The sequence below is a fragment of the Olivibacter sp. EAT-5 genome, assembly GCF_044784325.1.
Classification (GTDB): Bacteria; Bacteroidota; Bacteroidia; order Sphingobacteriales; family Sphingobacteriaceae; genus Olivibacter; species Olivibacter oleidegradans.
In genome coordinates this window covers 1,441,787-1,557,129 of sequence record NZ_CP173028.1, presented here as the reverse complement: position 1 = coordinate 1,557,129, position 115,343 = coordinate 1,441,787, and the positions used below count along the sequence as shown (strand labels likewise).

89 protein-coding genes (1 of these 89 cut by a window edge) are annotated in these 115,343 nt (G+C 41.0%); 38 read left to right on the top strand and 51 right to left on the bottom strand.

Annotation, left to right across the window (positions count from 1 at the left end; all coding sequences use genetic code 11):
- The first annotated feature begins 98 nt into the window (after window positions 1-98).
- Both ACH11B_RS06260 and ACH11B_RS06255 read left to right on the top strand, forming a co-directional pair.
- A complete protein-coding gene (locus ACH11B_RS06260) occupies window positions 99-689 on the top strand; it encodes an ankyrin repeat domain-containing protein (protein ID WP_377610098.1) in 591 nt (196 codons plus the stop codon).
- A gap of 23 nt (window positions 690-712) precedes the next feature.
- Window positions 713-1,759 (top strand): acyltransferase family protein, encoded by a 1,047-nt coding sequence (locus ACH11B_RS06255; RefSeq protein WP_377610096.1) that lies wholly within the window; start codon window positions 713-715, stop codon window positions 1,757-1,759.
- 106 nt (window positions 1,760-1,865) lie between these two features.
- On the opposite strand, the gene ACH11B_RS06250 is transcribed toward ACH11B_RS06255, so the two are convergent.
- Window positions 1,866-4,280, bottom strand: coding sequence for an ABC transporter permease (locus ACH11B_RS06250; protein ID WP_377610094.1), 2,415 nt, complete (start codon window positions 4,278-4,280; stop codon window positions 1,866-1,868).
- 425 nt (window positions 4,281-4,705) lie between these two features.
- Between ACH11B_RS06250 and ACH11B_RS06245 the strand changes: the two genes are divergently transcribed.
- From ACH11B_RS06245 to ACH11B_RS06225, 5 genes are read left to right on the top strand one after another with little or no spacing between them, the layout of a single operon-like run.
- Window positions 4,706-7,969, top strand: a complete 3,264-nt coding sequence (locus ACH11B_RS06245; RefSeq protein WP_377610092.1) for a SusC/RagA family TonB-linked outer membrane protein — start codon at window positions 4,706-4,708, stop codon at window positions 7,967-7,969.
- A 10-nt stretch (window positions 7,970-7,979) separates the two neighbouring features.
- Window positions 7,980-9,737, top strand: coding sequence for a RagB/SusD family nutrient uptake outer membrane protein (locus tag ACH11B_RS06240; protein WP_377610090.1), 1,758 nt, complete (start codon window positions 7,980-7,982; stop codon window positions 9,735-9,737).
- A 42-nt stretch (window positions 9,738-9,779) separates the two neighbouring features.
- Window positions 9,780-10,532: a rhamnogalacturonan acetylesterase gene (locus ACH11B_RS06235; RefSeq protein WP_377610088.1), complete on the top strand. Its 753-nt coding sequence runs from the start codon at window positions 9,780-9,782 to the stop codon at window positions 10,530-10,532.
- Between the two features lie 21 nt (window positions 10,533-10,553).
- Window positions 10,554-11,768, top strand: coding sequence for a Gfo/Idh/MocA family protein (locus tag ACH11B_RS06230; RefSeq protein ID WP_377610086.1), 1,215 nt, complete (start codon window positions 10,554-10,556; stop codon window positions 11,766-11,768).
- Window positions 11,769-11,801: 33 nt separating this feature from the next.
- Window positions 11,802-13,295, top strand: a complete 1,494-nt coding sequence (locus ACH11B_RS06225; protein WP_377610084.1) for a pectate lyase — start codon at window positions 11,802-11,804, stop codon at window positions 13,293-13,295.
- Window positions 13,296-13,388: 93 nt separating this feature from the next.
- On the opposite strand, the gene ACH11B_RS06220 is transcribed toward ACH11B_RS06225, so the two are convergent.
- The 5 genes from ACH11B_RS06220 to ACH11B_RS06200 all read right to left on the bottom strand — a co-directional run bounded on the left by ACH11B_RS06220 (window position 13,389) and on the right by ACH11B_RS06200 (window position 20,961).
- Entirely contained in the window at window positions 13,389-15,791 is a 2,403-nt protein-coding gene (locus ACH11B_RS06220) for an ABC transporter permease (RefSeq protein ID WP_377610083.1), read from the bottom strand.
- Window positions 15,792-15,868: 77 nt separating this feature from the next.
- A complete protein-coding gene (locus tag ACH11B_RS06215; RefSeq protein WP_130854712.1) occupies window positions 15,869-18,313 on the bottom strand; it encodes an ABC transporter permease in 2,445 nt (814 codons plus the stop codon).
- A gap of 321 nt (window positions 18,314-18,634) precedes the next feature.
- A complete protein-coding gene (locus ACH11B_RS06210; RefSeq protein ID WP_130854713.1) occupies window positions 18,635-19,288 on the bottom strand; it encodes a hypothetical protein in 654 nt (217 codons plus the stop codon).
- Window positions 19,289-19,351: 63 nt separating this feature from the next.
- Window positions 19,352-19,564: a helix-turn-helix transcriptional regulator gene (locus ACH11B_RS06205; protein ID WP_013664493.1), complete on the bottom strand. Its 213-nt coding sequence runs from the start codon at window positions 19,562-19,564 to the stop codon at window positions 19,352-19,354.
- A 128-nt stretch (window positions 19,565-19,692) separates the two neighbouring features.
- The gene (locus ACH11B_RS06200) at window positions 19,693-20,961 is read right to left on the bottom strand and encodes a BamA/TamA family outer membrane protein (protein ID WP_246860243.1); all 1,269 of its coding nucleotides are present in this window, start codon (window positions 20,959-20,961) and stop codon (window positions 19,693-19,695) included.
- Window positions 20,962-21,412: 451 nt separating this feature from the next.
- On the opposite strand from ACH11B_RS06200, the gene ACH11B_RS06195 reads away from it, so the two are divergent.
- The gene (locus tag ACH11B_RS06195) at window positions 21,413-22,702 is read left to right on the top strand and encodes a WG repeat-containing protein (RefSeq protein ID WP_377610080.1); all 1,290 of its coding nucleotides are present in this window, start codon (window positions 21,413-21,415) and stop codon (window positions 22,700-22,702) included.
- A 103-nt stretch (window positions 22,703-22,805) separates the two neighbouring features.
- On the opposite strand, the gene ACH11B_RS06190 is transcribed toward ACH11B_RS06195, so the two are convergent.
- Both ACH11B_RS06190 and ACH11B_RS06185 read right to left on the bottom strand, forming a co-directional pair.
- Window positions 22,806-23,891 carry an aminotransferase class V-fold PLP-dependent enzyme gene (locus ACH11B_RS06190; RefSeq protein WP_130854716.1) on the bottom strand — a complete coding sequence of 362 codons (1,086 nt, stop codon included), beginning with the start codon at window positions 23,889-23,891 and terminating at the stop codon, window positions 22,806-22,808.
- Window positions 23,892-23,915: 24 nt separating this feature from the next.
- Window positions 23,916-24,047 carry a hypothetical protein gene (locus ACH11B_RS06185; RefSeq protein ID WP_256377652.1) on the bottom strand — a complete coding sequence of 44 codons (132 nt, stop codon included), beginning with the start codon at window positions 24,045-24,047 and terminating at the stop codon, window positions 23,916-23,918.
- Window positions 24,048-24,177: 130 nt separating this feature from the next.
- On the opposite strand from ACH11B_RS06185, the gene ACH11B_RS06180 reads away from it, so the two are divergent.
- The 3 genes from ACH11B_RS06180 (at window position 24,178) to ACH11B_RS06170 (ending at window position 26,578) form a co-directional block, all read left to right on the top strand.
- The gene (locus ACH11B_RS06180; RefSeq protein WP_130854717.1) at window positions 24,178-25,386 is read left to right on the top strand and encodes an MFS transporter; all 1,209 of its coding nucleotides are present in this window, start codon (window positions 24,178-24,180) and stop codon (window positions 25,384-25,386) included.
- Window positions 25,387-25,465: 79 nt separating this feature from the next.
- Complete coding sequence (locus tag ACH11B_RS06175; protein ID WP_130854718.1) at window positions 25,466-26,332, top strand: NAD(P)-dependent oxidoreductase; 867 nt, start codon at window positions 25,466-25,468, stop codon at window positions 26,330-26,332.
- A gap of 3 nt (window positions 26,333-26,335) precedes the next feature.
- Entirely contained in the window at window positions 26,336-26,578 is a 243-nt protein-coding gene (locus ACH11B_RS06170) for a VF530 family DNA-binding protein (protein WP_013664487.1), read from the top strand.
- Window positions 26,579-26,595: 17 nt separating this feature from the next.
- Here ACH11B_RS06170 and ACH11B_RS06165 read toward each other — a convergent pair whose 3' ends face one another.
- Together ACH11B_RS06165 and ACH11B_RS06160 are read right to left on the bottom strand one after the other, a co-directional pair.
- Window positions 26,596-28,767, bottom strand: a complete 2,172-nt coding sequence (locus ACH11B_RS06165) for a molybdopterin cofactor-binding domain-containing protein (protein ID WP_377610077.1) — start codon at window positions 28,765-28,767, stop codon at window positions 26,596-26,598.
- Window positions 28,764-29,237, bottom strand: coding sequence for a (2Fe-2S)-binding protein (locus tag ACH11B_RS06160; protein WP_377610075.1), 474 nt, complete (start codon window positions 29,235-29,237; stop codon window positions 28,764-28,766). Before ACH11B_RS06160 ends, ACH11B_RS06165 begins: the two co-directional genes overlap by 4 nt.
- 138 nt (window positions 29,238-29,375) lie before the next feature.
- Between ACH11B_RS06160 and ACH11B_RS06155 the strand changes: the two genes are divergently transcribed.
- From ACH11B_RS06155 to ACH11B_RS06140, 4 genes are all read left to right on the top strand, one after another.
- Window positions 29,376-30,419 carry a Gfo/Idh/MocA family oxidoreductase gene (locus ACH11B_RS06155; protein ID WP_377610073.1) on the top strand — a complete coding sequence of 348 codons (1,044 nt, stop codon included), beginning with the start codon at window positions 29,376-29,378 and terminating at the stop codon, window positions 30,417-30,419.
- 174 nt (window positions 30,420-30,593) lie between these two features.
- Window positions 30,594-31,691, top strand: a complete 1,098-nt coding sequence (locus ACH11B_RS06150; RefSeq protein WP_013664483.1) for a VWA domain-containing protein — start codon at window positions 30,594-30,596, stop codon at window positions 31,689-31,691.
- 244 nt (window positions 31,692-31,935) lie between these two features.
- On the top strand, window positions 31,936-33,432 hold the full coding sequence (locus ACH11B_RS06145; protein WP_013664482.1) for a sigma 54-interacting transcriptional regulator: 1,497 nt from the start codon (window positions 31,936-31,938) through the stop codon (window positions 33,430-33,432).
- A 180-nt stretch (window positions 33,433-33,612) separates the two neighbouring features.
- Window positions 33,613-36,003 (top strand): TonB-dependent siderophore receptor, encoded by a 2,391-nt coding sequence (locus tag ACH11B_RS06140; RefSeq protein WP_377610071.1) that lies wholly within the window; start codon window positions 33,613-33,615, stop codon window positions 36,001-36,003.
- Between the two features lie 39 nt (window positions 36,004-36,042).
- Here the strand turns inward: ACH11B_RS06140 and ACH11B_RS06135 are convergent, their stop codons facing one another.
- The 9 genes from ACH11B_RS06135 to ACH11B_RS06095 form a co-directional block, all read right to left on the bottom strand.
- A complete protein-coding gene (locus ACH11B_RS06135; RefSeq protein WP_013664480.1) occupies window positions 36,043-37,056 on the bottom strand; it encodes a cytochrome d ubiquinol oxidase subunit II in 1,014 nt (337 codons plus the stop codon).
- Window positions 37,057-37,125: 69 nt separating this feature from the next.
- On the bottom strand, window positions 37,126-38,433 hold the full coding sequence (locus ACH11B_RS06130) for a cytochrome ubiquinol oxidase subunit I (RefSeq protein ID WP_377610069.1): 1,308 nt from the start codon (window positions 38,431-38,433) through the stop codon (window positions 37,126-37,128).
- A 149-nt stretch (window positions 38,434-38,582) separates the two neighbouring features.
- Window positions 38,583-39,584, bottom strand: coding sequence for a histidine phosphatase family protein (locus tag ACH11B_RS06125; protein WP_377610067.1), 1,002 nt, complete (start codon window positions 39,582-39,584; stop codon window positions 38,583-38,585).
- Between the two features lie 255 nt (window positions 39,585-39,839).
- Window positions 39,840-40,823 carry a DUF4097 family beta strand repeat-containing protein gene (locus ACH11B_RS06120; protein ID WP_377610065.1) on the bottom strand — a complete coding sequence of 328 codons (984 nt, stop codon included), beginning with the start codon at window positions 40,821-40,823 and terminating at the stop codon, window positions 39,840-39,842.
- A gap of 130 nt (window positions 40,824-40,953) precedes the next feature.
- Entirely contained in the window at window positions 40,954-43,398 is a 2,445-nt protein-coding gene (locus ACH11B_RS06115; protein ID WP_377610063.1) for an ABC transporter permease, read from the bottom strand.
- Between the two features lie 149 nt (window positions 43,399-43,547).
- Window positions 43,548-45,932: an ABC transporter permease gene (locus tag ACH11B_RS06110; protein WP_377610061.1), complete on the bottom strand. Its 2,385-nt coding sequence runs from the start codon at window positions 45,930-45,932 to the stop codon at window positions 43,548-43,550.
- A gap of 145 nt (window positions 45,933-46,077) precedes the next feature.
- Window positions 46,078-48,450 carry an ABC transporter permease gene (locus tag ACH11B_RS06105; protein ID WP_377610059.1) on the bottom strand — a complete coding sequence of 791 codons (2,373 nt, stop codon included), beginning with the start codon at window positions 48,448-48,450 and terminating at the stop codon, window positions 46,078-46,080.
- 171 nt (window positions 48,451-48,621) lie between these two features.
- Window positions 48,622-50,973, bottom strand: coding sequence for an ABC transporter permease (locus ACH11B_RS06100; RefSeq protein WP_377610057.1), 2,352 nt, complete (start codon window positions 50,971-50,973; stop codon window positions 48,622-48,624).
- Window positions 50,974-51,053: 80 nt separating this feature from the next.
- Window positions 51,054-51,728 (bottom strand): ABC transporter ATP-binding protein, encoded by a 675-nt coding sequence (locus ACH11B_RS06095; RefSeq protein WP_013664472.1) that lies wholly within the window; start codon window positions 51,726-51,728, stop codon window positions 51,054-51,056.
- Between the two features lie 111 nt (window positions 51,729-51,839).
- Between ACH11B_RS06095 and ACH11B_RS06090 the strand changes: the two genes are divergently transcribed.
- Window positions 51,840-52,199, top strand: coding sequence for a four helix bundle protein (locus ACH11B_RS06090; RefSeq protein ID WP_377610055.1), 360 nt, complete (start codon window positions 51,840-51,842; stop codon window positions 52,197-52,199).
- A gap of 18 nt (window positions 52,200-52,217) precedes the next feature.
- Here ACH11B_RS06090 and ACH11B_RS06085 read toward each other — a convergent pair whose 3' ends face one another.
- Complete coding sequence (locus ACH11B_RS06085; RefSeq protein ID WP_013664470.1) at window positions 52,218-53,468, bottom strand: efflux RND transporter periplasmic adaptor subunit; 1,251 nt, start codon at window positions 53,466-53,468, stop codon at window positions 52,218-52,220.
- A gap of 350 nt (window positions 53,469-53,818) precedes the next feature.
- Between ACH11B_RS06085 and ACH11B_RS06080 the strand changes: the two genes are divergently transcribed.
- The 3 genes from ACH11B_RS06080 to ACH11B_RS06070 all read left to right on the top strand — a co-directional run bounded on the left by ACH11B_RS06080 (window position 53,819) and on the right by ACH11B_RS06070 (window position 56,995).
- Window positions 53,819-55,162 carry a sigma-54 dependent transcriptional regulator gene (locus ACH11B_RS06080; RefSeq protein ID WP_013664469.1) on the top strand — a complete coding sequence of 448 codons (1,344 nt, stop codon included), beginning with the start codon at window positions 53,819-53,821 and terminating at the stop codon, window positions 55,160-55,162.
- Window positions 55,162-56,481 carry a PAS domain-containing sensor histidine kinase gene (locus ACH11B_RS06075; RefSeq protein ID WP_013664468.1) on the top strand — a complete coding sequence of 440 codons (1,320 nt, stop codon included), beginning with the start codon at window positions 55,162-55,164 and terminating at the stop codon, window positions 56,479-56,481. Before ACH11B_RS06080 ends, ACH11B_RS06075 begins: the two co-directional genes overlap by 1 nt.
- 76 nt (window positions 56,482-56,557) lie before the next feature.
- A complete protein-coding gene (locus ACH11B_RS06070) occupies window positions 56,558-56,995 on the top strand; it encodes a low molecular weight protein-tyrosine-phosphatase (protein WP_377610052.1) in 438 nt (145 codons plus the stop codon).
- Here the strand turns inward: ACH11B_RS06070 and ACH11B_RS06065 are convergent.
- Both ACH11B_RS06065 and gcvT read right to left on the bottom strand, forming a co-directional pair.
- Entirely contained in the window at window positions 56,992-57,714 is a 723-nt protein-coding gene (locus ACH11B_RS06065; RefSeq protein ID WP_013664466.1) for a 2-phosphosulfolactate phosphatase, read from the bottom strand. The two genes, ACH11B_RS06070 and ACH11B_RS06065, sit on opposite strands and share 4 nt — an antisense overlap.
- A gap of 37 nt (window positions 57,715-57,751) precedes the next feature.
- On the bottom strand, window positions 57,752-58,831 hold the full coding sequence (gene gcvT / locus ACH11B_RS06060) for a glycine cleavage system aminomethyltransferase GcvT (RefSeq protein WP_013664465.1): 1,080 nt from the start codon (window positions 58,829-58,831) through the stop codon (window positions 57,752-57,754).
- Between the two features lie 282 nt (window positions 58,832-59,113).
- On the opposite strand from gcvT, the gene ACH11B_RS06055 reads away from it, so the two are divergent.
- Window positions 59,114-59,314, top strand: a complete 201-nt coding sequence (locus ACH11B_RS06055; protein WP_377610049.1) for a hypothetical protein — start codon at window positions 59,114-59,116, stop codon at window positions 59,312-59,314.
- A 113-nt stretch (window positions 59,315-59,427) separates the two neighbouring features.
- Here ACH11B_RS06055 and ACH11B_RS06050 read toward each other — a convergent pair whose 3' ends face one another.
- A complete protein-coding gene (locus ACH11B_RS06050) occupies window positions 59,428-60,030 on the bottom strand; it encodes a ribonuclease HII (protein WP_377610048.1) in 603 nt (200 codons plus the stop codon).
- A gap of 217 nt (window positions 60,031-60,247) precedes the next feature.
- Here ACH11B_RS06050 and ACH11B_RS06045 point away from each other — a divergent pair, with 217 nt between their 5' ends.
- The 4 genes from ACH11B_RS06045 to def are packed head-to-tail and all read left to right on the top strand — an operon-like array spanning window position 60,248 to window position 65,831.
- Window positions 60,248-61,015, top strand: coding sequence for a hypothetical protein (locus ACH11B_RS06045; RefSeq protein ID WP_377610046.1), 768 nt, complete (start codon window positions 60,248-60,250; stop codon window positions 61,013-61,015).
- Between the two features lie 39 nt (window positions 61,016-61,054).
- A complete protein-coding gene (locus tag ACH11B_RS06040) occupies window positions 61,055-63,934 on the top strand; it encodes an outer membrane beta-barrel protein (protein ID WP_377610044.1) in 2,880 nt (959 codons plus the stop codon).
- Window positions 63,935-63,969: 35 nt separating this feature from the next.
- Window positions 63,970-65,202 (top strand): pitrilysin family protein, encoded by a 1,233-nt coding sequence (locus ACH11B_RS06035; protein WP_130854737.1) that lies wholly within the window; start codon window positions 63,970-63,972, stop codon window positions 65,200-65,202.
- A 56-nt stretch (window positions 65,203-65,258) separates the two neighbouring features.
- On the top strand, window positions 65,259-65,831 hold the full coding sequence (gene def / locus ACH11B_RS06030; protein WP_013664460.1) for a peptide deformylase: 573 nt from the start codon (window positions 65,259-65,261) through the stop codon (window positions 65,829-65,831).
- Window positions 65,832-65,833: 2 nt separating this feature from the next.
- Here the strand turns inward: def and ACH11B_RS06025 are convergent, their stop codons facing one another.
- From ACH11B_RS06025 to ACH11B_RS05980, 10 genes are all read right to left on the bottom strand, one after another.
- Entirely contained in the window at window positions 65,834-66,436 is a 603-nt protein-coding gene (locus ACH11B_RS06025) for a trimeric intracellular cation channel family protein (RefSeq protein WP_013664459.1), read from the bottom strand.
- Between the two features lie 40 nt (window positions 66,437-66,476).
- Window positions 66,477-67,118, bottom strand: coding sequence for a leucyl/phenylalanyl-tRNA--protein transferase (aat, locus tag ACH11B_RS06020; protein ID WP_377610041.1), 642 nt, complete (start codon window positions 67,116-67,118; stop codon window positions 66,477-66,479).
- Window positions 67,119-67,136: 18 nt separating this feature from the next.
- On the bottom strand, window positions 67,137-67,511 hold the full coding sequence (gene rbfA / locus ACH11B_RS06015; protein WP_289554161.1) for a 30S ribosome-binding factor RbfA: 375 nt from the start codon (window positions 67,509-67,511) through the stop codon (window positions 67,137-67,139).
- Window positions 67,512-67,535: 24 nt separating this feature from the next.
- Complete coding sequence (gene hflX / locus ACH11B_RS06010; RefSeq protein ID WP_377610039.1) at window positions 67,536-68,738, bottom strand: GTPase HflX; 1,203 nt, start codon at window positions 68,736-68,738, stop codon at window positions 67,536-67,538.
- 305 nt (window positions 68,739-69,043) lie between these two features.
- Window positions 69,044-71,155: an ATP-dependent DNA helicase RecG gene (recG, locus tag ACH11B_RS06005; RefSeq protein ID WP_377610037.1), complete on the bottom strand. Its 2,112-nt coding sequence runs from the start codon at window positions 71,153-71,155 to the stop codon at window positions 69,044-69,046.
- A 17-nt stretch (window positions 71,156-71,172) separates the two neighbouring features.
- Window positions 71,173-71,553 carry a RidA family protein gene (locus tag ACH11B_RS06000; RefSeq protein WP_377610035.1) on the bottom strand — a complete coding sequence of 127 codons (381 nt, stop codon included), beginning with the start codon at window positions 71,551-71,553 and terminating at the stop codon, window positions 71,173-71,175.
- An 11-nt stretch (window positions 71,554-71,564) separates the two neighbouring features.
- Window positions 71,565-71,711: a DUF6728 family protein gene (locus tag ACH11B_RS05995; protein WP_309010511.1), complete on the bottom strand. Its 147-nt coding sequence runs from the start codon at window positions 71,709-71,711 to the stop codon at window positions 71,565-71,567.
- 95 nt (window positions 71,712-71,806) lie between these two features.
- Window positions 71,807-73,195 carry an OmpA family protein gene (locus ACH11B_RS05990; protein WP_377610033.1) on the bottom strand — a complete coding sequence of 463 codons (1,389 nt, stop codon included), beginning with the start codon at window positions 73,193-73,195 and terminating at the stop codon, window positions 71,807-71,809.
- A gap of 306 nt (window positions 73,196-73,501) precedes the next feature.
- Complete coding sequence (locus ACH11B_RS05985) at window positions 73,502-73,696, bottom strand: DUF6358 family protein (protein WP_013664452.1); 195 nt, start codon at window positions 73,694-73,696, stop codon at window positions 73,502-73,504.
- A 6-nt stretch (window positions 73,697-73,702) separates the two neighbouring features.
- Window positions 73,703-74,017: a rhodanese-like domain-containing protein gene (locus ACH11B_RS05980; RefSeq protein ID WP_013664451.1), complete on the bottom strand. Its 315-nt coding sequence runs from the start codon at window positions 74,015-74,017 to the stop codon at window positions 73,703-73,705.
- Window positions 74,018-74,214: 197 nt separating this feature from the next.
- On the opposite strand from ACH11B_RS05980, the gene ACH11B_RS05975 reads away from it, so the two are divergent.
- The gene (locus ACH11B_RS05975) at window positions 74,215-75,540 is read left to right on the top strand and encodes a M20/M25/M40 family metallo-hydrolase (protein ID WP_377610031.1); all 1,326 of its coding nucleotides are present in this window, start codon (window positions 74,215-74,217) and stop codon (window positions 75,538-75,540) included.
- On the opposite strand, the gene ACH11B_RS05970 is transcribed toward ACH11B_RS05975, so the two are convergent.
- The 4 genes from ACH11B_RS05970 to pdhA all read right to left on the bottom strand — a co-directional run bounded on the left by ACH11B_RS05970 (window position 75,537) and on the right by pdhA (window position 80,745).
- Window positions 75,537-76,106 (bottom strand): hypothetical protein, encoded by a 570-nt coding sequence (locus ACH11B_RS05970; RefSeq protein ID WP_377610029.1) that lies wholly within the window; start codon window positions 76,104-76,106, stop codon window positions 75,537-75,539. The genes ACH11B_RS05975 and ACH11B_RS05970 overlap by 4 nt on opposite strands.
- 94 nt (window positions 76,107-76,200) lie before the next feature.
- Window positions 76,201-77,859: an alkaline phosphatase PafA gene (gene pafA, locus ACH11B_RS05965; protein ID WP_377610027.1), complete on the bottom strand. Its 1,659-nt coding sequence runs from the start codon at window positions 77,857-77,859 to the stop codon at window positions 76,201-76,203.
- A 192-nt stretch (window positions 77,860-78,051) separates the two neighbouring features.
- Entirely contained in the window at window positions 78,052-79,698 is a 1,647-nt protein-coding gene (locus ACH11B_RS05960) for a pyruvate dehydrogenase complex dihydrolipoamide acetyltransferase (protein WP_013664447.1), read from the bottom strand.
- A gap of 51 nt (window positions 79,699-79,749) precedes the next feature.
- Complete coding sequence (gene pdhA, locus ACH11B_RS05955; protein WP_013664446.1) at window positions 79,750-80,745, bottom strand: pyruvate dehydrogenase (acetyl-transferring) E1 component subunit alpha; 996 nt, start codon at window positions 80,743-80,745, stop codon at window positions 79,750-79,752.
- Between the two features lie 387 nt (window positions 80,746-81,132).
- On the opposite strand from pdhA, the gene ACH11B_RS05950 reads away from it, so the two are divergent.
- Both ACH11B_RS05950 and ACH11B_RS05945 read left to right on the top strand, forming a co-directional pair.
- Window positions 81,133-81,711, top strand: a complete 579-nt coding sequence (locus ACH11B_RS05950; RefSeq protein WP_041387987.1) for a C40 family peptidase — start codon at window positions 81,133-81,135, stop codon at window positions 81,709-81,711.
- Window positions 81,712-81,899: 188 nt separating this feature from the next.
- Window positions 81,900-82,415 (top strand): phosphoribosyltransferase family protein, encoded by a 516-nt coding sequence (locus ACH11B_RS05945; protein ID WP_013664444.1) that lies wholly within the window; start codon window positions 81,900-81,902, stop codon window positions 82,413-82,415.
- A gap of 79 nt (window positions 82,416-82,494) precedes the next feature.
- Here ACH11B_RS05945 and ACH11B_RS05940 read toward each other — a convergent pair whose 3' ends face one another.
- The 8 genes from ACH11B_RS05940 to ACH11B_RS05905 all read right to left on the bottom strand — a co-directional run bounded on the left by ACH11B_RS05940 (window position 82,495) and on the right by ACH11B_RS05905 (window position 91,584).
- A complete protein-coding gene (locus ACH11B_RS05940) occupies window positions 82,495-83,907 on the bottom strand; it encodes a LysM peptidoglycan-binding domain-containing protein (protein ID WP_013664443.1) in 1,413 nt (470 codons plus the stop codon).
- 222 nt (window positions 83,908-84,129) lie between these two features.
- Window positions 84,130-84,318, bottom strand: coding sequence for a twin-arginine translocase TatA/TatE family subunit (locus tag ACH11B_RS05935; protein WP_013664442.1), 189 nt, complete (start codon window positions 84,316-84,318; stop codon window positions 84,130-84,132).
- Between the two features lie 152 nt (window positions 84,319-84,470).
- Window positions 84,471-85,748 (bottom strand): murein hydrolase activator EnvC family protein, encoded by a 1,278-nt coding sequence (locus tag ACH11B_RS05930; protein WP_377610025.1) that lies wholly within the window; start codon window positions 85,746-85,748, stop codon window positions 84,471-84,473.
- Window positions 85,749-85,854: 106 nt separating this feature from the next.
- Window positions 85,855-86,640: a DUF4292 domain-containing protein gene (locus ACH11B_RS05925; protein ID WP_198140319.1), complete on the bottom strand. Its 786-nt coding sequence runs from the start codon at window positions 86,638-86,640 to the stop codon at window positions 85,855-85,857.
- A 20-nt stretch (window positions 86,641-86,660) separates the two neighbouring features.
- A complete protein-coding gene (locus ACH11B_RS05920; protein WP_377610022.1) occupies window positions 86,661-88,373 on the bottom strand; it encodes a tetratricopeptide repeat protein in 1,713 nt (570 codons plus the stop codon).
- A gap of 114 nt (window positions 88,374-88,487) precedes the next feature.
- On the bottom strand, window positions 88,488-89,954 hold the full coding sequence (locus ACH11B_RS05915; protein WP_377610160.1) for a lipopolysaccharide biosynthesis protein: 1,467 nt from the start codon (window positions 89,952-89,954) through the stop codon (window positions 88,488-88,490).
- A 54-nt stretch (window positions 89,955-90,008) separates the two neighbouring features.
- Window positions 90,009-90,281: an acylphosphatase gene (locus ACH11B_RS05910; RefSeq protein ID WP_289554156.1), complete on the bottom strand. Its 273-nt coding sequence runs from the start codon at window positions 90,279-90,281 to the stop codon at window positions 90,009-90,011.
- 127 nt (window positions 90,282-90,408) lie between these two features.
- Window positions 90,409-91,584 carry an amidohydrolase family protein gene (locus tag ACH11B_RS05905; protein ID WP_377610020.1) on the bottom strand — a complete coding sequence of 392 codons (1,176 nt, stop codon included), beginning with the start codon at window positions 91,582-91,584 and terminating at the stop codon, window positions 90,409-90,411.
- Window positions 91,585-91,760: 176 nt separating this feature from the next.
- On the opposite strand from ACH11B_RS05905, the gene rlmN reads away from it, so the two are divergent.
- Window positions 91,761-92,816 carry a 23S rRNA (adenine(2503)-C(2))-methyltransferase RlmN gene (gene rlmN, locus ACH11B_RS05900; protein WP_041387983.1) on the top strand — a complete coding sequence of 352 codons (1,056 nt, stop codon included), beginning with the start codon at window positions 91,761-91,763 and terminating at the stop codon, window positions 92,814-92,816.
- Between the two features lie 145 nt (window positions 92,817-92,961).
- The gene (locus ACH11B_RS05895) at window positions 92,962-93,651 is read left to right on the top strand and encodes a ComF family protein (protein ID WP_041387126.1); all 690 of its coding nucleotides are present in this window, start codon (window positions 92,962-92,964) and stop codon (window positions 93,649-93,651) included.
- Window positions 93,652-93,940: 289 nt separating this feature from the next.
- Here ACH11B_RS05895 and glyA read toward each other — a convergent pair whose 3' ends face one another.
- From glyA to ACH11B_RS05880, 3 genes are all read right to left on the bottom strand, one after another.
- On the bottom strand, window positions 93,941-95,212 hold the full coding sequence (gene glyA, locus ACH11B_RS05890) for a serine hydroxymethyltransferase (protein WP_013664432.1): 1,272 nt from the start codon (window positions 95,210-95,212) through the stop codon (window positions 93,941-93,943).
- Between the two features lie 154 nt (window positions 95,213-95,366).
- Complete coding sequence (locus tag ACH11B_RS05885) at window positions 95,367-96,119, bottom strand: segregation and condensation protein A (RefSeq protein WP_377610018.1); 753 nt, start codon at window positions 96,117-96,119, stop codon at window positions 95,367-95,369.
- Window positions 96,120-96,344: 225 nt separating this feature from the next.
- Complete coding sequence (locus ACH11B_RS05880) at window positions 96,345-96,530, bottom strand: hypothetical protein (RefSeq protein WP_377610016.1); 186 nt, start codon at window positions 96,528-96,530, stop codon at window positions 96,345-96,347.
- A gap of 448 nt (window positions 96,531-96,978) precedes the next feature.
- Here ACH11B_RS05880 and dxs point away from each other — a divergent pair, with 448 nt between their 5' ends.
- A complete protein-coding gene (gene dxs, locus ACH11B_RS05875) occupies window positions 96,979-98,907 on the top strand; it encodes a 1-deoxy-D-xylulose-5-phosphate synthase (protein WP_377610014.1) in 1,929 nt (642 codons plus the stop codon).
- 154 nt (window positions 98,908-99,061) lie between these two features.
- On the top strand, window positions 99,062-100,813 hold the full coding sequence (aspS, locus tag ACH11B_RS05870) for an aspartate--tRNA ligase (RefSeq protein ID WP_130854752.1): 1,752 nt from the start codon (window positions 99,062-99,064) through the stop codon (window positions 100,811-100,813).
- Between the two features lie 48 nt (window positions 100,814-100,861).
- Here aspS and ACH11B_RS05865 read toward each other — a convergent pair whose 3' ends face one another.
- On the bottom strand, window positions 100,862-101,305 hold the full coding sequence (locus ACH11B_RS05865) for a single-stranded DNA-binding protein (protein ID WP_013664428.1): 444 nt from the start codon (window positions 101,303-101,305) through the stop codon (window positions 100,862-100,864).
- Between the two features lie 12 nt (window positions 101,306-101,317).
- The gene (gene mutY / locus ACH11B_RS05860) at window positions 101,318-102,376 is read right to left on the bottom strand and encodes an A/G-specific adenine glycosylase (RefSeq protein ID WP_130854753.1); all 1,059 of its coding nucleotides are present in this window, start codon (window positions 102,374-102,376) and stop codon (window positions 101,318-101,320) included.
- 688 nt (window positions 102,377-103,064) lie between these two features.
- Between mutY and ACH11B_RS05855 the strand changes: the two genes are divergently transcribed.
- The 7 genes from ACH11B_RS05855 (at window position 103,065) to ACH11B_RS05825 (ending at window position 114,052) form a co-directional block, all read left to right on the top strand.
- Window positions 103,065-103,349, top strand: a complete 285-nt coding sequence (locus ACH11B_RS05855; RefSeq protein ID WP_013664426.1) for an HU family DNA-binding protein — start codon at window positions 103,065-103,067, stop codon at window positions 103,347-103,349.
- A gap of 28 nt (window positions 103,350-103,377) precedes the next feature.
- The gene (locus tag ACH11B_RS05850) at window positions 103,378-104,220 is read left to right on the top strand and encodes a tetratricopeptide repeat protein (RefSeq protein WP_130854754.1); all 843 of its coding nucleotides are present in this window, start codon (window positions 103,378-103,380) and stop codon (window positions 104,218-104,220) included.
- A gap of 349 nt (window positions 104,221-104,569) precedes the next feature.
- Window positions 104,570-106,123 carry an Rne/Rng family ribonuclease gene (locus tag ACH11B_RS05845; RefSeq protein WP_013664424.1) on the top strand — a complete coding sequence of 518 codons (1,554 nt, stop codon included), beginning with the start codon at window positions 104,570-104,572 and terminating at the stop codon, window positions 106,121-106,123.
- Between the two features lie 205 nt (window positions 106,124-106,328).
- Entirely contained in the window at window positions 106,329-107,714 is a 1,386-nt protein-coding gene (gene radA / locus ACH11B_RS05840) for a DNA repair protein RadA (protein WP_377610012.1), read from the top strand.
- A gap of 54 nt (window positions 107,715-107,768) precedes the next feature.
- On the top strand, window positions 107,769-108,185 hold the full coding sequence (locus tag ACH11B_RS05835) for a hypothetical protein (protein WP_013664422.1): 417 nt from the start codon (window positions 107,769-107,771) through the stop codon (window positions 108,183-108,185).
- 121 nt (window positions 108,186-108,306) lie between these two features.
- Window positions 108,307-109,449: an efflux RND transporter periplasmic adaptor subunit gene (locus ACH11B_RS05830; RefSeq protein ID WP_013664421.1), complete on the top strand. Its 1,143-nt coding sequence runs from the start codon at window positions 108,307-108,309 to the stop codon at window positions 109,447-109,449.
- Between the two features lie 28 nt (window positions 109,450-109,477).
- Window positions 109,478-114,052 carry an efflux RND transporter permease subunit gene (locus ACH11B_RS05825; protein WP_377610009.1) on the top strand — a complete coding sequence of 1,525 codons (4,575 nt, stop codon included), beginning with the start codon at window positions 109,478-109,480 and terminating at the stop codon, window positions 114,050-114,052.
- Window positions 114,053-114,156: 104 nt separating this feature from the next.
- Here the strand turns inward: ACH11B_RS05825 and carB are convergent, their stop codons facing one another.
- A protein-coding gene (gene carB, locus ACH11B_RS05820) for a carbamoyl-phosphate synthase large subunit (protein ID WP_377610006.1) crosses the window boundary here: on the bottom strand, window positions 114,157-115,343 show its end. The gene runs 1,630 nt beyond the window's last position; only the last 1,187 of its 2,817 coding nucleotides appear in the window; its start codon lies beyond the right edge, outside the window; the stop codon is at window positions 114,157-114,159.

The following is a 115,343-nucleotide window of genomic DNA, read 5'->3' as shown; positions in this document are numbered from 1 at the left end:
AAACTTGATGGTTTTATCCGCATAGCTATTTGGTGCGTCCTGTGAACTAGAACGATCTTTACAACAGAAAAAATCGAAAACAACTAATGCTTATTATCATGAAAACAAAAGAAACAAATTCATCAAAAGCAGCTTTTACATTATCCTTTTTAATAGCCTTGTTTATTATGACTGGATGTCAAGGCGGTTCTAACCAAAAGGAAAATGCTATTGAAGATAAGGACAAGGTTGCCGCTCCAAAAGTTGATATCCACACAGCAGTTATAACGGGAAATTTGGAAGCTGTTCAGCAGCATATCGACGCGGGAACAGATCTAAATAAGAAAGATCCTTATGGAGGGTCAAGTCCGCTAATATCCGCCGCGTTATTTGATAAGCCGGAAATGGTTAAGCTATTAATCGACGCAGGAGCAGATCTGAATTTTCAGAATAAGGAGGGATCCACTGCACTTATTACGGCCGCATTTTTTGGTCGGCCTCATATTGTCAAAATGTTACTGGATAGTGGGGCTGATAAAACAATAAAGAATAAATATGGAGCTACAGCCTACGAATCTGTAGCAGCGCCCTTCAGCGAAGTCAAGAGTACCTATGATATGATGGGTAAAATGCTTAAGCCTTTTGGATTGGAGTTGGATTACGCATATCTCGAAAAAATTCGACCGGAGATAGCTGCCCAATTGAAATAATATACAAAGAAAAAGGAAAGAATATGCCAATACTAGATAGAAGATACGATATTGATTGGATGCGGGTCATCGCGATTGCATTGCTCTTGATATATCATATAGCAATCGGTTTCCAGCCTTGGGGGATGATGATCGGCTTTATTACGAATGAAAAATCATGGGATGCGTTGTGGATTCCCATGAGCATGATGAACGTATGGCGGATACCACTTTTATTTTATGTGTCGGGCATGGGGGTTTATTTTGCCATGAGAAATAGAAGCTGGAAACAACTTTTGCTGGAGAGAGCCAAAAGGATATTACTTCCATTTCTTTTTGGGATGCTATTGATCGTTCCGCTCCACCTTTATATATGGCAAAGGTATTACCATTTTGATACAGCCTATTTACCCGGTCCCGGCCATCTATGGTTTCTTGGTAACCTTTTTGTTTATGTTATCATGTTCGCGCCGATTTTTTTCTATTTAAAGCGGCAAGAACATAGTCGGCTAGTGAATAGTATGAAAAAGACATTTAGTAGTCCGCAAGGCATACTATTAGTAATGAGTGTATTTATCGCCGAAGTTTTGTTGATCGACCCAATGCCTTTTGAATTGTATGCGATGACATGGCATGGTTTCGTTCTGGGAATGCTGGCATTCTTCTTCGGCTTTTGTTTTGTCTTGTGTGGTGCTACCTTTTGGCCTATGATTCTAAGGTGGAGATGGCTGTTTCTTGCGCTTGCAGTAACCTTTTTTATAATAAGGATTACTTATTTTCAGTCTTCAGCGCCGACTTATATGCTGTCTATTGAGTCGAACAGCTGGATTATTTCATTTTTTGCATTTGCGTACAAATATTTCAATTATCCCAGCAACCTACTTCGCTATTTAAGCCGTGCGGCGTACCCGTTTTACATACTTCATATGATTTTTCTTTACCTTGGATCTTATTTTATCTTTCCATTGGATATAGATGTACGTATTCAATTTGTTTTGGTTTTGCTCGCTACGATAACCGCTTGTTTCCTTACTTATGAATTCCTTATCAGAAGAATACCTTTCATCAGATTACTATTTGGATTAAAATGAAATCATCGCTATTATTATTCTATTTGTTATCAGCTCTTAATAGAACATAGCAAAATAACCGACAACTAATAACCAACAACTAATAACCAACAACTAATAACCAGCCTCACTCATTGCGCAAACTATTCACCGGATTGGCCAATGCGGCTTTAATTGCTTGAAAGCTGATCGTTACAAAAGCGATGATCAGGGCCATGACTAAAGCAAAACCAAAAATCCACCATTCCATCTCAATGCGATAAGCAAAGTCGTTTAACCAATTGCTCATAACATACCAGGCTAAGGGAAATGCAATAACCGCTGCAATGAGTACTAGACGTAAAAAATCGGTAGAAAGCAGTCGAACAATCGTTGCGGTACTGGCACCTAATATTTTACGGATACCGATCTCTTTGACGCGCTGAGTGATGGTAAAAGCAGAAAGACCGAACAAGCCCAAACAGGCGATGGCAATGGCAATACACGAAAATAAGGTAAATATTACCTGTTGTTGCTGTTCCGCTTTATAAAGATCGGCAAAACGGTCATCCAAAAAAGTATAAGTAAAAGGTGTTTCCGGTAAGTATTTTTCCCAGACTGCTTGTAAGTGCGCTAAAGCTTGCCGGACATTCCCGTTAACCTTAATCGAAATTCGCCCATAACCATTCTCATCAGTAGAACTAAACAAAACTAAGGGTAAAATGCGTTGATGTAAAGATTCGAAATTGAAATCGTTCATAACACCGACAATTTGTCCCGCCCTCGTGTCGTATTTAAAAGGTTTACCAATCGCGTCTTCCGGCGTTAATCCCAGAACACGAACAGCAGCTTCGTTCAGAATAAAGGAAGAAGTATCTCGCTCATTACCGGCGCGAAAATTCCTGCCGGTAATGATATCTATTCCATAAGTAGGAATAAAACCGGCATCGCTACGTACATATTTGATATCCGCCTTTGAGGGGGCTAAGCCATTTCCTAAGTTGATTTGCGAACCGGCGGCATCTAACAACCTTCCCGAGGGAATTCGGCTTGATCGTCCTACTTCTTTAATGTTTGGGTTGGCCAGTAGGTTGGTTTTAAATGACTGAAAGGCACCATCTAGTCCTTGGTTGTTGTTAAGAACTACAATCTGTTCTTTATTAAAACCTAAACTTTTGTTTTGAATGTATTGAAGTTGCCTGAACACAATCAAGGTACCTACAATAAGTATAATGGAAATAGAAAACTGAAAAACTACAAGTGCCTTGCGGAGCGAAAATGTATGCTCGCCGGTTTTGAAAATGCCTTTCAGTACTTTGATAGGTTGGAAACCGGAAAGAAATAGGGCGGGATAAATGCCTGATAACACACCGATAATGAAGGGAAGAATCGTAATGGCAATTAAAATAGGGGCCTGTAGCAGGTGACTTAGCGTAAAGGTCTTTCCGGCCAGTAGATTTAATCCGGACAATGCCATTCCTGTCAATACAACCGATATCAACGAGGCCAGTAAGCAGAGCAGGACACTTTCGCTTAAGAACTGATAAATTAATTCTGTTTTCTCGGCTCCAACGACTTTCCGGATTCCAATTTCTTTTGCACGCAGGGCGGAGCGTGCGGTGGACAGGTTCATATAATTGATACAGGCGATCAGTAAAATAAAAAGACCTATTATAGAGAAGATATAAACCCGTTTGATATCGCCGTTTTCTTCCAATTCGGAATCCTTATGAGAATGAAGGTGAATATCTGTTAGTTTTCTTAACGAAAGGAAGGTCCACTCCTGGGCTTTATTGTCGGCACCGGGAATATGTCTGTTTAAGAAAGACGGAAATTGTGCTTCCAGTTTGCCGGCATTGTAATCTTTAGGCAACAAAACATAGGTATAAAACGCGTTGTTTCCCCAATTGGTACGAAGTTGTTCTTCTCCATATATTGCAGTATCCCTTAATGTAGAAAAAGAGACCATGATATTGGGATGCCAATGCGCATTGGAAGGAAGCGATTTATAAACACCCGTTACCGTACCGGTAAGCTTTTGGTCAACTTTTAATAACTTATTTAAAGGGTTTTCCGTTCCAAAATACTTCTTGGCCATTTCTTCGGAAAGCATGATGGAATAAGGTTCTTGCAGTGCCGTTTTCGGATCACCTTTGGTTACTGTAAAATCAAAGACCTTAAAAAGGTCTTCATCCGCACAGTAGACATTATCCTCATTGAATACCTTATCCTGGTATTGAAAGGTCATACCCCCAATAGGAAGTATGCTGGTCAGTGCCTGAATTTCCTTAAAGTCGTTTTGTAATAAAGGACCAACAGGCGGCGCAACCGCACCGAGTTCTAGGGAGACGCTTTTACTCTCTGTATTTAAGAAAGTTCGTTCTACTCGGTAGATTTGGTCTGCCTTGCTATTATAGCGGTCATAACTCAGTTCATCAAATACATACAAGGCGATGAGTAGGCAACAGGTGATTCCAATACTCAAACCAAACAAGTTGATGAAGGAAACGAATTTGTAGCGTAACAAATTTCGCCAAGCGATTTTTATGTAATTTTTTAACATGGTATCAAGTATTAAGTATCAAGCCTGCCGGTAGGCAGGTATCAAGAGATGTTAAAAGCTCCTTTACGACGTTGCGTCTTACCCGCTAGTCAGGCAATCTTGCGTCTTATATCTTTACTCAACTTTATTGCCACAACAAAAAGAGTCCTTTTTAGCCGTTTGGGCTATTGTTATTTCAATTGTTGTTCGAATATGGACAACCGGTGTTCGTATTCGAACACTATTGAAACCTGCCAGTTTTCGGCAACGTTCTCGTTAATAGCTTGATCATTTTCATGAAAGCAATGCGGTTAACTGATATTTTTGGAATACGAGGAGTATATATTGCTTTATATTCCTGTACAACAGCCAATTTTTACCAATATAAACTCAGGGTCGTGTTATCCGCGTCCTATTAGGAGCGGAAAAAACCTACTGTTTAAATTATGAAACGAAAAAAAACCTATCCAACAGCTTTATTAGGGCTACTCGTAGTGCTCCTTTTGTACGGAAAAGGATATGCACAACAAAACAAGACAAGTGAAACTATTCGCGGCACCGTTCGGGATGCGGATTCGAAGGAACCGATTAAAGGGGCTACCGTGCTAGTTCTCAGATCATCCGTCGTTACGCAGACGGATGAAAATGGCCATTTTCAGCTATCACTTCCAGCGGGTAATAATGCCGTCTTGGTTGTCAGATCAATGGGGTATTTACAGAAAGAGATACCGATTACGAACCAGCAAACACTGCAGATCGCGCTCAAAAAAGACCAAGTAATGCTGGATGAGGTGGTGGCTATCGGATATGCTACCGTGAACCGGAAAGACCTAACAGGCTCAGTTTCTTCCCTAAATGATAAACAATTAAAAGACATCCCCATTAATTCAGCCGCGGAAGCACTTACCGGCAGGCTGGCAGGTGTGCAGGTAACTACATCAGAAGGCTCACCAGGGGCTAATGTCCAGTTGAAAATTCGAGGAGGAGGTTCTATTACCCAAGATAATTCACCCTTATATATTATTGATGGTATACAAGTAGAAGATGGCCTCAATAGCTTGTCCCCTCAAGATATCGCATCCATTGACGTGTTGAAAGACGCCTCTTCTACAGCAATTTACGGGGCACGAGGAGCGAATGGTGTCGTGATTATCACCACAAAAGGCGGAAGGGAAATGAAAACGGAGATAGGCTACAGTAATATTTTTGGCTTAAAGCAATTGGCGAATAAGTTGGATGTGATGCGTCCTTATGATTTCGTGATCAGGCAGTATGAACGCACGAGGGGAAACAGCAGTATGGAAGAGGGCTTTGCCACAATGTACGGTCAATGGAATGAACTGGAAAAATATAAAAACGAACCTTTTATAGACTGGCAACAGAAAACATTTGGCAACGATGCATTCATGCAGACGCATAACCTGAGTATTACGGGCGGTACAGAAGCCATTCAGTATAACTTAAGCTTAACCAGCAATGATGAGGAAGGTATTATGCTTAACTCAGACTTTAATCGGAAAATGCTCAATTTTCGATTCGACAATAAGGTAAACAGTAAACTGAAAGTTGGTTTTAATGTTCGCTACAATAATCAAAAAATAAACGGAGCGGGAACTTCAGATGAATCGGGGTCGACTTATAATATGCTTCGGCATACCATAAAATATAGGCCTCTTACTGTTGGCGGTTTATCGGAAGAAGAGCTGGATGAAGCCTATTATGAAGAGACCAATACAGGAAATGCGCTTGGTATTATAAATCCGGTAGAGCTAAGCAATGCACAATACAGAAATAGACATACACGCGTCACCAACCTGAATGGCTATGCCAATTATGTGTTCAACGACTGGCTTTCATTCCGCACGGCAGCGGGTTTTAACTATCAACTCGAAGATATTAATCGTTTTGATGATGGGATCACTTCAAGGGCCAGAACATTAGGTGCGCGCTTGCCTATGGTATCACTCTTGGGTACCGAACGCAACAGTTTTAACAACAGTAATGTCTTAACCTTTAAGATACAGCGCGAGCAACATCATATCGATGCGATTATAGGGAATGAATTTTATACCATATCGTCCAAGAGGACAGAAAACCAATTGCGCTATTTTCCGGAGGGGATTAATGCTGAAAAAGCACTGGCCCAATTAAGCCTTGGTACGGTTATCCCAACCTATCCGCAAACCTATAATTCCGAAACGCGTACGGTTTCTTTTTTCAATCGGACAAACTACGCTTTCGCGGATAAATATTTGGCCTCCTTTAGCATACGTGCCGATGCGTCTTCTAGATTCGCTTCCGATAAACGTTGGGGCTTCTTTCCTTCTGGTTCCGTCGCCTGGCGGCTTTCAGCAGAACCTTTCCTGAAAAATATGTCTTTCATTTCGGATATGAAATTGAGGGCAAGCTATGGCTCCGCTGGAAATGATCGAATAGACGACTACTTATTTTTGAATATCTTCGGTATTGGTTCTAAATATGCCCTCAATGAGCAAATACTACCGGGGCTGGCTGTTAATGATTTGGCAAATCGTGATCTGATATGGGAAACTACGGTATCTAAAAACATTGGGTTGGACCTTGCCCTATTTAACTCCCGTATACAGCTTACGATAGATGCCTATCACAATAAAGTGAACGATTTATTGTTAAACGTACCTATACCGACTACCTCAGGGTATAAAACACAGTTACAGAATATCGGTAATACGTCCAATAAGGGCATCGAATTTCAACTCAATGCCACGGCCGTCAGCAATAAGAACTTTACGTGGAATACGGCATTCAATTTATCTTTTAACCGTAATCGGATTGACAAATTATCCAACAGCCAGTCTTATTATTATGAATACTCTGGTTTTGGCATCTCTGGTCAACCGGCAGATTATGTCGTGCAGGTAGGTCAATCTGTTGGTACTATGTATGGCTTTGTATCAGACGGCTTCTATTCAGTGAACGATTTTCATTATGATCCGGCGACTTCCATTTATACACTAAAAGATGGTGTGGTGGATGTTTCTAATGCCATTGGCACTGCCCAACCGGGATGGATGAAATTGAAAGACCTCGACGGTAACAACCGGATTGATGAAAATGATAAGACCATCATTGGCGATGCAACACCTAAATTTTCGGGCGGTTTGTATCAGCAATTCACTTACAAGAATTTTGATATGAGCATTTTTTTGAATTTCGTGTATGGAAATAAAATCTATAATGCCAACAAAATAGAATTTACCAATGGTTACAGCAGCAATTCAAACTCATTAGCAATTATGAATGATCGTTGGAAGACCATCGATGGTAATGGCCAGGTAGTACAACAAGTGGTAACCGAGGGGGGAAGGCAGGTGGTAAAAGGGATAGCACCTGATGCCTTGGCCGCCTTGAATCAGAATGCCAGCATCTGGATGCCCATCAGCGGTGTAGGTGCTTGGTATCCTACATCTTGGGCAATGGAAGACGGATCTTTTTTGAGGATAAATAACATCACTTTAGGCTATACTTTTCCGAGTGCTATGCTTCATAAAATCAAACTTAAAAAGTTAAGAGTTTATGGTACCGTGAATAATTTAGCGGTATTTACCAATTATTCAGGTTATGATCCCGAGGTGAATACACGGAGAGCCGTGCCCACGACACCGGGAGTTGATTATTCAGCTTACCCAAGAAGTAAAACATTTATTATCGGTCTTAATCTTACGCTTTAACACCATGATCATGATATCCAAGATTCATTTAAAAAGAATAATCCTTGTTTTTGCACTTTCCGTATCGCTATTTTCATGCAAGAACTATTTGGACCTGGAACCGCCCTCTGCGTTCAGTGAAAATTATGTATTCAGTAACCTGCCCAATGCAAGAAGTGCGGTACTAGGCGTATATGATCGTTTATCGGGTTTACAAACCTATGGCAGTCGGTTGAGCTTGATGTATCCTTACGACAGTGATGAAATGGTTGGTGTTTTGAATGGTGCCGCTCCAGATAACAGTTCCAGAGATTTATCCCGCTATAATTTACAGGCAACCAATGCACAACTCGCGGGGCCTTTTGAACAATTATATGCAGGTGTCGAACGAGCTAATATTTGTATTAAAAACATTCCCGCAATGGATCAATACAGCAATGGTACGGCCTCGGAACAGTTGGAACTAAAGAGATTGCATGGAGAGGCTCTCACCCTTAGGGCACAGTTTTATTTTGAGCTTATTCGAAATTGGGGAGATTTACCGGCACCTTTCGAACCAGCAGCCGATCAGGCGGAGCTTACCCTGCCAAAGGTTGATCGTGATACGATCTACAATCGTTTGATTGCAGATCTGAAAACTGCGCAAGAGCTGTTACCCTGGCGCACAGAAGCAAGTAACGATGAGCGTATTACGAAAGGAGCCGCAAAGGCCTTACGGGCAAGATTGGCTTTATACCGTGCCGGGTTTTCCCTTCGCAGAAGTAACCGTATGAAACGAACAGGTGATTACCTGTCTTTTTATCAGATTGCCCGAGATGAATGTTATGAACTCATGCAACATCGGGAACAACATACCCTCAATCCAAGCTTTCAGGCGGTATTCAAAGATGGAATTGATGCTTACACCCTTGATCCACACGGGGAGATTCTGTTGGAAGTAGCAATGGGACGCGAAACAGATAGTAATTTAGGGTATTATGATGGACCGCGATTTTATGTGCCGGGAAATACCTCTTTATTAGGAAATGGCCAGATTAGAATTATTCCTGCTTATTTTTATGCCTTTGATTCGTTGGATACCCGACGGGATGTTACCTGTGCACCTTATTATAATGATCCGGATTATAGTAAAAAAGTGCAACCCTTGCTGAATATGACCAGCGGAAAATTCCGTTCGGATTGGATCAATCCGCGCCTTTCCTCCGCCATTCAGGCAACGGGTTTAAATTGGCCCCTAATCCGATTTTCTGATGTCCTATTGATGTTTGCGGAGGCTGAAAATGAACTCCATAATGGACCCACAAGCGAGGCCATATTAGCCTTACAGGAAGTGAGAACCCGTGCTTACGGCGGAAACGAAACCGGAAATATTCCAAACGACAAAGAGGGGTTTTTTAACAGCTTGGTACAGGAACGTTACCTTGAATTTGGCGGCGAGGGGATCCGAAAATATGACCTTATTCGCTGGAATCTGATTGGTCAGAAGATACAAGAGGTGCGGGATGTGTTGACTAAAATGAAAAATAAGGTAGCTCCCTATGATCAACTCCCGCAGTACATGTATTATAAACCGGCAGAACAGGAAGTTGTATGGGGAAATTCGTTGTATAAAGCGAGTCCTGCAATCGCGCCTGAGGGTTTTGTAAGAGTAAATTGGATGGCAGCCTTAACAGATGTTTGGATTACCAATGTTGCCCAGCTTTTTAGGGCCAATCACAGCGAGCTATTTCCGATTCCACAGACCGCGATCGATGCCAACCCGAACCTAACACAAGACTATGGTTATTAATTGTAAACATTTAATCGCAGCGAGATGATACCCTACCGTTATATGAAAAAGTTTGGCCTGATATTAGGCCTTATATGTCTATTTAGCTTTAAACAAACCGAAGAGATACATATTTATTCCATTGGTGATTCTACCATGGCCGATTATAGGGCAAGTTATCTCGATAAATTTGGTAAAGGATACCCCATCCGCGGTTGGATGCAGCTTGCACCCTCTTTATTTACAGAACATGTACATATACATAATGAGGCAATGAGCGGACGCAGTTCAAAAAGTTTCCGTGATGAGGGCTTTTGGTCGAAGGTTATACGACAGGTTAAGGCTGGTGATTACGTGTTTATTCAGTTTGGCCATAATGATGCCAAACCAGATACGGCCCGGCATACAGAGCCATATACGACCTTCAAGCAAAATATAGAACGCTATGTTCGAGAGGTACAGGCAAAAAAAGCATATCCCATTCTATTTACATCCATACCACATCGGAAGTTCGATCAAGAAGGGCATATCGTAGATACCCACGGCGCTTATTTAACGGTTGTAGGTGAAGTAGCGAAGTTAACACATACACCGCTTATCGATTTACATGCACTGGTAGCTGCTTTTTTAGAAAAAACAGGGCCGGAGCAATCCAAGAAATTATTTTTACATATTCCACCCGGAAAATTTGCTTCCTTACCCGAGGGGAAAAAGGACGATACGCATCTATCGGAATTTGGAGCGAAGTGCGTTGCGGGGCTCGCGGTCTCAGCGTTGAAAGAAACCAACTTACCACTCCGCGCATATATTAAATAACCGTTAATTCTTAAGCAAATCATGAAAAAATTTAATCATTATTCTAGAAAAGAGTTTTTAACGCGCAGCGGACTGATGCTCTCCTCACTGGCGTTGGATAAACTGCCTTCGTTTTCGAGCAGACTATCAACTGATCAAGTACAGGTAGGTATTATTGGAACCGGGTCGCGGGGTACCGGTTTAGCTAAAATATTAATGGGAATAAAAGGGGTGAAGATCACTGCATTATGCGACGTTTATCAACCTCACCTTACTAGCGCCCGTCAGATAGTAGGAGATAAGGTGTCGACCTACACGGATTATCGAAAATTGTTGGAAGACAAAAACATCGAGGCTGTCGTTATTGCTACACCGCTCTTTTTACACCATCCGATGGCGAAAGATGCTATACAAGCTGAAAAACACGTCTATCTTGAGAAAGCCATGGCCTATGATATTCCACAGGCAATCGACTTACGGAAGGTTGTTGAGGCGTCTTCGAAGGTATTCCAAGTAGGGTTTCAATATCGCTATTTCGCGCTTTATCATAAGGTGAAGGAAGTAATTAGTCAGAATTGGCTAGGTAAGATTACGCATTTTGAGTGTCAATATAATCGAAACTCCAATTGGCGTTTTCCGGTAAATAACCCGAAAGATGAAAAGTTGATCAATTGGCGGATGTATCGCGCCTATTGCGGAGGCCCCTTATCCGAATTGTGTGCGCATCAGATTGATGCTGTGCATTACTTACTGGATAAGAGACCTATAAAAGTTGTTGGGTTTGGAGGCGTCAATTATTGGAAAGATGGTCGGGAGACTTATGATCATATTCGAACGGTTTATGAATATCCCGAAGGCATACAGTCGAGCGTAACCTCTGTGCTGTCAAACGCTTATAACGGCTATAATATACGGATTTTAGGAGATCGGGCCACCTTAGAGATCCAAAGGGATAAAGCGTTTATTTATGCAGAGTCGACAAAGAACCAACAAGGTACTGTTGATGGCGTTACCGGCGCCACGCTTCTGGCGAGAACACAAGGAGAAGCCGAAGAGCTGATTTTTAAGGAAAAGAATGAGCAGCTACCTGATCCTTCCGTGCTTTCTTTACAACACTTTATTCATTGCATCGTGACCAATGATAAGCCTTTATCTAATGCGCATACGGCATATGATAGTACAATTGCCATACATATGGGCAATTTAGCAGCCGAGACGGAAACCGTTCAACACTGGAAACCCGAGTATACGCCCTGACTTTATATCCTAAACAATTAATAAATCGCTATTATGGAAAGAATTAAATGGATGTTCATTGGCCTTGTAACATTAATTTCTTGTAGCAAGGCAACAATTGACACACCGTCAAAACAATTGACAAGTACTCGAAACGTACTGCCTAATGATGTTCTTGTGGCATTTCCGGGAGCTGAGGGGTACGGAAAATTCGCTACAGGTGGACGAGGAGGAACGGTGTATTACGTAACCAACTTGAATAACTCGGGCCCCGGAAGTTTAAGAGATGCGGTAAGCCAACCCAATCGAACGGTACTGTTCAAGGTTTCGGGGACGATTTTTCTGGAAAGCAACTTATTTATTGCTCAAAATAATATCACCATTGCCGGACAGTCGGCCCCGGGGGATGGAATTTGTATTGCTGGGTATGGAACCGCAATACGGGCAAATAATATCATCATCAGGTATCTTCGGTTTAGACTGGGTGATATTAACGGTATCACAACGGATGCACTCTATACGTCGCTTCCGGCAGCGGGTGGCACCCCTTATGCAAATATTATTATTGATCATTGTTCCTTAAGCTGGTCGGTAGACGAAATCGGTTCGTTTTATGGTATCACGGATTTTTCGCTCCAATGGTGTATACTGAGCGAAAGCTTATATAAATCGGCCCATGAAAAAGGGACGCATGGCTATGGAGGAATCTGGGGAGGGAATAGATCTTCGTTTCATCATAATCTGCTAGCTCATAATTCAAGTAGAAATCCTCGTTTTTCAGGAACATTGGCTGCTACCGGTCCTGACGAAGAGTTGGTAGACTTCCGCAATAACGTGATCTATAATTGGGGGAATATAAATTCCACTTATGGCGGAGAGAATGGCGACTACAATATGGTTAACAACTATTATAAATATGGCCCTGCTACACCAGGGAGTACCCTAAGTAGTATAAGCAATAAGAGAAACCGGATCTTGCAATATACCAGTTATAGTATTTTCGCCGGTGATACCGTATGGGGTGGCAGGTTCTTTATCCAAGGGAATTTTGTTGACGGATTTCCAGACGTAAGTGCTGACAATTGGGAGAAAGGGGTGCAACGCGACAGCTATTCCGGTGCAGCAGCACTTATTGCGGCTGCCAAACAAAGTTCGCCCTTCCCGACGTTACCGATGCTTACCAGTACAGCAGAAGACGCCTATGAGGAAGTGTTGAACAATGTAGGTGCAGTATTGCCCAAGCGAGATACCGTCGATAAACGAATTATTCAGGAAGTAAGAAACAAAACAGCGACCTATGAGGGGGCTACTTATGCCTTAGTAAACACGACAGGTATCCAACACCCATCAGGTATCATCGATAGTCAACAAGATGTGGGGGGATGGCCCGCGCTGCAAAGTGTTACGGCGCCTGATGATTCCGATGGAGATGGTATACCAGATGCTTGGGAAACGGATCACCAGCTCAATCCAAATGATCCCACTGATGCAAACCAGTTGGCCGATGATGGATACACAATGCTCGAAAAATATTTGAATAGTTTGTAAGGCATGCCAACACTTCCTGCCCCTTTTTAGTTATTCGTTATCCGTTCTTAGTCTGGTATGACAAATAACCAATAACGAGTAACTAATAACCCATTACTCACTTTTTAACGATTTTACCGGGTTAACTGTTGCTGCCCTTACAGATCGGAAACCGATAGTGACAATAGCAATAACAAAGGTAATGGCGACAGCAAGCAGGAAAACATTAAGTCCTATTTCAATTTTGTAAGAAAAATCCTGTAAATAGGTTTTCATGCCCCACCAGGCGACCGGCGCAGCAATCATAAATGCAATGACCAGTAAACGAACGAATTCCCTCCCAAAAATCCAGAGAATATCCGGAATGGTAGCGCCCAAAACCTTCCGAACACCAATTTCCTTAGTTTTATGAAAGGCCATAAACGATATGAGGCCGTATAAACCAAGGCAGCCGATTAAAATAGCTACCAATGCAAAAGCTTGAATCAGTTTTAAGAGGGTATTATCGGTTTCATAGAATTGTGCAACTGCTTCATCCATAAATTGGTGCGAGTATACATAATCAGGATAGGTTTCACTCCATATTTTTTCAAAAGAGTCTAATGTGGAAGTGAGGTGTTGACTGCTCAATTTAATGGAACAATTAACATATTCTTTGTTGTTAGATGCAATGCAAATAGCGTCCTTTTCGTTACGAAAGGAATAATTATAGAAATCTTTCACCACACCAACAATAGGACCACTATAAGCTGTGCCATTTATGGTGATATTTTTTCCAATTACTTCTTCTGCTGATATTAGATTAAGCTTTTTGACAAAAGTTTCGTTCACCAAAAATTCGTTAATGGTATCAGACCGACGGATGTTCCTGCCAGCTGCCAAACGCATATTGAATGTAGACAAGTATTGGTCGTCTGCATATTTCAAATTGATGCTCCATCTTTCTTCTTCTGTCCGTGTATCATAGCGTACGCCGGTTGTTCTGTTCGATCGGGAAGCAGGAGGTTGAAAATTTAAGGAAACTGCTTGAACACCGTTGACGTTTTCAAGGCGGTTCTTGAGCGTCAACTTTTTATCGGCGTGATCACGATCCGCTTCCGGAATAGGGAGGTTGACAATAGCGCTTTTATCAAAACCAAGATCGGTATTATTGACATAATTTATCTGCCTCGCGATGATTAAAGTGCCAATGATAAGCATCTGTGAAATAGCAAATTGCCCTACTACCAATGATCTCCGTAAAGCAAAACCACCGACCTCGCGTTGAGTTATTTTGCTCCTTAGGGCTTGAATGGGTTTAAAACCGGCCAATACCAAGCCTGGATAAAACCCGGAGAGAAAAATAACAAAAGAAACAACACTTATTAAAAATACGGGCATTTGCCAAGCACTGAATAGATTTAAACGTATTTCGGATTGGAAGAGATCATTGATACTTGGCAAAAGCACCGATGCAAGCCCACATGCGATTAACGTAGAGATCAAAGTAATAAGTGCTGTTTCTGAAATAAACTGCCAAAAAAGTTGTTTCCGTTGGCTGCCCAGTACTTTTCGGATACCGATTTCTTTCGCACGATTGATCGCTTGTGCCGTAGCTAGGTTTGTGAAGTTAATACAGGCAGTAGAAAGCAATAATAGGCCGATAAATAACAACGCGTATAAATAATTTTTATTGACGGCGCCATTATAAACAGGGTTAAAATGAATGTCTCTTAGTGGTTGTAATTTGAAATTCCAAACCTTTGCATCCCGGCCTGGGTAATGTTTTTCTGAAGTTTGCCGCAGCGCTTTTTCAACCACATCCGCGCTTATACCTTCTTTCAACAAGGTGTAACATTGCGTGCCGCTGTATACACCATTCCAGGCATCGTCGCGAGCTAACTCGGGATCTCGATCCTTTAAGTTCGCGAAGGAGAGGAATATTTCACTTTGAAGATCTGTGTTGTTTGGTAAATCTTGTAGGACAGCTTTAACTGTGAAATCAGTGTTATTATTGACTTTGATCACTTGTCCTAAAGGGTTGCTATCTCCAAAATATTTTTTTGCGATTTTTTCAGTGATGATTGCTGTGTTCGGATCTGTAAGGACTTCTGCCGACTCACCTTTTAAAATAGGAAAAGTAAAGATGGAGAAGTAGGCGGATTCTGTATAGGCGATTGAGCTTTCCTCATTAAATTTCTTCTTGTCCGGTGTTCCCGGTAGCGTGACTAAGACATCCCGAAAATTAATCGACCTTGCCGTATATTCGTCGAGATTAAAGTCCTCGCGAAAGTCCTTACCTAAGGGGCTAGGAACGCCAGCGGAATGATCAACAATATCATCTTGCCATTCTGTAACCAAACGATAGATTCGTTCTTTATCTTCGTGGAAATTGTCAAAACTAAAATGGTAATTGACCAACGCGAAAATCAGCAAGGCGCAGGTGATTCCTAAGGTGAGTCCGAATACATTAATGATGGTAAAGGATGTATTCCTTCTAATATTTCGCCAAGCGATTTTTATGTAGTTTTTTAACATAATCGTTATTTGTTATCCGTTATTAGTTCCTAGTAAGAAATGGCAAATAACCAAGCACGAATGACCAGTAACTAAATTTATTCACTTCTCAACGATTTCGTTGGATTGGCCAAAGCTGCTTTAATGGCTTGGAAACTAACGGTCAGTATAGCGATGACAATAGCAGCGGACCCTGCAATAGCAAAAACCCACCATTTAATTTCAATCCGATAGGCAAAATCCTGTAACCATTTGTTCATCGCCCACCAGGCTAAAGGTGAGGCGATGACAATGGCGACAAACACAAGCCTTAAAAAGTCTTTAGTCAGTAATTGTACGATGCCATTTACGCTGGCGCCAAGAACTTTTCGAATTCCTATTTCTTTCGTGCGCTGTTCTGTGGTAAAAGCCGCTAAGCCGAATAACCCTAAACAGGCAATGAAGATGGCTAAGGCAGCAAAACTGGTGAATATATTGCCTGTACGCTTTACATCCATATACATATTGGCATAACCTTCATCTAAAAAGGTATAACGCATGGCTTGATCAGGTGAAAATTTCTTCCATACAGCACCAATTGCTTGCACTGCTGTGCTCATATCTTTACCGTTTACCTTGACAGCAAGCATGGTGGGGCTATTACTTAATGCCATACATAAACCCTCGACTTCATCTTTAAGTGATTCAAAATTAAAGTCTTCTACTACGCCGATAACTGTAAATACACGGCCATTAGTTATACGGGCACCTACAGGATTTTTAAGCCCTAGCTCTTTCGCCAACTTTTGATTAATAATAACGGACTGGGAGTCGGTAGCCATGTCTTTGGAAAAGTTTCTGCCCGAGAGTAACTTCATGCCTAAAGTGGAAAGATAGTTTTCATCAATTTCCCAAAATTGGCCCCCAGTTCCAGCCTCTTCTGTGATTTTTCCTTCTTTCCAAAAAGTGTTGCCATTTCTTTTTACCCCTTCCAATCGTACTGGTAGAAAATCGCTCACCGAAGCACTTTTCACTTGAGGCAGTTTTTGAAGTTCTTCTTTTAATACGTTGATTTGATCGCCAAGGGTACTGGTGCCCTGTAAAACCATCACCTGGTCTTTATCGAAACCTATTTTCTTGTCCAGTATGAAATTCATTTGATTGTTGATAATCAACGTGCCGATGATTAACGTGATGGAGGTGGCAAACTGGAAAACAACCAAACCGTTTCTAAGAACGGGGTTTCTGGTCCCCTGACTTAAGTCCCCTTTTAATACTGCGATAGGACGAAAACCTGATAAATAGAAGGAAGGATAAATGCCCGCAAGGAGACCAACGAAAAGGGCTGAACAGAGAACAACGGGAATTAATTGCCAGCTGGACCACGGGAAGCCAAGTTCCTTTCCAGAGAGGGTATTGAATAAGGGTAACAATAGCCAGGCAAGTAATAGGCCGATGAGGAAAGATAATATACTGTAAAGAGTAGATTCCGCTAAAAATTGGGCAATTAAACCGCTTCTATAAGAACCGACCACTTTGCGAAGACCTACTTCTTTTGCACGATTGGCCGATTTTGCCGTAGATAGATTGACAAAATTAATACAGGCAATTAACAGGATAAATGCAGCAATACCACCAAATAACCATACAAATTTAATGTCACCCCTTTGCATTTGGGGGTAATCGTGTATATCGGCAGAATATAGGTGGATATTTCTAACAGGCTGTAAGCTTAAGCGAAGGTTTTTTTCCATTTCATTTGCGCGGACGTTCCCTGCCTGCTGCATAGTTGGAATGACATATTTGGTAAGGATTTCTTTTGTTAATATCTTTTCAAATTGTGCAACATCAGTCCCTTTCCGTAGTTTAATATAAGTCGGGTAATTCGTTGCTCCCCAATTGTCCTGCTCGCCAGGATAAAACACTACGCCGTTTAATGTAAGTAAAAAGCTGAAGGGTTTTAAATGTGAAGTAGAGGGGAGGTCTTCAATAACTCCCTTAATGGTATAAGGTTTGGATTTATCGTTGTTCAAGTAAACAATCTTTCCAACCGGATTCTTACCCGGGAAATATTTATCCGCTTTACTTTTCGTCATGACCAAGGTATACGGATGTTTCAAGGCTTTTGATCGATCTCCAAAAGCCATGGGTAGCTGAAGCATATCTAGTAACTCCTGATCCATGTAAGTAAATCCTTCTTCATAAACGCTGGTCGGATTATCCTCAATGCTTACCTGATTACTCCCTGCTCCGTAAAATAAAGAATTGGGAAGGATCCGTCCTACCGTTTCGACTTGCGGAAAATCAGCCTTTATCGCTTTACTTAAGGGTGCCTGAAAAGATACTCCTTTCTTTATTTCGCCATTATCATTGAATCGCGCAATAATGCGATAAATCCGCTCTCCATCGGGATAACTTTTATCATAACTTATTTCATGAATAATATATAATGTAATAAGTATACAGGCTGCAATGCTACAAGCAAAGCCACCAATTTTGATGGCAGAATATAGGCGGTGTTTCAGTAAGTTCCGCCAGGCGATTTTTAGGTAGTTTTGAAACATATTATTTATTTTTCAGAGGTGTTTCAGCTATTCGCTGAATCGCTCATGGTTTTATCATTGTATCAAGTATTAAGCCTGCCTGCCGGTAGGCAGGTGTCAAGATATTCTAAAAGCGCCTTTACGATGTTGAGTCTTACTAGTCGGGCGATCTTGTGTCTTGATACTTGCGTCTTATGTCCTTTAGCTAGTAGACCAAGAATATCGCCAAATGGAAAAGTGGGCTTTAAATGTGGCTGGAAAGGAATGTAAAGAGGAATAGTGTTCGATTCCGAACAGTTTACTGTCCAAAATCGAACAAATAGTTGAGCTTAATCTAAGCGCTTATTTCTTATCAGGACGATGACTGAAAAAACTTTCCTTAAGCTTTTCTGCATCGATCTTTAGGTCTTCGTCTAAGCGGAAAAGCCAGGCGCGATCACTCAGTAATGGAACATGCTTTTTGGCTTCCGACAAATCAAGTGGTTTAATACGTTTAGTAATCTCTAAAGCGGGCTTGGGCACCTGTAGCACAACCGTATGAAATAAAAACTTAAAATCGAACAAGGGCCAACTGCTTACTTCGTTAATTTTAGCATTATAAATCTTTTGCGTGCTTTTCGGTGCAATTATACCCGCATATTCGCCTACAATTTGTTTTGCTTTTTCCGTGCTGAAGCTTAATAGTAAATCATACGAGGTTTCATTTACTAAATTGAAGATAGCGATGTTCTGTTTTTGGTCGCCGGTAATGGCTAAATAGATTCCTTCTCCTACAAAAGCGCCGGATATTACCGTCGGCTGCTTTTTATCTTCGTCAAAATCCAGCTCTTTCCGGCTTTGCTGCCCATAAACATGGGTTATCTTGGTCGTTTGTACAGGGATTTCAAAACCATCTTCTCCCGTTACTCCCACCAATTCATCATTGATTATTTTTGTAATGTGTCCTTCAAAGTCCTCTTCCACGAAGCGAACAAAGTCTCCTAATTTATATGCCATTTTCTAATTTAATCTTTTGTACAGAGATGTTACATTTCTTTACTCTTATACAGATTATGCTATTTAATGCTGTTTCGTAGAAACAAGTAAGCTACGAACGTCAACCTGTAATGCGTCTGCAATTTCAAAAAGCGACTCTACCGTAGGCTGCATTTTATTGGTGCTCCATTTAGAAACCGTGTTAATGTTTCTGTCTAGGGTTTCAGCAAGCCATTTGTTGGTTTTCCCTTGCTCAGCTAAGACTGCCTTAATACGATTGTATACTTTTTTGTCCATAAATATATTTTCAACACCTATTTATGTGCAATATAGCAAATGAAAGCGATATCAGCTATCTGAAATCTGCTGTCGGCTTTAAATTGTTTATCAATAGCTGATTGCCGATCTCTAAAAACTGATAGCTGTTAAAACACTTCATCCAGTCCGATTTGAAATCCTGAAAAACCTTTACTACGACCATAGTCAATGGCAATGTTTGTGCCCGAACCTTTATTGAATTTAATCCGTAAACCTCCGCCATAGGCTTGGTTCCAATCTTTAAAAATGTTGCTATTAGGGCCTGAAACGGTATTTGCGTTGGTAAATAATACAAAGCCTAACAGCCCGTTATTGGTAATGTCGCGCCGATACTCGGCCTCTAGATAAAATAAATGTCTGCCCCGGAAACGATTTTGATCAAAACCTCTACCGGAACGGTTATACACATCCCAGCCAATACTCGGCAGGTCTAGATAAGGAACTTGACGATTGAGCACTGACCAATAATAACTCCACAAACCAAGCATATTTTGGCGATTGGGGTCCTCCGTAAAACGGATATACTTTCGAAGGTCGAGATAAACAGAACTCCAGAAATGATCATTGCCGAGAAATTTAGGATTGATACGGTATTGAAAATAAGCATAATACCCATCTAATGGGTTGATAGAGTTGGCCCGTGTGTCATAAAGGAAATTAAAACTTAACCCCGAAGATAAACTTCTTCCAAAATCATCGGTACCGTAAGGATAGTCGACATAATCCCTTAGTAATACTCCATTTTTCTCAGCATCGATATTGGTACGGTAATCTAAATTATATCCTAGACCGGCAAAGAAATTCCGCTTAAATTTCCGTAAGGCATGTTGATAGAATCTGAAATAGGTATAGTCTACCAACATTTTATCATCTTCACTATGTTGCCGTCCTAAGCCCCAGGTATATTGCGGATATTTCATTAGGCGTGTATCTCCGATAATTACCCATTCATTGTTTTTTAACCAAACATAAGAGCGAATCGGGAGGCCAAAGCGCCCTTTAAAGTTGGTATAGGGTGTAAAAGTCACGCGAGACATGTTCGTTGTTTTACGATTGCCGGTAAAGAAACCCGCAGTCGTAGAGGTGATCAGAGCTTGGCCTCCCCCGGGTACAGTGGTGGAAAAAGGGAGAAAGGAAAAGTAAATCGACTTTCCGCTGCTATCAGGGCCCTTTGGAGGCTCTATATTGAGAAAATCTTTTGCTATATCAATAAGATCTCGTTGTTTTGTGGTGTCTGCTTTCGATCTTGAAGGCTCCAATTCATATCCCGGCCGTTGTGCGAAACTAAAATTGTAAAGTATAGTAAAAAGAAGTGAAAAAGAAATAAGTTTACTATAAGGCACATCATGTCGGATATGCAGATGACGTTTTTTCATGTAAGCCTTTCCCATCTATAAATCATTAAAAGATGCGTGGTTCTTCATCCTTGCCTCCCAAACATACTTCATTTTTAGTATATACGAAAGTCATTTAACAGTTTTAGCCACTTGAACAGGCTTACTGAGTTACCGTTATTGTTGTAAGCCGGAACGTAGGGAAAACAGTAAAACCTGACGAAAAGTTTAAAGCCTAGGGACGAATTGCTTTTTTGTGTTGATAAAAACCTGATAATTAGGTTAATAAATTAGTGTCAGCTGACTGAGTGATACTGACGAAATGATCATTATTTAATATAGGACCTTTGCGTTAATTATTAATTTTGAATAGGCACCCTGATGTTTAAAAACCCCTGTTTCCCGTGATGAGAGATGCAGCTACCATTACTTATTTTTGCGCCAAGAAGGAACCTATAGTAAATTTAAGGAACCGCTATCATTCAATTTTTATATGAAAAAAACATTACAAAGAGGTTTGTTTTTGCTGCTTGGCCTATTCTTCTGTCCAATCGGTTTCAATAGCGTGCAAGCACAGGAAATAAAAAAAGTAAAAGCCTGGGTTGTCGGATATGACATCGCTTTTGACATGCCAAGGAAGGACTCGGAAACTATGACCGAGGAGGAACAACAAATGGTGGCAATGATGGAATTAGGGAAGGCTATGAGCGGAGCAAAGGAAGGCGAGCCTTTGCTAAAGGCTTATGTAACAGCAAACAAAATGCGAATTGAACAAAAAGGGATCGTTTCTTCCGTTCAAATAAGTAATTTAGAAGACAGCATTTCTTACAACTTATATGCTGAAACCGAAACAGCATACCGTACAGCTTTGGCGACTCCGAAAGTAAGTACAGAAATGAAAGGTGACAGCATGATTGTGGTAAGTTCTGCGGATGGAAAATTGCGATTTTCCGATGAAACTATGGAGATTCATGGTTTTAGCTGTAAGAAGGCCATATTGGAAATGAATGTTGGCGATGTTAAGCAAGATATGACTATTTGGTATGCCGAAAAACTACCGAAACTTTTTTGGGGTGAATATGATTATTTGGAAAAGATTCCGGGAATGGCCTTGAAAATTTCGACGAATACCAACGGTATGGATGTAGGTATTAAAGCAGCTTCTGTTAAAGAAGAGTTAGTCGACGACACCCTATTCACCATACCCGCTCATTACACCATAGAAGATTCGTTCGACTTGTCAGGCGATACCGCGGCTGTGGATAGTACGGTGGAAGCAGAAGAAGATTATGAATTGGCCGAGGGATATCATTGGACCGACGATGGTGAATTATGGGGTATAGAAGATGATGCCGGAAATGTAATAGTAGAACCGCGCTATCACGACCGTTATGGTTATCGAGCCGGTCTCGCGCCGGTCTCTCGAGATGACAAGTTTGGCGTGGTTGATAAGACAGGTAAAGAAATAATACCATTGGAATATGAAGGGATTTTTGTTGCGGATGCGGATCGTTTATGGGCGATGAGGGATGGCCTGTATGCCCTCATAGATACCACGAACAAGGTGATTGTTCAACCAAGTTATCAAACAGGATCGCTGTTTGTCGACGGCGTTGCTTATGTACAAAAAGGTGAAAAGATTGGCTTTATAGATAAAAATGGCAAGGTCGTCGTTCCTTTTATTTACGATGAAGCGGAAATATTCATCGATGGGAAAGCTTGGGTAAAAAAGGGAGAAGAAGAATTTTATATCGATAGTAAGGGGCAAAGAGTTCAATTTTAGGTTTGGTTTTATGAAAATGGCCTCACAAGAGGCCATTTTTTTATACGCTTCCTAAAGAAACCCAACCCTAAATGATCACTTTATTTGCTAACTTTCGAAACACTCAGATAGACTGATCAAGGATATCCAATATTTTATTTAAATCATCGACGGTATTAAAAAAGTGGAATCCGACGCGTACGCCCGAACCGCGACGTATGCAAACAACGTTTGCTTCTTGAAGCCGTTTATGAACCGTATCATCAATCGATAAACTGAAAATGGAAGAATGTATTGGCCGTTTTATGACGCTATTGGCCAAAAGGCCACGATCGGAAAACGCAGCGAAGGCTTGAACAGATAATGTTCGGATCCTGTTCTCGATCGTCTGCATCCCTATCTGGTTAAAATAAGCGACTGACTGCGCCAGCGTGCCGAAGGTTAGGGTATCCTGATGTCCAGGTTCAAAGTATAAAGATAAATGCGTTCTGCCTCTTAAGAAGGGTTCTGTTGGAAGTTCCTGCCCTGATGCAAGTCGATACAATCGATCAGCAATACGACCTCTCAAGAACACAAAACCATTACCATATCCGGAAAGCATCCACTTGTAGCCGCTTGCTCCCAGAAAGTCTAAACCGGAATTTTTAAAGTCAAAGCGTTCTGTACCGCAATATTGGGTGCCATCAGCAATTAGCAATAGTTCGGGATACTCGGCCTTTAATTTTTTAATGAATTCAAAATTTAACTTGATGCCACTTATATACTGCACGAGGCTGAAAGCGAAAACCGTAGGCTTAAACTCGCTGATTTTTATCAATATGCGATCTTCCAGATTTTCATCCACTTCGACAGTCTCTACCTTGAAACCTCTACTCTTTACGGCATAATTTACCGAAGGATAATCTCCTTCTAGCAATAAGAAGCGTTCGGAAGAGGCTAGGCCATCCAAAAAGGTGTTCATACCAAAGGAGAAATTAGGAACTAAAAAGGTATAGTCGGCATCCGCTTGAAATAGAGATGCCAAATTTTCTCTGACTCCTTTAAGAAAGTCCTCTTGGTTTATCCGAAAAGAGCTTCCGTTCCGGAAGTACGCTTCGTCATGTTTTCGTCTCCAATCTAAAACGTCCTTTGATAAAATGCCGGTACCTGGCGTATTAACGTACGTGCAGCGATTCAATAGTGGAAACTGTTCGTGTGTGTCTAAAGTCATGTGTCCAAAATAGCTAAATTTTCTTTATTGTGAAAGGCGGGAATCGGTCTCCTCGTTCCCATTTTGCTGCTGTTCGGGCTTGCTAAAGAGTTTCTGTTGCGCATAAACAGTGTTAACACCTAATGCTAAAGCTAGCAAGAGTATGTTTCTTTTCATTTGTGAAATGCTTAAATTGTTTTCTCTGTGTAAATATGAAAAAAACATAGCTATTTATTTAAAATGCATGGCAGAAGTTGGATGAGAATGTACTAACTTTGCAGAGTGTATTTTAGACACTAAGTAGCTTATGAACAAAAACTTACTTCCATTAACTTTAGGAGGATTAGGTATAGGGATAACCGAATTTGTGATGATGGGACTTTTGCCCGATATCGCTCGCGATTTAGCGGTTTCTATTCCGAAAGCCGGCTATCTCATATCCGCATATGCATTGGGGGTTGTAATTGGGGCTCCGTTATTGGTAGCCATTGCCGGCAAATATCCGCCAAAGAATATATTGATCGCCTTAATGGTGATGTTTACGGCTTTTAACGCTTTTTCTGCTTTTGCGCCGGATTTTAATACCTTGTTTATTGCCCGTTTACTTTCGGGCTTGCCACACGGGGCTTTCTTTGGTGTAGGGTCTGTCGTAGCAAGCCGTATAGCCAAAAAAGGAAAAGAGGCGCAAGCCGTTTCCCTTATGTTTTTAGGTTTAACCATTGCGAATATTGCCGGAGTTCCTTTAGGTACATACATTGGCCATAATTTCTCATGGCGCTTTTCTTTTGCTATCGTCGTAGCTGTGGGGTTGATTACCTTGTTTAGCTTGAAGGCCCTATTACCGGCGTTATCAGCTAATGCTGACAGAAATTTAAAAAACGAGCTCAGTTTCTTTAAAAAAACCGAAGCTTGGTTGATTATATTTATGATCTCTATTGGAACAGGAGGCTTGTTTTGCTGGTATAGCTATATCGCTCCAATGATGACGAGTGTAGCCGGTTTTTCAGCGGATGCAGTGACCTACATTTTAGTATTGGCAGGGGTTGGAATGATGGTTGGAAATCTTTTAGGAGGTTTTCTGGCAGATCGTTTTTCCCCCGGAAAAGCCTCTGCTGCTTTGCTGGTTGTAATGGCTATAACGCTGATCATTGTACATTTTGTTTCCTTCAATCCGGTTACAGCGTTGATTATGACCTTTGTTACCGGAGCAGTAGCCTTTGCATTGGCGGCACCTATTCAGATGCTAATGATCAATACGGCCAAAGGGGCTGAGATGATTGCCGCTTCTGTTAGTCAAGCTAGCTTTAACATAGGAAATGCCTTAGGTGCTTTCTTGGGAGGTTTGCCGCTCGTCTATCACTTTGATTATACATGGCCAGCAGTAGTTGGTGCTGCTATGGCATTCGTCGGCGCCCTCTTCGCTTTTGCTTTTATTAAACGAAAAAAGCTGATCAACCCCTCTAAGCCTTTGGAAGAAGTGCTGGTATGCGAGGGGGCCGCATGTGATTGTATTTAAGTATTAAACAATTATCTTTGTTATCTGTTATCTCAACATTCGTTGAAAGCAACTCTTTATGTCAGAAATATTGATTTAAATGACCGACACGATAGGATGGATAGGCTTAGGGAACATGGGATATCCCATGGCAAAAAACTTGCTCAAAGCTGGTTATGCTCTAAATGTTTACAATCGGACTGCATCCAAGGCCGAAGGTTTGGTAAATGACGGAGCCACTTTAGCTAGTAGTATCAAGGATTTATGTGTAGAGAGTGAGGTTATTATTACGATGCTGTCCGATGATCAGGCCGTGAAGGGTATATTCCTAGGTGAAGGCGGCTTACTTAATTGCCAAGCGGAAGGGAAGCTGGTTATAAACATGAGCACAGTGTCGCCCAGAACGTCTTATGAGTTAGAAGAAATGAGTAAGGCAGTAGGCGCAAGGTTTTTAGAGGCACCTGTTTCGGGAAGTGTTAAACCGGCTGAAGACGGTACACTATTGATTCTCGTAGGAGGTGATGAAGATAATTATCGTGCTGCTCAACCGATCTTCGAAAAACTTGGAAAACTGTCTTTTTGGCTTGGAAGTGTGGGCGCCGGATCGTCTGCAAAATTGGCGATCAACTATTTTTTGGCTCTTACGCTGGAGGGTTTAGCTGAAACCGTTTTATTTGCGAAGAAAAACGGAATAAAAGCCGAAGATATGTTGCGTATCGTGAATGAAGGTGCCTGCGGAAGTCCGTTAACAAAGCTAAAAACAAACGCGATTGTCACTAATAGCTATCCGGCCGCCTTTGCGCTAAAACATATGGTGAAAGACCTTCGATTGGCCGTGGAGCAGGGAATCGACTTTCCATTAGCTCAGCCGCTCGCCGAAACCTATAAAAAAGCCTTTGATAAAGGGCTTGGAGAAGAGGATGTGATGGCCATTATAACCTATTTAGAAACTTTGTCAGCAGACTAATCGATGCCACGAGATTTTCATAAAGAGCAACCCAATAATCCCTTGCATGGAGTTACCTTGGAAATGGTTGTTAGGCGTTTGGAACAACACTATGGATGGAAAGAACTTGCACGTTTAGTACGCTTAAATTGTTTTGCTAACAATCCAAGCGTCAAATCAAGCCTCCAATTTCTTAGAAGAACGCCATGGGCCAGGGAAAAAGTGGAAGCGTTGTACATGGAAACAAAATTTGAGGAAAGCGATTAGCTTCCTACAGGGGGTGGTTACCACTGCAATTTATTGGCCCTTAAAGGCAGATTTCTTAGGCGCTGGCCAGTTGCTGCAAACAAAGCATTGGCTATGGCCGCTGCGGTAGGGCCTTGTGCGGCTTCGCCGGCACCCATTGGTTTTTCTTCCGGTCTATCAATAACAATTACCTCAGTTTCAGGAACGTCAGAGAAGCGCATAATGGGATAGCTTTCCCATGTATCACTTTGTATACCATCCGCTGAATACTTCACCTCCTCGAATAGTGTCCAGCTTGCCGACTGTATCATACCGCCCTCAGTTTGATTTTTTAGCCCGTCAGTATTGATCGTTTGACCGGCGTCAATGGCACCGGTTAATTTAGTGAGCTTAAAAGTTTTACGACTGCGATCTACTGCAACCTCAGCAATCACTGCAAAATAGGCCGCGTGATTTTTATACTGGGCAAATGCTAGCCCAAGACCGTAGTCTTTTCGCTCCTTTCGCTGCGACCAATTGACTTTATTGCATACCGCTTTTATCACGGCAATGGCTCGTGCGTCGTTCAAGTGTTTTAAACGGAAGCTTGCAGGATCTTGTTTACCGCGCGATGCCAGCTCGTCTATAAAAGACTCCAACGCAAAGATATTGGCATAGGCACCGAGACTTCGCAGTGCGGACGTTCTTAACGGACCTTGGAAGGCATAAGCTGTCACTTTTAGACTATCCGTGTTGTAAAGCGGGATCGCATTTCGATAAGCCCCACCGGATACGCCGTTTTTTTCAGCTTGTCTCTTCGGATGGATGTACTGTGCTGCAAGTAGCAATGAAGCTTGTCCTCCAGGGCGGACGCTGTGGGTATCTGACCATAATTGGGTTTCAAGATAGCTTATTTTTCCCTCATGGAGACTTCCATTTAGCTGGATTCGCATAGCTGATCCGTACGGTTCCCAGCAATGTTCATCCTCGCGCATCCATTGTAGACGGATAGTGCTCTCCGGTAATGCTTGCGAAATTAAGACAGCGTCAGCCGCTACATCATCAGCGCCGTTATGACCATAGCAACCGGATCCGGGGACACCAATGACATGAATGGATTCTTCAGGTAAGTCCACCAGGTCCGATAGACTCTTCCTAAGTGGGTAAACGCCTTGGCTGTGTGTCCATACTGTTAATCCCTTTGAACTCCACCTAGCTAGCGCACACGATGGGCCGATGGATCCATGCATATGATATGGACGGGTATAAGTGGCTTCGATGGTTGTTAAATTAGGTTTATTTGTGTCTCCCTTTGCTTCCACCACTTTCACTTCTTTGCTCCGATGTACCATATCTTCAAACAGGATCTGTTGAGAAGGTAAAACGCCTGTTTTCCATTTACTGAAGGATCGAAGGTATTCCCATGCCCGAATGGCGTGATACTCTTCTTGAGCCACTACTGCCAGAAAATCGCCGTTCCTGATAATTTTTCTTATTCCATCCATTTTTGCAACCTCCTTTTCCGGGAAAGATAGAAGCTTGGCATCATAAGAAGGGGGGCGAACTACCCGAGCATGCAGCATATCGGGAAAACGGAGGTCCTGTATATAGTAAGAAGTTCCCGTTACCATGGTACGTATATCTTCTCGTGGCACGCTTTTTCCGATAAGTCGATAATCTTTTGGATTTTTAAGGGGTGCATTACCCGAAATCGTTCCTTGGATTGCCTTCCCTTTCAGCAATTCCCAATAGCTAATCGATTTGTCGGGTTGCGATGGATCAAGAACGAGCCCATCGTTAACAATCAATGAAGTAAATGGGCTACGAAGCTTTTCCGCGGCCATTCTAATCAATCGATAACGTGCTTCTGCCGCCGCTTGGCGTATGCTCATTCCACTATTTTCTATAGAAGCGCTTCCGGCAGTATATCGTTCATCTGGTGTGTGTTCCGTGTCAGCTATAATGATGTGAATGCGGCTAAGGTCGACATCCAATTCTTCTGCAGCTATTTGTTTCAGCGCAATGCGGATTCCCTGGCCAAGCTCCATTTTTCCGGTCAACAAGGTTACTTTTCCTTCGTCGGATAATTTTAACCAAGCATCAATGTTGTTGCTATCTATCGCTCGGGCAATTTTAGCCCCTCCTTTGCTAGGTGTACAGCAAAGAAAGGGTAAAAGATGAAAACCAATAATCAGCTGGCCGGTGGTCGATATAAACTCTTTTCTGTTCATAGCGATGCTTTTACTGTAAGCGAGGCACGACGAATCGCCCGCATAATCCGATTATGACTACCACATCGGCATAATACTCGTTGTAAGGCTATTCGGATTTCCTCATCCGTGGGATTGGGATTCTTCTGTAACAAAGCTTTGGAGGCTATAATCATCCCGTTAAGGCAATAGCCGCATTGGGCCGCCTGCTCCTTAATAAACGCTTCCTGAATCGTATCGAGCTGTTCGCCTTGGCTAATACCTTCCAAGGTAGTTATAGAACTATCCACTAGGGAGTGGCAGGGTCGTTTGCAGGAGGGCATGGCTATGCCATCTATCAGTACCATGCAGGAGCCGCATCGCTCAACGCCACAACCGTATTTCGGTCCGTTTAATTGTAAATTGTTTCGAAGCACGTAAAGTAAGGGAGTTTCAGGGCCGACCCGTAATAAATAGTTTTTTCCATTTACTTTTAGGTTAATCGTATCCATGGTTCGTTTATTGAAAAAAGGAGAACAATTTCATCTATTCTTCACTTTAAGATAACTGATTCCTAATAAATTTGTTTCAAAGAACCGAAAGTTCGGAAAAATAGACTAGGTTTGAAATAAAACCAATAGAATTTATCGATGCATACCATTAAAACTGCTTTATTATCTTACGGAATGTCAGGGAGCGTCTTCCATGCGCCCTTCATAGATTTACATCCGGGCTTTGAGTTAACAGGCTCGTGGGAACGAAGTAAAAAGCTTATTCAAAAAGACTATCCAACGGTTGCTAGTTATCCGTCGTTTGAATCCATTCTAAACGATGCATCAATCGAACTGGTAATTGTCAATACCCCTACCGGTACACACTACGATTTTACAAAGAAGGTGCTCGAAGCAGGTAAACACGCCGTTGTTGAAAAGGCTTTTACGATTACAGCCGCCGAAGCAATAGAATTAGAAGCGTTAGCTAAGGAGCGTAACCTTAAATTAGCGGTTTTCCAAAACCGGCGATGGGACAGTGATTTTAAAACAGTGAAGAAGATCGTAAAATCAGGTGTTTTAGGCGAAATTGTAGAGGTTACATTTTCTTATGAAGCTTATTTGCCTAAATTAAATACGAAGGCACATTTAGAGGAACCTTCGCCGGCGGCAGGTTTGATAAGAGATCGTGGTCCTCATATGATCGATCAAGCCTTATCCCTTTTTGGCTATCCAAGGGCGCTCTTCGCTGACCTAGCTATAATGCGAACCAATTCGCAGGTAAATGATTACTTCGAATTAATCTTATATTATGAAGATAAAAGAGTACGGTTAAAGGGCGGCTTTCTTGCACGGGAAATGGCTCCCTCGTATATTGTACATGGCAAGGAGGGCTCTTTTCTGAAAAGCAGGGCAGATAAACAAGAGGATAGGTTGCTAGCGGGCGAGAAACCCAATACAGATAACTGGTGTGAAGAGCCGGAAAGTGAGTGGGGAATATTGCATGCTGAACGTGATGGTAAGGCATTCAGGGAAAGGGTCCCTTCTGAACGAGGAAACTATCTGGATTTCTTTGAAGGAGTTTACCAGGCTATTGTTAATAATCAAATAGAACCGGTTACCGCGGCAGAGGGTGTTCAAACGATGAAGTTGATTGAAGCGGCTATCGAAAGCGCGGATACCGGCTGTGTAGTGAAGCTATAAGAGCGCTTTCATATTTTGGAGATCAGCTATCAGTCTTAACTTAAGTAGGAGCTGATAGCTGAACACTGATTTCTGAAGGCCTATAGCTAAAAATGACCTTTAGCTTAGAAATAATCTCCAAGGAAACTTTTATCTTCGGATAAGTGTTCAATATAAGAAAAGGAAGGAGCAGCTATGAGAGGATTTCGCTTTTCGGAATTCGTTCCGACAGATATGCCAAAAGGGGGCTTCGATAGTCTGTTAAAATTGTTTAGTCAATTACTTAATTATACGGCGGGGGATGCGGCGGAAGCGTTAGCATGGATGAATGAGCTGGATAAGCAGTATAATCTGACGACCGATGAATATGGAATGGGAGACTTTATTGAGGACCTTAAAAATAAGGGCTATCTTCAAGAGAATCCGCAAGATGGCTCATTCCAAATTACGGCTAAAACGGAACAAACTATTCGGCAGTCGGCCTTAGAGGAAATCTTCGGGAAATTAAAAAAATCAGGCAAGGGAAACCACGGAAGTAATCGCAGCGGAGTAGGTGAGGAGAAAAATGCTGATCGGAGGGAATACCAATACGGAGATAGCCTTGACCAAATTGACATAACAGCTTCCATCCACAATGCGCAGATTAATCACGGATTGCAAAATTTCACCTTAACGGAGCGTGATTTAGAAGTCGAGGAAAGAGATTATAAGACACTTACCTCCACAGTGCTGATGATTGACATATCGCACAGCATGATTTTGTACGGAGAGGATCGAATTACACCGGCGAAAAAAGTTGCGATGGCTTTAGCAGAGCTGATCCGAACTAAGTACCCAAAGGACACACTCGATATCGTAGTTTTTGGAAACGATGCTTGGCCTATCGCATTGAAAGATTTGCCCTACTTGCAAGTAGGGCCTTACCATACGAATACCTATGCGGGCTTGGAATTGGCGACTGATTTGCTGCGAAGACGCAAAACACATAACAAGCAAATCTTCATGATCACAGATGGCAAACCAACTTGCTTGAAGGAGAACGGAAGGTACTATAAAAATAGTATGGGTTTAGACCGCAAGGTTATTAATAAGACACTCACCATGGCGGCACAATGCAAACGGTTAAAGATACCTATCACCACATTTATGATAGCTCGGGATCCCTATTTACAGCAGTTTGTCCGACAATTTACCCAAGTGAATGGCGGGAAAGCCTTCTACAGCTCTTTAACGGGATTAGGTGAATATATTTTCGAGGACTACATTAGGAATAGAAGACGGACGGTGAGATGATTGGCTATTAGCCTTTAGGCGTTAGCTATTTAGGTAAAATTCTTTGGTTTGTAAGTAATCAGTTTCAATAAGATGGGAATTGCTACGGACGATAGCTGTCGATATTAAATAGCAAATTGCGAGTAGTTACTGTCAAATAACGAACAAAATAGGAAGTGCTGCAGTTGGCACCGATCTATAAAGAATATAGATAATAACTAAGCTAAAAGGCTGATGCCTAATAGCTAAATTGCTAAGTATAACTATGATCAAAACATTAGGTGAGTTAAAAGCATCTGGATATAAAAGTAAATCCGTTAAAGAAGAATTAAGAGAAAATCTGATCAAACAGTTAAAAAGTAAAGAAGAGGGTTTTGAAGGCGTTTTGGGATATGATGAAACGGTTATACCTGAACTGCAAACCGCTATCCTTTCGCGTCATAATATCCTTTTACTAGGTCTTCGGGGCCAAGCAAAGACAAGAATAGCACGTCTAATGGTTAACCTATTGGATGAATATATACCCTATGTAGAAGGAAGTGAAATATTTGATGATCCCTTGAATCCGATTTCCTGGTTCGCCAAGAGCGAGATAGCGGCGAAAGGCGAAGATACACCAATCGCATGGCTGCATCGGAGCGAGCGTTATACGGAAAAGCTGGCAACGCCGGATGTGACCGTTGCTGATCTGGTAGGTGATATCGATCCCATTAAAGCGGCTACCCTAAAACTTACCTATAATGACGAACGTGTTATTCACTTTGGATTGATACCGAGAGCACATCGAGGTATTTTTGTAATCAATGAATTACCGGATTTGCAGGCAAGGATACAAGTAGCCCTTTTTAATATGCTACAAGAGAAGGATATTCAGATTCGAGGCTTCAAGTTACGGTTACCGTTGGATATCCAGTTTGTGTTTACCGCTAACCCGGAAGATTATACAAATCGTGGGTCCATTGTAACCCCCCTAAAGGATCGGATCGAAAGTCAGATATTAACACATTATCCAAAAACAATTGATGTATCGAGAGCGATTACCTTTCAGGAAGCAAGGCTTTCTCCCCAGCAGAAAAGCTTAATTGAGGTCGACGGCCTACTGAAAAACTTGATTGAGCAAGTGGCTTTTGAGGCGAGAAAAAGCGAGTTTATAGACCAGAAGTCCGGTGTATCTGCACGTCTGACAATCTCGGCCTATGAAAATTTAGTAAGTACCGCCGAGCGCCGAATGCTTATATCCGAAGAAGAAAAAACTTTTGCCAGGATATCTGATCTTATAGGGATCATTCCAGCTATTACAGGGAAGATAGAACTGGTTTATGAAGGCGAATTGGAGGGGCCGATTCATGTTGCGAATAAACTAATCAGTAACGCAATAAAGACATTGTTTGCTCAATACTTCCCCGATCCTGAGAAAATTAAGAAAACAAAGGTTACGAATCCATATCAAGATATTATCGATTGGTTTACGGCGGGCAATAAATTGGATATCAATGATGCTTTATCTACGGAAGAATATGCCATGATTCTAAATCATGTGCCTGGATTGAAAACTGTTGTTCAGGAGTTTCACAAAAAGCTAAGTGACAACCAAAAGTTGCTTCTGATGGAGTTCGTTCTGCACGGATTGGCGGAATATTCTCAATTGAACAAAAACATCATGAACGGAGGGTTTGCCTTTTCAGATATGTTCGGTAGTCTTTTCAATTCGTCATTTGAACAGGATGAAGATGACGAATTGGATGATGAGGATTTTAGGTAATCTCCTAACTCTTCTGATTTAGCTTCGGCAATAGTAAAAACTAAGACTAGACTGATTGCTGATAGCTAAAACTGTCCTACTAATTGCTTATTTAAAATAAGTCTAAAAATGTATTGACAAATTTTGAAACAAATTGTAGGTTTGTGCTCAATTTGTTTAACTAGATTTATTCTAAATAAAGTGAAAAGACTACTATCATTCAACCTAATTGTAGTACTTAGTTTTTGTTTTATGCATTTGGCCCATGCGCAAATTAAAGGAACTGTACGCAATCAATCAAACGAACCTGCGGCGGGTATATCCCTCTGGATTAAAGGTACCCGAATCGGGGGAAAAACAAATAGCGCAGGTGGATATGAAATTCAGGGTGTCAAGGCGGGCGAGCATACGCTCATTTTATCAGCTGTCGGTATTCAAAAACAAGAACGGCTCATTCATTTCGATGGAAACGAACTGATTGAAGATTTTGTAGTGCAGGCAACCAATGAACAACTCCAAGAGGTCGTTATTTCCAGTCAGAAGAAGCAGTATAAGGTGGATACTACTTCAACAAGCTTGCGCTTAAATGAACCATTATTGGAAATCCCTCAAAATATTCAAGTTGTGACCAATAAGGTGTTGGCCGATCAACAAATCGTTAGTATGAGTGACGGGCTGATTCGCAACGTTAGCGGAGCTGTTCGCTTAGAGCATTGGGGTGATTTGTATGCGAACATCAACATGCGTGGTTCGCAGATTCAAGCGTTTAGAAATGGGTTTAATGTTGTCGGTTCTTACTGGGGGCCCCTAACCGAAGACATGAGCTTTGTTGACCATATCGAATTTGTCAAAGGACCCGCCGGTTTTATGCTGGCTAATGGTGATCCAAGCGGATTGTATAATGTTGTCACCAAAAAGCCTACCGGTATTACAAAGGGCGAAGCGAGCTTTACGGTAGGAAGCTTTGACTTATTAAGAGGAACACTCGATTTGGATGGAAAATTAAGTAAGGACGGAAAGCTCTTGTATAGATTGAATGTTATGGGCCAGAATAAGGCCTCGCATCGTCCCTATGAGTATAATGATCGGTATAGTATTGCTCCCGTCATCTCTTATCAAGTAGATGAGCAAACTAAGCTTACCGCTGAATATACCTTGCAGCATGTACGGATGACCGAGGTTGGGTCTTACTATGTGTTCGGGCCGGAGGCGGGCGGCTATGCCACGCTACCGGTAGATTTTACCATGACGAATCCGGGTATTCCACCCACCAATATCGATGACCACAGTTTATTTCTAACCTTGGAACATAAGTTTAATGATCATTGGAGATTAACTGCACAGGGATCGTATTTCTTCTATGATCAGGTTGGCTACAGCTCCTGGCCCTCAAAAGTTAATGCTGATAGAACATTGATTAGAAATGTAGGTATCTGGGACGCCCAAGGTCGTATGGGGCTCGGGCAGGTTTTTGTAAATGGTGATGTACAAACGGGTTCCGTTCGGCATCGTATACTTGCCGGTATCGATATGGGAAAAAAGACTTATATTGCTGATTGGGGACAATCACATGATTTAGACCGCGATAGTGCCACTTTGTACTTTGATCCACTTAATCCCTCTTACGGAATTCCGACGAATGGACTACCAAATTTTGATAGAAGCACTGGTTTAGAAGCGAGAGCTTTAGCAGCAGGTGGATTGCAAGGTCAGCGCTATACGGGATTATATTTTCAGGACGAACTGGGTTTTTTTGAGAATAAACTAAGATTGACACTGGCAGGACGTTATACTTATGTACGCCAATATTATGGTGAAAGTGCAGACGAAGCAAAACGCTTTACTCCACGACTAGGACTAAGCTACTCGATTCATCCGAGTGCTTCCGTTTACGCCGTCTATGATCAGGCTTTTGTTCCGCAGAGCGCTTCCGGAACAATTGAAAATGGAGGGAAGTTAAAACCCATAACGGGTAATAATACCGAATTCGGAATCAAGAATGAGTGGTTTGACGGTAATCTAAGCACAACATTATCAGTTTACAGAATTTTGAAAAACAATGAACTCACCACAGGCCCTAATAGCACACCCACCAACCCTACCAGCATTGTTTTAGGACAGAAGAAAGCCCAAGGTTTTGAGTTTGATGCTAGAGGAAGCATTGGTGCAAATCTAAGCGTCGTTGCTAATTATGCGTATACTGATTCGAAGGTCAATAAAGTTACTCCAGGCGTAACAAGTGTGACGGTAGGTCAGGTGATGCCGGGCTTCGCTAAACATGTAATTAACGGGTGGTTAAATTATAAACTGCCGGTGAAAGCGCTAAATGGAGTGGGCGTATCCATGGGCTATACGGGATTGTTAAATCGTGCGACAGATAACTGGGGTGAAGGACAGCTAAGATTACCTGACTACCATAAAGTAGATGGTGGCATTTTTTGGGAAGGGAGGAAAATGCGTATAACGGCTAATGCCTTTAATATCTTCGATAAATACTTATTTAGTGGCTCCTATTATAATTGGTTGAGCAGTTATTACTGGCAAACCGAAGCTCCAAGAAATTACAGGTTAACGGTTACTTATAGCTTCTAAAAAGAGAAGGCCGGCAGATGGTGTTGGCCTTCTCTTTTTTTAATGGGCAATGCCCTTCTTCTTTTCAAAGCTATAAATTAGGTAAAATAGGGCCGGCAAAATAAAAATACTTCCCAGTAGGAGTGCCCAGGCCAACGCTTCTATTGTTTTATTTAAACCGGCATCTTCAACTAGGGATAGCGACGCGCCTCCTTTCAAAAGGATTATCTTTGGAAAGTGAATGTAGGTGGCGGCCAGCAAAATCATGCTTACCTGGAAGCCTGCCAATAAACGGATGAGAATCGCTCTATTTTTACTTAAAGATATCCACAAGAATATTAAGGAAATACTGGCCGCTCCAATCGCCAATGAACCTATCCAATGTCCGAAAATCCAATCCAACAAAGGGATTTGCTCATAATGTGCAGCAATAAAAACAAGCCCTCCTGCCACGAAAGCCGCTACAATCATTTTTTTAGCCACACGAATAAAGTGCTGTCTGTCATCTGAAGAATGCACTTCGCCAATAATGTAAATGGCGGCTAAAAAGCCGCAAATACATACCGTGAAAAGCCCTACCGCTATCCCGAAACTATTTAGCCAGCTATCAACATAAGCCGACAAAAAATTTGTCGCGCCCACATCTATCTTACGGCTGACGGTGCTTGCGGCAATGATGCCAAGGAAAAAAGGGGTAATAGCACTGGAGTAAACGAAAATGCGATTGTATATGCTTTGCATGCGATCTTCAACAGCGTCGTAATTTCGAAAAACAAAGGCTGTCCCCCTCGCGATAATTCCCAGCAACATGGCCGTCAACGGAATATGGACAAAAATGGACATGGTTGTATAAATTTTCGGAAAGCCAACAAACAAAATAACAATGGCTATGATAAGCCACATGTGGTTTGCCTCCCAAATGGGACCGATAACACGATACATGGTATGCCGTGTCTTGCTTTTATGCTCGCGCTTGCTTATTAATTCAATAATACCGGCACCAAAATCTGCCCCGCCTAATAGCAGGTATAACCAAATGGAGGTCCAAAGAAATGCGATGACTATGTATAACATATTTTTAGCTTTTAGCTGTTAGTTATTAGGTACTAGCAAGCCTAAACGCTAATACCTAATAGCTACAACCTAGATATCATAAATCCGCCCAACCATCTTAATTTGCCGGTAAAGTAGAAACGCTACGATGATCGACAAGGAAACATATACGGCTGTAAATAAATAAAAAGAATAAACGATTCCGGGCATGGGCGTAACTGCATCAACAGTTCGCATAATACCATAAATAATCCAAGGCTGCCTCCCAATTTCAGTGACCATCCATCCCGCCTCAATAGCAATAAAACCTAAGGGAATGGCGAGGATGAATAAGTTTAAGAGCCAGGGGCTACGCAGCCATGAGCGCTTCTTAGCCAGGGTGATGAAATAAATGATAGAAAGTGACAGCATCAGCATGCCGAGTCCTACCATTACCTGAAAGGCATAGTGTGTAATAGCTATTGGAGGATGATAATTTTTCGGGATTTGATCTAAACCGGTAACAGTTGCTTTGCTATTTCCATGAGCCATCCAACTTAATAAGCCAGGTATCTTCACGGCATATTTTACCTCGTTTGCCTTCTCATCTACGAGACCTCCAATAATTAAGGGTGCTTCTTTTTCTGTTTTGAAATGCGCTTCCATTGCTGCGAGCTTGGCAGGTTGTCTCTTTGCAACATCTTTTGCCGATATATCGCCGCTCAATGGTTGCAATACCGCAGCAACAGTGGCAAAAATAGCCGCAATCCGAAAAGCCTTTTCGTGAAAATTGATGTTCTTTCCTTTTTTGATCATAAACGCGTGAACCCCCGCGACTGCAAAACCGGTTGCTGCGAAGGCCGCTAGGGTCATGTGAAGCGCCTGTGAAAACCAGGCATCATTGAACATAGCATCTATTGGATTAATGTTGGTGTATTTGCCATCTACATATTCAAAGCCCGCCGGACTGTTCATCCACGCATTAGCCGCCACCACGAGTATACCCGAAGCCAAACCGCTTATCCCTACAATAACGCCTGTAAACCAGTGAAACCACGGATTGAATTTATCCCATCCATACAAGAAGAATCCTAAAGCGATAGCCTCAATGAAAAAAGCCGTTCCTTCCAGTGAAAAAGGCATTCCAAAAATAGGCCCGGCATGTTCCATAAAGGTTGGCCACAGCAAACCTAGCTCAAAAGAAAGTACCGTACCGGAGACAGCCCCCGTAGCAAAAAAAATCGCGACTCCCTTACTCCACGCCTTCGTGACGTTTTTATATACCTGTTCGCCTGTCCGAAGCCATTTATAATGGGCAATGGCCATAAAGAAGGGCATTACCATACCAATACAGGCAAAGATAATATGAAAGCCAAGGGAGAGGGCCATTTGAGAACGGGCGGCGAGGAAATCGTCCATAACGAGCGTTTATTAAAATGATAAAACGTAAACTCAGGGCTACTGAACTTCCTCAAAGATAGGGCTTATGCCGTTAATAAATGCAGCTTCTTTATGGATAGAAGAGGAATTTTTTATTTAGAATGGATATACATTAACTTTCCACTGGTTTATGGTTTGGATAACTGTCTCCAATAATTCACCATACCCCAAGAGACAGCGCCTTCATAGGTAAGGGTTTTGTCGGGGGCGATCTTTACGAAATACATGCCGGTCCAGTTGAAAGGAGAGACATCGGGAAATGTTGGATAACCGCCACTAATGATAATTTCATTAATGGGATGATGGGTGGATAGCAAAGTGATTTTATTATCTATTGGCGTTCCTTGCAATATTCTAATTAAGCCCTTAAACAGATCTCCTTTATTATGTGAAGGATGATTCAGCAAACTATCTTGTTTGATCGGCAAATTAAGTTCCATCAGTTCCACCGTCTCTATTGCACGATTGAATTCGCTGGCGTAGACCCGACTAATAGGGTAGCCAAGCGCTTTAAGATTGGCCCCTAACTCGCGCGCGCGGATTCGCCCTTCTTCATTCAATTGGCGTGCCAGTGCTTTGTCCTTTGATTTCCACCAGTTAGCCGGACCGGCATCATCATGATTCAAAGAATAATCCACGCCCTGATCGGCATCCGCATGACGTAAAACAAGCGCATATGTCTCGTTACTAACAGGCAATTTTTGTAAGGTTGCCCAACCTTTTAAGTAGGAATTATAAGTGTCAGTAGCTCCTTTTCCATTATAGGTGATTTGGGGCTTATCATGGTTTGTGTCGGTAGCCCCCAATAGATAAAAGCGCGTTTTGTTTTCGGGTTGTTCTTTGGGAGCAATGTCAATAGCAACCACCTCTCCCGAGGTTAGGCGTTTTACTAAACCGTTAGCATCCATCTTGACACGACTATCATCGGAGCTAAAGATAGCATCCCTGTTCGTCGTTATTTGGAAGTTGTTTTTGTTTACGAAAAGGAGTTTTCCGTCATATTCAGCGGAAGTAATTTGGATGCCGGGTAATTCATGATCATCGCTTTTTTTACAAGCGCTTAATAAGAGAATGGATAGCCAAAGAATGTTTACGAAATGCCTTTTGCGAAGAGAAAGTAGTATCATCATTTTTATTATCAACGATATATAAGGCTTCACTCCCCAACGAAGGGATGAAACTATCCAGGAGCGATTTAATAATTTGTCTGCTGCTGTTATCTATAAAAATACGACGAAACGCACGATTTATTTGGCACTATACCCGTTAATTGAAGAAAAGATGAACTGATATCACAGAAATGCGCAGGTTTTTGGCTGGATAATGAGGTTATATGCCACAAAATGTATTAAAAATTGTGGCATATATAGTGAAAGGTTAATCTACTAATTTGCTTCAAGGTTTAAATTCCCGACACTTACGTGGACATCCACGTCAGCTCCACCTCCGTTCAATTTCCCTACCACACGATCTTTTTCCTTCGTTCCTGCAAAGTTATTTAAAGAGGGAAGATTAATCTTTCCTGCTGATAAATTCAAGTCTAAGCCTTTATCCATAGGAAGCTGGAGGTTAACACTTCCGGCAGAAACATCGATTTTTAAGTATTTATCTACATTTACCATATTAACCGAAGTACTGCCGGCGCTTGTTGCCAGATCAGCACTACCTGCCATGCGATCAACCCGAATACTGCCGCCAGAGGTTTTTGCCAGTAGTTCGCCACTAATATCATTGGCTCCTATACTTCCACCGCTGGTCCGCGCATCAATTTTTCCTTTTAAATTACTCAATTTGATGGAACCGCCTGATGTATGTAGTAGCAGATTCCCCGTAACATCATCTGCATTAATACTTCCGCCACTGGTTTTTAAGTTTACATTGTTTTTTACATGAGCTACTTTGATACTGCCGCCGGAAGTTGCTCCTTCGATATAGCCATTAATGCCATTAAGGGAAAGGCTACCACCGCTGGTTTTCAACTTTGCTGATGCTGCTTTGGGCACATAAGCTTTGAACGAAATGGATACCGATTTCTTCCAGTTTTTAAACCCGCTTTTTGGTCTGGCAATTGCGATGAGTTGCCCGTTATTGGAACTAATTTGTAAATCGTAACTGTCTTTTAGCCGTTGCTCGATTTCTTCTTTGCTTAGGCGATTATTTCCGTTATTACCTTGCACAAATACTTCAAGACGAGCTTCGGAGTCATTTACACCTTCAACCGTTAAACTACCGCCGGAAGTTTGTAGATCTACCGAGCGGATATTTTCACTTCGCAATGATTTCGTTAAATAGGGCGAAGGAGTATCTTGTGCCGATGCCAAAAAATAGCTGCTATAAATGGCAATGAAAAAAAGAGTAAGCTTATTCATGATTTTTTTTCTAAAAGACGCAAATCGAAATTAAATGTTGCATGGCGGTTAGCTGTGAGATTTTTGCTGTCAGCAATCTGTTTTTAATTAAACAGAAAACCGATATCAGATGGCTGCTAGCTTCTAAAAGCTATTCATCCCGCAAACTATTTACCGGATTAGCTGCGGCTGCTTTGAACGTTTGCACACTCAATAATAAAACTGCTAACAAAAGCATTCCCAATCCACTCACTAGAAAAACCCACCAGCCGACAGGCGTTTTATAGGCAAAATTGTCAAGCCATCGATGCGCGGCCCACCAAGCTAAAGGAGAAGCGACAATAAAAGCGATAAGGATGAGTTTGATAAAATCCTTCGCCAATAGGCTAATAAGTTGAACAATAGATGCTCCCAACACTTTGCGAATGCCTACTTCCTTTGTTCGACTGTTTGTGGTATAAAGCACCAAACCTAACAGGCCCAAACAACTAATTAAAATAGTTAAACCTGTTGCCCAGTTTAACAGGGATGCGGTAGCTTGCTCTTTCTCATAAAACTTCTTAATACTGTCTTCCATAAATTCATAATTAAATTCCCCGTCGGGATAGTTCTCCTTAAAAAGTTCTTCCATATCGGAAATTGTTTTCTGCCAGTTCATTTCACCGGAATGGGCGGATCGAAGTTTTACGTGAAAAATATCTCCCCAGCGGTTTTGAAAAATGAGCGGTGCTAATTGTGCGTGCAAATTCTGCGTATGAAAATTCTTCACAATGCCAACAATAGGAACTTCTTTGTCATTGTATTTAAGGAATTGACCTAAAGCTTCTCCCGGTTGCCGAAAACCGATCTCTTTTGCGAATTGTTCATTAACCACAATTTCTGTTAACGAGTCGCTCGCAATCGCATTTCGCCCGGCAATGATTGGAATATTATATAGATCAAGAAAGTCATCGTCACCCCATCTAACATGAACAGTCGGTTTTAACTCTTCTTTCCCGTTGAAATAGCTAACATTTGCAAAGGCTCCGCCCGCTGTAGCTGGTGCAAGGAATCCATTGCTAACAGATGCAATACCCGGAATTGCCTGTAAGCGTTGCTTGAATTGCATGCGGTGGGTAGCGATGGTATCTCTGGGGGTGCGAAAAGTAAGAATGGCTTCTTTGGCAAAACCCATATCTGCATGGAGTACGAAATAAATCTGTTTACTGATAATCAAGGTAGATATAACAAAAAATTGCGCAATAACAAATTGAGAGACGGTTAACCCTTTTCGTAACAACGCTTGTCTTGACTGCCCCAAGCTGACTAGTTGCTGGTTCTTCAAAACCTGTATCGGATTATAACCGGATAGAACAAAGGCTGGATATAACCCGGCAAGGACGCTAACTAATAAAACAATGAGTAGAACGGAAAACAACATGCTTGGATAACCTAAGAATGAGAAGGTGAGGCCTTCCGGTATAAAGGCAGAAAAGGCCTGTAGTAACAGCGGTATAATGATAATGGAAAGGACGGTAGCAAATGTTGTCAGAAAAAAAGTTTCTCCTAAGAATTGAACGACCAGTTGTTTTTTGTTTCCGCCGATCGATTTCCTAATACCAACTTCCTTGGCGCGTGTTGATGCTTGTGCCGTGCTTAAGTTAACATAATTGATACACCCCAAAAGCAATAAAAAGCACGCAATGGCGATTAAGCCATACAAAGTGGGTTTATGAGCGATTCGGATATCCATTCCCTGATAGCGCTCATCAAAATGTATGGTAGATAAGGGCTGTAACGCTAAATGAAGTTCGGAAAAAAAATGCCCTTTTTTGGAATGCTTTGCGAGTATCGTGTTTAGTCCTTGCTCTATTTGGGATGGCTGAGCCTGTGGCGATATTTTAACAAGTAAATTTGAGTAACCCATCCAATCGTCCCAAACGTTTAACATGAGGTCGTCTTTCAATGAAGTTTTCTCTAACGTGGGCAGTGATATAAACTCCTTACTTCGAAAATCGGTGATTTTTTCTAAATCATCCACAACTCCACTGACACTCACTTCTATATCCCTATACCTTAGGGTACTTCCTGGCACATCCTGCAAATCCTTTTTGGGAAAATAAATCTCGGCCCTACTCTTGGTAAGTACTACTTGAAAAGGTTGTGTCAAGGCAATGGCAGGATTACCGACTAACCACTTATAACCCATTAAGGCTAGATAGTCAGAATTAGTAAAAATAATACGTTCTTGTTTTTTAAAAGTCTTTTTGTTGACGCTTCCTGCCGGCACTTCAACATCTGCTTTTGCATCACCGGGAAAACTATAAATGGGAATTACTTGCTCAATACCCGTTATTTCTCCCTGAGCTGCCTGAGCCAAAGGGCCAGGTACAGAGGTGGAGTGTCCCTCAAAGCCATCTCGTTTTGTGTCTAATACAATTCGATAGATCCGATCTTTATCCAGCTGAAATTGATCGAAACTAAACTCATAATGAACAATCATGGCGATGACTAAGGATGAGCTGATACCTATCGCTAATCCAACGATGTTAACGAGGGAGAAAAATTTGTGTCTCCATAAATTCCGCCAGGTAGAAACAAAATAGTTTTGTAACATAATGTTAGCTTTTAAGGTGTTTCAGCGATTCATCAAATAACCAATAACGAATAACTGATTACCAATAACGAGTAACCAATAACGAATAACGAATAACCAATAACCAATAACCAATAACGAGTAACTGATTACCAATAACCAACACCAAGTTACTCATTGCGTAATGACTCAACAGGGTTGGTCAATGCTGCGCGTATAGTTTGCGACCCAATAACGATCAAGGCAATACCAACGGCAATGCTTCCCGCCAATATAAAAATCCAGATATTGATGGTGGTTTGATATTCAAAATCATCCAACCATTTATCCATTAAAAACCACATCAATGGAGACGCAACAAGCAAAGCGATTATTACTAATTTCAAGAAATCAAAAGATAACAACTTTACGATGGTTGATATATTGGCCCCTAAAACTTTCCGTATGCCGATTTCCCGATATCGCTGTGTGGTATGATAGGACACCAAACCTAACAAGCCCAAGCAGGAAATAAAAATAGCGAGCATTGCGAAATTGAAAAATAAATTACCGAATCGATTTTCTGAACGATATTGCCTATCAAAAAATTCGTCAGCAAAAAAGTATTCAAAAGGACGATTCGGAATAATCTCCTGCCATTTTTTTTCAATTGACTTCAAGGCCGTGTTTATATGTTGGCCATCTATTTTGAGTGATACCATACCGCCTCCGTTTCCTTGCCCATAACGCATGCTGAGGGGCTCTATTTTCGACTGTAGGGATTTAAAATGGAAATCTTTGATCACTCCGATGATTTTACCTTCGCTTCCCCATTGAGAATATTTTTTACCAATGGCGTCCGCTGGTTTTGCATAACCGAAGAGTTTAATGGCACTTTCATTTAAAATCATAGCTTGCGCAGTATCTGTTCCAAAGTCGGGCGAAAACATGCGGCCGGCCACCAGTTCAATTTTATATAGGGGAAGGTAATTATAGTCTACAAAATAGACCGGGAGGTTTGCGATCTGCATATCGCCTTGCTTGTTCTCAATTTCAGAATAAGCCACCGGATTCCCACCACCCGGGACCGATCCGGATACAGCGCTAGCTAATACGCCAGGTACGCTGGTTATTGCGTCCTTTAAGATTCTGCTCTTGGCATCTCCGTTTGTTTGCAAAACCAATACTTGTTCTTTATTGAAGCCCAGATTTTGATTTCGCATATATGCAAGTTGACGGTTTACAATCAAGGTGCCTGCAATCAGCGCAATGGAAACCACAAACTGCACCACAACTAAGGTTTTTCTCAATAGTAAACCTTTTGTGTTAGACGAAAATTTACCTTTTAACACGGTTACGGGTTTAAAAGAGGATAATACAAGTGCAGGATAAATACCGGCAAGTAACCCGATTAAACAGGCTAACAAAAACAAAACGAGGATGTACACGGGATGGAGAAATATACCTCCACTAATTTCCTTACCCGCAAGAAAATTAAAATAGGGAATCAAGACCAGACAGAGTAAAATGGAAATTATAAAAGCTAATAAACAGATTAATACGGATTCACTGATAAATTGCCGGGTAATTTGTATGCGATAGGCGCCAACCACTTTTCTGATTCCTACCTCTTTGGCTCTTTCAACCGCTCTGGCCGTGGAAAGGTTAATAAAATTAATGCAGGCAATAAGTAGGATGAATAGCGCTACAATAGCAAAAACATAAACATTGTTGATATTGCCGTTTTCAAAACCACCTCGTTTTGAATAAAGATAAACGTCTTTAAGAGGCTCTAAAAAGAGGGTGTAATGCATCTTGGACTGATCCATTTCCTTACCGACACGGTTAGTTAAAAAAGCGGGAAATTTAGCGGTTAATAAGGAAGGATCAGTATTCGGTTTAAGAAGTAAATAAGAAGTGAAACCAAAATTACCCCATTGCTCATCAAATTTAAAATTGGCCATTTTAATCAGGGTGACCATAGAAACAAACACGTCTCCTTTAAACTGCGAATTTTCAGGAATATCTTTCATCACACCTGTAACTTTGCTGTTGAAACCTTCATCGGTCAGTAGCAAACTTTTACCGATTGGATTTTCCTTTCCAAAATATTTTTTGGCTGCCGATTCGGATAGAACCACGCTAAAAGGCTCTTTTAATGCCGTTTCCGGGCTTCCTGCTAGTAGCGGAAAATCAAATAGTTGGAAAAGGGAGGAGTCAGCAAAGAATACGGCGCTTTCCTGATATTTGATATTATCTTTGCGTATTAACAAACTATTGGGCAGTAAACGCACGTAGTTTTCGATCTCCGGAAGATCTTTAGCGGCATACATTGCCATGGGGCCTGACGTGATATTCGCATTGATGGTTTCTGTGGGTGTCTTGACATCGCACACCAAGCGATAAATGCGATCAGCTTTTTCATGATACCGGTCGTAACTTCGTTCGAAATTGACGTAAAGCGCAATAAGAAAGCAGGCCGTCATCCCAACTGCCAAGCCACAAATGTTGATAATGGAAAAAGCTTTGGTTTTCCAGATATTCCGCCAGGCGATTTTTAAATAGTTTTTTATCATGATTTTTAGCGTTTAGCTGCCAGCTATCAGGCATAAGCCGTTAGCGCCATAAGCAGTGATCGAATCTATTTTGTCGTTACTTAGAGCAACGGTTATATTTATAATTACTCATTCGCTTTCTGCCTTTTACTGTAAACCTATACCTTTATTCCGTACGTATGGCATTGACCGGGTTATTTCTGGCGGCTTTTAACGCTTTGTTATAGATCGTAAGGAGGGCTATAATAGCAACCAGTAAACCTGTACCGACAAACACCCATAGAGAAATATCGGTGTGGTAAGCATAATTGTTTAACCATCTCTTCATTAGCCAGTAAGCCAAAGGAAAAGCAATGACTATCGAAAGGCTGACTAGTGCGATTAAATTTTTGGAAACAAGCAGCATAATATCGAGTATCGTTGCTCCCAAAGTCTTTCTAATTCCTATCTCTTTTATTTTTGATTCGGCAGTTATAGTGACCAAGCCAAACAGGCCTAAACAGGAGAGCAAAATAGCGATACATGCAAAAATATTCAGCAGCTTGCCTGCACGAATATCGCTTTTGTACAACTCATCAAATCTTGCGTCAAGAAATTCATATTGAAATTCATATTCGGGGTTATATTGTTTCCATAATCTTTCTACAGAAGCAAGGGCTTCAGCCGTTTTACCGGCGCTCGCTTTAACATACATGCCTCCCAAGGCCCAATTCGTATCGTAAAATAAAATACAAGGCTGGATTCTTTCCCGTAGGTTTTGAAAATGGAAATCTTTAACAACGCCAATGATCGTTCTCGGACTGTTACGAAAGCTAATCGTTTTGCCAACCGGATCCTTTAATCCCATTTCGCGTACCGCCGTTTGGTTTAATATAATGTAGCTGGAGTCGACCAACCGACCTGAAAAGCTTCTTCCGGCTAGTAATTGCATCCCCATAACATGCAGAAATTTATGATCCACTACCATGTTATTAACCATAAATTGGGCCTCCTTGGTTGACTTACCAGGCCAATCAATGTCTCCTGTGCTACTTCCGATATCGTTGATAATGGAACTGGCCGATGTGATACCTTTTATGCTCGGATTACGCTCCAACTCTGTGCGAATGGACTCGAAGTGATGAAGAAAGTTAATTTGGGGAAAAACAAATACATTTTCCTGTTGATAACCCATATCCTTTTGTTGAATATAGATCATCTGTCTGCTTATTATGAAAGTAGTGATAATTAAGATGACTGTACTTGTAAACTGTATAATAACCAGTGTTCTTCGCAACCAAGTTTCTTTACCTATGTTACCGATAACGCCCTTAAGGCCTTGCACGGGTTTGAAAGCAGATAAAGCGAGGGCCGGGTAGATACCCGCCAATAGTACCGTTATCAATAAGGCGCCACTAAAGATGAGCCAAATACGTGGATCGCTTAAATTAAAAGATAGCTCTTTTCCAGATAGTTCGTTATAATACGGCGTGGAGAGGTAGATAAATAAAGTCGCTAAGAGAATTGAAATAACAAATACGACACACGACTCAACAATAAATTGTAAGAAAAGATGCAAACGATTTGCACCAATAACTTTTCGTACGCTTACTTCTTTACTTCTTTTGGTCGAACGTGCTGTAACGAGGTTTAAGTAGTTTATGCACGCGATGAATAAGATAACAAAAGCGATTAAGGAGAAAATTCGAACCTGTTGTGCACCGTTGTCGGTTCCATCTCCGTTATAAAGATGAATTTTCTCGATAGGCTGTAGAAAATATACTAGTTTCTTGAAGAGCTCATCTGATCGTTGTTGTTGCTGCAATTTAACTAACTGTTCTTCGACTAATTGAGGATTGGTATTTTTCTGTAATAAAAAATAAGTACGGAAAGAGAAATGGCCCCAATCGGTATCATTATCTTTAAATCGCTTCTTAAGTAAGTTAAATGGTATAAAAAAATCAGCTTGGATAGACGAATTGCTTGGAAGGTCTTCCATAATACCGGTCACTAAAAAAGGCTGCTTACTTTCTTTTAATAATGGATCAATGCCGACAAGAATATGTTGTCCCATAGCATCTACCTTGCCAAAGTACTTTTTCGCTAGACTTTTTGAAATGATGATGGAATTGTCATTCTGAAACGGGTTTCTACGATCGCCCTGCAATAAAGGAAAATCAAAAAGTTGAAAGAAAGTGGAATCGGTATATTGCCCCTGTTCGCTGAACTTTTCTTGTTGGTTAGGTAGTAGGATAACTGCATCGCTATTTGAAAAACGGCAGGCGTCTTCAATGCCCGGAATACTTGATTTAGCATACATAGCCAAAGGCGGTGGAGTTTGGGGAAAAACATTATTCGACTGGATGTCAAAGGTTGTGGAAACTCGATAAAGACGTTCTCTTTTACTATGTATGCGATCGAAACTCCATTCATCCCATACCCATAAGCTTATTAAAATAACAGCGCTTAAACTAACGGATAGCCACACTATGTTAATAACAGCATAGCTTTTGTTGTTAAACAAATTTCTAAATACAGTTTTAAGATAATTCTTAAACATAGCTCATTAGTTTTTAGGTGTTAGTATTCAGCCCCTTGATCTCGATCTTATCTGTCAAAGGGCCAAAACTTTGTTGTCAGCGCTGTTAATTGACTTATAACGTATAACTGCTGCCTATCGCAAGCAGATAAAACGTATAACTTCAGGAAAACAGCTAAAAGCCGCAACTCATTACTCCGTTCGAATTGCCTTTATCGGATTGTTTTTTGCCGCTTTTAACGATTGTCCGCAAACGGTAAGTCCAGCGATGGCAAAAGCTATAAGTCCTGCGGCAATGAAAACCCAACCGTGAAGCTCCGTACGATACACATAATTCTCTAACCACTTACTCATCATCCACCAGGCGATTGGAAACGACAGGATGAACGATATGCCGACCAGCTTCATGAAATCTTTTGATATCAATAAAATTATGTTGCTTACGCTGGCTCCTAAAGTTTTACGTATACCGATTTCCTTAAACTTGGTTTCAGCTGTATAGGTTACCAAGCCAAATAAACCTAGACAAGAAAGTAGAATCGCAATGCCCGCAAAGATGTTGAATAGCCTGCCTGCGCGCATATCGCTTTTATACATATTGTCAAAAGCCTCATCCATGAATTGGTAGTTGAAATCATAATCGGCATTGTATTTCTTCCATAAAGTTTCTATCGCTGCAATCGCCTGTTGTGCTTGTTGTGGCTTTATCTTAACATACATCGCTTGCCAACCCCAGTTCTCGTTCATAAAAATGAGACAGGGCTCAATGGCAGTTCGCATATTTTTGAAATGAAAATCTTTGACAACCCCTGCAATAATGCCAGGCTTGTCATGGAAACTAATGGTTTTTCCCACAGGATTTTCTATGTTCATCTGGGCGATCGCCTGTTCGTTTAAGATGTAATAACCGCTATCTGCAGGTGTTCCCGAGAAGCCTTTTCCTTCAACCAACCTCATGTTCAATACCTGTAGGAAATTTCGATCGGCGGAGATCTGATTGATCATAAAATTGCCCATATTATCGGGTTTCCCTTCCCATACAATGTCCCCGGTAGCGCTTGCGAGATCAATAACGCCTTGGCTTGATACCGTTACGCCTAAAATGCTTGGATTGTTTTCCAACTCGCTCCGAACAGCAGCGTAATGCTTTCCGAAATTATAGGCACCGAAGGTTAAAATATTCTCTTTGTCATACCCTAAGTTTTTATTCTGTATAAAGGAAAGCTGTTTTGCAATAACAATCGTAGAAACAATGAGGACAACGGAGCAGGTGAATTGCAATACAACTAATACTTTGCGGAAAGAGCCACTGCTACCCAATCGAGGCAAAAGGCCCTTAAGTCCTAAAGCAGGATTAAATCGTGATAGTGTTATTGCGGGATAGATTCCGGCCATTAGTAATACTAATATCAAGGCAGCACCAAATAATGCCCAAACGCGGCTATCAAATAAGCTAAAGCTCATTTCCTTTCCCGACAACTGGTTGTAGATAGGCATGGCTAAAAAGCTGAGCAACCAGGAAAGGAGCATGGAGATTAGAAAAACAACCAGTGATTCGGTTAAGAATTGTAAAAACAGATGCGTACGATTGGCGCCTACAACTTTCCTTACACTTACTTCTTTGCTTCGCCTAGCAGACCTTGCTGTAACAAGGTTTACATAATTGATACAGGCAATTAATAAAATTACGAGGGCAATTAAGGTAAATATTTTAACCTGGCGCATGCCTTGTTCGTCTCCTTTGGGATCATAAAGATGAATTTTATGTAAGGGCTGCATTAAATAGACAAGGTCTTTAAAGAAATCGCTCGACTGATTTTTTTTATGAAGAGCGGCTAGTTGTAGCCCAACTTCTTTTGCGTTTACTTCGGATTTTAGAAGAAAATAGGTGTCGTAGCCAAAATTTCCCCAATCGGCGTTGATTGGATTGCTCTCGCGACCTTCATTTAATTGATCAAATGGAATGAAAAAATCATTACGTATGCTCGAATTTTTTGGTATATCCTCAATAACACCCGAAACCCGAAAGCTGATACCCTCAAGCGCTTTTACCACTTTGCCAACAGCTTCTTCTTTGCCGAAAATTTTTTCGGCTAGCGACTTGCTTAGGACAATAGAATGTTTATCAGGAAAAGGTTGTTTTTCGTTTCCTGCAATCAATGGAAAGTCAAATATGGAAAAGAAGCTGGGATCGACATAGTAGACGCTTTCTTTGAATTTCTTACCTTTGTAATCCACTAAGGTTTCCTGCCAAGTATTGATTCTACAGGCGTCTTCTACGGCGGGCAATTCATTTTTTCCGAAAACAGCCAAAGGAGCAGAGGTACTCCATATTTTCGTCATTTCCTTGTCAATGGCGCCCGATGCCCTGAAAATTCGGTCACCTTTGCTGTGCATCTGATCGAAACTTAGCTCATCCCAAACCCATAATAAAAGTAATACAGAAGCCGCTAGACTTACCGATAGGCCAATAATATTAATGGCCGCATAAAGCTTGCTTTTCGCCAAGCTTCTGAAAGCGCTTTTAAAGTAATTCTTTAGCATAGCTATTCCTTTTAATCAGATTTCAGCCCGTCAACTTTAATTTAGCCCTAATTGCTAGGGTCTAAAGCCGAAACCCTACTTTACGCCACCGTAGTCATCACAACTTGCCCGTCCAGCATTCGGATAATGCGATCGCTATAACGCGCATCATGTTCGCTGTGGGTAACCATTACAATGGTAGTCCCTTGTTCGTTTAATTCAGTAAGCAGCTGCATTACCTCATTACCGTTATTTGAATCCAGGTTACCTGTCGGCTCATCCGCGAGAATAAGCTTAGGATTATTAACCACCGCTCGGGCAACGGCAACCCGTTGTTGCTGACCGCCGGAAAGTTGCTGTGGAAAGTGGTTTCTACGGTGCATAATCTGTACCTTCTCAAGCACCTCTTCCACTCGTTTTTTGCGTTCGGCGGCCGGCACTTTCGTATAAATCAGCGGGAGCTCTACGTTTTCAAATACAGTTAGCTCGTCAATCAAGTTGAAACTTTGGAAAACGAAACCAATATTGTGTTTACGCAAGTCTGATCGTTTCCGCTCGTTAAAGTGGGCCACCTCTATATCATTGAATTTATAACTGCCTTCGTCTAGATCATCTAAAAGGCCTATAATATTCAACAATGTGGATTTACCACACCCTGAAGGACCCATCACTGCTACAAACTCACCCTTTTGTACTTCTATACTTAGGTTGTTGAGCGCTACCGTTTCCACTTCCTCAGTACGGTAGAATTTTTGAAGTTCAGTTATTTTGATCATGTTCTTATTAGTTGTTAGCAATTAGGATTTAGGTGTTAGCCCAAGGATCTCTTGCTATTTTTATTTATTTTCTTAACTTGTAAAATCTTTTTATCGATCTATTCTGGAACCATGTGCGACTTTAAAAAACTTATCGTTTGGCAGAAAAGCCATTGCTTAGCTATTAACATCTATAAGTACACCTCATCTTTTCCAAAGGAAGAAGCTTTCGGGTTAATTTCGCAGATGCGTCGTGCTGCACTGTCTATTTCTTCCAATATTGCTGAAGGTAGTGCGCAGGAAAGCCACCTACAATTTAATCGATTTCTCATCATTGCATCCGGATCTGCAGCAGAACTCGACTGCCAACTTCTCTTATCTAAGGATCTTGGTTTCATAGATGAATCTATTTATGTAGCATTACAGGAACAAATTACTGAGGTCCGAAAAATTATTCATAGTTTTAAAAAAAAGCTAAAGCCTAATGACTAAAACCTAATCCCTAATCCGCTATTTTACCACCAACTCCTGCACCTTATCATACGTTTCGTAACTGGAAGTTACCACCTTTTCGCCGGGTTTCAAACCTTGAATCACTTCATAATAATCTGGGTTCTGTCTTCCTAATTGCACATCAGCGCGGTAAGCTGTTTTGCCGTCCGAGCTCAACTTAAATACCCAGTTTCCGCCTGTTTGTTGATAAAATCCGCCTTTTGGTAACAACACTGCTTTTGTTTCATCACTTAAAGCTAAACGTATTTGCAACGTTTGTCCACGTCTGATGCCTTTTGGCGTTTCACCGTCAAATTCCATATCCACTTGAAATCTGCCGTTAGCGACCTGTGTATAGACCTTTTTAACGCGTAACTTATAGGTTTTACCCGACAAGGTGAATTCACCATCTAAATCCGGATAAATACGTGAAATATAATGCTCATCAATATCAGCCTTTACCTTAAAGCCACTCAGCACATCTAATTGGCCAAATCGATCGCCCGGATTCTTCTTTTGTCCAATTTCTGCATCAAAAGCTGTTAATTGGCCATCTATCGGCGCCCTAACAATCAAATCGCCTACTTTACGACGCATTAAGTCAAGCGCACTGCGTGTCCGTTCATAGGTTTCACGGCTTTCTCTTAATGATTGCTGCGTCCGGATAGAGTCGGTGTGCAGGTTTTCTCTACTCAATTTCATGCGTTCAACCTGATAAGTATATTCGTTACGCGCTTTTTCAAACTCTTGCCGACCAATTGCTTTTTGGTCGTATAAATGTTTCTTTAGATTAAATTCTCGGGTTGCTTCCTTAAAGCCGTTTTCTACCTCTGCCATTTGGTTGCGCGTAGCGATAGACGCTTGTTGCGCGTTTGTTTGAGATATCTGAGATTGCGTTAGCAAGTTTAATACCTGTGTTTCCTGATTGACCAAGCTCAATTCCAAATCCGTGTTCGATAAACGCATAATGGGATCGCCTTTTTTCATGATGGCGCCGTCTTCGACAAATTTTTCCTCTACGCGTCCCCCTTCGGAAGCATCCAGATAAATGGTACTGATTGGCATGACCATACCGTTTACGGGGATAAACTCGCGGAATGGACCTTCGGATACTTCTGATATAGTTATTCTTTCTGCGTCAACATTTAATTTTGATTTTCCCGAGGTAAAATAATAGCTAGAGAAAATCAAGGCACCAATGCCCACAATCCCTGCAACGGTAGCTATCCGCTTATTATTCCATTTCTTTTTTGGTAGTGCTCTGTCCATTTTTATTCTTTATACGGCAAGAAAATATCCTTTTTGCTCGTTTAACAACTATACAAGCTTGTGCCATAAAAATAGGCTGCTAATAATCAGCTTTTTACGTGTTTTTTCGGTTTTGGTACTGTCCGATATCGTACACTTTATGTGCGCTTGCGTACAGCGTACATAAAGTGTTTTGTAACATTTTTTCTGATAATCAGTCTTTTAATAATAATGGTATAGTTATATCTTTACAAGATGGAGCGATTAGGTGTTAGCATATAGCCTTTAGCTATTAGAGTTAACCAAAACTAATGCCTAATAGCAAATACTCTGTACCCCTAATAACTAATCGCTAAAAACTAAATGCTAGCATGAAACACGCCAGAATACTAATTATTGACGATGATCCTGATGTATTAACGGCAGTCAAATTGCTGTTAAAAAGAGAAGTCAGTGAAGTGATTGCAGATAAAAACCCCGAGAATATTCCTGCCATCCTGTCGAGACAGCCTATTGATTTGGTACTACTTGATATGAACTTCAAGAGTGCTATCAATACCGGTAATGAAGGGTTGTATTGGTTAAATCGGGTTAAGTCGCTCCGTCCGGAGCTGCCTGTTATAATGATCACCGCCTATGGTGCTATTGATTTAGCGGTTACATCATTAAAGCAGGGAGCTACCGATTTCATCGTAAAGCCATGGCAGAATGAACATTTGCTACAAGTAATCGGAGATATCTTAAATAAAAAGCCGGGCAAAAAGAAGTCGGAAACACCACAAGTTGCGCAAAGTGACATTATCGGTGAATCGGAAGTAATGAAAAACCTGATGCATAAAATCACGAAAATTGCACCAACAGATGCCAATATTCTTATCCTGGGTGAAAATGGAACAGGGAAAGATGTAATTGCTGACATGATACATCGTGAGTCTAGGCGGGTTTTAATGCCTTATGTAAAAGTTGATGTTGGCGCTTTGACGGATACACTCTTTGAAAGTGAACTTTTTGGCCATAAAAAGGGCGCTTTTACAGATGCAAGGGAAGATCGCGTAGGACGCTTCGAAGCAGCTGATAAAGGGACTTTATTTTTAGATGAAATCGGAAACATTTCTTTACAGCAGCAGGCAAAATTATTAAGTGTGCTTCAAAATAGACAAGTTATTCCACTGGGAAGTAATACACCAATTCCTGTTGATATACGTTTATTGTGTGCTACTAATGTGCCGCTAGTGGCATTGGCTAACGAAAGTCGCTTCCGAAAAGACTTAATCTACCGCATCAATACCGTGGAAGTGCAAGTACCACCTTTGCGAGAAAGGGGAAACGACATCTTACTTTTGGCTCGCCATTTTATGAAAAAGTATGCCTCTAAATATGCAAAGCAGTTTCCCGACTTGGATAAACGTGCAGAAGACAAGCTTTTAAATTATCATTATCCGGGGAATGTTCGCGAGTTACAGTATAGCATTGAGCGGGCAATTATTATGTCAGACGGTGAGACCTTAAACGCAGAAGACATTATATTCTCTCCGATTGAGCAGGCCGGCGGCCAGGCAAAAGTAGAGCATGATGCCTATAATTTAAGTGAAATGGAGAAAAATGCGATCATGAAGGTAATCGAAAAACACAATGGTAACATTAGCAAAGCCTCGCAGGAGTTAGGACTAACACGTACGGCTCTTTATAGAAGATTAAGCAAGTATAATATCTAATGAACCGTTTGCGTCTTTTAATTACGTTTAGAGCGTTTTTACTTTTTCTTATCATTGGTCTGTTATGCTGGTTGCTTCTTACCGGTTATTACCTTTATGCATTGCTGGTTCTTCCGGTGTCCTTGTGGATGCTTAGTTTAAACTTTCGTTCGCAATTGCGCGCCTATAGAGAACTGGAAGAATTCGCAGAAGCGGCCCGCTATCGCGACTTTACCCGCTTCTTTCCCCTTCAGAATGCCGGACCTGAAATCAGGCCACTTCGTGGTGCTTTTAATGAGATTAATGGTGTATTCAAAAAAATAAGTAGTGAACGCGAAACTCAATACCAATACCTGCAAACTATTTTAGAAGTAGTGAACACTGCCATCCTTTCTTATGATGAGCGAACAGGAAAAGTCGTTTGGATGAATGAGGCTTTTAAAGAATTATTTAATATCCCTTATATCTCCGTTATTGAAGGATTGAACAAGCGTAATCCTGACCTATATCGGAAAGTAATGGAAGTGTCGTCAGATAAAGCGGACGTTTTTACAGTACCAACGCCAAAAGGCGTACTCAAACTTCAGTTTTCTACAAGTAGTTTTCAAACACCGGAAGGACATTATCGGTTATTAGCTTTCCAAAATATTAATGAGGCGTTAGATGAAACCGAATCGAGGGCTTGGCAAAAATTGTTAAGTGTTTTAACGCATGAGATTATGAATTCGATTGCGCCAATATCTTCCCTTGCTGATACCTTGAAAAACCGATTAGAAACGTTACCAAACAGCGAAGAGCTGGATGATATACGCTTAGGTACCGAAACGATTAAAAGAAGAAGCGAGGGTTTGCTGAAATTTGCAAGTACTTATAGAAGCCTCAACAAAATTGCTCAGCCGGAATTAACAACCGTTTATGCCTCGGATTTGTTCGAAAACCTTTATCAATTAATGGAACCTTCGCTTATTCAGAAAAATATTGAACTGGACATCATCCTGAAGGATCCCATCCTCCAATTATCCTTAGACGTCAATTTAATAGAACAGGTACTTATCAATTTGTTGTTAAATGCTATGGAGGCAGTAAAAGATATAGAGAAACCTTATATTAGCCTCTCCGCGCTAGCAAATAACGGTAGTCCACAGATTAAGGTGATGGATAATGGAAAGGGGATACCTAAAGATTTGCTGGAAAGCATTTTTGTTCCTTTCTTTACTACCCGTAAAAGCGGAAGCGGCGTTGGCTTAACACTCAGCAAACAGATTATGCTCATGCATAAGGGAAACATTAGCGTCCACTCGGAGGAAGGGAAAGGAAGTGTGTTTACATTGCAGTTTTAAATAAGCTATTAGGGGCTAGGTATTAGCCATTAGGTTTTAGCTAATCCCTAAGAGCTGAAGGCTAACAGCTTAAGAAATGAAAATACTCGTAGTTTGTTTGGGGAATATTTGTAGATCTCCACTAGCTCATGGAATATTAGCCCATTTAGCGAAAGAAAAAGGATTAGATTGGGAGATTGATTCGGCAGGAACGGGAGACTGGCATGTTGGAGAATGTCCGGATAAGAGATCAATAGCCATTGCAAAAAAATATGGCGTCGACATCAGCGGGCAGCGGGCCCGCCAATTTAATCGGATTGATTTTGAATATTACGATAAGATTTTGGTGATGGATCGGAATAATCTGCGTGATGTATTGGCGATGGCTCATTCGCCGGCCGATCGCGCAAAAGTAAGCCTCTTCTTAGAAAATGATATTGTGCAGGATCCGTACTATGATAACAACCTGTTTGATCCGGTCTATAAGATAATTGTAGCGCGTTGCGAAACCTTGCTAAAGGAGTTAGCCAGCTAGCTTTCTAACACCACGAGTCGATCTCCTTTTAAAACCGGGATCGTATTCAGCAGATCAACCTGTAAGCAAAAGTCAATATCTTTTTGGATCCCTAAGTGCTGTAATCGTTTACTATGGGCACTTTGAGCAAGAAAGTCGGCCAGGTCGTTTGCCGCGGCTAGATACAGATTTTCAGCAGCAATGGCTGCGTCATCTCCTTTTTGATGGCTATCCTTCAGTTTGTTTATAACCGCACCGGCAAAGACCGTGTCTTCTAAGTTAAAATTATCTTTCCACCCGGCACATACTAATAGGACAGGATCATCTTGTCGCCGTAACCAGTTACAAAGCGCGGTAAGATTCAAAAAAGATCCGATGACAACATTTTTGGCTTCTCGTGATAAGTGAATAGCCTTCGTACCGTTGGTAGTAGTCAATACAATGGTTCTGCCGTTGACTTTCTCGCTAACATAAGAAAACGGAGAATTGCCGAAATCAAAACCATCTACTACTTCACCATTTCGCTCGGCAGCAAGTAAATATCCATGGTCTTTATAAATAGCGCAAGTAGATACTTCCGCCACAGGAATAATCCCTTCAGCTCCGTTGGCCAATCCGTAGCACATAGAGGTAGTAGCTCTAAAAATATCGATCACCACCACAATGCTATTTCTGATGTCGTGTAAATGAATGAGCGCAGGGCTCAAGCAAACGTTTATTTCCTTAGTTTGGTCAAGCAAAATATAAATGTTTTTTTCGGATGATGTAAATGACAGCTTATTTAATAAAAGGGGGCTTACTTACCACAGCCTTTACTTTTTTATCTCTTATTTTGACGTAAATTTCAGTTCCTTCTTTGCTATATTCCTTACTTAGATAACCTAATCCGATTGACTTTTGAAGCGTTGGAGATTGGGTGCCGGAAGTAACATGCCCAATTGGTTGGTCGTTTTCATTAACAAGTTCGTAGCCATGTCTTGGAATGCCACGCTCAATCATTTCAAATCCAACTAATTTACGCTGTATTCCTTCTTCTTTTTGTTTTTTTAAGTTTTCAGCATTTACAAAGTCCTTTGTAAATTTGGTTACCCATCCCAAACCCGCTTCGAGTGGTGAAGTGGTATCATCGATATCATTTCCATATAAACAGAAACCCATTTCAAGACGTAGCGTATCGCGTGCCCCTAAACCAATTGGCTTGATTCCAAAAGGCTTACCGGCGTTCATAATAGCCTCCCACACTTCTTTCGCATGTTCATTGTCAACATAAATTTCGAATCCTCCGGCACCGGTATATCCTGTAGCGGAAACTAACACATTATCTATGCCGGCAAATACACCTTTTTTAAAGGTATAATATTCCATTTCTCCCAAATCTAGGCTTGTTAGGCTCTGCAATGCTTCTGTCGCTTTAGGGCCTTGTACTGCGAACAGGGAAGTTTTATCAGAAATGTCTTTCATTTCAACACCAAAGGTGTTGTATTTTGAAATCCAGTCCCAATCCTTTTGTATATTAGAGGCATTTACGACGAGTAAATACGTTTTTGCGTCTATACGATAAACCAGAAAATCATCGACAATACCTCCTGTTTCGTTGGGTATACAGGCATATTGAATTTTCCCATCAAAAAGCTTTGACGCATCATTGGAACTTATTTTCTGTACTAATTCCAATGCTCTTTCTCCTTTTAATATGAACTCGCCCATATGGCTTACATCGAACACGCCTACACCGGTACGAACCGTTTGATGTTCATCATTGATACCCGTATATTGTACGGGCATGTTGTAGCCTGCAAAGGGTACCATCTTAGCACCGAGCGCTATGTGTAAATCCGTGAGGGCGGTAGTTTTCATGTTAGAACAAATTAAAAAATCAAAAAATGCTGCGCAAACTTATACAAAATAAGGGTACTTGCAAAAACTTGTTTTGTTATGCAGGGATTTAGCTTTAAAAAAAGAACTTTTTTTTGTCACTTTCTTCCGCAGAAAGTAACCAAAGACTCATCGCTTGGAACTTTGCTACAAGAGGTAGTGCATCAACGTGCAAACCGCAAATTTCCTAGGCGATACTTTAGCAGAACGTAGGGATTTTACTCTTAACCGAACGTATTTATTTTCAGCCCTAAATACAGCCCTGTGCGTGAGAAGAATGGCCTTGGAGGATACCGACGCAACGAGCAGCAAAGCATTTGTACATATGTTCATATTGTAGTACCCAAGCGGATTGAAGAAGTGAAACGGCTCCAATCCGCGCCAGTGATGCTTTGCCATCAGGTGCAAGGTAGCATCCATAGCCTTGATTTTTGGTCAGCTTTTTATCAAGAAAAAGCTGATTAAGAAAAAAGTTCTTTTAATATAAACACCTTCATCTATATGTTAAAGACGAAATCAACCAACTGGAGTTCATCGAAGGTAACGCCTGTTTTGTTATGAAGGCGCTCCATAAGCAATTAAACAAAAGAAAGACTTAACTGAGGATCTGTAATCCTGAAGGTTTTACGATGGTGTGGGGTTAAGCCATACTTCAGAACGGCATCCCGATGCCTTTTTGTGGGGTAGCCCTTGTTTTTTAACCAGTCGTATTCAGGATGCTCGTTGGCTAAATTGTCCATATAATCATCGCGATAGGTTTTTGCCAAAATGGAAGCGGCGGCTATTGAAAGATACTTTCCATCACCTTTTATAACACACTGATGGGGAATATTTTGGTATCTTTTGAAACGATTTCCATCAACTAGAATATATTCGGCCTGCATTTTCAATGCATCTAAAGCTCGATGCATCGCAAGAAAAGAAGCATTTAATATATTGATCTGATCAATTTCTTCCGCGCTCGCACTCGCAACAGCAAAAGCAAGGGCTTCATTTTCTATCATTTCCCTCAAATCATAGCGCTGAGCTGCGGATAATATTTTCGAATCATTCAGAATACCGTGCTTAAATGAGGAAGAAAAAATAACGGCTGCAGCGAAAACCGGGCCCGCCAGGCAACCTCTTCCAGCTTCATCGCATCCAGCTTCAATTAATTCATTTTGAAAGGTAGATAACAGCATGTCTATGATACAATATTGATGGGGCACAAATGAAGCAAAGATAAGAATTTTTCTAGCTATTAGATGTTAGCTGTTAGTGCATAAATTTGTGAAGGCGCTTGATTGGCTAGTGCCTAATGCCTAAAGGCTAATAGCTAGATTCTATATATTTTTTATGTTACAATTAAACCAAAAAAATGTGAACCAGTCAAAAAGCTGCTTTACTATACAAAAAAACATGAGATTTCAGAAGACAAACTTGTTGATCTGTACTTGTCTGTTGTTAAGTTTCTGTTCCGTATACGCGCAGAAGAAGAAATCCATAGTTCCTACGGCAATTGACTTTAGATCCGATATTCAGATAGATGGGGATTTATCGGAATGGGGAGACAGCTTGCGGAATTATTATGAGAAGCAAGACCTCCAATATGAGATAGCAAATGACGAGAAGCAGATATATGTGGCAATGCGTGTGAAAGATGGCAGTTGGCAGACGCAAGCCTTGCACCAAGGGTTTAGCTTCCTCGTAAATAAGGAGGGAAAGAAGAAGGAAGGGGCTTCGATTATTTTTCCAATTCCCGATCGTGAGTCTTTGAGAAGCTTGGCATCAAAAGATAAGGACGAGAAACCGGCCGATATACGGGAGGGGGTTTTGAAAGCAGTACGAGCCATTTTCATTGTCGGAATGGCGGATGTCGTGGATGGCCCCATCTCACTGGAAAATAACTATGGTATTAAAGCGGCTGTGAAAATTGACAGTTCGGACGCGGTATGTTATGAGGCAGTTATTCCCTTCGAACGAATAGGATTGGAACAGGAAAGAGATAAGGAGGTAGCATTTAACATAAAAATAAATGGCATTATCATGCGTACAGTAGGAGGTGGGCAACCAATGGGACGATATGGTTATGGAGGATATGGATATTACGGTACTCAACCAAGTAGAAAGGAGACACAGCAAGAACCTGGGACGTGGATTATCTTACCACTCGCTAAACCGAAATAAAATAGTCGTACAGATACTAAATATATAATCATTAATTAAATGTGCTTAAAAAAAATCAACCAAATTGTTAGAAGTATTTTTCTTCTCTCCCTCTTCGGAATAAGCCTTTGTTCTTTTCAAGCGCAAGCACAGACAGGTAAAGTAGTTAACGGTGTGCTCAGGGATAGTACAGGGCTGAGTGTGATTGCTGCCTCCGTTAAACTGATGTCGCCGCAGGATACGCTTCAGGTGAGCAGTGACGTTGATGGAAAATTTAGCTTTAAAAATGTCAAGGCAAGCAGTTTCAATTTGCTGATTACCAGTTTGGGTTTTAGACCATTTAGCAGAAGTTTTTCCTTCAATGGACAGCATTCGCTTGATTTACCCCCATTAGTTATGTCGTTCGAATCGAAACTTTTAGAGGTAGTAAATGTAACAGGAGGTACTTTAGTAACGATGAAAGACGACACGGTGGAATACAATGCAAAAGATTACCGGGTGCGGCCAAACGCAATGACGGAAGAACTTATAAAGAAACTGGATGGAGTAGAAGTGGATAAAGATGGTAACGTGCAAGCGCAGGGTGAAAGTGTCACGCGGGTTAGAATTAATGGAAAAGACTTCTTTGGCGGGGATGTGAAAACAGCAACAAAAAATTTACCGGCTGATATCATTGAGAAAATACAAATCGTGGATGATTATGGCGATCAGGCAAATCTAACCGGTAATAGAACAGGAGAGCCCGAGAAAATATTGAATATAACGATAGCGGAAGAAAACAATAACGGTAATTTCGGGCAGTTTGGTGCAGGGATGGGCACGAAGCCGGCGGGAGATAATGGATATCGATATCAGCTGGGAGGTATGTACAATTCATTTACCGGGTCACGCCAATTTTCTGTCTTGGTCAATGCAAATAATAATAACAACCAAGCTTTTGATTTCAATGCAAGAGGCAGTGGAGCCAGAAGGATGCCCGGAGGGGGAGGAAGAAGAATGGGAGGCGGTTTTGGCGGTCCGGGAGGCTTTGGTGGAGGAAGCAACGGCTTAACCGATTCGTATTCAGCGGGCTTCAACTATAGAAAAGATTTTAATGATAAATGGACCACCTATGGCAACTATAGCTACAATCACAGTGACAATAACGTAATCAGTGTCAATTCCATTCAAGACTTTTTTCTTGATACAACGATTTTAAGAAACACCAATGCTACCAGTAATGCGATCAGTAATAATCATCGATTCGACTGGAATGTAGAATATAAACCGAATGATAAATTATTTATCAAACTTTCGCCTACATTTAGCATTGGCAACAATAATACAGGAAGTTATGAATTTACCTATCAAAGTATAAATGATACACTTTCTAATAAAATCGAAAATATAAACCATGATAAATCCTTTACACCAAATTATGGTGGTAGTGGCTTATTGAACTACAAGATAAACGATAGGGGTAGGAATATCTTTTTTAATTTTTCGCTAAATTCAGCCAGAACAGAGCAAGACCTGGATAGAATTATCAATAATATTACTTTCAGCAGGGACTTAGACAGCGCTGCTATTTACCAAAGGCAGTTGGTAGATTTGAATAATAAGGGGTTCAATGGGGGTACGTCCGTCTCGTATATTGAACCGCTTACTGACAAGAGCAATTTAGAGTTTAGTTACGATTTTAATTTCGCAACTTACGATAACGATCGGCAAGCGAACTCAATGGACGTGGAAGGAAATAGCATACCCAACCCATCCTTAAGCAATTTTTACGAGTATACCTTTTCAACTCATCGTGCCGGAGTTACCTATCGCTATAGAACAGATAAGTTCGTTTATCAATTAGGGGCTACCGTTTTACCTACCAGGCTAACAGGACATACAACCTTGGCTGGTCAAGATTTATCGTTCGGACGAAACGGCTTTTACTTTGTTCCGGTAGCTCGTTTCGAATACAAAGCTTCACGAACCCGCTCATTAAATGTGGAATATCGGGGGAATGCAAGCGAGCCGACCTTCTCGCAATTACAACCAATAACGGATGTTTCAAATCCAAATTTTCCTACGACGGGTAATCCTAATCTAGCTGCGGAGTTCAACCACACGCTAAATCTACGTTACCGTAACTTTGATTTCAAATCGGGTAATATTTTCTTCGCCGTATTGAATGCGAATGTTATCGAAGATAAAATTACGACTAATCGTATTACAACGATGGACGATAGTTTAGGAGTCGTTCAGGAAACGAGATACCTAAATACTGGCGGGAATTATAATGCCCGCGGTTTTTATCACTATGCGAAACCCTTTAATAATCGTAAGTATGTAGTTTCCTTAAGAGGATCCGCCAATTTCAATAATAACATATCCTATGCAAATTCTGTGGAGAATGAGGCTAAGAATTGGGTATTAAATCAAGGGCTCAATGTGCAGATCAACCCTAAAGACTGGCTGGAAATTCGACCGGGAATAGACTTTACCTATAACACCACAAAAAACAGTTTACAGAATCGGAGCAATCAGAATATAACGACTTGGGCCGCCTCTATGTATGGTAATATTTATATCACACCCACCTTATTATGGAACTTTGATGTAGCTAAAACGAGTAACAATGGCTATGAAGGTAATGTTCAGGCCAATCCTTTAATTATCAATACGTTTATTGAGAAACAATTCTTTAAAAACAAAAACGGAATGTTGCGGTTGCAAGCCTTCGATTTGTTAAACGAACAGGTGAGTATATCGAGGTCTGTTACCGAAAATAGAATTTCGGATAGCAGAACAAATCGACTCGCTCGTTATTTTATGCTATCTTTTACGTATCGCTTTCAAAAATTTGCAGGTAGAACGGGAGCTATGCCGGATGATAATGGCCCTGGACGTTGGGAAAGAGGTGGTCGGTCTATGAGTGGACCCGGGGGAAGGCCAGGTGGATTTTAATATACCCACAATTTTATCTAAGTTTGTCCACCACAATGGATCATCACATCATTCATTTATCGAACGGTATCCGCGTTCTTTTGAAGCCTGCAGATACGGTTGTATCCCATGCCTGTATTTTAGTCAACGCAGGAACACGCGATGAACGTCCTGAACAATACGGAATGGCTCACTTTATCGAGCACTTGTTGTTTAAACGCACGGAAAGACGAAATACAAATCAGATTCTGAATCGCCTTGAGCTCGTAGGGGCAGACCTTAATGCATACACAACCAAGGAATATACGTGCGTGCACGCATCCTTTTTAAAGGAACATTTGTCGCGCGTACTAGATCTTTTTGAAGATATTATTTTCCACTCCGTGTTTCCTGAATCAGAGATGGAAAAAGAGAAAAGCGTAATCCTGGACGAAATAGCATCTTACCAAGACAGCCCTGAGGACGCTATCGCAGACGATTTTGAAGATATGTTGTTCGATCAGCATGCTTTGGGCCATAATATCTTAGGAACCAGCGAATCACTGAAGGCGATAACCAGACAAGATATTTTCCAATTCTTGAAAGAAAATTATTGTACTGATCAAATTGTTTTAGCAATAACCGGGCAATATGATTGGAAGAAAATAAAAAAATTAACAGAAGGCATATTAAGCAATATTCCCGCAAATCTTTCTGCACGGGAGAGGAATATGACAATTAATTATAAGCCAATACAACGAAAAATTGTGAAACCAATTGTACAGGCGCACGTGAGTTTAGGAAATGTAGCCTATTCTTTACACGATGATCGTAAGGTTGGCTTAATGGTATTAAACAATTTGCTCGGCGGAATGGGAATGAGTTCTAGGTTGAATCTCCAAATCCGTGAAAAATATGGAATAGCTTACACCATTGAATCCAATTATACACCATACACGGATACCGGAATATTTTCCATTTACTATGGTACAGATGGAGACAAGGCCCATCAGGCTCAAAGGCTAGTCAATAAAGAGCTTAAAAAGCTACGCGATACCAAACTGGGAAGCTTACAACTCCATCAGGCTAAGCAAAAGTTTATCGGCCAGATTGCTTTAGGGGAGGAGAATCGGATGGGAGTGCTTATTTCGATGGCAAAAAATTTGCTAGACTATGGCAAGGTAAACACGCTGGAAGAAGTAGTAGAGCAAATAAATAGGGTGAGTGCGGAAGAGCTTCTGGCAATTGCAAATGAAGTATTCGAAGACGCAAAACTTAGTGAGCTCGACTTTATCCCGGAGCAGGAATAGCTATATAGTGGCCTTTTACGTTTTGACTTTTGACTTTTTAATTTTTACTTTGCAACATGAAGTTACCCATAGTAGCATACGGAGATCCGGTATTAAAACGAAAAGCTATCGATATAGATAAAGATTATCCTGAACTGGAGAATCTAATAGCAAATATGTTCGAAACGATGTATGCTGCCCATGGTGTTGGTATAGCTGCACCGCAAGTCGGGCTTTCTATCCGACTCTTTGTCGTGGATGCGTCTCCTTTTGCAGAAGATGATGCCCCTGAATTGAAAGATTTTAAAAAAGTGTTCATAAATGCGCATATCGAAGAAGAAGAGGGAGAGAAGTGGGAGTTCAATGAAGGTTGCTTAAGTATCCCTGATATTAGAGAAGATGTAAGTAGGCACTCCATTATACATATAAGGTATTTTGATGAAAATTGGGTAGAACACCGTGAAAAATATGATGGCCTTGCCGCCAGGGTTATTCAGCACGAGTACGACCATATTGAAGGTAAACTGTTCACTGATAGATTAAGCGTATTGCGTAAGGCGATGTTGAAGTCTAAACTGGACGCCATTTCAAAGGGCCATGTAAAAGTGGATTACAAAATGAAGTTTCCTGCTCTTAAAAAGAAACGCTAAACTTATCCGCCAATGATGGGCAAAGAAAGTTTGTAGCGTACAGAAATGATTCGGATAATAAAAATAAGCGAAGCACTTAGGAAAGCATTGAGGTTGTCGTCCATACCAAAACTTGATAAGACAATAAATGAAATAGCGCCCGATAGACAGGCGGTGGCATAAATTTCCCGCCTAAAGATAAGTGGTGTTTCATTCATTAAAGTGTCGCGCGTTACCCCACCCATTACCGCGGAAAACATACCCAATACAATAGCTGCGATCTCGCTGCTGTCTGCAGCAAGTGATTTCTGCAGACCGACAATGGTAAAAAAGCTGATACCCAAGGCATCAAACATAAACAAGGTCCTTCTCAGTTTACCAAGGTATCGGTGCGTTGTGATGGCGATAATAACACCAATCAAAATAGCTAGAAGGTAGTTTCCGTCATCTACCCAAACGGGGCGTGTGTTCAAGAAAATATCCCGTAAACTACCGCCGCCAATAGCAGTGACAAAACCGGTAAAGGCAGCACCAAAGATATCTATCTTGTGATCAGCTGCCGTCATCGCTCCGGAAATAGCAAAGACTAATGCGCCGATTAAGTCTATCTGATAAAGTAAGTCCACAAAGGCTATGTTTCTTTATTACTAAACTAGCTTTTAAATACTAAGTTTGCAATAGCTGATAATAGCTTTTCGCCGGAATTACTTTTGCTCCCATGGATCGGAGATGCTCGCTTTCGATCTGGCAGTCTATGAGTTCAAACCGATTGGAGGTGCAAAGTTCAATTAAGGCTAACTTACTGGCATTCGGTGCTAATGAAAACATGCTTTCGCCGCAAAAAACATGGTTTCTTTTTCCGCAGATAACCCCATATAAGCCGCCTACTAATTGTTCCTTTTTCCACACTTCCACTGACATGGCAAAGCCCTCTTGGTGCAAGTTAATATAGGCCGTTTGCATATCTTCCGTAATCCAGGTTCCCTGTTGGCCCTTTCTGGGGCTCAATGCACAGTGATGGATGACCTGTGCGAAAGCTGAATTATAAGTAATCCGATAGCTATTGCTGCGCAGTTCCTTACGCATGCTTTTGCTGATTCTTAAATCTTGTGGCAATAGTATAAAACGATTGGGGGGTGCATACCATAATATAGGTGTGCTTTCATCATACCAAGGGAAGATCCCTTGTGCATAAGCACATCGAAGGCGTTCTGTTTTAAGGTCGCCTCCGATTGCAAGTAAGCCATCCTCCTCGGCTAATAAAGGATCCGGAAACCAAAAATCCTCCTCGTTAAGTTGAAAAAGCATGTTTAGCTAATAGCTGGCCTAATCCTCTTGTCTTGGTTCTTTACTTATTTTTTCAAAGAGCTTATCCATCCGTTCCACATATTCGTTTGTATCATCTACAAAAAATTCAAGTTGAGGAACAATGCGAGCTTGGTTCTTAATACGACTTCCTAATTTATATCGGATTTCACCGGCATGACTTTTTATGTTCGCAATCGCCTCTTGCACGTTTTTCGCATTGAGGAAACTCAGGTAGATGCGAGCAATGGCCAAGTCGGGTGTCACCCTTACTCGTGTCACTGTCACCAATGTATCAGGAGCCCATACCATCCCTTCCCTTTGAAATATATCAGCCAAATCTTGCTGGATTACACTAGCAAAACGTTGTTGTCTTTTACTCTCTGTTGATGCCATGTTTTCAATTTCTTTTATGAATGATTAATATAACAAATTATTGTACGGGTAGCGGGCTGTATGAATTTTGATTACCTTGTCGTATAAGAGCTGTCGGAATTCTTCAACGTTCTTTTTTTCTGTGGCAGAAATGAAAACGGCAGGGCTGCTGTGTTTAGCCATCCAACTGTTCTTAAAATCGTCAATAGTGATGTTTTTCTTCGCCTGCTCATCGCCGTTATCATCATGCGCTACTTCGGCAGGTTTGTAAGCGTCAATTTTGTTAAAAACGGTAATCACCGGTTTGTCTATTGCACCTAAATCTTTTAATGTCTCATTTACGGTATTAATGTGATCTTCAAAGTTCGGATGTGAGATATCAACCACGTGGACCAAAATATCAGCTTCACGAACTTCATCCAAGGTTGATTTGAAGCACTCCACTAAGTGATGTGGAAGTTTTCTGATAAATCCAACGGTATCGGATAGCAGAAATGGCAAGTTGTCGATGACAACCTTCCGGACAGTGGTATCCAGTGTGGCAAATAATTTATTCTCTGCAAAGACTTCCGATTTTGAGATCATATTCATGATCGTCGATTTGCCGACGTTCGTGTAACCAACTAATGCAACGCGAATTAGTTCACCTCTATTTTTCCGTTGGGTTTCATTTTGCTTATCAATCTGCTTTAGCTTTTCTTTTAATAAAGAGATCTTGTTTAAAATCATCCGACGGTCACTCTCAATCTGGGTTTCACCGGGTCCTCTCATTCCGATACCACCTTTCTGACGTTCCAGGTGGGTCCACATTCGCGTCAGACGAGGAAGTAAATACTGCAATTGAGCGAGTTCGACTTGTGTCTTTGCCTGCGCCGTTTTTGCGCGGTTAGCAAATATGTCTAGTATGAGATTGCTCCGATCCAGTATTTTAATCTTCAGTTCATTCTCGATGTTTCTTAGCTGAGAAGGGCTTAGTTCGTCATCAAATACAACTATATCTGCTTCCTCCGCGTTTACATATGCTTTAATTTCGTCTAATTTTCCACTGCCTACAAATGTAGCTCTGTCCGGCTTTTGCATCCGTTGTGTAAAAGTATTGATGGTCTCGCCTCCTGCGGTTTCGACAAGAAAAGCGAGTTCCTCGAGATATTCTTTTTCCTGATCTTCCGTTTCATTGGGTGTTATGATCCCCACTAAAACAGCCCGCTCAGGCTTTATTGCTGTGTCGTATATTTTTCTTATCGCCATAGTGTTCTTATGGAATTAAAATTACTAATAATAGTTCTATAACTTATGTTTATACGCAATTTTAACAATACATATAAACGTTCTTTCTTCATTGCTTATGAAAGAATCGTGCCTGAAACATGGATGAATACGTTGAAATGATTTTTATCAGTAGGTGAAACCCATACCTATCAAAATACCGCATTTGCGCCCAGGTTCTTTTGGCAGCGATAATATGATATGGAAGGGATTACATAACTGATACTTATTATAGGGTGAAATGATTTAATGGTACAAAGATACGACTTTTGCTTTAAAAATACATGTTATGAAATTTTATCCCAACTTATTCCTTTACTTTGCACCAGAAGGTGATCGCGAAGTAACCGATTTTTCGGGTCTTCAAGCTTCGGATCTTGTTTAAAGATATTGATCACTAGATTTCTCGCGTCTTGCAGCAAGACCTGATCAGTGCTTAAATCGGCTAGTTTAAGATCTAATATACCACTTTGTTGTGTGCCGGCAATATCTCCCGGGCCTCTCAGCTTAAGATCGGTTTCTGCTATCTCGAAACCATCGTTCGTTTTTACCATAGTACTTAGCCTGAGTTTACCCTCAGTACTTAGTTTGTTGGAAGACATCAGGATACAAAAGGACTGCTCTCCGCCTCGACCAACCCGACCACGTAGCTGATGCAATTGTGATAAGCCAAATCGCTCTGCATTTTCAATAATCATGACGGTAGCATTCGGCACGTTTACGCCAACTTCTATTACAGTAGTGGCAACCATAATCTGTGTTTCTCCTTTTACGAAACGCTGCATCTCAAAATCTTTATCTTTAGCCGGCATCTTTCCGTGGACAATGCTGATTTTGTATCTTGGAAGTGGAAATTCACGAGCTAGGTTTTCAATTCCTGCCTCCAAGTGCATTAGATCCAGTTTTTCGCTTTCTTTAATTAATGGATACACGACATATACTTGTCTTCCTTTAGCAATTTCATCCCGCATGAAACCAAACATCCTTAATCGGCTACTTTCGAATAAATGAAGCGTTTTGATGGGCTTCCTACCAGCGGGGAGCTCATCAATCACAGATACATCCAAATCCCCATAGAGCGTCATGGCTAAGGTACGAGGTATAGGTGTCGCCGTCATAACAAGCATGTGCGGAGGTATTTGATTTTTACGCCATAATTTGGCCCTTTGTTCAACACCAAATCGATGTTGTTCGTCAATTACGACAAGCCCTAAATTCTTAAATTGTACGGTATCTTCAATAAGCGCATGGGTACCAACCAATATGTCTAAAGATCCGTCTAGTAGGTTTTCGTGAAGAATTTTCCGCTCCTTTTTAGACGTCGATCCACTTAACAGTTTAATGGAAACAGGTAAGTCGTCAATTAAAGAAATTAAACCGTTAAAATGTTGTTGAGCAAGAATCTCGGTAGGGGCCATCATACAAGCCTGACAGCCATTGTCGACAGCCAACAACATGGTCATGAGTGCTACCACCGTTTTTCCACTGCCTACATCTCCTTGTAAGAGGCGATTCATCTGCGCTCCCGTATGCGTGTCATGCCGAATTTCTTTAATTACCCTTTTCTGTGCGTTTGTTAGCGGAAATGGTAGGTGCTCTTGATAGAAGGCGTTGAAATTACTTCCAACTTTATCGAATACATGGCCTTTGAACTTATGGGTCTGAAGCAGCTTGTTTTTTAACAATTTCAATTGTATAAAGAATAGTTCTTCAAACTTTAAACGTCTTTCAGCTGCCTTTAATTCCTCTACACTGGACGGGAAATGAATATGGGTGATCGCTTCTGCTTTTGAGATCAAATGCTGTTCTTTTAGCAGGTAAGATGGCAGGTTTTCCTCCATTTTTTTTGAAGCCCAAGCAACTAGCCCTTCTTGCAGTCGTTGAATCCCCTTTGTATCTAAAAAGGATTGCTTGAGTTTTTCGGTTGACCGATAAACGGGTTGTAAACTTGGATTACCTACGTTTTTATTAGCCTCATTATATAGCTCCATCTCCGGGTGCGTCATAGCGAATTGGCCATTAAAAAGGGTAGGTTTCCCAAATATGATATATACCGATCCGATTTTCAGACTCTTTTCCAGCCAACGGATGCTCTGAAACCAGACAAGCTCCATTAGTCCGGTTTCATCTTTAAATTGAGCAACTAGTCGTTTTCCTCTTTTTTGTCCTATCTGTTCTACGGTGGTTAATCTACCGAGAATTTGGACTGATGGCATGTCCGGATGTAGATCCTTTATCTTATAATATTTCGTTCGGTCGATATAACGGAAAGGGTAATAGTGTACAAGATCGCCAAAAGTATATATTGTCAGTTCCTTTTTGAGCAAATCTGCCTTTTGTGGACCGACACCTTTTAAGTATTCTATTGGTGTATGTAAACCATATTCAATCACAGGCATTCGTACCGACTTTGCAACTAGGCTTTCCAGGCAATACAAGAAATTTCAACATCCACTCCTTTAGGGAGCCCTTTTACGGCAATCGTTTCCCGTGCCGGGGCATTCTCCGTAAAGTATTCACCATAAACTTCATTGACTATATTGAAGTTAGCCATATCTGTTAGGAAAATACTCGTTTTAACCACATCTGCAAAAGAGTAACCCGCTTCCTGCAGAATAGCATGTAGATTTTCCAGCACTTGTTTGGTTTGTCCCGCGATACTGTCTAGAACTAAATTGCCCGATTCGGGAGATAAGGCTATTTGGCCGGATATATAGAGTGCATTGCCTGCTTTAACCGCTTGATTGTACGGACCAATTGGGGCAGGGGCGTTGTTTGTATTAATGATTTCTTTCATTTGATCTAGCATTAATTGAGGAAAAACCAGTCGATCAATTTATATAGAACTCCAAGTAGAAAGAGAACAATAGCTATTTTATTGATAGCATGCATTACCTTCAAATTGAAACTCTTTTTGGAGTTATTCTCTTGGTTCTTCTTCGGGAAAAAGTACATGTTACGAAATTAACCCAGATCGATGAGAATTCAAAGAAAAAACCCTCGGAACATTGTCCCGAGGGTTTCTATAATAACCTGCTTAATAGACAGGATTATTTTTTGAATTGTACGTTACGGTTCAACTGACGACCTTCTTCAGTAGCATTAGATGCAACTGGTTTAGTTTCGCCGTTACTTACCACATTGATTTGTGATGCAGCAACACCAGAGTTAACTAAGTAATTTTTAACAGAGTTAGCACGGTCTAAACCTAACTGGTAGTTGTACTCAGTTGTTCCTTCTTCAGAAGCATTACCTTCTAAAGTAAGTGTAGCACCGCTAGCACGTAAGTCAGAAGATACTTGATCTAAAGTTGGGTAAGAGCTGGTTTTCAATACAGAGCTATCGAATTCAAACTGGATGTTAGAATAAGAACCAGTTGAAAGAGCTGTTGTATCAGGCTCAGGGAATTTAATTGGACATCCTGATCCATCAACTTGTGTACCGGCAGGAGTGTTAGGACATTTGTCGAATTTATCGGCAACACCATCACCATCTGAGTCAGTGCTTAACGCTTGAACAGTTGATTCAAGAGCGCTTACACGTTGTTTCAATGCATCAACTTCGTTTCTCAATTCCGGATCTTTCAACTCATCGTAAAGAGTAGCTACAGGATTAGCCCAAGTCAAATCTTGTTTGTCTTTGCTTCCTAATGAGAACTCTAAACCAGCATGGGTGTAAGAGAATTTGTCGTTACTAGTTCTGCCTTGAACAGGACCGAATAAGTTTTTGGTATCAACAAAGTTCATAGTGTAGCCTAAATCTAGCGCTACGCGATCAGATAACTTGAATTTCAAACCTAAACCAACTGGAACAAACGCTTCACGAGTGTAATCTCTGTCGTGTTTGCCTTCACGGTCGCCAAGGCTCTCACCCCAGTTACCTTTGTTATCCCATGCAGTACCGGTTCCGTCGTTATTTGTATAACCAACTGGATTGAATGCCATCAAACCATAACCTACACTTGCGTAGAAATTAACAGCGTTTTCTCTTCTTAAGAAGTCGATGGTAGCAAATTGGAATACACCATTTAAGCTTACTGCGTATTGAACATCAGTTTCTGCTGATTGTGCGTTGATACCATTAACATTCTCCCAAGTAGGTAATACCTCAGGAGCTTGTCCTTCTGCATTATGCGTAAAAATACGGCCTCTGTTTGCATCTAATTGCAAACCGAACCAGCTTGAGAATTGTTTACGGACATTGATACCATAATATTCTCTTACAGGTGCTTCGAAAAGACCTACTTTTCTTCCATAAGCATTAGATCCTCCAATCAATACATTTGGAGTGGTTATACCGCCATTGATACCAATGGACCAAGTTCTGTATTGGCTTCTTCCGCCAAATACTTTAGCATCTTGTGCTTGAGCTGCCCCAGTGAAACCTAAGGCGGCAATCAAAGAGCAAGTAACTGCTTTTTTGATTGTAGAATAGTTCATACTTCGTTCTTTTAAAGGTTAAACAGTTTTAATTGTATAATTTGTATACAAAAATAGTTATTAGTTTTATTCATGCAACAATAGCAAATACTATTCCAAAAAAAAAGGCGGGCTCAATTTGTTGTTGTTAGCCCTTTTTGAATATATATTGCACCATTTGTTGTTGTATAAACGCTTGTTTTAAAGAGTCTTGCGGCTGCCGCGGCTTGTTTAGATAATTATAGACAAACTAAAAAATGGCCGAAAAAAAATAGCAAAAAAATGTCTACTATTGCTACAATATTGACTCAAATATAGTACAAAAACTCATTTTTTGCCGTTTCTGATCAATTCTTTCACCCTTTTAGCCAGCTTAATCTTCAAGTATATAAGAGCCGCGATTCCCAAAACGCTCACCGCCATGATGCTATACTGTTTACCATTATAAGACGCAATGGTACAATACGCAAGCACAAGAATCCCAATATTTAGAAAAATATTATAAAGAATTTGTTTCCCCATTTTTGTTTAATATACCTCCATATCCGGCTCAAAGGTGTCACGCCAGGCGAGAATGCCGCCTTCTAAGTTAGAGAGATTTGTATATCCCTCTTTTTCTAGCATTAGAATAGCCTGGGCGCTTCTCTTTCCACTTCTGCAATGCACTACAACGGGTTTATCCTTGCTGATTTTATCTTTCTCGATTAAGACTTGAGCAAGTGGAATATTTTCGCCTTTCAGATTGGATGTTTCATATTCGAACTCCTCACGTACATCTATCAGTTGAAAATCTTCATTCCGATCAATCTTCTCCTTTAGCTCCTCGACGGTTATTTCTTTCATGATCTATCTTTTTAAGAATTAATACTTGTAATCGTCAAAGCTAGGGAATTTGTTTAACTTTATTACCAAACTTAGTTAAACTTTCTTGTATACAGGAATCGGTCTACCGGTAATTTGCTTGCCTATGATATTGATCGATCTCATGACAAGTGATATTTAGGTAATTTACTAAGGAGATTAAAATTATTGCAATATTTATGTATAAAACAACAGCCCCTTTGAATAAGCTTTCCTTCGTTCTCTTTTTAGTGTTGGGAGCTTGCGCCAGTCAGAAGAAAGAGCGTATTGTTAGTGTCGATCAACAAGAGGTCCATCGAATTATATCGACGTTAGCAGATGATCGATTGAAAGGTAGGGCCGTGTTTACTCCTGAAATAGAGGAAGCCGCAACTTTTATTGAAGGGGAATTCAAAAAGGCAGGGCTACAGCCATTGAAGGCAAATGGAAATGACTTTTTACAGCGCTTTCAGGCCACTCAAATAAAACCTTCTCTTTGTGAGATTTTGTTAGACGGAAAGGAGCTGGACAGTGACGCCGGTTTTGTTCTAAGCGACCAGGCGGGTCTTAACTGGAATACCGATCCGGAAGTGCGGATTTTGTCCATAAGTGCCAGCGACAACTTTCGAAAGAAATATAAGGAGATTTCACAGCAAGATATTAATGCCATCGTTTGTGTTGACGAGAGTTTTGTAAAGGAATTTAATTATTTGAAACAGCATGCTGATAACGGGAGAATCTTATTAAATACCGATCAGAAGAAAAAAGGTTCACTTGTTTTTGTACTGAGCAAGGAACAGCCTAAGTCCTTTCGAATTAACTATACGGGTACGGTGGAGAATAAGGGACTCGCTAATGTAGTTGGTGTGCTGCCCGGGAGATCAAAACCCAACGAGTTTGTTATCTTCTCGGGGCATTATGATCACATCGGTGTCCTAAAACCTATTGACCGGGATTCTATTGCAAATGGAGCCGACGATGATGCATCGGGAGTCACCGCGGTAATCAGTTTGGCAAATATTTTTGCCAAGCAAAAAGATAATGAACGAACATTGATCTTCGCTGCTTTTACAGCTGAGGAATCGGGTGGTTATGGCTCACAATATTTTTCTAAACAGCTTAATCCGGATCATGTTGTGGCCATGATAAATATTGAGATGATTGGAAAGGATGCTAAGTTTGGGGCTAATTCCATGTATCTCACCGGCTTTGAGAAATCCGATTTGGGTAAGATTCTCCAGAGAAATGTGAAGGGGACGGGTTTTTCTTTTTATCCGGACCCTTATCCTGAACAGAACCTTTTTTATAGAAGTGATAATGCGACCTTGGCAGCGCTCGGCGTTCCCGCACATACAGTTTCTACGGTTCAAATAGATAAGGATAATTACTATCACACCGTGAAAGATGAATTAGAAACTTTAGATATTAAGAACATTGTTTCCTCTATTAATGCTGTTGCGTTAGGTGCGAGATCAATTATAGCAGGAAAGGACACGCCCACGAGGCTGGAGCCGTTAAAGAATTAAAGATCCTCTGCTATGAGCAGGTAGTCGGTTTGGAAATGAATTTCAAAGAAGCCGTCTGCTATGGTCTTGTATGCCTGATCGTGTTTTTTTTCCAACCCCTCTGTATGGAAAATAGCATCGCTTGCAAGTATGTAGACGTTTTCGCTCGCTGCCTTCCACTTTTTGAAACCAGATTTAATCGCGAAGATTTTCTGCTTACCGTTGATAAAAACCAGGTTGATAAGAGAAGCGAATTGTTGGAATAGATCCATCGAAAAGTCTTGTGAGATGATATTGACTGCAGGATACCCTTTTTCAACAAGATAATTTAATGCGTCTTTTTTAAAAGAGGAAGGGTTTCCGAAAAGCATGGTAACTCCATCTTGTTCGATCCTGTGCTCGTCATTTGTAATGACAACATCGATATGAATGTCGTTTCTCGATAGCCATTGCGCACTGTCTTTATTAGCGATAACTGTTGGTGCCCATTCCAATAACTGTCCAAGAAGTTCATAGCTTAGATCGGAAAAAAATTCCACTATTAAGGCAGGTTCCTGCTTCTCTTTTACTATATGGTGGGAGGACATATTAGTGGAATTAAAAAGTTCTATGTTTGGGAAGGATGATAAGACCGTTTTAAAGTCCGTAGAGATTATTTCACGCTACGGACTTTTATAATATCTATTGATTTAGCACTTCTACAATCGGACTGCCTATACTTCCATTTGGCTCTTGAATATGTAAGAGACCAGCCACTGTAGCAGCGATATCTGTCATTTCAGTAATACGATTGGTCGCGCCGTGTTTGATTCCCCAACCCATCCATACCAAGGGTATATGCGAGTCGTAAGGATTCCAGTTGCCATGGGTCGTACCGGTAGACTTGGCTGATCCGCTATACCATTGTGGCTCAAGGACAATTTGAATCGCGCCGCTCCGCTTATAGTTATAACCGTTAATAATGCGTTCTTTTATTCGCGATGGTATAGCGGCTTCTGATACCTTGTCCATTTCTGCTACAAAAGCAACGCCCTCTAAATTCCGTAGGTATTTTACCGCTTCGTCACAAATTGCTTGCCGATCAAGATTTCTTTCATTGATAAGCGTATTATTTAAATGAACCTGATAATTTGATAAGCTGATAACCAATTTGTCCGTATTAAACTTCGCTTTTAACTGTTCATTCAATCCTTGCTGTGCTGTTTTGGAATTGAAATACCCGCCATTACCTTGTTGGTCCATGAAGTACTGAGGATTATGGGCGGCACCATGGTCGGCCGTTAAAAATACAGTATATTGCCCTTGTCCAACGGTTTTGTCGAGGTAACTAAAGAAGTCTTCCAAATCTTTATCAAGACGGAGGTAGTTGTCTTCAACCTCTATTGAGTTTACAGCGAATTGATGGCCTATTTTATCGGGAGATGATATGCTGATTGCTAAAAAATCAGTAAAACCGCCGGGATTGTTTCCCAATTCTTCATTGCTAATAGCGGCTTTTGCCAAATCGAGTGTCAACGTATTTCCATAAGGTGTCGTAGCAACCAAGCCTATTCCATTTTCTTTAAGCAGTTGAGACGTTTTAACAGGGAAAGTTGGTGATTGAGTACCTTTAAACTTTCCTTCATACGGATTATTGTCTTCAATGCTCTGTTTATAGGTTTCAATAGGGTATAACGTATTCCAGTCTTGTTTTAAATACTTTTCCGCAAGTTTTTGTTTGTTGAAATCTTTCACCCATTTAGGCAAGTCAGTCATATAGTATGAGCTACTGATCCAGTCGCCACTATTATCAAACCAATAAGCAGCATCAGCAAAATGGCCGGCTGGTAAAATAGCACCTCGATCTTTTATAGCAATTCCAATCACCTTAGAACGGAAATTGGAGGTTAATTTAAGTTCATCCGTTATGGTGGATGCCAGTAGGTTCCTTGGCGACATCTTGCCCGCTGCATTACCAACGGCCGTTCCTAATGGGGTAACCGTTTCATCTTCCGTGCAATACATGCTTTTTCCTGTAGCTTGTATGATAAAGTCGTTCCCGGCAATTCCGTGGATAGCAGGCGTTGTACCGGTGTAAACCGAGCTGTGTCCGATGGCGGTAACGGTCGGGATATAATTAATATAGGTGTTTTCGCAGGAAAAACCGTTGTTTAACATGCGCTTAAAGCCGCCTTCACCATAGCGGTCGTAATATCGATATAAGTAATCCCAGCGCATTTGGTCCACCATAATCCCTACTACCAATTTAGGTCGATCTACTTCTTTGGATGTTTTTTGTTGGGCTTGCGCACTGTATAAGCTGATACAACAGCATAAAATTAAGAGTCGTTTAAATATCATATTTCAATTACTGTTTGTTTGCCGCCAAAATCGTAAATAAAGTTTTGAATTAACAACTTTGCGTGTGATTTTTCTGTTATACTAGGTTCGAAAGAATGATAAAGGGATCGGTCCCGACCGGCAGGCTCATCATCGCTAAATGAAAAAAGGCATCTGCCTGTTCAGGAGATGCCTTTTTTCTATTTGAATTTTTTAAACTAATAACCGAACGGGTTCTTCTAGCAGTGATTTAACAGTCTGCAAGAAAGCGGCCCCCGTAGCACCGTCTACTACACGGTGGTCACAGCTTAAAGTAATCTTCATGATGTTGCCTGGGACAACCGCACCGTTTTTAACCACGGGTACCTGTTGTATGCCGCCAATGGCTAATATACAAGAGTCAGGTGGATTAATGATGGCGGTAAATTCGTCGACGCCGAACATACCCAGATTAGAAACCGTAAAGGTAGAGCCTTCCCAGTCTTTCGGCTGTAGTTTTTTGGCTTTAGCACGTTGTGCAAAATCTTTCACTTCAGCCGATATATGTGATAATGTCTTTCCATCAGCGAAACGGACCACAGGAACTAATAAGCCTTCGTCCACGGCAATAGCGACACCAATATTAACGTGCTCATTATAGCGAATTTTATCGCCCAACCAAGAAGAGTTAACATTAGGATGTTGTTTTAGCGCAACGGCAACAGCTTTGATGACTAAATCGTTGAAAGACACCTTAACAGGAGCAACTTCGTTGATTTTATTCCGTGCGGAAATAGCGCTATCCATGTCAACTTTCACTGTTACATAGAAATGTGGAGCAGTAAATAAGCTTTCCGAAAGACGTTTAGCAATCGTTTTACGCATTTGAGTCACAGGCTTTTCGGTAAACCGCTCTTCTCCGATAAATTGCGGAATAGTAACAGACTTACTTTCGGCGCTTGGAGCAGCAGCCGGTGCTTCAGTCTTTTGTTTAGCAGCAGGCGTGAAGGATTCGACATCCTTTTTGATGATACGGCCATTCTCTGCCGAACCTTTCAGTTCATTTAAATCAATACCTTTTTCTTTCGCAATTTTTCGCGCTAAAGGAGAAGCTTTAACTCGGGACGAGTCAGAAGAAGTAACTTCTTTGCTTTCCGCTTGGCTTGGCTCGTTTGCTGCGCTAGTTGACGCTTCTTCTTTTTTAGGAGCTTCTTGTTTCTTCGGTTTACTGCTTTTCTGTTTAAGCAAAGGCGTTACATCGGTACCTTCTTTTCCTACAATGGCAATAATATCATTAACTTTTGCTGCCTGACCTTTTTCTACTCCGATGTACAGTAAGGTGCCTTCAGCATAAGCAGTAACTTCCATGGTTGCTTTGTCCGTTTCTACGTCGGCAATTACATCATCACTTTTAATCTTGTCGCCAACCTTGAAATGCCATTCTGCAATTACGCCTTCGGTCATTGTATCACTCAGCAATGGCATAGTGATTACCGTTGCACCTAATGATTCAGCACTTACTTCTTCACCCTCATCTTCATCTTCTGTTTCTTCCTGTGCCGGAGCCTCTTCTTCTTTTTTATCTTCTTTAGTTGAAGGCGAAGCGCCGCCATTACCATTAAGTAATGCCTGATAATCTTCTCCTTCTTCTCCTAATACGGCAATTACAGCATCGATAGGAACTGCTTCGCCTTCCTTAGGACCTATATATAATAGTGTGCCTTCCTGATAGGATTCAAAATCCATGGTAGCCTTATCGGTTTCAACCTCAGCAATTAAATCTCCTGAGCTAACCTTATCGCCTACCTTTTTATGCCATTTTGCAATTACACCTTCTGTCATGGTGTCGCTCATTTTAGGCATTCGAACTACTTCAGCCATAATATTATCTGGGGTTTTTTATCTATTTAAATTATTAAGATTGCACTCCTGTTAATCCATAATATATGGATAATCGTTCTGCACATACACGTCTGTATATAGCTCTTCCGGGTTTGGATACTCAGATTCCTCAGCAAATTTAACCGCTTCATCAACAATACGTTTTACTTCGGCTTCCTCCTGATCAAACCATTGCTCATCGGCATACTTATTCTCTATAATGGCATGCTTAACCGCGGCAATTGGATCGCGCTCTTTATATTGTTCTAATTCTTCTTTTGTACGGTATTTGGCAGGATCCGACATAGAGTGTCCCTTATAACGATAGGTGCGAATCTCCAAAAACGTTGGTCCTTCCCCTTTTCTGGCACGCTGAACGGCTTCGTCCATTGCATTATGAACTGCTACAACGTCCATACCATCAACCGGAGCGCTTGGCATATCAAAGCCTAAGCCCATTTTATAAATGTCAATCATGTTAGTCGTCCGCTTAACGGAAGTACCCATCGCATAACCGTTATTTTCGCAAACGAAGATTACCGGAAGCTTCCAAAGCATTGCCATATTAAAGGTCTCGTTTAAAGACCCTTGTCTTACAGCTCCGTCTCCCATGTAACAAACGCAAACATTATCTGTACCATTGTATTTTTCGGCAAAAGCAAGACCTGCACCTAATGGTATTTGTCCTCCTACGATACCATGGCCTCCCGCGAAATTGTTTTCCTTATCAAAAAAGTGCATTGATCCACCCTTTCCTTTCGAACAACCCGTTACTTTCCCGAATAACTCTGCCATAGCTGCATTGGCGCTCATGCCTTTGGCAAGGGCATGGGCATGGTCACGATAAGCAGTGATCATGGAGTCCTCTTTACGAAGAACTGACATGGCACCTGCAACAACGGCTTCCTGTCCAATATATAGATGGCAAAAGCCTCTTATTTTTTGTTGACCGTAAAGTTGACCTGCTTTTTCCTCAAACTTACGCATAAGTAACATCGACTTATACCACTCTAGATATGTTTCTTTTGTTATTGGTGTTGAACTCATCGCTTTATGTTCGTGTACTTAATTTACTGGAAGGCAAATCTAATCAATTGTTGCGATATTCACAGAATGTACGTGAGAGAAAGTGAATTATTATTTGTTTTTCTCCTCCTTTTTTTATTGGCCTGTATGGTATATAGTACACATGTCAAAAAAATGTTAAAATTGTGTTTGCTTTTTTTGACAAAATAAAAGTTTTCATTTAGATTTGCGACACACCTGTTTTAGTGCATGGATAAACTTTTACATTAAAAAACAACATTGTTAACCTTAAACGGATAGTCAATCAAGCCAATGGGGGATAAGAATGACCTTCCTGTAAGTAAATTAACGCAGATGAAAACTGCATGTGCTCATGCAAGCTTCATTAACTGGAAAAATTTTATTCAAATGAAAAAAACGCTTTTGGTAGTATGCATACTGCTAGGTGCTCTGTCACTAAACCTTCAGGCCCAAACCTTAACTGAAAAAAATAATTCACCCGAAGATCCGGATAATTTAGCCAAAGAGTATTTTTCCCAAATAATGGGGATTGCTGCTTCAGCAACCACCAATACAAAGCTTTATCAGTTTGTTTATGATTGGATTGGCACACCCTATCGATTAGGAGGTAAAACAAAAAAGGGCATTGATTGTTCCAAGTTTGCCTATGAGCTATACGAAAAGGTGTTTAATACGTCGATCGGAAATAATTCAAGAAATATTTATACACAAGTTGATCCCATCAACAAAAATGAACTGAAGCCCGGCGACCTGGTGTTCTTCAAAATAAGAAGTAGAAGTATTACACATGTTGGCGTTTATTTGGGTGACAGGAAATTTGCGCACGCTTCTACCAGCAGAGGCGTTATGATTAGCAATCTTGATGAAGCTTATTGGAAGCGCTATTATTTCAATGGCGGCCGTATGAGCTTGAAAGCACAGAATGAGAATGCGTCGGAAGAGGAAGACGTTCTTCATTTAAATTAGCAATCGATTTTTCTAAAATCAGTCGGCTTGGCCTAATTCCACTGTTAGTAGTTTTCTATTTAGTGATTGCTCATTGGCTTATCACCTCAATTAGCCAAACGCGAGTTGGTGAGTGATGAACAAATGCGCATATCCATCCCTTTTACCTTAAAAAAAAATTTACTACTTTTATGCACAGGAATAATGCTATGGCAAGCGAAAAAATATTGATTTTAGACAAGGACCAGATTCAGAAAAAAATTACAAGAATTGCTTATCAGATTTTAGAAGATAACTTTGAAGAAAAAGAGATTGTTCTAGCGGGTGTTGCCGAAAGAGGATATGTTTTGGCTCGTCGCTTAAAAGAAGAACTAGCAAAAATTTCATTGGCGGTCGATGTCAAGCTTATCAACATTTCATTAAATAAAGTCAGTTCTACCCTGCAAGCAGAAACCGATATTTCGGTAAGTGAGGCGAAAGATAAAGTGGTAATATTGGTGGACGATGTATTGAATAGTGGGCGGACTTTAGCCTATGGTTTGGGTGTTTTTTTGAATGTTCCCTTAAAGAAGCTGAGAACGGCGGTTCTAATTGATAGAAGCCATCATAAATTCCCTGTTATAAGCGACTTCTCCGGACACAAATTATCTACCATTCTTAATGAGCATGTTTCTGTGACACTCGAAGGTTTTGAAAACGAACAGGACGCTGCGTACCTGCACTAGATGAGTGCCCTCGGTAGGGTTCCGCCAGCAGTCGAAGGACCCCGGCGTCAACCCTTAATGCATAAGCAATATTTTATTTTTAAAGGCTATTGATCTTTAAAGTCATCCCTGGTTTGATAGATGAGCCATTTAAATTGTTCATTGCTTTTATATTATTGACAGTGGCTCCTCTGTATTTTTGGGCGATTCCGGAAAGTGTATCTCCTCTTTTAACTTTATAGGTTACGTAATTAACGGATTTTCTTTCCAAGCTCGTTTTTTTCCCTGCTGCATAACCCGGTTCAGAGATCTTTAAACGCTGTCCCGGAACAATGGCATTTCTCCTCAACCTATTCCAAACCTTCAAGTCCTGTACCTCTACTTGATATTTATTGGCAATTGAGCTTAAGCTTTCACCTCTTCTTACGCGATGATAAATAGCTTTTCTATCGGTATTAGATGCTGTAATAACTTTTGCAGGAGCATCGGTCGGTGTATTTAAAGCTGCATACAAGCTGGCATAAGCGGTTTTATCTACCGCAGGGACGACTAAACGCTTCGGAGCCTCCGGTGTACCATTGATGATGCTCTTTTTATAGGCCGGATTTAGCGTGATCAATTGGTTCAGGTCGAGGTTTAACGCCTCTGCAATGCCTGATAATGGAATAAACTTATCGATCAAAATGACGTCGGTACCTTTCTCCGCTGTAAGGGCAGATCCGCTCCCGGAGGGTGTTGCAATTCCTAATACTTCATAGTTATTTAGCACGAAGGTCATGGCAATAAAAGCGGGCACATAATTACGTGTTTCCTGGGGAAGATATTTTCGCACGGTCCAAAAATCAGGTTTTTCAATACCTGAGCGTTGTATCGCTCTGGCTACATTTCCTTTTCCGCAATTATAGGATGCTATTGCAAGTTGCCAATCGCCAAATTCGTTGTAAGCATCTTTTAGATAAGCCGCCGCTGCATAAGTCGCGGCATAGGGGTCTTTCCGTTCATCAACGTAGTTGTCTATATTTAAATTAAACGCTTTTGCCGTAGCGAACATAAATTGCCAAGGACCGGTTGCGCCCACCCTTGAGACCGCATGTGGATTTAAAGCTGATTCAATGATAGATAAATACTTTATTTCCTGTGGCAAATCCGTCTCTGCAAATACTTTCTCGTAAATGGGAAAATAGTACTGCGCTAACTCAAGCATTTTAGAAAGATGGTTTTTATAGCGCGGTGCCGTATAAGCATCTATATAAGATTGGACATAGCTATTGTACGTTAAGGGGATTACCTTTTGCAAAGTGTCCAGTTGCTTTTTTATATTTTGAGGGGCGAGATACCAGGAGAGATCGTGAGGGTGGGAATTTTTCCTGAGTGTAGAATCTTCGCTAGATAGAACATTCGAAGAGGCACTTAATTTCGAAGGTTCGTCGGTATCTTTGCTTGTTGTTGCCTGCGTCAATTGAACGCAAAATAGCATACCTACGGCAAATGCCGAAAATCTTTTCAATATCATGTCTTATATTTAAGGCTGTTGATTATCAAATCAGTTCATTATTGCTAAATACGTTAACATATTTTGAGCCACGCTCAAAAGAGGTTTGATAATAATTTCTTAAACAACGTTTTAATCAGCTCACTTAGTATAGTAAGTTGATTTTTTTTTGAAATAATAATAAAAAAAGCTGCTGCAACATGCTATATGTTACAACAGCTTATCCTTTATAAGAATGAGGGATTATTGTTTTTCCTCTTTAACTTCATCTTTCGTGGTTCCGGCTTGGCCTTCTTTAAATTCTCTCACACCGCGTCCTAATCCACGCATCAACTCAGGAATTTTCTTTCCACCAAATAATAATAACAAAGCAAGAACGATAATTGCTATTTCAGGCCCACCAATACCCAGTAACAAAATTGTGTTTAACATAACTCAATATTTAAAATCTTTATTCAATGACTACATTGTAGTTTTTATTCTTTCCTCAATATACGTAATCGTCTTACGTCCAGTTTACAAACTTATGTAAAAATGCTTAGATAAACAATTTTTTATCGTTTATCATTTCACCACTTGTATGGCTAATTTCCCGCTAACCAACTACTTGGGTTGATAGGCGAAGTTCCTTGCCACAGTTCAAAGTGTAAATCGGAAGTTCCTTCCGTCGCATCTACAGCTACTGTGCCAATTGTTTGTTTTACAGAAACCTTCTGATTTCTGGAAACACTGACCGTTTTCATGTTTTGATAGACAGTGAAGTAATTACCATGACGTATAATAACAGTATATTGATTTTGGAGTTGCACGATTGATGTTACAACACCATCAAATACGGCCCGTACGGCGGCACCTGCTGCTGTACGAATGGTTAAGCCGTTACTATTAACTTTAACACCTTTTCCATAAGTATATTGTCCGTAACCTTGCGTTACCGATCCCGAAGCTACCGGCCAGGGGAGTCGCCCACGATTACCTGTGAAATCTGCTGCTAATTTAGCCGCCTCTGGTGTTGACAAGAGCGCCTCTTTGTCGGTTTTTCTAGCGGTTGGCTCCGGAGCCTTCGCATTAGGGTTTTTCTTCGCCAACTCTGCTGCTCGTCGTCTTTCTTCTTCTTCTGCCCTTCGCCGAGCTTCTTCGATCTCTCTTCGGATAGCCGCCTGTATGGCACGTGCTAAACGCGCATCTTCCTGCTGCTTCTTATTCAGCTCTTGCTTATATTCTTTTTCCTTCTTGGTAAGATCGTTAAGCACTTTTGATTTAACAGATTTTTGGCCGTCGAGCGCTTGCTTCTCTTTTTCCTGGTCGCTCAGAAGTACTACTTTCTCCTTTTTATTACTCGCCAATTCGGCAATTTTTTGCTCAATACTTTTCTGCGTTTCCTCTATCTCCTTTGCTTGTTTTTTCCGGGAATCGCTGAATTGCTGAAGGTATTTAAGGCGCTTATACGCTTGATTAAAGTCGTTAGAAGCAAAAATGAACATCAATTTATTGTAAGCGCTCGAGTTGCGAAACGCAAACTGTACCATGGACGCATATCCTTTTTTGAGCTTCGCCAATTCATTCTGCAAGGAGCGGATCGTATTGGTATTTTTGGCTATCTGGCTCTCTATTAAATTGACTTCGCTATTAATCGTTTTGATTTTTTTCACCCGTAGGTTGATTTGGGCGTTAAGGGCATTTACCTGTTTGAGCGATAATGACTTGTCTTTTGATGTAGAACGTAAAGTTTGATTCAATAATTCTATTTCACGTGTAAGGGCCTCCCGCTGCTTTTTCAACTGTGCGCTCGACTGTGCCCAACTAGATAGGCCTATCCCCATAAATAACAGCAAACAGCATATTGACTTTATCCGAATCATTCTCTTCTTCAAATCATTGATGATGTATTACATTACATCGTTATTTTAACGTATTTATTGCCAACGAAAGTACTAAAATATTTTTATCTCGATAAACATTTGTTGATTAACGTATTCCACTTAAGGGCTTATATTTTGACGGAATAGTGAATGGCATCTCTACGGCCTCATTCAAAGCAATACGATTGTACTTTAGCTGTAATTCCAGTTTTACAGCGGATGAATTAGCGGTTAAACGAATATCCTTAGGTACCGGATGTTTGCCTATTAATGCAAAATCAGAATAATCCGTATTTACTTGGCGTTCCTGATTGTAAGTGCTTAAACTACAATTAGTGACCCTGAAATTGTCATCTGTTCTTACTAAGAAATTTAAATCATTTTTAAAGCCACTTAGTAAATAACCTAAATCTCCTTTTTTTGCCTCGTTCGAATAACTCAACGCTTGATCAATCATATTGCCTACCATCATAGCCTGTAGATTACCATAAGTAATCTCTTCGGAGGCAAATTGATGTAAAAAGGCAAAGGGTTCGTCGATGTAGGTTCCGTTGATACGATTCATCATTCGAAAGCGGGTCGGCGTGATTAATACGCGAGCAGCCTCGATTCCAAAGACGGTGGTAATAGATATCCATATCGCTTCCTGGTTTTTTATCTTGATATTTAAGGTTGCATCATAGTTGTCTTTATTGATGGCAACGGCCGATTTTGCTTTAGCACTGAAGGTGTTGAAGCTCAATTGATTGTCAAGGATACCATTCACCAATACCCGATTATCCAAGGTGATCCGACTTTCTTCTTTGGTTGCGTCGACTATTACTTTTTTGCTTTTGCAAGCGACGATCAGCAAGCTAGCCGATAAAACCGTCAAAATGGATAGCTTTCGCAAATTTGAATGGTTAAAAGGCATTACTCAATATACTTTTTAGCATCGATCTTTTTAGTTAAAAGCTCCACATTTTCCCCCGTAGTTTCCCCGGTGGCTTTTGCTTCCTTCCATTTGGAAACGGCTTTTTCGATGTCACCCAGTTTAAACAATATATCACCATAATGTTCAAGGAGCGCAAAGGACTTTTCCCCTGAATTGGTGATTGCTTTTTCGATCCATTTTAAAGCTTCAGCGTAATTGCCTTGTTGAAACAGCACCCACGCGTACGTGTCTTGAAATGTCGGATTATTAGGCTCTAATTCGTTTGACTTTCTCGACATCTTAGCGGCCGCTTCTAAATTGGTTTTTCGAAGCGATAAATAGTAGGCGTAATTATTAAGCGTTCCCACGTTGTTGCTATCAATGGCAAGCGCCTCCTCATAGGCTTGATCGGACTCTGCAAACATATCCAAGGCGTGATAGGTGTCACCTAAGCTGCTATATACTTGCGTAAGCAACGGGGTGTTTTTCTCGTCAACATAATTAAGCGCGGCTTCAAAACAACTTCTTGCATCCGTATATTTCTTCTCCATAAAGAAAGCATGCCCCGAAAAAAACTGAGTTAAAGGCTGTTGCGGAAACAATGCAGAGGCTTTATAAGCATGTGCCAAAGCCTCTTTTTGCATACCTAAGCTGAGCTCTATCTGTAATAGTTGTTCCCAAATAGTATTCACCCGGCTGTTGATATCGATCGCTTTGAGATATTGTTCCCGAGCTTCCTTCAGTTGTTTTTGTTGGGCTAATATATCTCCATATAAAGCAAAAGCACGTGCATCCGTTGGATAGCTTATCGTTAATGTATTCGCTAAATCGCGAACGATAGGTGCCATTTCATTACTCTTCGGGTCAGACATGAGACTGATCAATAGGCGCATTTTCCCTTCGAAATCCATCCGTTCACTGGCAAAAGCCATTCGAAGCTCCCGAGTTGATTTTTCCTCATCTTTCAAATTGTGATAGGCATCCGCTTTACTTAAAGAAATGTAAGGATCGCCGGGGATACGTGCATGTCCTTCGTCCAAGACCTTAATAGCTTCCTTGGGCTTGTTAAGCTTTAAGTATAAGTTGGCTAAGAGTAGATATCCTTTTGTACTATCCGGTTCCTTTTCGATAATAGAGGTGACTTCTTCGATGGCCTTTTTGGGTTGTTTTTGTTTTAAGTATATCTCCTGCCGCGCAATAATGATGTTATCATCCTTTCCGAACTTTTGCTCTATTTCATGGTAAGCCTGTAGTGATTTGTCAAGCTCATTATTAAGGAAAAGGGCGTAAGCACGATCATAGAAGTACTCTTTCTTTTCGGGTTTGATGCGAATCAGCTGGTCAAAAATAGGAGGGAGGGAGTTAAAATCCTCCATCCGTTTGTAAATGTCTGCCAACAAAACCCAATACCACTCATTATCTGGTTTTAGTGTTGTTGCTTTTTTTGCATGGATGGCAGCGTCACCTAGATTTTTATCTTCCAACTCTAATCGGGCTAATTCGAAATAAGCAGCATCGTTGCTGTCGTCTAGCTTTAACAACTTGCGAAGTGTAGTTTGCGCTAGGTCAATATCTCCTCGGGCCTTTTCGTTGAGCGCCTGGTAATATAAATCCTTTACCTGACTGCTGTCTGTCGCTGTTTGCGCAAGTACCTGTTGTCCACTTATTAATAAAAGGCATATAAACCAGTATATTTTATTCTTTAAAATCATCTTACAATTGTTGTTTTAAATCGTACTCGTTTCACAATAGTCGGCCAAGTAGGGAAGTGCCTATATCCGGACTTCTCCTTTCATCGCTTTAACGCTATCGCAAAGGTTGGGCCATTATCTTCGCTTATAGCCTAATAATTGTTTAAGCTGTGGCCCCTCTTTTAAGTATATACCGATTAAGAAGAGCAAAAGCAATCCGTTACCGATTATTAGGTTCCTTCCAAATACGTAGAAAGATAACCAACTCAAAATAATTGCACATACAATATACGTCAAATTTTTAAATGTATGATAGGGAATTGGGTAATTTTTTTGTCCTAAAACATAAGAAAGAATCATCATGCAGGCATAGGTTATCATCGTAATCCAAGCTGACGCGATAAAGCCGTAAGAGGGAATAAAAACCAAATTCAACACAATAGTAACAATAGCTCCGGTACCTGAAATATAAAGACCATATTTTGTTTGATCAGATAATTTATACCAAATAGATAAACTCATATATACACCTAAGAAAATATATCCTAGTAAAAGGATTGGAACAATTGATAATCCTTTCCAATTTTCCATACTTGTTGTAAGAGAGGACCCGGCTATAAAATATTTTAAAATCTCAATATTGGCTACTAAACCAAACATGCCTATTGCCATGGCAATAACGAAATAATCCATAATGATGGCATAAGTTTGACCTGAATTTTTTTCTTTTGCTTGACTAAAGAAAAACGGCTCGGCACCTAAGCGAAATGCCTGGATGAAAATACTCAAAAATACGGCTAGTTTTGCCGACAATCCGTAGATACCGACTTGCGTTTCGGCGATATCATCCGGTAATAATTGTCCTAAAAATACTTTATCAAGGTTTTCATTTATAATAAATGAAAAGTTGGCAATCAAAATAGGGAAACTATAAGAAAACATTTCTCGCGCTAACGGGCCATTGAATCGTAATTTCAGTTTGAGCAATTCCGGGATCATGAGCAATAGTGTGACCGCGCTAGCGATTAGATTGGATAGGAAGACATAACCAACCCATTGGGAATGATACCAAGTAGAAAAGTATGGAGCAATGGATAGATCAGTCTTAATGGCCCAAGGAATGAAAACGATAAAAAATAAATTAGAGGATACAAAAATGAAAATGTTAAATAACTTAATCATTCCATATCTTAGCGGGCGTCCGTCTGCTCTGATTTTTGCGAACGGAATAACAGCGATAGCATCTAATACTAAAATAAGTGCAAAATAGGTGATATACCTCGATAGATCTGGGTCCGATATATTCATAAAGTGCGCTATTTCCTGCTTAAAAAGCAGCACTAGGAGAAGGAAACATAAACTGATAGCAAGAATTATCAGAAAGGTGTTATTGTAAACGGCCTGCTTATTATCCTCTTTTTTTTGAATGTAGCGGAAAAAAGTGGTTTCCATTCCAAAGGCAAGTAATGCGTTCAATAGCGAAGCATAACTATACATCGTGGTAAAAATCCCGAAGACGGCTGTGGATAGTTTTCTTGAAAATAAAGGTGTAAGGATAAAATTGACTAAACGAGCTATAATCGTACTTAAACCATAGATCATGGTTTGCCCGGCAAATTTTCGTAGTGTAGACAATTTTTGTTGACAGTTAAAATGTTAACGCTTAAGAATTTCGAAATTGTTATAGTTTTTCAGTTCACCTGAATTAATTTCAACTTTTTCGACAACAGCATGTTCCGGTCCCTCATGGCACCACTCTAAGAAATTCTCCAATCCGAAAGCATCTCCTTCTGCTTCTATATAAACACTTCCGTCGGGTAAATTCTTGACAAAGCCGGTGACTTTTAACTGATTGGCAACGGCTTTAGTTGCTGCTCTGAAAAAGACTCCCTGTACTTTTCCGAAAACGGTAATATTTAAATGCTTCATTGGCACTGATACTTCTTAAGGACAGTCGAAACTGTATGTTACAAATGTGCAATTTTTTTGTAAATCAACTTGTCTCTTTTCCATAGGATTAATTATGCCGAATAGCAATTAACAGAAAATGAATGCTTTAGATTAAGGGCGTAACGGTTGAGTTTTCGCTCAGTTTTAGCCCTTGCGTGTGACTGATGAGGTTAAGGCCAGGTTTTTTGCCCTTTTCTAGACTGCCGTATTGGTGATCAATACCTAAGTATTTGGCGCCATTAAGCGTTGCCCACTTTAAGGTATCCTCAAGTTTTAAATGCGGGAAATGAGCGTGCAGTGTTAAAAGCTCCGATAAAATGCATAACTTATCGTTAGAAGCTAAACTGTCTGTGCCTAGCGTAATGGGACTGTCCTGATTCAGAAATAGGTCGATTTTTGGCAGCCTGTTTTCGATATACAGATTGGCATTAGGGCATATACACCAGGTCACGTTTCCCGCAAAACGATCCACAAAAAAAATATCTTTCATGTTTGTGTACGTGTTATGAACAAACATAACGGGTTGCCGCTTTGGTAATAGAGGAACGATGGTTTGAATAGAATCCCTGGCTTGCGCCTTGAAGAAGCCAATATCTCGGTTTAACTTTCGATAAAAATCAATAAATTGCCCTGACTTATAGCGATAAAGCTTGTTCTCCTCTTCGCTTTCCTGATTGTGGATACTGAGCAGATTGGTTTCCGGTTTATGAAGTTGTTTTAAAAACCTGAAAATTTCTTTACATACCGAGTAAGGGGCATGCGGTGTGATGGAAGACGGTAGCCCGTCGAATGTTTCACAGAGCGCTAAGCCATCTCTAAACACTTCTTGCGCTTTTTCCGGTTCAAAGCACAGAATTTCTATAAAGGTATGGTAATAAAGGCTGCTTTTCTCCTTTGTTTCTTTCGAAATAGCACGGTTTGCAATATCACCAACCGCCACAATACCATTCCTTTTCATTTCCGAGTCGGCAGATTGCATGGCCTTTACAACTTCCTTCTCGTTCGCATTCCGTTGCCCAATAACAGCTTCGATGAAAGGAATTAGCCCAGTGCCTTTGGCGAATTTACCCTTCAGATGGGAAAGTTCTAAATGACAGTGCGTGTTGATAAATCCCGGAGTAATAATACCCTTATGTTTCGTAATGGTTTTATCCGATATTTCTTTTGCTCCTGATTCATAAACACCTATAATTTCACCGTTCTCGTCCACCCCAATGATACCATTATGAATGGGTTTTGCAGAAACGGGAAGAATATAGTCTGCCGAGTAATAATTTACCATGACATCTGAGGTTCACTAAAAATATGAAGAATTCGTCTACTTTTTTTAATAATTACGGGCAATGTTAGCAAAAAATATGAAACTAACGAAATTTGTTTCACGCTTTAACACACTTGTATAACAAAGGATTATATGTTTTTGTGTTAAAAAAGCGGTATATTTGCACCGTGAAAAACATGGGAAAGAAAGTAGATATCAGATCGTTAAGCCTTGAACAGTTGAAGGAAAGTTTACTCGCTTTAGGCGAGCAAAGTTTTCGTGCAAAGCAAATTTTTGAGTGGTTATGGATGAAGTCGTGCGTAGATTTCGATAATATGACCAATCTTAGCAAAAAGTTACGCGATTCGCTGAAAGAGAATTTTATAATCAACGCTGTTCGCATCGATAAATCCCAATACAGTGCTGATAAAACCATAAAGAGCACGTTTAAGCTTTTTGACAATAATATTATTGAAGGTGTTTTAATCCCTACTCCCGATCGGATGACTGCCTGCGTCAGCTCCCAGGTGGGTTGCAGTTTAACATGCAAATTCTGTGCAACGGGATATATGGATAGAAAGCGGAACTTAAATGCAGACGAAATTTACGATCAAGTTGTTTTAATCAATAAACAGGCAGAAGAAAACTATTCGATCCCCCTAAGTAATATTGTTTATATGGGAATGGGTGAGCCGCTACTTAATTATGCCAATGTTTTAAAATCTATCGAACGGATTACAGCTCCTGATGGACTGAATATGGCAGCAAAAAGGATAACTGTTTCAACTGCCGGAATAGCCAAAATGATTAAGAAGTTGGGAGACGATCAAGTGAAATTTAATTTAGCCCTCTCCCTTCATGCAGCGAATGACGCAAAAAGAAATGAAATCATGCCGATTAATGAGCAGAATTCGTTAAAGGCATTGGCCGAAGCGCTAAAATATTATTTTGCCAAGACAAAAAATCCCGTTACTTACGAATACATCGTTTTTAACAATTTTAACGACGAATTGGAAGATGCAGCAGAATTGGCGTCCTTCTGCAAACACCTGCCTTGTAAAGTTAACATCATTGAATATAATCCCATCGCCTTTGCAGATTTCGAGAATGCGGAAGGGGATAAAATTGATCGCTTTGCGGCGTTTCTTAGAAAAAGAGGTATAACCACCAATGTCAGAAGAAGCCGGGGCAAAGACATTGACGCTGCATGTGGACAGTTAGCTGTTAAAGAAAAACAAGAACAATTGATGTAAGCTTAAAGCTTCGAGAGAAAGTTTTAACTAACCGATGGCCAAAGCTGATACGATCATGTATTAATAGCTGCGCATACAAAATAGTAAGGTTGTCAAAGCGGGAAGCCAAGTGCGATTGATGGTCTTATGGCATTAATTATAGCCTATGATGATCCGGTATTTTCAAGCCCTTGTCTCATTACTATATCCCGAATTATGTGCGGGCTGTAAGCGATCGCTGTATGAACATGAATCGCTTATTTGCACCCATTGTCTCTATCATTTACCAATTACAAATTTCCATCTCGATCCGGCAAATGCTGCAAGCAAACAATTGTGGGGTCGGGTTCCGTTACAGGCGGTTTCTTCTTATCTTTATTATGTAAAAGGATCCACTGTTCAAAACATACTGCACCATTTAAAGTACTTCAATAAACCGGAAATAGGAAATATGCTGGGTAAACGGTATGGCGAACTGTTATACTGCTCCACTTTTCGGCATGTTGATCTCATCGTTCCCGTACCTTTGCATCCTAAAAAGCTAAAGAAAAGAGGATACAATCAAAGTGAGTTTTTTGCAAAAGGACTGAGCGAAAGCTTTAAAGTTCCGATAGAAACAGGAAATCTAATTCGACATACTCGCACAGAATCACAAACAACAAAAAGACGTTATGAACGTTACGAGAACATGAAAGAAATATTTGAAGTACTTAAACCTCAAACCTTTCAAGACAAACATATCTTGCTGGTGGATGATGTGCTAACAACAGGTGCTACCATTGAAGCCTGCGCTTATAAACTCTTGGAAATAGCTGGTGTACGTGTTAGTGTAGTGACGCTAGCCTATACCAAATAAACGTGATGGAGTTCTTCGGTCTATCATTAGAATAACATTATACTTTCTTCGTATTAACCATACTATTAATAAGGGGTTGAAAAAGGGTTGAAAAAGGGTTGATAAGGAGTTAACAAAGGGTTAGTAAAGGTTTTATCTAGGTTAACCCCCCACTAATTCTTTATTATTACTAAATGAATACTTATTTAATGGTAAGATATGTATTGATTAATGTCGAAGTTAAGCCAACAAAAACGGGCATTCACATTGAATGCCCGTTTGTTAATTTTACGACAGATGATCTTACTGTCTATTTATATAAAGGAAATTTTGCCATTAATTGAAGCACTTCTTCATGAACCGCATCAAGCACGGCTTCGTCTTCCGGCGCGTTAATAACGCGATCAATGAATTCAACGATTTGTACCATTTCGGTTTCTTTCAGTCCTCTAGTTGTTATGGCCGCTGTTCCCATACGGATACCTGATGTAACAAATGGTGATTTGTCATCAAACGGCACCATGTTTTTGTTCGTCGTAATACCGGCTTCGCCTAATGCAGCTTCCGCTGCTTTGCCGCTGATTCCTTTGTTTCTTAAGTCAATCAACATGGAGTGGTTATCTGTACCACCTGAAATAATTTGATAACCTTTGCTAACGAAGGCATCTGCCATTGCCGAAGCGTTTTTCTTTACTTGCAAGATATAACTCATATAATCGTCGCTTAGTGCTTCACCAAAAGCCACGGCTTTAGCGGCGATGATATGCTCTAAAGGACCGCCTTGCGTACCGGGAAAAACAGCCATATCTAAAAGGGAAGACATCATTCTTATTTCACCTTTAGGAGTTTTTAAACCCCAAGGATTTTCAAAGTCTTTACCCATCATAATCATACCGCCGCGAGGTCCTCTCAGGGTTTTATGTGTCGTGGTCGTGACGATATGGCAATGCGGAAGTGGGTCCGTCAAGAGTCCACGAGCAATTAAACCGGCTGGATGTGAGATGTCAGCTACTACTAAAGCACCGATTTTATCAGCTACCTGACGAATAAAGGCATAATCCCAGTCGCGTGAATAAGCAGAAGCTCCAACAATAATTGCTTTTGGTTGTTCTCTTAACGCCGTTTCTTCTAAGGCTTTATAATCGATTAGGCCGGTTTCTTTGTCGACACCATAAAAATGAGCTTCATATAATTTACCGGAAAAATTTACCGGGGAACCATGCGTCAGATGTCCTCCATGGGAAAGATCGAACCCTAAAATTTTATCGCCCGGTTTAAGTATCGCTAAAAATACGGCGGCATTGGCCTGCGCTCCCGAATGCGGTTGTACGTTAACCCATTCGGCATTGAAAAGCTGCTTTGCGCGGTCGATCGCTATTTGTTCAATTTCGTCAACTACTTCGCAGCCACCATAATAACGCTTGCCCGGTAGTCCTTCTGCATATTTATTCGTTAATACAGAACCGGCTGCTTCCATGACCTGTTTGCTTACAAAATTTTCTGAAGCGATTAACTCAATACCTTCTTCCTGGCGTTGTAATTCTTCATTAATCAGCTCAAATATGATGTTATCTCTTTCCATTAAATATTGATATAAGTATCAGTTTTAGATAGTTGCGCAAAGATAGGGAAAATGTAGAGAATTGATAAGTGCTTTGTGCATTTATTAGCAGTTAGCTAGTTAACCACCGGCATTACCCTTTAGGTCTTAAATCTTACACCATAAACCCTATAGCTTACACCGCTTGTGCTTTCTCTTGTACCCAAAAATTGTTATATCCCAAACCTAATTGTATCTCGAGAATCTGCTGTTGAAGCATTTCCAGTATGGCTAAAAAGTTGTATACAAAATGAACCCTATTTTCAGAGTGCTGTTGAATGGCCTTAAAATCTAACTTTTGATTGATGGTTAATAATGAGGCAATGGCTTTTTTCTGTTGTTCAATCGTATACGGATATTGTACAACAGTATGTTTTACTTCATTCGATTTGTTTAGATACGCATTCATTAATCGATCATAAACTTTCATTAATTTATATAGATCGAATGAATTCAATTCTTCTCCCGGCTCCGCCTCATTGGCTGCAATTTTGAGATTAAATGCAATGTTGCCACGCCTTTCAACCATGAAACGGTTATCTTCCAACGCTTTTAGATCTTCACAAACCGTTTTGAATTTTTTATATTCTATAAGTTTTTGTACAAGGTCTTTCTTGAGGTCAATTTCATTGCCGTCTTCATCTATTTCAGGCCGTGGTAATAGCATTTTGGCCTTAATCCGCATCAGGGTAGCAGCAACAAAAATAAATTCGCTCGCCAATTCCATGTTCAGGGCATTCATGTGGTGTATATATCCCAAGAAATCATCTGTAATTTTAGCAATCGAAATTTCGTGTATATTAAGTTCGTCCCGCTCAATGAAAAATAGCAAAAGGTCAAAAGGACCTTCGAATTGTGGAAGCTTTATCTCAAAACCCTCTGTTTGCATGGTTCCAAAGGTACGCTTTTATTAAATACAAATTATAACTAGAGTAAGTGCGTTTAAAAGGAACGTTTTTTTTGTCACTTTTTTCCGCAAAAAGTAACCAAAAACTCATCACTTGGAACTTTGCTATAAAAGGTAGTGCCTCAACGTGCAAACCGCAAATTTCCTAGGTGATATTTTAGTAGAACGATGGGCTTTCACTTTTAACCGAACGTACTAGTTTTAGCCTTATATATAGCCAGTGTGTTGGGAAAAATGGCCTTGAACGATACCGAAGCAACGAGCAGCAAAGTATTTGCACGACTGTTCATCTTGCAATATACAAGCGGATTGAGGAAGTGAAACGGATCCAATACGCGCCATGAATGCTTTGCAATCAGGTGCAAGGTAGCCTGCACGGCCTTGATTATTCATTTGTGTTTGTTTTAAAAGGTATTCATGAGCTCGAAGCAAGCTTCTCGGTTGTTTGGTTCTTTATGATCAAGCATAAAGAACAGATACTAAAAAAATAGATTAATAAAAAGGTTCCTTTAATATAAATACCTTCATCTGTATGTTATAAGCGAAACCGACCAACGAGAATTCACCGAAGGTAATCTCTGGTATTAGACTTAAAGATTGATTTAGACAAAAATGAAATGTATAGCTGAAAAACAAAGCGAGTAGTTGCTTGTTGGTGAAAAATGAGCGGAACTAGCGGAAAGCTGAGATGGAACAGATCAGGAACAAAAAAAGCAGTACATAGCTAAATTGAATATTTATCCTTTACTTTGTAAACGTTTTGTTATTACCGTAATTTTGTATTTACAGGCAGAGAATGAGGACTGATTGCAGGACAAATTCTTTCAGAACCTATTTTAATATGGATTTTGAACCAGGAACGTTGCTAAAAAACATAAATAGCCCCGCCGATTTAAAAAAGCTCAGTGAGTCGGATTTAGAGAATGTTTGTAAAGAGCTACGTCAATATATTATTGATGTTGTATCTGTTTATGGCGGACATTTTGCCGCTAGTTTAGGGGTGGTGGAGTTGACGGTGGCGCTGCATTATGTACTCAATACGCCCTATGACCAATTGGTTTGGGATGTCGGCCATCAAGCCTATGGACATAAAATCCTTACCGGAAGACGAGATGTGTTTCATACCAATCGCGTATATAATGGTATCAGTGGGTTTCCTAAACGTAGTGAAAGTGAATATGATACCTTCGGCGTAGGGCATTCTTCCACTTCTATATCTGCTGCGTTAGGGATGGCGGTAGCTTCTCATTACAAGGGGGAAAATGATCGTCAGCACGTTGCGGTAATTGGTGACGGCTCTATGACAGCCGGTATGGCATTCGAAGCACTGAATCATGCCGGCATAGAGAAATCTAACTTGCTCGTCATTTTGAATGATAATTGCATGGCCATCGATCCAAATGTTGGTGCGCTAAAGGAATACTTAACGGATATTACAGTTTCAAAGCCTTATAACCGCTTTCGCGATGATATTGCTGCAGTTTTAAGTAAGATCTCCCAAATAGGGCCTGATGCGCTTGGCTTAGCCAAAAAGATAGAGAAGAGCGTTAAAGGGACTTTACTGAAAAATAGTAATCTTTTTGAATCATTAAAATTCAGATACTTCGGTCCGGTTGATGGGCACGATGTAAAACGCTTAGTTAAAATTATTGATGAACTTAGGGATATACCGGGGCCTAAACTTTTACATTGCATCACGGTAAAGGGAAAAGGTTTTGCCTTGGCGGAAAAAGATCAAACTAAATGGCACGCGCCAGGCCTATTCGATAAAATTACAGGCGAAATCAAGAAAACAGTTAGCGACAAGCCTGTAGCGCCAAAATATCAAGATGTTTTCGGTCACACCTTGGTTGAACTGGCCGAGAAAAACGAAAAAATCATGGGCATTACACCGGCAATGCCTTCGGGTTCTTCCATGAATATTATGATGAAGGCTATGCCCGATAGAGCGTTTGATGTAGGTATTGCCGAACAGCACGCGGTTACTTTTTCCGCCGGTTTGGCAACCCAAGGAATGGTGCCTTTTTGTAACATATATTCAACATTTATGCAGCGGGCCTATGATCAGGTGATACATGATGTGGCTTTGCAAAATCTAAATGTCGTTTTTTGTCTCGACCGGGCAGGTATTGCGGGTGCCGATGGTCCTACGCACCACGGTGCGTATGATTTGGCATATATGCGTTGTATACCAAATATGAAGGTAGCTGCGCCTATGAATGAAGAGGAGTTGCGCAATTTAATGTACACCGCACAAATCGAAGATATGGGGCCTTTTGTGATCCGTTATCCCCGCGGACAAGGTGTCATGCCTGATTGGAGAAGGCCTTTTAAAGAAATAACCATAGGGAAAGGACGAAAAATTTGTGACGGAGAAGATTTGGCGATATTAAGCATCGGGCATATCGGTAATGAGGTGGTAAAAGCTACCGTATCGCTTAACTCTGATGGGATTTTTCCTGCACATTACGATTTAAGATTTGTAAAGCCCTTGGATGAAGAGCTGCTGCATGAAGTGTTTCGAAAATTCAGTAAAGTAATCACAGTAGAAGACGGATGTATACAAGGAGGCATGGGAAGTGCTGTGCTCGAATTTATGGCAGATCATGGTTATCAGTCGAAAGTCGTTCGTTTGGGAATCCCCGATGAGTTTATCGAGCATGGCGAACAGAATCAGCTTTGGGCAGAGTGCGGTTATGATGCTCAACATATTATTTTGAACGCAAAGCAACTTTCCGAAGGTCGGAAAACCAATACCATGGCGGGGTAGGGAATTAGTTAGTAGCTTATAGCCTTTAGGCATTAAGTAATGGCCATGGAACCACGAAAACGTTAATAATAAAAACTGAAACTAATAAAGGGCTGATGGCCGATTTCTGAGAGCTGACCCGCTCTAAACCGACGCTAACAGCTAAAAACTATATATGTACAGAACACATACTTGCGGACAGTTAACATTAGCAGATTTAGGAAAAAAAATTACATTATGCGGATGGGTACAAAAGTCGAGAGATCTGGGAGGCATGACCTTCATCGATATGCGCGACCGATATGGCGTTACTCAACTGGCATTTAATGCTGATGACGATGAGGCCCTGCGTGCAAGGGCTCGGGAGTTGGGGAGAGAATATGTAATACAGGTAAAGGGAACGGTAATTGAGCGTTCCAGCAAAAACTTAAAGATCTCTACGGGAGAAATCGAAATAAAGGTAGCAGACTTGGCTGTACTGAATGCTGCGAAATTGCCACCATTTTTGATCGAAGATGAAACCGATGGCGGTGATGACCTTCGGATGAAATATCGTTATCTTGATTTACGACGTAATCCGGTACGCAATAATTTGGTGCTACGACACCAAATGGCACAGGCTGTTCGCTCTTTTCTTGATCAACAAGGTTTTTTGGAAGTCGAAACACCGGTGCTTATTAAGTCTACCCCTGAAGGTGCGCGCGATTTCGTGGTGCCAAGCCGGATGAATGAGGGACAATTCTATGCCTTACCGCAGTCGCCACAAACGTTTAAGCAGCTGCTGATGGTGTCGGGTTTTGATCGCTATTTCCAGATTGTAAAATGTTTTCGAGATGAGGATTTAAGGGCCGACCGACAGCCTGAGTTCACCCAGATCGACTGCGAGATGGCTTTTGTAGAGCAAGAGGATATCTTGAATTTGTTTGAAGAGCTAATAAGTTACCTCTTTAAAAAAGTTAAAAATGTAGAAATTGGTAAGCTTCCGCGCATGACCTATGCGGATGCTATGCGTTTATATGGTTCCGATAAACCCGATACACGCTTTGGGATGCAATTTGTAGAATTGAATCCGGTGTTGCAGGGCGCGGGTTTTCCGGTTTTTGACAATGCGGAATTAGTCGTTGGTATTAAAGCGGAAGGGTGTGCTTCTTATACCAGAAAACAAATTGATGCGCTCACCGATTTTGTAAAACGGCCGCAAATAGGAGCTACGGGATTGGTTTATCTTCGATATAACGAGGATGGATCGTTAAAGTCTTCGGTAGACAAGTTTTTTAGCCAGGAGCAATTACAGGCCTGGGCGAAAGCGATGGATGCTAATGTAGGGGATTTAATATTGGTAATGGCAGGAGATGCTGATAAAACGCGGAAACAGCTGAATGAGCTTCGTTTAGAATTGGGAAACCAGCTGGGACTTCGTGATAAGAATAAGTTTTCCGCCCTATGGGTTGTTGACTTTCCGTTATTGGAATGGGATGATGATACCAAGCGCTATCATGCGATGCATCATCCTTTTACTTCGCCAAAACCCGAGGATATAGCCTTACTGGATACTGCGCCTGGTGAAGTGCGGGCCAATGCCTATGATATGGTAATCAATGGAACAGAAGTAGGAGGCGGATCAATTCGTATCTTCGAAAAAGATTTACAGCAACTGATGTTCAAACATCTCGGTTTTACACAGGAAGAGGCGCAGACGCAATTTGGGTTCTTGATGGATGCATTTACTTATGGCGCACCTCCACATGGGGGCATTGCCTTTGGTTTTGATAGATTAGTTTCCATTTTTGCAGGCCTTGATTCTATCCGCGATGTTATTGCGTTTCCGAAAAATAATGCAGGAAGAGATGTAATGATCGATTCTCCAAGCAGTATTTCGCAGGAACAGCTTGATGAATTGAAGATAGAAATAAGCGCTAAGGCTTAGGGTAAAAGGTATAGGGTACTTACGCCGCTAACCCTATACCTAAAGACCTTAAAAAGGTAGATCGTCATCCTTATTCTCATTGAAATCAACAGTGGTGGAATTTGGGTCACTGCTGTGGTCTGTATTGCTTGTTTTTTCGCCATTGCCGGGCGATTCAAAATCGCTTTTCCTTCCCAACATGGTGAAATTTTCTGCAACAATTTCGGTCGTATAACGTTTTACTCCTTCGCGATCCTCGTACGATCGGGTTCGCAATTTTCCTTCTATATAGACCAATTTCCCCTTTTGTAAATATTTAGCTGCAACATCTGCAAGACCCCTCCACATTACAATATTATGCCACTCGGTTTGTTCGACTTTTCTTCCATCTTTATTAAAGGTTTCCGATGTTGCCAAGGGAAAACTCGCAACAGATACATTGCCTTCTAAATGGCGAACCTCGGGATCCTTGCCTAAGTGTCCAACCAGAATAACTTTGTTAATTCCTGACATAGCTTATAAGTGTTAGTTGTTGCAAATAATATGGTCTCTTAAAAATGTGAAAATTAATTTAGGTTTAGCTAATGTATCTAAATCTTTTATAAAAACATAATTCCAGACCTTTTTTTTCGTCTTCAAGTGATTGAAATTTTTAATCTCTATGAAGGAAGCGTAAATATTCTGATGACTAAGCACATGTTTCTTTGGCGTGCTGATTACTTCTAATTCGCAGTCGCTGCCAAACAACTGTCGGAAAATCGAGGTTTCCTTCAATTGTACCAAATCTATCGCTATAGGATATTCTATTAATGGAAACTCATACATGTTCTCCCAAATATCTTTTGATCCTCGTTTTTGCATGGCAATCTTATCCTGATCTCTTACTATGAAATAGTAAAAGTATCTGTCTCGTGATGCTTTTCCTTTTATTTTAACAGGTAAGAAATTTACTTTGTTTTCACGCAAGGCATAACAACCGATGCTAATAGGGCAAACAGCACAGTTAGGCGACTGGGGTTTGCATTGGAGCGCCCCGAATTCCATGATCGCTTGGTTATAAACAGAAGCGTTGGCCTTGTCGAGCATCTCTTCTGCGATTTTGCTGAACAGCTTTTTCCCTTTTCCTGTATTAATCGCTTCACTTATACCAAAGTATCTTGCCAATACACGGAATACATTTCCGTCTAAAACAGCCTTTGGTTCATTAGAAGAAAAGGAAGCAATTGCGGCGGCAGTATATTCGCCAATGCCAGGTAATTTTATTAGGGAGTTATATTCTTTTGGAAAAATGCCGTCATATTGTTGCATGATTGTTTGAGCGGCTTTATGCATATTTCTTGCTCTAGAGTAATATCCTAGGCCTTGCCACAATCGCAGGATCTCACCTTCAGCTGCTTCAGCAAAGTCGCGAACCGTAGGATAGGCTGCAACAAAGCGGTTAAAGTAAGGAAGCCCTTGTTCCACACGTGTTTGTTGAAGGATGATTTCCGAAAGCCAGATAATATAAGGGTCCGTGGTATTACGCCAAGGAAGATCTCGTTTATTTTGATGATACCACTGAATAATCTCTTGTGAAAATAACATGAGGCAAAGGTAGTAAATAGGTTTTAGGCATAAGGTATTAGGTTTTAGGTGTAAGGTATTAGGCATTAGGTATTAGGCATTAGAATGTCAAAGTTAACGGCTAACCACTAATCAGCTAACACCTAAAGGCTAACAGCTAGTTTTAAGTATTAAGTTGTAAGTAATAGGTATGACCCAGGTATTAGGCATTAGGGTTTAGGGTATAAGGTAGGAGGTGTAAGGTATTAGGCATTAGGCATTAGGGGTTAGAACGTCAAAGCGAACTGCTAACCACTAATCAGCTAACACCTAAAGGCTAACAGCTAGTTTTAAGTATTAAGTTGTAAGTAATAGGTATTGCTCAAGGTATTAGGCATTAGGGTTTAGGGTATAAGGTAGGAGGTGTAAGGTATTAGGCATTAGGTTTTAGGGGTTAGAACGTCAAAGCGAACTGCTAACCACTAATCCCTAACAGCTGACACCTAAAGGCTAACAGCTAACCCCTAAAGGCTAACCGCTACCACCTAACCGCTAATACCTTATAAATTAGCCGTATAGTTTAATTTTTTACCTTAAAGGCTTCGCTGACAGATATTTTACATAAAAATTAACGTTTTATTTTTGTAAATCATTTAAAAGCAATACTTTTGCATCCCCAAATCGATTGATCGGGTGGTAGTTAAAGAACAAACAATTAGAAGAATATAACATGACTAAAGCAGAAATTATCGCAGAGATTTCTAACAAGACAGGTTTAGAAAAAGTAGATGTACAGGAAACTGTTGAAGCATTTTTCAAAGTAGTAAAAGGAGCTATGGTGGGTGGCGAGAATGTTTACGTTAGAGGATTCGGTAGCTTCGTTGTAAAAAAGAGAGCTAAAAAAACTGCTCGTAACATTTCAAAAAACACAGCTATTATTATTCCGGAACACTTCGTTCCTAGCTTTAAACCAGCAAAAGTTTTTGTTGAGAAAGTAAAAAACGGCAATAAATAATCTGCTTTATTCGGATATATTAATAATCATGCATAAAACGAAACAAATAATAGTCATTGCGCTTGTAGTAGTACTGATGGGAGTATTGATGGCGCAACCTATTAAGGGTTTGGTTAAGCGTGATAAAGCCGAACAAGAACAGCAAACAAATACAAGTACGGAGACCGAAGCTATCAATCTAGCTTCGGTCTCCAGTGTTGCAAAGCAAGGGCTGAATGCCTCTTTGGTAAAAGAGATTACCGATCTCGAAGCGGCTTTGTCGGCCAGTAGTGGAGAAGAGCGCATAAATTTATTAAAGAAATTAGCAGGTCATTGGGACGATCTTGCAAAACCTGCTCCCTTGGGTTTCTCATACGAGGAAATCGGTAAATTAGAATCTACATACGATAATTGGTTAAAAGCCGGAGATGCCTTTACGGCTGCTTATGAAAATTTGCAGGATACACTTGTTGCTCCTGCATTAATAGAACACGCACAGCAGGCTTATCAAAAGGCGCTAGATTTAAATCCTAAAAGCTTAGACGCTAAAACCGGTTTGGGAACTGCCATTGTAAATAAAGGCGGGGCGCCTATGCAAGGTATTGCAATGTTAATGGAGGTTGTTAAAGAGGATCCTCAAAACCTAAAAGCAAATATGAGCTTAGGGATGTTCTCTATGCGCTCTCGTCAGTTTGATAAAGCCGTGAATCGATTTAAAACGGTAATTGAAATTCAACCAAGTGCTGAAGCCTGGTTTTACCTGGCTACAAGTTATGAAAATATTGGCTTGAAGGCCGAAGCTATCAAAGCTTTTCAACAAAGCAAAGCTATAGCGGCGGATCCAAGCTTATCGCAGTTCATAGACCGTAAGGTTGATGAATTGAGCAAGTAATTAAAATAATTTATTAAAACATTTAAAAAATTAAGCTATGCCAAGCGGAAAAAAAAGAAAAAGACATAAAATGGCTACTCATAAACGTAAGAAACGTTTAAGAAAAAACAGACATAAGAAAAAATAAGCGCATCTAGGCGTGCCAGTATTCGGTAGCCTGCATCTCAAGACCTGAGGTGCAGGCTATTGTGATTGTTGGCTTTTTTTTTCATTCGTAGACGGGAATATCGTTTATGTAATGTCTGTTTTTTTATTGAACAATCTTATGGTTTAACCGAAAGAATAAGGGTTTACCACCTGGATAGCTATCCATCACGCCCTTTGTATTCTTTCTAAAAGAAAGTAGCTGTTGGTAAAGGAATTAATAGTAGATTCTTCCCCGGAAACGGGGACAACTATTGCTTTACTACAGGATAAACAGCTTGTTGAGTTAAATAAAGAACAGGTAAATAATAATTATGCTGTTGGCGACATCTATTTGGGCAGAATAAAGAAAATAATGCCCGGGTTGAATGCTGCTTTTGTAGATGTAGGCTACTCGAAGGATGCTTTTTTGCATTATTTGGATCTAGGGCCACAGGTACAGTCACTCATTAAGCTTACCAAGCTAGTAAAGAATGGCAGCTATAAAGATAAGCTGCTCAATAGTTTAAAACTAGAAAAGGATATCAATAAAGCAGGCAAAATTTCTGAGATCCTAAGTCGTAACATGTTGTTGCCGGTACAGATTGCAAAAGAGCCAATCTCAACCAAAGGGCCGCGTTTAAGTTCCGATTTATCCATCGCAGGAAGGTTTGTCGTTTTGGTACCTTTTTCTGACGCGGTTTCGATTTCGAAAAAAATTAAAAGTAACACCGAGCGAAACCGACTTAAAAAGATTGTTGAGGGAATCAAACCTCAGAATTTTGGCGTTATTATCCGTACCGTTTCGGAAGGAAAAGGAGTTGCTGAATTGGAGAAAGACCTCCGGGATTTAATCACCAAGTGGGAATCCTTCACGAAACGTCTTGCTTCTACTGATCCTGCGAAAAAAATATTGGGTGAAATGGATCGGACATCCACCATTTTGCGCGATATATTAACAGACGAGTTTTCTCATATCTATATCAATGATCCGATTATTTACGAGGAGACGAAGTCTTACATTCAGGAGATTTCTCCTGATTTGGAAAAGATAGTAAAGCTGTACAAACACAAGGATCCGATCTTTGAACACTTCGGTATAGAGAAACAGATTAAAGCCGCATTTGGTAAAATTGTTAATCTGCAGGGAGGGGCTTATTTGGTTATCGAACATACGGAAGCACTGCATGTTATTGACGTGAATAGCGGAAACCGAACGGCCAACAAAGAGAATCAGGAGGACAATGCCCTCTTGGTGAATAAGGAGGCCGCCAAAGAAATAGCCCGTCAGCTTCGTCTACGTGATATGGGAGGAATCGTGGTTGTCGATTTTATCGATATGCACAAGCCAACCAACAGGAAGGAGTTGCACGACTATTTAAAGGAATGTATGGGCAACGATCGCGCTAAACATACTATTCTCCCGCCAAGTAAATTTGGATTGGTGCAGATTACAAGGCAACGTGTTCGTCCTGAAATGACAGTGGTTACTAATGAGAAATGTCCGGCCTGTGGAGGTACCGGCGAAATTCGAGCCAGTATCGTATTAATGGATGATATTGAGAGTAATTTAAGTTATGTTTTAAACGAACAAAACGAGAAGAATATTACGCTCTGCGTTCACCCATATATTGAAGCCTTCATTAAGAAAGGCTTTATGTCCAGACGCTTGAAATGGTTTTTCCGGTACGGTAAATGGATCAAAGTAAAGGCTATTTCGTCTTACTTTATGAATGAATTCCACTTCTTAAACGCCAAAGAAGAAGAAATAAAACTATAAAGAAAAAGCCTTGCTGATTAGCAAGGCTTTTTCTTTATAGTTTTCAGCCGTCGGCTATCGGCTTCCAGCTAAATAATAAATATAAAGTTGACGGCTGAATGCTGATAGCCGAAAGCTAATAGCTATCTTTAATCCCTGCATTCGGTTTAATTGATTATTAACAAAAATAAAGCTGATAGCTAAAGCTGCCAGCTCACAGCTAAATATGGCAAAAGCGAAAACAGTATATTTCTGTCAAAATTGTGGATACGAATCGGCTAAATGGCTTGGTAAATGTCCTTCCTGCAATCAATGGAATACTTTTGTAGAAGAACTGGTTGAAAAGGGTGGGAATAAAGTGCCTGACTGGAGAAGTGGCAGCGTTGTGTCGGGGGAAAGAAAACCCAATAAAGCCGCTGTTATTCATGAGATCAACTATGAGGAAGAGGCGAGACTGAAGACCCCTGACAATGAAATGAACCGGGTGCTAGGCGGTGGAGTTGTACCTGGATCATTGGTGTTAATAGGAGGGGAGCCGGGTATCGGTAAATCAACATTAATGCTGCAACTTGCTTTGACCATACCAAATATAAAGACATTATATGTATCAGGTGAGGAAAGCGAACAACAGATCAAAATGCGAGCAGAGAGGCTACTCCAATCCTCAAAGGCGGATTGCTATATTCTCACGGAAACCTCTACTCAAAATATATTTAAGCAGATTGCGTCTGTAGAACCACATTTAGTTATTATCGATTCCATCCAAACCTTACATTCTTCACAGATCGAATCGACGCCTGGCAGCGTGTCACAGGTAAGGGAATGCACGGCTGAACTATTGCGCTTTGCCAAGGAATCTTCCACGCCCGTATTTATTGTGGGCCATATTACTAAAGACGGTGCAATTGCGGGACCAAAAGTGCTCGAACATATGGTAGATACTGTTTTACAATTTGAAGGAGATCGGCATCATATGTATCGGATTCTGCGGGCCGTAAAGAACCGATTCGGTTCGTCTTCGGAGTTGGGGATATACGAAATGGTTCATAATGGATTAAGGGAGGTTTCCAACCCATCTGAGATTTTGCTTTCACAGCGTGAATTTCCTATAAGTGGCGTCACCATAGCCGCTATGCTCGAAGGGATACGGCCTATGCTAATCGAAGTACAGGCACTGGTGGGAAATTCTGCCTATGGTACACCTCAACGCTCGTCAACCGGATTTGATACGAGAAGAATGAACATGTTGCTGGCGGTTCTGGAAAAGCGATTTGGCTTCCGGTTGAGCACGCAGGACGTGTTCTTAAATATAGCTGGCGGATTGCGTGTGGAAGATCCGGCCATTGATCTTGCAGTAATTGTGGCCATTCTTTCTTCGCAGCAGGATATCGCCGTCCCTACGCATATTGCCTTTGCCGGCGAAGTAGGGCTTTCGGGTGAAATTCGAGCAGTAAATCGAATCGAACAGCGAATCGCTGAAGCAGAAAAGCTTGGCTTTGAAGAGATTTATATATCAAAATACAACAACAAAGGCTTAGATACTTCAAAATATAACATTAAAATTAACTGGATGGCTAAAGTAGAAGAGATTTTTCAGGCAATATTTGGCTAGCCTACAAGATTTTTACACAATATTTTGAGTGTAAATTTTACACATGAGTTAAAAATGCTATTTTTGCTTGGGATGACTCTTTTTAAGATAATAAATATTATTGTTTTGTTGGGTTTCGTAAATACGATTACGTATTTTCCTACCTATGTGAACGATAATTTTTTTTATCAGAAGCAAGCTTTTCATGACAAGAAGCTACAGGATTTTGATGGCGACACCCTATTGGAATGTTTCTTTGACGATGTCCTCGATATACCTATGTCAGGAAAGGATGTAAGTCCGACCATTTTTTACAAAAACTACAATTTTTTAACCATTATAATATCCATATCGATTAAGATCTTGGATAGCTTTATTTTAGCGATCAAGCCGATTATAACTTCGCTGGTCAGTAGTGAAAATTACTTTGTATCAAAAGTTACCCCTTTATTAGGCTATTATATATTCTTATTTAGGCTGAAACCCTTTTAGCCCTGTTGTACCCATATCTATAGAAAATTAAATCAGGAGCCAAAATATAGGTATCCTGCCATTGCCTTTTTAGGCACGAACAACAGTCAACTAAAACAAAATACATCCTTAGAATATATTAATGAACAGATTTTATATAGGTTTATACGGTGTTGCTTTATCCGCTGCTATAGCATGCACATCAAGTAAAGGAAATAGTGATCAATCAGAAGAAAAGCGTTCGGTACCCTATACGCAACTAAAGGCCGTGGATACGATGTTATATACCGATTACGTTGCTGATATACAAGCGGTGCGAAACGTAGAGGTACGTTCCAAAATACAAGGCTTTTTAGATAAGATATTTGTCGATGAAGGGGCCTTGGTGCAAGCGGGGCAGATTTTATTTAAGATTAACGACGATGAGCAACGTGCGGATGTGTCCAAAGCACAAGCTCTTTTAAACAATGCAACCGCAGATGCGAAGACAGTGGCACTCGAACTGGAACGTGTTAAGACGTTGGTGAAGAAAAATATTATCACGAAGACAGACCTTGATGTCGCTCAAGCGCAATTAAAGGCAGCTGAGGCGAGAGTTCAGGAAGCTCGATCTGATTTACAACGGGCGCAGACACAATTGGGCTATACCAGTATCCGAGCTCCGTTCACGGGAAGGATCGATCGCATTCCACTCAAAGTGGGAAGTTTATTGAGTGAAGGAGCCTTATTGACCAGCGTTTCTGATTTGGATGAGGTATATGCTTATTTTACGATATCGGAAACGGAGTATCTACAGAATATAGCTAGGAAGTCACCGGAAAACAGTATATTATCTAAGGAAGTCAGACTTACATTAGCCGATGGACAGCACTATCCTCATATGGGAAAAATAGAGCTTGCCGAATCCGAGTTTGAAGAGCAAACGGGCACCATTTCACTTAGAGCTAGATTTCCCAACCCGGATAGGATATTAAAACATGGTGCCACCGGAAAAATACAGTTGCCGACAAAAATCACCGAATCTATCATTGTTCCTCAAAAATCGGTCTTTGAGATCCAAGATCGCGCCTATGTCTATGTGCTGGATACAGCGAATACAGTCAAAATGACAAATATTGAGCTAGGAACACGTTTTGGCCATTTTTATTTAATTCGCTCAGGACTTAAAGCCGGACAAAAAATTGTGTTCGAAGGTACGCAAAGCCTTACGGATGGTGTGGCTATCGAACCTCGTGAAGTTTCACTCGATAGCCTATTACACAGTCCGAGTCAAGGATTACAATAAATTATTTTGTTGCTTTAAGATACGTATCATGTTTGAAATTTTCATAAAACGACCGGTGCTATCACTGGTCATATCACTATTTATTACATTACTCGGGCTCCTATCGCTCTTTACGCTACCCGTTACGCAGTTCCCTGACATTGTGCCACCATCCGTCGTGGTAAATGCCAATTATACCGGAGCTAACGCGGAAGTAAGTACGAATGCCGTTGCTATCCCTTTAGAAAAAGCCATAAATGGCGTTCCTGGGATGACCTATATGTCTTCGGTTTCTACCAATAATGGTAATACTCTTATACAAGTGTATTTTGAGGTGGGAACAGATCCGGATATTGCTGCCGTAAACGTGCAAAATCGCGTAACCACCGTTTTAGACGAATTGCCGGAAGAAGTTATCAAAGCCGGGGTTACCACCGAAAAGGAAGTAAACAGTATGTTGATGTATCTCAACATCTACAGCGATGACGAAACGGCGGATGAGCGATTTATATACAACTTTACGGATATCAATATCTTAAAAGAATTGAAGCGTATCCAGGGAGTGGGGCGGGCCGAAATTATGGGCTTTAAAGATTATGCGATGCGGGTTTGGTTGAAGCCGGATCGACTCACTGCTTATCGCGTCTCAAGTGAAGATGTTATTAAAGCCATTCGGGCACAGAACGTGGAAGCAGCGCCCGGGCAAACCGGAATCGGGTCGGATAAGAGTGTTAACATGCAGCAGTATGTACTCCGCTACCCCGGTAAATTTGATCGCCCCGAACAGTACGAGAATATTCCACTACGCGCAAATCCGGACGGTTCGATTTTGCGTTTGAGAGATGTGGCAGATGTTGAATTTGGGTCTTTGGAATATGAGATGGCGTCCAAAGCTGATGGCCGTCCGTCAGCCTCTATCATGATTAAACAATTGCCGGGTTCCAACGCCAGCGAAGTTATTGATGCCATTAAGGCTAAAATGGAGGAACTTAAGGGCACTACCTTTCCTCCGGGTATGAAGTACGCGATGGGTTACGATGTGTCGCGATTCTTAGACGCTTCTATCAATGAAGTACTGCATACGCTTGTGGAAGCCTTTATTTTGGTGTTTTTGGTCGTGTTTATTTTTCTACAGGATTTTCGATCCACTTTGGTGCCGGCACTGGCTGTTCCGGTCTGTTTGATCGGAGCCTTATTCTGTATGCAAATGCTCGGATTTTCGATCAACTTATTAACCCTCTTTGCACTCGTGTTGGCGATTGGTATCGTGGTGGATAACGCCATTGTGGTGGTGGAGGCTGTGTATGTAAAAATGGAAGAAGAGCACATGCAACCCATGGAGGCGACGTTGGCGGCCATGAGGGAAATCAGCGGGGCAATTATTGCGATTACGTTGGTGATGTCTGCCGTATTTGTACCGGTGGCATTCCTCTCCGGCCCGGTAGGTGTTTTTTATCGACAGTTTTCTTTAACGCTGGCCGGATCTATTCTTATTTCAGGAATCAATGCGCTTACCTTAACACCGGCCCTTTGCGCTATCATTTTAAGATCGCCACACGATCGGCCTGAACCTAGAGGGGCCTTGGCAACCTTCTTTAGGAAATTTAATAGCGTCTATAACAGCATATCCGGAAGGTATGCCGGTCTTATCAGTCGTATCGCCGGTAGGCGCGTCATAACGCTGGTTATATTAGTAGTTTCATTCATAGCCACTTGGGGTATTTCCTCTGTTCTACCTTCCGGATTTATACCTACGGAAGATCAGGGAATGATTTACGTGAACGTTACGACGCCGCCAGGTGCAACCGTTCAGCGAACGGAGGCCGTATTGGATGAAGTAGATGCTATTGCTCGGCAAATGGAATCCGTCGAAAGTGTTTCGACGCTTGCCGGTTACAGTTTGGTAAATGAAGTTACCGGTGCTTCTTATGGGATGGGGATGATTAACCTCAAACGTTGGGAAGAGCGGAAGGAATCGGTTAGTGATATGGTAGAGCGCATGAAGAAAGAAACTGCTAAGATAACCGATGCGGAGATCGAATTTTTCCCACCGCCAACCGTCCCCGGCTTCGGTAACTCAAGCGGTTTTGAGCTACGGGTGCTAGATCGAAGCGGCAGTGATGATCTGGGCAAGTTGTCTGATGTGTTGAACACTTTTATGGACAACCTGAAGAAGGCTCCCGAGGTGGGTAGTGCGTTTACCAGTTTTGATCCCAATTTCCCTCAATATATGATTAACGTCGATTATGATGTAGCGGCTAAAAAGGGGATAAGTGTGGAGAACGCGATGTCAACCTTACAAACACTGATGGGCAGCTTCTATACCTCCAACTTTATCAAGTTTGGGCAAATGTATAAAGTAATGGTACAGGCAGGCCCGGGTTATCGGGAAAAGCCTGAAGATGTTTTGCGGTTGTTCCTTAAAAATGAAGCGGGAGAAATGGTGCCCTTTTCTAGTTTCATAAAAATGGAACGGATATACGGACCGGAGCAGCTAACCCGTTATAACATGTTTACCTCGGCCATGATCAATGGGGATGCAGCGCCCGGATATAGTAGCGGTGACGTAATTGCAGCGGTTGAACGCGTTGCTGCCGAAAGCTTACCGCGTGGATTTGAGATCGAATGGTCGGGTATGACACGCGAGCAGATCCTGTCCGGAAATCAAGCAATCTACGTGTTCGCTTTGTGTTTATTATTTGTTTATCTACTGTTATGTGCTCAATATGAAAGTTTCTTACTGCCCTTACCGGTTATTTTAAGTTTGCCGGCAGGGGTCTTCGGTGCTTTCCTATTTTTGAAGTTGCTTGGATTGGAGAACAATATCTATGCACAAGTTGCCTTAATTATGTTGATCGGTTTGTTAGGTAAGAATGCGATACTTATTATTGAGTATGCGATTTTGAAGCATAAGCAGGGCGCATCAATCTTAAATGCGGCTATCGAGGGATCTGTTGCGCGCTTACGTCCTATTTTAATGACCTCATTTGCCTTCGTAGCAGGATTAATTCCGTTGGCGATGGCTTCCGGGGCAGGGGCTTTGGGAAATAGATCAATCGGTACAACGGCAATCGGAGGGATGATTATAGGTACATTGGCCGGTGTTATTGTCATTCCCGGGCTATATGTGCTATTTGCTTCCATGAAAAAACAGAAAAAGGCTAAGAAAGTAAGTGGTATTGCAGTAGCTGTACTGGGTATTTTATTGCTTTCATCCTGTGGAGTGCAGAAGGAAACGGAGTTAACCCATCGAAAAGTTCCGGCACACTACCTCGGAAAAAATCAGACCGATACGCTCGCTAATGATAGCACCTCCATGGCAACCATCTCTTGGAGAACTTTTTTTCAAGATGAGTATTTGCTAAGGCTCATCGATACGGCTTTAGCCAATAATCCGGACATGCAGCAAGCTCTCTATCGCGTTGAAATGGCACGTGCCAATATGCGTTTGCGTAAAAATGCCTTATTCCCTTCCATCGATGCGGTTGCGGAGGCGGGACTTCGCAAATATGGATTTTATACCATGGACGGAATCGGTAACTACGACACCAATTTCTCTAATAATTTGAAAGATGACGAACGAGTGCCAGACCCCGTGCCGGACTATTTTCTAGGTTTACGTGCCTCTTGGGAAATCGATATATGGGGCAAGCTGAAGAACCGAAAGAAAGCTGCTTTTGCTCGTTTCCTAGCATCTTATGAAGGGAGAAAATTAGTACAAACGCAGCTAATAGCAGAAATCGCCGCTGCTTACTTCGAACTGTTGGCCTTGGATAATGAATTGGATATCCTCGAGAAGAATATTGCCTTACAACAAGAATCGTACGAGTTGGTGCAGGTGCAAAAAGAAGGTGGCCGGGCAACAGAATTAGGTGTGCAGCAGATGAGAGCCATTTTGATGAACTCAAAGAGTAGAAAAGAGACCGTTTTGCAACAGATAAATTCGAAGGAAAATTATTTGAATTTCTTATGCGGGCGCTTTTCTTCACCAATTGAGCGCAAGCGGGAGGAGTTAGATGCTTATCCTTTAGCAAGTGCTGTTCGGGTGGGACTTCCGGCAAAAATGTTAGCCTTGCGTCCGGACATACGGGCGGCAGAATTGAATTTACTAGCTGCGAAAGGAGATGTTAAAGCCGCCCGTGCAGCGTTTTTACCGTCGCTCAACTTTTCTCCTTATTTCGGATTTCAGGCATTTGATTTGTCTAAGCTATTTGTTACCTCGCCAAGTTCAATTGCGTATGGGTTGCTTGGAGGGTTAACGGCACCTATATTTAATCAACGCATGATTCGCTCTAATTATGAACAGGAATTAGCAAATAAAGGTATCGAGTATCAGGAGTATGAGAAAACAGTGCTAAAGGCTTGGCAAGAAGTTGAAACAGAGATCAATGCGCAGAGACATCTGATAGCAAGGCGATCCTTTAACCAACATGAAGTAGATGCTCTCCGTTTGGCTGTTGACGCTTCTTCTGAATTGTTTAAAGCAGGGAGAGCAAACTATTTGGATGTTATTACCTCACAACGAAATGTACTGGATGCAGAAATCACTTTGAATAGTACCTATTTGGAATACCTCCAGTCAATTGTTAATTTATACAAAGCTTTAGGGGGTGGGTGGCAATGATTTTAGCTATCAGCTGATAGCTTTTAGGAGTTAGCTAACAGCTAAAACCTCAGCGCTAATCGCTAAATAAAAAGAAAACCCCGGCAATCGCCGGGGTTTTCTTTTTATTTGCTTAAATACATCGATTTCTCGGCGTATAGATGTCTGAAATAAGGGTCGTCCAGGTCTTTGATAAAGCGAATCGCTTCACCGGTAGAGCGCATTTCGGGCCCCAGCTGTTTATCAACATCCGGAAATTTATCAAAGGAGAATACAGGCTCCTTAATCGCATAACCTTCCAGTTTTCGCTCAATTTTGAAATCGCTTAGCTTATTTTTTCCAAGCATTACTTTGGTAGCGATATTGATATAAGGAACGTCATAAGCTTTGGCTATAAAAGGAACAGTACGTGAAGCCCTTGGATTGGCTTCAATTACATACACCTTACCGTCTTTTATGGCAAACTGAATATTCAGCAAGCCCTTTACGTTTAACGCCTTTGCAATTTTTCTTGAATATTCATCCATTTTCTCCTGAACAGCTGTTGACAAGCTAAAGGGAGGCAATACAGCACTTGAATCGCCGGAGTGGATGCCTGCCGGTTCGATATGCTCCATCATACCGATGATATGCACTTCTTCGCCGTCGCAGATGGAATCGGATTCCGCTTCTTCTGCGCGATCAAGGAAATGGTCGATCAGTACCCTGTTTCCAGGCATATTTTTCATGATTTTGATAACCGCTTCTTCCAGCTCCTCATCATTAATCACAATACTCATTCCCTGCCCGCCAAGTACATAACTTGGCCGTACTAACACAGGATAGCCCACTTCGTTGGCAACTTTAAGTGCCTCCTCTGCGTTTTCAGCTACTCCATATTTAGGATACGGAATATCCAATTCCTTCAGTAAGTCAGAAAAACGTCCACGGTCTTCCGCTAAGTCCATATCTTCAAAAGAAGTCCCGATAATGCGGATTCCTGTTTCCTTTAGCTTTTCGGCCATCTTCAGCGCTGTTTGGCCACCAAGCTGCACGATGACACCCTCTGGCTTTTCTAAATCGATAATTTCCCGAACATGCTCCCAGAAGACAGGTTCAAAATAAAGCTTGTCGGCCATATTGAAGTCTGTTGATACCGTTTCCGGGTTACAGTTCACCATGATAGCCTCGTATCCCGCCTCTTTGGAAGCCAATAAGCCATGCACACAAGAGTAATCGAATTCAATCCCTTGTCCTATTCGATTTGGCCCTGAACCCAGTACGATAATTTTCTTTTTATCGCTCGGGATAGACTCATTCTCTTCTTCAAAGG

Coding starts and splice junctions, on each gene's coding strand:
- ACH11B_RS06220 (WP_377610083.1), bottom strand. CDS start 15,791: ATGTTAAAAAACTACATAAAAATCGCTTGGCGAAATATTAGAAGGAAT.
- ACH11B_RS06255 (WP_377610096.1), top strand. CDS start 713: ATGCCAATACTAGATAGAAGATACGATATTGATTGGATGCGGGTCATC.
- ACH11B_RS06120 (WP_377610065.1), bottom strand. CDS start 40,823: ATGAATAAGCTTACTCTTTTTTTCATTGCCATTTATAGCAGCTATTTT.
- ACH11B_RS05935 (WP_013664442.1), bottom strand. CDS start 84,318: ATGTTAAACACAATTTTGTTACTGGGTATTGGTGGGCCTGAAATAGCA.
- ACH11B_RS06035 (WP_130854737.1), top strand. CDS start 63,970: ATGGATCATCACATCATTCATTTATCGAACGGTATCCGCGTTCTTTTG.
- radA (WP_377610012.1), top strand. CDS start 106,329: ATGGCAAAAGCGAAAACAGTATATTTCTGTCAAAATTGTGGATACGAA.
- ACH11B_RS05850 (WP_130854754.1), top strand. CDS start 103,378: ATGCATAAAACGAAACAAATAATAGTCATTGCGCTTGTAGTAGTACTG.
- ACH11B_RS06240 (WP_377610090.1), top strand. CDS start 7,980: ATGATATCCAAGATTCATTTAAAAAGAATAATCCTTGTTTTTGCACTT.
- ACH11B_RS05920 (WP_377610022.1), bottom strand. CDS start 88,373: ATGATTTTAAAGAATAAAATATACTGGTTTATATGCCTTTTATTAATA.
- rlmN (WP_041387983.1), top strand. CDS start 91,761: ATGGGAAAGAAAGTAGATATCAGATCGTTAAGCCTTGAACAGTTGAAG.
- ACH11B_RS05865 (WP_013664428.1), bottom strand. CDS start 101,305: ATGTCAGGAATTAACAAAGTTATTCTGGTTGGACACTTAGGCAAGGAT.
- ACH11B_RS06195 (WP_377610080.1), top strand. CDS start 21,413: ATGAAAAAAACATTACAAAGAGGTTTGTTTTTGCTGCTTGGCCTATTC.
- ACH11B_RS05990 (WP_377610033.1), bottom strand. CDS start 73,195: ATGAACTATTCTACAATCAAAAAAGCAGTTACTTGCTCTTTGATTGCC.
- ACH11B_RS06170 (WP_013664487.1), top strand. CDS start 26,336: ATGCCACGAGATTTTCATAAAGAGCAACCCAATAATCCCTTGCATGGA.
- ACH11B_RS06205 (WP_013664493.1), bottom strand. CDS start 19,564: ATGGACAAAAAAGTATACAATCGTATTAAGGCAGTCTTAGCTGAGCAA.
- ACH11B_RS06080 (WP_013664469.1), top strand. CDS start 53,819: ATGAAACACGCCAGAATACTAATTATTGACGATGATCCTGATGTATTA.
- ACH11B_RS06105 (WP_377610059.1), bottom strand. CDS start 48,450: ATGTTTAAGAATTATCTTAAAACTGTATTTAGAAATTTGTTTAACAAC.
- ACH11B_RS06180 (WP_130854717.1), top strand. CDS start 24,178: ATGAACAAAAACTTACTTCCATTAACTTTAGGAGGATTAGGTATAGGG.
- ACH11B_RS06000 (WP_377610035.1), bottom strand. CDS start 71,553: ATGAAAGAAATCATTAATACAAACAACGCCCCTGCCCCAATTGGTCCG.
- glyA (WP_013664432.1), bottom strand. CDS start 95,212: ATGGAAAGAGATAACATCATATTTGAGCTGATTAATGAAGAATTACAA.
- ACH11B_RS06070 (WP_377610052.1), top strand. CDS start 56,558: ATGAAAATACTCGTAGTTTGTTTGGGGAATATTTGTAGATCTCCACTA.
- recG (WP_377610037.1), bottom strand. CDS start 71,155: ATGCCTGTGATTGAATATGGTTTACATACACCAATAGAATACTTAAAA.
- ACH11B_RS05930 (WP_377610025.1), bottom strand. CDS start 85,748: ATGATTCGGATAAAGTCAATATGCTGTTTGCTGTTATTTATGGGGATA.
- ACH11B_RS05960 (WP_013664447.1), bottom strand. CDS start 79,698: ATGGCTGAAGTAGTTCGAATGCCTAAAATGAGCGACACCATGACAGAA.
- gcvT (WP_013664465.1), bottom strand. CDS start 58,831: ATGAAAACTACCGCCCTCACGGATTTACACATAGCGCTCGGTGCTAAG.
- ACH11B_RS06045 (WP_377610046.1), top strand. CDS start 60,248: ATGAGATTTCAGAAGACAAACTTGTTGATCTGTACTTGTCTGTTGTTA.
- ACH11B_RS06090 (WP_377610055.1), top strand. CDS start 51,840: ATGTGCGACTTTAAAAAACTTATCGTTTGGCAGAAAAGCCATTGCTTA.
- aspS (WP_130854752.1), top strand. CDS start 99,062: ATGTACAGAACACATACTTGCGGACAGTTAACATTAGCAGATTTAGGA.
- ACH11B_RS05975 (WP_377610031.1), top strand. CDS start 74,215: ATGTATAAAACAACAGCCCCTTTGAATAAGCTTTCCTTCGTTCTCTTT.
- ACH11B_RS06245 (WP_377610092.1), top strand. CDS start 4,706: ATGAAACGAAAAAAAACCTATCCAACAGCTTTATTAGGGCTACTCGTA.
- ACH11B_RS06165 (WP_377610077.1), bottom strand. CDS start 28,767: ATGAACAGAAAAGAGTTTATATCGACCACCGGCCAGCTGATTATTGGT.
- ACH11B_RS06125 (WP_377610067.1), bottom strand. CDS start 39,584: ATGATGATACTACTTTCTCTTCGCAAAAGGCATTTCGTAAACATTCTT.
- pafA (WP_377610027.1), bottom strand. CDS start 77,859: ATGATATTTAAACGACTCTTAATTTTATGCTGTTGTATCAGCTTATAC.
- hflX (WP_377610039.1), bottom strand. CDS start 68,738: ATGGCGATAAGAAAAATATACGACACAGCAATAAAGCCTGAGCGGGCT.
- ACH11B_RS06250 (WP_377610094.1), bottom strand. CDS start 4,280: ATGTTAAAAAATTACATAAAAATCGCTTGGCGAAATTTGTTACGCTAC.
- ACH11B_RS06210 (WP_130854713.1), bottom strand. CDS start 19,288: ATGGCATATAAATTAGGAGACTTTGTTCGCTTCGTGGAAGAGGACTTT.
- ACH11B_RS06235 (WP_377610088.1), top strand. CDS start 9,780: ATGAAAAAGTTTGGCCTGATATTAGGCCTTATATGTCTATTTAGCTTT.
- ACH11B_RS06095 (WP_013664472.1), bottom strand. CDS start 51,728: ATGATCAAAATAACTGAACTTCAAAAATTCTACCGTACTGAGGAAGTG.
- ACH11B_RS05980 (WP_013664451.1), bottom strand. CDS start 74,017: ATGAAAGAAATAACCGTCGAGGAGCTAAAGGAGAAGATTGATCGGAAT.
- ACH11B_RS06040 (WP_377610044.1), top strand. CDS start 61,055: ATGTGCTTAAAAAAAATCAACCAAATTGTTAGAAGTATTTTTCTTCTC.
- ACH11B_RS05825 (WP_377610009.1), top strand. CDS start 109,478: ATGTTTGAAATTTTCATAAAACGACCGGTGCTATCACTGGTCATATCA.
- ACH11B_RS06135 (WP_013664480.1), bottom strand. CDS start 37,056: ATGTTATACATAGTCATCGCATTTCTTTGGACCTCCATTTGGTTATAC.
- ACH11B_RS05910 (WP_289554156.1), bottom strand. CDS start 90,281: ATGAAGCATTTAAATATTACCGTTTTCGGAAAAGTACAGGGAGTCTTT.
- ACH11B_RS06260 (WP_377610098.1), top strand. CDS start 99: ATGAAAACAAAAGAAACAAATTCATCAAAAGCAGCTTTTACATTATCC.
- mutY (WP_130854753.1), bottom strand. CDS start 102,376: ATGTTATTTTCACAAGAGATTATTCAGTGGTATCATCAAAATAAACGA.
- rbfA (WP_289554161.1), bottom strand. CDS start 67,511: ATGGCATCAACAGAGAGTAAAAGACAACAACGTTTTGCTAGTGTAATC.
- ACH11B_RS05995 (WP_309010511.1), bottom strand. CDS start 71,711: ATGTACTTTTTCCCGAAGAAGAACCAAGAGAATAACTCCAAAAAGAGT.
- ACH11B_RS05855 (WP_013664426.1), top strand. CDS start 103,065: ATGACTAAAGCAGAAATTATCGCAGAGATTTCTAACAAGACAGGTTTA.
- ACH11B_RS06115 (WP_377610063.1), bottom strand. CDS start 43,398: ATGTTACAAAACTATTTTGTTTCTACCTGGCGGAATTTATGGAGACAC.
- ACH11B_RS06215 (WP_130854712.1), bottom strand. CDS start 18,313: ATGTTTCAAAACTACCTAAAAATCGCCTGGCGGAACTTACTGAAACAC.
- ACH11B_RS05985 (WP_013664452.1), bottom strand. CDS start 73,696: ATGGGGAAACAAATTCTTTATAATATTTTTCTAAATATTGGGATTCTT.
- ACH11B_RS06155 (WP_377610073.1), top strand. CDS start 29,376: ATGCATACCATTAAAACTGCTTTATTATCTTACGGAATGTCAGGGAGC.
- ACH11B_RS05945 (WP_013664444.1), top strand. CDS start 81,900: ATGGCAAGCGAAAAAATATTGATTTTAGACAAGGACCAGATTCAGAAA.
- ACH11B_RS06050 (WP_377610048.1), bottom strand. CDS start 60,030: ATGCTGTTATCTACCTTTCAAAATGAATTAATTGAAGCTGGATGCGAT.
- ACH11B_RS05885 (WP_377610018.1), bottom strand. CDS start 96,119: ATGCAAACAGAGGGTTTTGAGATAAAGCTTCCACAATTCGAAGGTCCT.
- ACH11B_RS06185 (WP_256377652.1), bottom strand. CDS start 24,047: ATGAAAAGAAACATACTCTTGCTAGCTTTAGCATTAGGTGTTAACACT.
- ACH11B_RS05830 (WP_013664421.1), top strand. CDS start 108,307: ATGAACAGATTTTATATAGGTTTATACGGTGTTGCTTTATCCGCTGCT.
- ACH11B_RS05835 (WP_013664422.1), top strand. CDS start 107,769: ATGCTATTTTTGCTTGGGATGACTCTTTTTAAGATAATAAATATTATT.
- ACH11B_RS06085 (WP_013664470.1), bottom strand. CDS start 53,468: ATGGACAGAGCACTACCAAAAAAGAAATGGAATAATAAGCGGATAGCT.
- ACH11B_RS05905 (WP_377610020.1), bottom strand. CDS start 91,584: ATGGTAAATTATTACTCGGCAGACTATATTCTTCCCGTTTCTGCAAAA.
- ACH11B_RS05970 (WP_377610029.1), bottom strand. CDS start 76,106: ATGTCCTCCCACCATATAGTAAAAGAGAAGCAGGAACCTGCCTTAATA.
- ACH11B_RS06100 (WP_377610057.1), bottom strand. CDS start 50,973: ATGCTAAAGAATTACTTTAAAAGCGCTTTCAGAAGCTTGGCGAAAAGC.
- def (WP_013664460.1), top strand. CDS start 65,259: ATGAAGTTACCCATAGTAGCATACGGAGATCCGGTATTAAAACGAAAA.
- ACH11B_RS06160 (WP_377610075.1), bottom strand. CDS start 29,237: ATGGATACGATTAACCTAAAAGTAAATGGAAAAAACTATTTATTACGG.
- ACH11B_RS06130 (WP_377610069.1), bottom strand. CDS start 38,433: ATGGACGATTTCCTCGCCGCCCGTTCTCAAATGGCCCTCTCCCTTGGC.
- aat (WP_377610041.1), bottom strand. CDS start 67,118: ATGCTTTTTCAACTTAACGAGGAGGATTTTTGGTTTCCGGATCCTTTA.
- ACH11B_RS05895 (WP_041387126.1), top strand. CDS start 92,962: ATGATGATCCGGTATTTTCAAGCCCTTGTCTCATTACTATATCCCGAA.
- pdhA (WP_013664446.1), bottom strand. CDS start 80,745: ATGAGTTCAACACCAATAACAAAAGAAACATATCTAGAGTGGTATAAG.
- ACH11B_RS06200 (WP_246860243.1), bottom strand. CDS start 20,961: ATGAAAAAACGTCATCTGCATATCCGACATGATGTGCCTTATAGTAAA.
- dxs (WP_377610014.1), top strand. CDS start 96,979: ATGGATTTTGAACCAGGAACGTTGCTAAAAAACATAAATAGCCCCGCC.
- ACH11B_RS06145 (WP_013664482.1), top strand. CDS start 31,936: ATGATCAAAACATTAGGTGAGTTAAAAGCATCTGGATATAAAAGTAAA.
- ACH11B_RS06190 (WP_130854716.1), bottom strand. CDS start 23,891: ATGACTTTAGACACACACGAACAGTTTCCACTATTGAATCGCTGCACG.
- ACH11B_RS06175 (WP_130854718.1), top strand. CDS start 25,466: ATGACCGACACGATAGGATGGATAGGCTTAGGGAACATGGGATATCCC.
- ACH11B_RS06225 (WP_377610084.1), top strand. CDS start 11,802: ATGGAAAGAATTAAATGGATGTTCATTGGCCTTGTAACATTAATTTCT.
- ACH11B_RS06150 (WP_013664483.1), top strand. CDS start 30,594: ATGAGAGGATTTCGCTTTTCGGAATTCGTTCCGACAGATATGCCAAAA.
- ACH11B_RS05950 (WP_041387987.1), top strand. CDS start 81,133: ATGAAAAAAACGCTTTTGGTAGTATGCATACTGCTAGGTGCTCTGTCA.
- ACH11B_RS06110 (WP_377610061.1), bottom strand. CDS start 45,932: ATGATAAAAAACTATTTAAAAATCGCCTGGCGGAATATCTGGAAAACC.
- ACH11B_RS05940 (WP_013664443.1), bottom strand. CDS start 83,907: ATGATATTGAAAAGATTTTCGGCATTTGCCGTAGGTATGCTATTTTGC.
- ACH11B_RS06075 (WP_013664468.1), top strand. CDS start 55,162: ATGAACCGTTTGCGTCTTTTAATTACGTTTAGAGCGTTTTTACTTTTT.
- ACH11B_RS06230 (WP_377610086.1), top strand. CDS start 10,554: ATGAAAAAATTTAATCATTATTCTAGAAAAGAGTTTTTAACGCGCAGC.
- ACH11B_RS05880 (WP_377610016.1), bottom strand. CDS start 96,530: ATGAATAATCAAGGCCGTGCAGGCTACCTTGCACCTGATTGCAAAGCA.
- ACH11B_RS05915 (WP_377610160.1), bottom strand. CDS start 89,954: ATGATCTATGGTTTAAGTACGATTATAGCTCGTTTAGTCAATTTTATC.